The 113229-nt window shown below is 56.3% G+C and carries 113 protein-coding genes, 1 other RNA gene, 2 pseudogenes and 1 other annotated feature (1 of these 117 running past the window's edge); of the genes and pseudogenes, 58 read left to right on the top strand and 58 right to left on the bottom strand.

Annotated features, from left to right (window positions below; translation table 11 throughout):
• Together pepT and IM267_RS04815 are read left to right on the top strand one after the other, a co-directional pair.
• Positions 1-823: the 3' portion of a peptidase T gene (gene pepT / locus IM267_RS04820; RefSeq protein ID WP_063866386.1), read on the top strand. 401 nt of this gene lie to the left of the window's left edge; only the last 823 of its 1224 coding nucleotides appear in the window; its start codon lies beyond the left edge, outside the window; the stop codon is at positions 821-823.
• Between the two features lie 99 nt (positions 824-922).
• The gene (locus IM267_RS04815; RefSeq protein ID WP_193032918.1) at positions 923-1414 is read left to right on the top strand and encodes a transposase; all 492 of its coding nucleotides are present in this window, start codon (positions 923-925) and stop codon (positions 1412-1414) included.
• 93 nt (positions 1415-1507) lie between these two features.
• On the opposite strand, the gene IM267_RS04810 is transcribed toward IM267_RS04815, so the two are convergent.
• The 3 genes from IM267_RS04810 to phoP all read right to left on the bottom strand — a co-directional run bounded on the left by IM267_RS04810 (position 1508) and on the right by phoP (position 4856).
• Positions 1508-2629, bottom strand: a complete 1122-nt coding sequence (locus tag IM267_RS04810; RefSeq protein WP_107535140.1) for a cupin domain-containing protein — start codon at positions 2627-2629, stop codon at positions 1508-1510.
• Between the two features lie 91 nt (positions 2630-2720).
• Complete coding sequence (phoQ, locus tag IM267_RS04805; RefSeq protein ID WP_063866389.1) at positions 2721-4184, bottom strand: two-component system sensor histidine kinase PhoQ; 1464 nt, start codon at positions 4182-4184, stop codon at positions 2721-2723.
• Positions 4185-4856 (bottom strand): two-component system response regulator PhoP, encoded by a 672-nt coding sequence (gene phoP / locus IM267_RS04800; RefSeq protein WP_026094318.1) that lies wholly within the window; start codon positions 4854-4856, stop codon positions 4185-4187.
• Positions 4857-5269: 413 nt separating this feature from the next.
• Here phoP and IM267_RS04795 point away from each other — a divergent pair, with 413 nt between their 5' ends.
• Positions 5270-5662, top strand: coding sequence for a hypothetical protein (locus IM267_RS04795; protein ID WP_193032917.1), 393 nt, complete (start codon positions 5270-5272; stop codon positions 5660-5662).
• An 86-nt stretch (positions 5663-5748) separates the two neighbouring features.
• On the opposite strand, the gene purB is transcribed toward IM267_RS04795, so the two are convergent.
• The 5 genes from purB to rluE are packed head-to-tail and all read right to left on the bottom strand — an operon-like array spanning position 5749 to position 10084.
• Positions 5749-7119: an adenylosuccinate lyase gene (gene purB / locus IM267_RS04790; protein ID WP_107535141.1), complete on the bottom strand. Its 1371-nt coding sequence runs from the start codon at positions 7117-7119 to the stop codon at positions 5749-5751.
• Between the two features lie 19 nt (positions 7120-7138).
• Entirely contained in the window at positions 7139-7768 is a 630-nt protein-coding gene (hflD, locus tag IM267_RS04785) for a high frequency lysogenization protein HflD (RefSeq protein ID WP_006809213.1), read from the bottom strand.
• Positions 7769-7795: 27 nt separating this feature from the next.
• Entirely contained in the window at positions 7796-8908 is a 1113-nt protein-coding gene (mnmA, locus tag IM267_RS04780) for a tRNA 2-thiouridine(34) synthase MnmA (protein WP_063449034.1), read from the bottom strand.
• A gap of 40 nt (positions 8909-8948) precedes the next feature.
• Positions 8949-9422: an NUDIX hydrolase gene (locus IM267_RS04775; protein WP_063449033.1), complete on the bottom strand. Its 474-nt coding sequence runs from the start codon at positions 9420-9422 to the stop codon at positions 8949-8951.
• A complete protein-coding gene (gene rluE / locus IM267_RS04770; RefSeq protein ID WP_063449032.1) occupies positions 9422-10084 on the bottom strand; it encodes a 23S rRNA pseudouridine(2457) synthase RluE in 663 nt (220 codons plus the stop codon). The genes IM267_RS04775 and rluE overlap by 1 nt, the downstream gene beginning before the upstream one ends.
• A gap of 117 nt (positions 10085-10201) precedes the next feature.
• Between rluE and icd the strand changes: the two genes are divergently transcribed.
• Both icd and IM267_RS04760 read left to right on the top strand, forming a co-directional pair.
• Positions 10202-11452 (top strand): NADP-dependent isocitrate dehydrogenase, encoded by a 1251-nt coding sequence (gene icd / locus IM267_RS04765; protein WP_045327001.1) that lies wholly within the window; start codon positions 10202-10204, stop codon positions 11450-11452.
• A gap of 74 nt (positions 11453-11526) precedes the next feature.
• Positions 11527-11772, top strand: a complete 246-nt coding sequence (locus IM267_RS04760) for a YmjA family protein (RefSeq protein ID WP_193032916.1) — start codon at positions 11527-11529, stop codon at positions 11770-11772.
• A gap of 4 nt (positions 11773-11776) precedes the next feature.
• Here IM267_RS04760 and IM267_RS04755 read toward each other — a convergent pair whose 3' ends face one another.
• Positions 11777-13276: an EAL domain-containing protein gene (locus IM267_RS04755; protein WP_193032915.1), complete on the bottom strand. Its 1500-nt coding sequence runs from the start codon at positions 13274-13276 to the stop codon at positions 11777-11779.
• A gap of 111 nt (positions 13277-13387) precedes the next feature.
• Positions 13388-13480 (bottom strand): stress response membrane protein YncL, encoded by a 93-nt coding sequence (gene yncL, locus IM267_RS04750; RefSeq protein WP_193032973.1) that lies wholly within the window; start codon positions 13478-13480, stop codon positions 13388-13390.
• 368 nt (positions 13481-13848) lie between these two features.
• Between yncL (IM267_RS04750) and IM267_RS04745 the strand changes: the two genes are divergently transcribed.
• On the top strand, positions 13849-14097 hold the full coding sequence (locus tag IM267_RS04745; RefSeq protein ID WP_003857896.1) for a GlsB/YeaQ/YmgE family stress response membrane protein: 249 nt from the start codon (positions 13849-13851) through the stop codon (positions 14095-14097).
• Between the two features lie 126 nt (positions 14098-14223).
• Here the strand turns inward: IM267_RS04745 and IM267_RS04740 are convergent, their stop codons facing one another.
• Together IM267_RS04740 and IM267_RS04735 are read right to left on the bottom strand one after the other, a co-directional pair.
• Positions 14224-14322 carry a YoaK family small membrane protein gene (locus IM267_RS04740; RefSeq protein ID WP_015570793.1) on the bottom strand — a complete coding sequence of 33 codons (99 nt, stop codon included), beginning with the start codon at positions 14320-14322 and terminating at the stop codon, positions 14224-14226.
• A 45-nt stretch (positions 14323-14367) separates the two neighbouring features.
• Entirely contained in the window at positions 14368-15396 is a 1029-nt protein-coding gene (locus tag IM267_RS04735; RefSeq protein ID WP_063866394.1) for a sensor domain-containing diguanylate cyclase, read from the bottom strand.
• A gap of 250 nt (positions 15397-15646) precedes the next feature.
• Here IM267_RS04735 and IM267_RS21175 point away from each other — a divergent pair, with 250 nt between their 5' ends.
• From IM267_RS21175 to IM267_RS04725, 3 genes are all read left to right on the top strand, one after another.
• On the top strand, positions 15647-15784 hold the full coding sequence (locus IM267_RS21175; protein WP_226847933.1) for a hypothetical protein: 138 nt from the start codon (positions 15647-15649) through the stop codon (positions 15782-15784).
• Positions 15741-15962, top strand: coding sequence for a DUF333 domain-containing protein (locus IM267_RS04730; RefSeq protein WP_226847922.1), 222 nt, complete (start codon positions 15741-15743; stop codon positions 15960-15962). Before IM267_RS21175 ends, IM267_RS04730 begins: the two co-directional genes overlap by 44 nt.
• A gap of 80 nt (positions 15963-16042) precedes the next feature.
• The gene (locus IM267_RS04725) at positions 16043-16348 is read left to right on the top strand and encodes a hypothetical protein (protein WP_193032913.1); all 306 of its coding nucleotides are present in this window, start codon (positions 16043-16045) and stop codon (positions 16346-16348) included.
• Here IM267_RS04725 and IM267_RS04720 read toward each other — a convergent pair whose 3' ends face one another.
• Positions 16349-16693: a DUF488 domain-containing protein gene (locus IM267_RS04720; RefSeq protein WP_193032912.1), complete on the bottom strand. Its 345-nt coding sequence runs from the start codon at positions 16691-16693 to the stop codon at positions 16349-16351. It abuts the gene before it with no gap.
• A gap of 151 nt (positions 16694-16844) precedes the next feature.
• Between IM267_RS04720 and IM267_RS04715 the strand changes: the two genes are divergently transcribed.
• A complete protein-coding gene (locus tag IM267_RS04715; RefSeq protein ID WP_193032911.1) occupies positions 16845-17552 on the top strand; it encodes a CTP synthase in 708 nt (235 codons plus the stop codon).
• A 31-nt stretch (positions 17553-17583) separates the two neighbouring features.
• On the opposite strand, the gene IM267_RS04710 is transcribed toward IM267_RS04715, so the two are convergent.
• Positions 17584-18771: a CynX/NimT family MFS transporter gene (locus IM267_RS04710; RefSeq protein WP_131638139.1), complete on the bottom strand. Its 1188-nt coding sequence runs from the start codon at positions 18769-18771 to the stop codon at positions 17584-17586.
• A 99-nt stretch (positions 18772-18870) separates the two neighbouring features.
• Here IM267_RS04710 and IM267_RS04705 point away from each other — a divergent pair, with 99 nt between their 5' ends.
• On the top strand, positions 18871-19662 hold the full coding sequence (locus tag IM267_RS04705) for a helix-turn-helix transcriptional regulator (RefSeq protein WP_107535147.1): 792 nt from the start codon (positions 18871-18873) through the stop codon (positions 19660-19662).
• Here the strand turns inward: IM267_RS04705 and IM267_RS04700 are convergent.
• The 6 genes from IM267_RS04700 to yeaG form a co-directional block, all read right to left on the bottom strand.
• Complete coding sequence (locus IM267_RS04700; protein WP_063449023.1) at positions 19646-20092, bottom strand: DUF441 domain-containing protein; 447 nt, start codon at positions 20090-20092, stop codon at positions 19646-19648. The two genes, IM267_RS04705 and IM267_RS04700, sit on opposite strands and share 17 nt — an antisense overlap.
• Before the next feature lie 106 nt (positions 20093-20198).
• Positions 20199-22235, bottom strand: coding sequence for a glycoside hydrolase family 31 protein (locus tag IM267_RS04695; RefSeq protein WP_193032910.1), 2037 nt, complete (start codon positions 22233-22235; stop codon positions 20199-20201).
• 15 nt (positions 22236-22250) lie between these two features.
• Positions 22251-23582: a glycoside-pentoside-hexuronide (GPH):cation symporter gene (locus IM267_RS04690; RefSeq protein WP_131638135.1), complete on the bottom strand. Its 1332-nt coding sequence runs from the start codon at positions 23580-23582 to the stop codon at positions 22251-22253.
• Between the two features lie 409 nt (positions 23583-23991).
• Positions 23992-24492 carry a YbaK/prolyl-tRNA synthetase associated domain-containing protein gene (locus tag IM267_RS04685; RefSeq protein ID WP_193032909.1) on the bottom strand — a complete coding sequence of 167 codons (501 nt, stop codon included), beginning with the start codon at positions 24490-24492 and terminating at the stop codon, positions 23992-23994.
• Positions 24493-24591: 99 nt separating this feature from the next.
• Positions 24592-25875, bottom strand: a complete 1284-nt coding sequence (locus IM267_RS04680) for a YeaH/YhbH family protein (protein ID WP_063449020.1) — start codon at positions 25873-25875, stop codon at positions 24592-24594.
• Between the two features lie 68 nt (positions 25876-25943).
• Positions 25944-27878, bottom strand: coding sequence for a protein kinase YeaG (yeaG, locus tag IM267_RS04675; RefSeq protein ID WP_193032908.1), 1935 nt, complete (start codon positions 27876-27878; stop codon positions 25944-25946).
• Positions 27879-28310: 432 nt separating this feature from the next.
• Here yeaG and IM267_RS04670 point away from each other — a divergent pair, with 432 nt between their 5' ends.
• Entirely contained in the window at positions 28311-29057 is a 747-nt protein-coding gene (locus tag IM267_RS04670) for a MipA/OmpV family protein (protein ID WP_063866429.1), read from the top strand.
• Between the two features lie 49 nt (positions 29058-29106).
• On the opposite strand, the gene IM267_RS04665 is transcribed toward IM267_RS04670, so the two are convergent.
• Together IM267_RS04665 and gapA are read right to left on the bottom strand one after the other, a co-directional pair.
• Positions 29107-29997 carry a D-hexose-6-phosphate mutarotase gene (locus IM267_RS04665; protein ID WP_107535151.1) on the bottom strand — a complete coding sequence of 297 codons (891 nt, stop codon included), beginning with the start codon at positions 29995-29997 and terminating at the stop codon, positions 29107-29109.
• Between the two features lie 75 nt (positions 29998-30072).
• Entirely contained in the window at positions 30073-31068 is a 996-nt protein-coding gene (gapA, locus tag IM267_RS04660) for a glyceraldehyde-3-phosphate dehydrogenase (protein ID WP_006809136.1), read from the bottom strand.
• Positions 31069-31409: 341 nt separating this feature from the next.
• Here gapA and msrB point away from each other — a divergent pair, with 341 nt between their 5' ends.
• Together msrB and IM267_RS04650 are read left to right on the top strand one after the other, a co-directional pair.
• Entirely contained in the window at positions 31410-31823 is a 414-nt protein-coding gene (msrB, locus tag IM267_RS04655) for a peptide-methionine (R)-S-oxide reductase MsrB (RefSeq protein ID WP_022647790.1), read from the top strand.
• Positions 31824-31879: 56 nt separating this feature from the next.
• A complete protein-coding gene (locus IM267_RS04650; RefSeq protein ID WP_226842097.1) occupies positions 31880-32143 on the top strand; it encodes a YeaC family protein in 264 nt (87 codons plus the stop codon).
• Positions 32144-32191: 48 nt separating this feature from the next.
• Here IM267_RS04650 and IM267_RS04645 read toward each other — a convergent pair whose 3' ends face one another.
• From IM267_RS04645 to sppA, 4 genes are all read right to left on the bottom strand, one after another.
• Complete coding sequence (locus tag IM267_RS04645; protein ID WP_193032907.1) at positions 32192-33448, bottom strand: glycoside hydrolase family 18 protein; 1257 nt, start codon at positions 33446-33448, stop codon at positions 32192-32194.
• A 216-nt stretch (positions 33449-33664) separates the two neighbouring features.
• A complete protein-coding gene (pncA, locus tag IM267_RS04640; protein ID WP_107535154.1) occupies positions 33665-34306 on the bottom strand; it encodes a bifunctional nicotinamidase/pyrazinamidase in 642 nt (213 codons plus the stop codon).
• Between the two features lie 9 nt (positions 34307-34315).
• Positions 34316-35332 carry an asparaginase gene (ansA, locus tag IM267_RS04635; RefSeq protein WP_032673734.1) on the bottom strand — a complete coding sequence of 339 codons (1017 nt, stop codon included), beginning with the start codon at positions 35330-35332 and terminating at the stop codon, positions 34316-34318.
• Between the two features lie 62 nt (positions 35333-35394).
• Positions 35395-37251, bottom strand: coding sequence for a signal peptide peptidase SppA (gene sppA / locus IM267_RS04630; protein ID WP_063866435.1), 1857 nt, complete (start codon positions 37249-37251; stop codon positions 35395-35397).
• A 167-nt stretch (positions 37252-37418) separates the two neighbouring features.
• Between sppA and IM267_RS04625 the strand changes: the two genes are divergently transcribed.
• The 3 genes from IM267_RS04625 (at position 37419) to IM267_RS04615 (ending at position 41057) form a co-directional block, all read left to right on the top strand.
• Positions 37419-37970 (top strand): NAD(P)H nitroreductase, encoded by a 552-nt coding sequence (locus IM267_RS04625; RefSeq protein ID WP_193032906.1) that lies wholly within the window; start codon positions 37419-37421, stop codon positions 37968-37970.
• A 116-nt stretch (positions 37971-38086) separates the two neighbouring features.
• The gene (gene selD / locus IM267_RS04620; protein WP_063866437.1) at positions 38087-39130 is read left to right on the top strand and encodes a selenide, water dikinase SelD; all 1044 of its coding nucleotides are present in this window, start codon (positions 38087-38089) and stop codon (positions 39128-39130) included.
• A gap of 4 nt (positions 39131-39134) precedes the next feature.
• Positions 39135-41057, top strand: coding sequence for a DNA topoisomerase III (locus IM267_RS04615; protein WP_193032905.1), 1923 nt, complete (start codon positions 39135-39137; stop codon positions 41055-41057).
• A 118-nt stretch (positions 41058-41175) separates the two neighbouring features.
• On the opposite strand, the gene gdhA is transcribed toward IM267_RS04615, so the two are convergent.
• On the bottom strand, positions 41176-42519 hold the full coding sequence (gdhA, locus tag IM267_RS04610; protein ID WP_131636835.1) for an NADP-specific glutamate dehydrogenase: 1344 nt from the start codon (positions 42517-42519) through the stop codon (positions 41176-41178).
• A 225-nt stretch (positions 42520-42744) separates the two neighbouring features.
• On the opposite strand from gdhA, the gene IM267_RS04605 reads away from it, so the two are divergent.
• Positions 42745-43017, top strand: a complete 273-nt coding sequence (locus IM267_RS04605) for a YnjH family protein (protein WP_131636834.1) — start codon at positions 42745-42747, stop codon at positions 43015-43017.
• On the opposite strand, the gene IM267_RS04600 is transcribed toward IM267_RS04605, so the two are convergent.
• Entirely contained in the window at positions 42977-43393 is a 417-nt protein-coding gene (locus IM267_RS04600; protein WP_063449009.1) for a pyrimidine (deoxy)nucleoside triphosphate diphosphatase, read from the bottom strand. The genes IM267_RS04605 and IM267_RS04600 overlap by 41 nt on opposite strands.
• 75 nt (positions 43394-43468) lie before the next feature.
• Between IM267_RS04600 and IM267_RS04595 the strand changes: the two genes are divergently transcribed.
• A complete protein-coding gene (locus tag IM267_RS04595) occupies positions 43469-44041 on the top strand; it encodes a carboxymuconolactone decarboxylase family protein (protein WP_063866442.1) in 573 nt (190 codons plus the stop codon).
• Positions 44031-44648 carry a CDP-alcohol phosphatidyltransferase family protein gene (locus IM267_RS04590; RefSeq protein WP_063866443.1) on the top strand — a complete coding sequence of 206 codons (618 nt, stop codon included), beginning with the start codon at positions 44031-44033 and terminating at the stop codon, positions 44646-44648. Before IM267_RS04595 ends, IM267_RS04590 begins: the two co-directional genes overlap by 11 nt.
• Here the strand turns inward: IM267_RS04590 and IM267_RS04585 are convergent.
• The 6 genes from IM267_RS04585 to xthA form a co-directional block, all read right to left on the bottom strand.
• Positions 44645-45952 carry a rhodanese-like domain-containing protein gene (locus IM267_RS04585; RefSeq protein WP_193032904.1) on the bottom strand — a complete coding sequence of 436 codons (1308 nt, stop codon included), beginning with the start codon at positions 45950-45952 and terminating at the stop codon, positions 44645-44647. The genes IM267_RS04590 and IM267_RS04585 overlap by 4 nt on opposite strands.
• A gap of 73 nt (positions 45953-46025) precedes the next feature.
• The gene (locus IM267_RS04580; protein ID WP_063866444.1) at positions 46026-46646 is read right to left on the bottom strand and encodes an ATP-binding cassette domain-containing protein; all 621 of its coding nucleotides are present in this window, start codon (positions 46644-46646) and stop codon (positions 46026-46028) included.
• Positions 46646-48175, bottom strand: coding sequence for an ABC transporter permease subunit (locus IM267_RS04575; RefSeq protein WP_193032903.1), 1530 nt, complete (start codon positions 48173-48175; stop codon positions 46646-46648). The genes IM267_RS04580 and IM267_RS04575 overlap by 1 nt, the downstream gene beginning before the upstream one ends.
• Positions 48148-49308, bottom strand: coding sequence for an ABC transporter substrate-binding protein (locus IM267_RS04570; protein ID WP_193032972.1), 1161 nt, complete (start codon positions 49306-49308; stop codon positions 48148-48150). Before IM267_RS04570 ends, IM267_RS04575 begins: the two co-directional genes overlap by 28 nt.
• Positions 49309-49323: 15 nt before the next feature.
• Complete coding sequence (locus IM267_RS04565) at positions 49324-50007, bottom strand: TVP38/TMEM64 family protein (protein ID WP_193032902.1); 684 nt, start codon at positions 50005-50007, stop codon at positions 49324-49326.
• A 6-nt stretch (positions 50008-50013) separates the two neighbouring features.
• Complete coding sequence (xthA, locus tag IM267_RS04560) at positions 50014-50820, bottom strand: exodeoxyribonuclease III (RefSeq protein ID WP_063866447.1); 807 nt, start codon at positions 50818-50820, stop codon at positions 50014-50016.
• A 433-nt stretch (positions 50821-51253) separates the two neighbouring features.
• Here xthA and IM267_RS04555 point away from each other — a divergent pair, with 433 nt between their 5' ends.
• The 7 genes from IM267_RS04555 (at position 51254) to ves (ending at position 58832) form a co-directional block, all read left to right on the top strand.
• On the top strand, positions 51254-52474 hold the full coding sequence (locus IM267_RS04555) for an aspartate aminotransferase family protein (RefSeq protein WP_193032901.1): 1221 nt from the start codon (positions 51254-51256) through the stop codon (positions 52472-52474).
• Positions 52471-53505 carry an arginine N-succinyltransferase gene (gene astA, locus IM267_RS04550; protein WP_063866449.1) on the top strand — a complete coding sequence of 345 codons (1035 nt, stop codon included), beginning with the start codon at positions 52471-52473 and terminating at the stop codon, positions 53503-53505. The genes IM267_RS04555 and astA overlap by 4 nt, the downstream gene beginning before the upstream one ends.
• Positions 53502-54989 (top strand): succinylglutamate-semialdehyde dehydrogenase, encoded by a 1488-nt coding sequence (astD, locus tag IM267_RS04545; RefSeq protein ID WP_193032900.1) that lies wholly within the window; start codon positions 53502-53504, stop codon positions 54987-54989. The genes astA and astD overlap by 4 nt, the downstream gene beginning before the upstream one ends.
• Positions 54976-56301, top strand: coding sequence for an N-succinylarginine dihydrolase (astB, locus tag IM267_RS04540; RefSeq protein ID WP_193032899.1), 1326 nt, complete (start codon positions 54976-54978; stop codon positions 56299-56301). The genes astD and astB overlap by 14 nt, the downstream gene beginning before the upstream one ends.
• 9 nt (positions 56302-56310) lie before the next feature.
• Positions 56311-57276 carry a succinylglutamate desuccinylase gene (astE, locus tag IM267_RS04535; RefSeq protein WP_193032898.1) on the top strand — a complete coding sequence of 322 codons (966 nt, stop codon included), beginning with the start codon at positions 56311-56313 and terminating at the stop codon, positions 57274-57276.
• A gap of 337 nt (positions 57277-57613) precedes the next feature.
• The gene (gene spy, locus IM267_RS04530; RefSeq protein WP_193032897.1) at positions 57614-58108 is read left to right on the top strand and encodes an ATP-independent periplasmic protein-refolding chaperone Spy; all 495 of its coding nucleotides are present in this window, start codon (positions 57614-57616) and stop codon (positions 58106-58108) included.
• Between the two features lie 166 nt (positions 58109-58274).
• On the top strand, positions 58275-58832 hold the full coding sequence (ves, locus tag IM267_RS04525) for an environmental stress-induced protein Ves (protein WP_193032896.1): 558 nt from the start codon (positions 58275-58277) through the stop codon (positions 58830-58832).
• On the opposite strand, the gene cho is transcribed toward ves, so the two are convergent.
• On the bottom strand, positions 58810-59688 hold the full coding sequence (cho, locus tag IM267_RS04520) for an excinuclease Cho (RefSeq protein WP_197711252.1): 879 nt from the start codon (positions 59686-59688) through the stop codon (positions 58810-58812). The genes ves and cho overlap by 23 nt on opposite strands.
• 147 nt (positions 59689-59835) lie before the next feature.
• Entirely contained in the window at positions 59836-60663 is an 828-nt protein-coding gene (gene nadE / locus IM267_RS04515; RefSeq protein ID WP_193032895.1) for an ammonia-dependent NAD(+) synthetase, read from the bottom strand.
• Between the two features lie 231 nt (positions 60664-60894).
• Here nadE and osmE point away from each other — a divergent pair, with 231 nt between their 5' ends.
• The 7 genes and pseudogenes from osmE to chbG all read left to right on the top strand — a co-directional run bounded on the left by osmE (position 60895) and on the right by chbG (position 66735).
• Positions 60895-61239, top strand: a complete 345-nt coding sequence (gene osmE / locus IM267_RS04510) for an osmotically-inducible lipoprotein OsmE (protein ID WP_003857836.1) — start codon at positions 60895-60897, stop codon at positions 61237-61239.
• Between the two features lie 274 nt (positions 61240-61513).
• Positions 61514-61837 (top strand): PTS N,N'-diacetylchitobiose transporter subunit IIB, encoded by a 324-nt coding sequence (gene chbB / locus IM267_RS04505; RefSeq protein ID WP_258004020.1) that lies wholly within the window; start codon positions 61514-61516, stop codon positions 61835-61837.
• 80 nt (positions 61838-61917) lie between these two features.
• Positions 61918-63276, top strand: a complete 1359-nt coding sequence (chbC, locus tag IM267_RS04500; RefSeq protein WP_063448993.1) for a PTS N,N'-diacetylchitobiose transporter subunit IIC — start codon at positions 61918-61920, stop codon at positions 63274-63276.
• Positions 63277-63322: 46 nt separating this feature from the next.
• Positions 63323-63670, top strand: coding sequence for a PTS N,N'-diacetylchitobiose transporter subunit IIA (gene chbA / locus IM267_RS04495; RefSeq protein WP_063448992.1), 348 nt, complete (start codon positions 63323-63325; stop codon positions 63668-63670).
• Positions 63671-63681: 11 nt separating this feature from the next.
• Positions 63682-64518: pseudogene (chbR, locus tag IM267_RS04490) on the top strand (transcriptional regulator ChbR); the annotation flags it as partial.
• A gap of 109 nt (positions 64519-64627) precedes the next feature.
• Positions 64628-65983 (top strand): 6-phospho-beta-glucosidase, encoded by a 1356-nt coding sequence (locus tag IM267_RS04485; protein WP_193032894.1) that lies wholly within the window; start codon positions 64628-64630, stop codon positions 65981-65983.
• Between the two features lie 11 nt (positions 65984-65994).
• Positions 65995-66735 (top strand): chitin disaccharide deacetylase, encoded by a 741-nt coding sequence (chbG, locus tag IM267_RS04480; protein WP_193032893.1) that lies wholly within the window; start codon positions 65995-65997, stop codon positions 66733-66735.
• An 88-nt stretch (positions 66736-66823) separates the two neighbouring features.
• On the opposite strand, the gene katE is transcribed toward chbG, so the two are convergent.
• The gene (gene katE, locus IM267_RS04475; protein WP_063866458.1) at positions 66824-69073 is read right to left on the bottom strand and encodes a catalase HPII; all 2250 of its coding nucleotides are present in this window, start codon (positions 69071-69073) and stop codon (positions 66824-66826) included.
• 201 nt (positions 69074-69274) lie between these two features.
• Here katE and cedA point away from each other — a divergent pair, with 201 nt between their 5' ends.
• Positions 69275-69514, top strand: a complete 240-nt coding sequence (cedA, locus tag IM267_RS04470; RefSeq protein WP_063866459.1) for a cell division activator CedA — start codon at positions 69275-69277, stop codon at positions 69512-69514.
• 48 nt (positions 69515-69562) lie between these two features.
• On the opposite strand, the gene tcyP is transcribed toward cedA, so the two are convergent.
• From tcyP to hxpB, 4 genes are all read right to left on the bottom strand, one after another.
• On the bottom strand, positions 69563-70954 hold the full coding sequence (tcyP, locus tag IM267_RS04465; RefSeq protein WP_063866461.1) for a cystine/sulfocysteine:cation symporter: 1392 nt from the start codon (positions 70952-70954) through the stop codon (positions 69563-69565).
• A 127-nt stretch (positions 70955-71081) separates the two neighbouring features.
• Positions 71082-71672 (bottom strand): metal-dependent hydrolase, encoded by a 591-nt coding sequence (locus tag IM267_RS04460; RefSeq protein WP_193032892.1) that lies wholly within the window; start codon positions 71670-71672, stop codon positions 71082-71084.
• 95 nt (positions 71673-71767) lie between these two features.
• On the bottom strand, positions 71768-72529 hold the full coding sequence (kduD, locus tag IM267_RS04455) for a 2-dehydro-3-deoxy-D-gluconate 5-dehydrogenase KduD (RefSeq protein ID WP_063449450.1): 762 nt from the start codon (positions 72527-72529) through the stop codon (positions 71768-71770).
• Between the two features lie 129 nt (positions 72530-72658).
• Positions 72659-73330 carry a hexitol phosphatase HxpB gene (gene hxpB / locus IM267_RS04450; RefSeq protein WP_193032891.1) on the bottom strand — a complete coding sequence of 224 codons (672 nt, stop codon included), beginning with the start codon at positions 73328-73330 and terminating at the stop codon, positions 72659-72661.
• A gap of 141 nt (positions 73331-73471) precedes the next feature.
• On the opposite strand from hxpB, the gene IM267_RS04445 reads away from it, so the two are divergent.
• Positions 73472-74008 (top strand): YniB family protein, encoded by a 537-nt coding sequence (locus IM267_RS04445; protein ID WP_063866463.1) that lies wholly within the window; start codon positions 73472-73474, stop codon positions 74006-74008.
• A 33-nt stretch (positions 74009-74041) separates the two neighbouring features.
• Here IM267_RS04445 and IM267_RS04440 read toward each other — a convergent pair whose 3' ends face one another.
• The 3 genes from IM267_RS04440 to pfkB all read right to left on the bottom strand — a co-directional run bounded on the left by IM267_RS04440 (position 74042) and on the right by pfkB (position 76322).
• Positions 74042-74902, bottom strand: a complete 861-nt coding sequence (locus tag IM267_RS04440; protein ID WP_063448983.1) for a fructosamine kinase family protein — start codon at positions 74900-74902, stop codon at positions 74042-74044.
• 105 nt (positions 74903-75007) lie between these two features.
• The gene (gene ghoS / locus IM267_RS04435) at positions 75008-75298 is read right to left on the bottom strand and encodes a type V toxin-antitoxin system endoribonuclease antitoxin GhoS (RefSeq protein WP_003857822.1); all 291 of its coding nucleotides are present in this window, start codon (positions 75296-75298) and stop codon (positions 75008-75010) included.
• A 91-nt stretch (positions 75299-75389) separates the two neighbouring features.
• The gene (gene pfkB / locus IM267_RS04430) at positions 75390-76322 is read right to left on the bottom strand and encodes a 6-phosphofructokinase II (RefSeq protein ID WP_063866465.1); all 933 of its coding nucleotides are present in this window, start codon (positions 76320-76322) and stop codon (positions 75390-75392) included.
• A gap of 296 nt (positions 76323-76618) precedes the next feature.
• On the opposite strand from pfkB, the gene IM267_RS04425 reads away from it, so the two are divergent.
• Together IM267_RS04425 and IM267_RS04420 are read left to right on the top strand one after the other, a co-directional pair.
• Positions 76619-77377 (top strand): YdiY family protein, encoded by a 759-nt coding sequence (locus IM267_RS04425; protein ID WP_063448980.1) that lies wholly within the window; start codon positions 76619-76621, stop codon positions 77375-77377.
• A gap of 263 nt (positions 77378-77640) precedes the next feature.
• A complete protein-coding gene (locus IM267_RS04420) occupies positions 77641-77874 on the top strand; it encodes a hypothetical protein (RefSeq protein ID WP_063448979.1) in 234 nt (77 codons plus the stop codon).
• Positions 77875-78052: 178 nt separating this feature from the next.
• Here IM267_RS04420 and yniD read toward each other — a convergent pair whose 3' ends face one another.
• Positions 78053-78160 (bottom strand): small membrane protein YniD, encoded by a 108-nt coding sequence (gene yniD, locus IM267_RS04415; protein WP_003857815.1) that lies wholly within the window; start codon positions 78158-78160, stop codon positions 78053-78055.
• A gap of 98 nt (positions 78161-78258) precedes the next feature.
• On the bottom strand, positions 78259-78351 hold the full coding sequence (gene yncL, locus IM267_RS04410) for a stress response membrane protein YncL (RefSeq protein ID WP_074160885.1): 93 nt from the start codon (positions 78349-78351) through the stop codon (positions 78259-78261).
• Between the two features lie 322 nt (positions 78352-78673).
• Between yncL (IM267_RS04410) and thrS the strand changes: the two genes are divergently transcribed.
• From thrS to selO, 14 genes are all read left to right on the top strand, one after another.
• Positions 78674-80602 (top strand): threonine--tRNA ligase, encoded by a 1929-nt coding sequence (thrS, locus tag IM267_RS04405; protein ID WP_193032890.1) that lies wholly within the window; start codon positions 78674-78676, stop codon positions 80600-80602.
• 3 nt (positions 80603-80605) lie between these two features.
• A complete protein-coding gene (gene infC / locus IM267_RS04400) occupies positions 80606-81148 on the top strand; it encodes a translation initiation factor IF-3 (RefSeq protein ID WP_059287945.1) in 543 nt (180 codons plus the stop codon).
• A 97-nt stretch (positions 81149-81245) separates the two neighbouring features.
• The gene (gene rpmI / locus IM267_RS04395) at positions 81246-81443 is read left to right on the top strand and encodes a 50S ribosomal protein L35 (protein WP_001124225.1); all 198 of its coding nucleotides are present in this window, start codon (positions 81246-81248) and stop codon (positions 81441-81443) included.
• Between the two features lie 50 nt (positions 81444-81493).
• Positions 81494-81850 (top strand): 50S ribosomal protein L20, encoded by a 357-nt coding sequence (rplT, locus tag IM267_RS04390; protein WP_000124850.1) that lies wholly within the window; start codon positions 81494-81496, stop codon positions 81848-81850.
• Positions 81851-81967: 117 nt separating this feature from the next.
• Positions 81968-82092, top strand: a sequence feature (Phe leader region).
• Positions 81973-82017 (top strand): pheST operon leader peptide PheM, encoded by a 45-nt coding sequence (pheM, locus tag IM267_RS04385; RefSeq protein WP_001386830.1) that lies wholly within the window; start codon positions 81973-81975, stop codon positions 82015-82017. Its footprint overlaps the feature before it by 45 nt.
• 62 nt (positions 82093-82154) lie before the next feature.
• Positions 82155-83138, top strand: coding sequence for a phenylalanine--tRNA ligase subunit alpha (gene pheS, locus IM267_RS04380; protein WP_003857809.1), 984 nt, complete (start codon positions 82155-82157; stop codon positions 83136-83138).
• Between the two features lie 15 nt (positions 83139-83153).
• Complete coding sequence (gene pheT, locus IM267_RS04375; protein WP_063866466.1) at positions 83154-85541, top strand: phenylalanine--tRNA ligase subunit beta; 2388 nt, start codon at positions 83154-83156, stop codon at positions 85539-85541.
• Between the two features lie 4 nt (positions 85542-85545).
• The gene (ihfA, locus tag IM267_RS04370) at positions 85546-85845 is read left to right on the top strand and encodes an integration host factor subunit alpha (protein ID WP_003857805.1); all 300 of its coding nucleotides are present in this window, start codon (positions 85546-85548) and stop codon (positions 85843-85845) included.
• Between the two features lie 103 nt (positions 85846-85948).
• Positions 85949-86929 (top strand): vitamin B12 ABC transporter permease BtuC, encoded by a 981-nt coding sequence (gene btuC, locus IM267_RS04365; protein WP_193032889.1) that lies wholly within the window; start codon positions 85949-85951, stop codon positions 86927-86929.
• A gap of 33 nt (positions 86930-86962) precedes the next feature.
• Positions 86963-87514, top strand: coding sequence for a glutathione peroxidase (locus IM267_RS04360; protein ID WP_022650905.1), 552 nt, complete (start codon positions 86963-86965; stop codon positions 87512-87514).
• Complete coding sequence (gene btuD / locus IM267_RS04355) at positions 87514-88269, top strand: vitamin B12 ABC transporter ATP-binding protein BtuD (protein ID WP_193032888.1); 756 nt, start codon at positions 87514-87516, stop codon at positions 88267-88269. The genes IM267_RS04360 and btuD overlap by 1 nt, the downstream gene beginning before the upstream one ends.
• A 72-nt stretch (positions 88270-88341) precedes the next feature.
• Positions 88342-88806, top strand: a complete 465-nt coding sequence (locus IM267_RS04350) for an NlpC/P60 family protein (protein WP_063448974.1) — start codon at positions 88342-88344, stop codon at positions 88804-88806.
• Positions 88807-89098: 292 nt separating this feature from the next.
• Positions 89099-89812, top strand: coding sequence for an EAL domain-containing protein (locus tag IM267_RS04345; RefSeq protein WP_193032887.1), 714 nt, complete (start codon positions 89099-89101; stop codon positions 89810-89812).
• Positions 89813-89873: 61 nt separating this feature from the next.
• Entirely contained in the window at positions 89874-91316 is a 1443-nt protein-coding gene (gene selO, locus IM267_RS04340) for a protein adenylyltransferase SelO (protein ID WP_193032886.1), read from the top strand.
• Here the strand turns inward: selO and IM267_RS04335 are convergent.
• From IM267_RS04335 to ppsR, 8 genes are all read right to left on the bottom strand, one after another.
• Positions 91313-92092, bottom strand: a complete 780-nt coding sequence (locus IM267_RS04335) for a heme ABC transporter ATP-binding protein (RefSeq protein ID WP_193032885.1) — start codon at positions 92090-92092, stop codon at positions 91313-91315. The genes selO and IM267_RS04335 overlap by 4 nt on opposite strands.
• Positions 92085-93077, bottom strand: a complete 993-nt coding sequence (locus IM267_RS04330; RefSeq protein ID WP_193032884.1) for an iron ABC transporter permease — start codon at positions 93075-93077, stop codon at positions 92085-92087. Before IM267_RS04330 ends, IM267_RS04335 begins: the two co-directional genes overlap by 8 nt.
• Positions 93077-93895, bottom strand: coding sequence for a hemin ABC transporter substrate-binding protein (locus IM267_RS04325; RefSeq protein ID WP_193032883.1), 819 nt, complete (start codon positions 93893-93895; stop codon positions 93077-93079). The genes IM267_RS04330 and IM267_RS04325 overlap by 1 nt, the downstream gene beginning before the upstream one ends.
• Positions 93892-94920, bottom strand: coding sequence for a hematinate-forming heme oxygenase ChuS (gene chuS, locus IM267_RS04320; RefSeq protein WP_193032882.1), 1029 nt, complete (start codon positions 94918-94920; stop codon positions 93892-93894). Before chuS ends, IM267_RS04325 begins: the two co-directional genes overlap by 4 nt.
• 35 nt (positions 94921-94955) lie before the next feature.
• Entirely contained in the window at positions 94956-96938 is a 1983-nt protein-coding gene (locus IM267_RS04315) for a TonB-dependent hemoglobin/transferrin/lactoferrin family receptor (protein ID WP_193032881.1), read from the bottom strand.
• Positions 96939-97014: 76 nt separating this feature from the next.
• Positions 97015-97203, bottom strand: coding sequence for a hemin uptake protein HemP (hemP, locus tag IM267_RS04310; protein WP_193032880.1), 189 nt, complete (start codon positions 97201-97203; stop codon positions 97015-97017).
• 290 nt (positions 97204-97493) lie between these two features.
• Positions 97494-98540, bottom strand: a complete 1047-nt coding sequence (gene aroH, locus IM267_RS04305; protein ID WP_107535182.1) for a 3-deoxy-7-phosphoheptulonate synthase AroH — start codon at positions 98538-98540, stop codon at positions 97494-97496.
• 151 nt (positions 98541-98691) lie between these two features.
• Entirely contained in the window at positions 98692-99525 is an 834-nt protein-coding gene (gene ppsR, locus IM267_RS04300; RefSeq protein ID WP_063448964.1) for a posphoenolpyruvate synthetase regulatory kinase/phosphorylase PpsR, read from the bottom strand.
• Between the two features lie 335 nt (positions 99526-99860).
• On the opposite strand from ppsR, the gene ppsA reads away from it, so the two are divergent.
• The 3 genes and pseudogenes from ppsA (at position 99861) to IM267_RS04285 (ending at position 106252) form a co-directional block, all read left to right on the top strand.
• Complete coding sequence (ppsA, locus tag IM267_RS04295; protein ID WP_017384643.1) at positions 99861-102239, top strand: phosphoenolpyruvate synthase; 2379 nt, start codon at positions 99861-99863, stop codon at positions 102237-102239.
• Positions 102240-102473: 234 nt separating this feature from the next.
• Positions 102474-103874: an MFS transporter gene (locus tag IM267_RS04290; protein WP_193032879.1), complete on the top strand. Its 1401-nt coding sequence runs from the start codon at positions 102474-102476 to the stop codon at positions 103872-103874.
• A 3-nt stretch (positions 103875-103877) separates the two neighbouring features.
• A pseudogene (locus tag IM267_RS04285) lies at positions 103878-106252 on the top strand (glycoside hydrolase family 3 N-terminal domain-containing protein).
• A gap of 4 nt (positions 106253-106256) precedes the next feature.
• Here the strand turns inward: IM267_RS04285 and rprA are convergent.
• Positions 106257-106364, bottom strand: an RNA gene (rprA, locus tag IM267_RS04280) — antisense sRNA RprA.
• A 209-nt stretch (positions 106365-106573) separates the two neighbouring features.
• Positions 106574-107689 carry an AI-2E family transporter YdiK gene (gene ydiK / locus IM267_RS04275; RefSeq protein ID WP_063866486.1) on the bottom strand — a complete coding sequence of 372 codons (1116 nt, stop codon included), beginning with the start codon at positions 107687-107689 and terminating at the stop codon, positions 106574-106576.
• A gap of 197 nt (positions 107690-107886) precedes the next feature.
• Here ydiK and IM267_RS04270 point away from each other — a divergent pair, with 197 nt between their 5' ends.
• From IM267_RS04270 to IM267_RS04260, 3 genes are all read left to right on the top strand, one after another.
• Complete coding sequence (locus tag IM267_RS04270; protein WP_193032878.1) at positions 107887-110943, top strand: FAD-binding and (Fe-S)-binding domain-containing protein; 3057 nt, start codon at positions 107887-107889, stop codon at positions 110941-110943.
• Positions 110940-111350 carry a 1,4-dihydroxy-2-naphthoyl-CoA hydrolase gene (gene menI, locus IM267_RS04265; protein ID WP_131636812.1) on the top strand — a complete coding sequence of 137 codons (411 nt, stop codon included), beginning with the start codon at positions 110940-110942 and terminating at the stop codon, positions 111348-111350. The genes IM267_RS04270 and menI overlap by 4 nt, the downstream gene beginning before the upstream one ends.
• A gap of 85 nt (positions 111351-111435) precedes the next feature.
• A complete protein-coding gene (locus IM267_RS04260; protein WP_063448958.1) occupies positions 111436-111630 on the top strand; it encodes a YdiH family protein in 195 nt (64 codons plus the stop codon).
• A gap of 46 nt (positions 111631-111676) precedes the next feature.
• Here IM267_RS04260 and IM267_RS04255 read toward each other — a convergent pair whose 3' ends face one another.
• Together IM267_RS04255 and IM267_RS04250 are read right to left on the bottom strand one after the other, a co-directional pair.
• Positions 111677-112306: a helix-turn-helix domain-containing protein gene (locus IM267_RS04255; protein ID WP_193032877.1), complete on the bottom strand. Its 630-nt coding sequence runs from the start codon at positions 112304-112306 to the stop codon at positions 111677-111679.
• A gap of 77 nt (positions 112307-112383) precedes the next feature.
• Entirely contained in the window at positions 112384-113043 is a 660-nt protein-coding gene (locus IM267_RS04250) for a winged helix-turn-helix transcriptional regulator (RefSeq protein WP_112792900.1), read from the bottom strand.
• Positions 113044-113229: the final 186 nt, after the last annotated feature.

The raw sequence follows: 113229 nt of genomic DNA, 5'->3' as shown, positions 1-113229 counted from the left end.
GACCCTGCTGGGCGCCGATGACAAAGCGGGTATCGCCGAAATCATGACGGCGCTGGCGGTGCTGAAGGGACAAAATATCCCGCACGGCGATATCCGCGTCGCCTTCACGCCGGATGAAGAGGTGGGTAAGGGCGCGAAACACTTTGACGTTGAGGCGTTTAACGCTCAGTGGGCGTACACGGTCGACGGCGGCGGCGTGGGCGAACTGGAGTATGAAAACTTTAACGCAGCATCGGTGACGATCAAAATTGTCGGGAATAACGTGCACCCGGGCTCTGCGAAAGGGGTGATGGTGAACGCGCTGTCGCTGGCCGCGCGTATTCATGCGGAAGTTCCCGCCGAAGAGAGCCCGGAGATGACGGAAGGGTATGAGGGTTTTTATCATCTGACCAGCATCAAAGGGACCGTGGACAGCGCGCAGATGCACTATATTGTCCGCGATTTTGACCGCAAAGCCTTTGAGGCGCGCAAGCGTAAGATGATGGAGATCGCAAAAAAGGTCGGCAAGGGGCTGCATCCGGATTGCTATATTGAGCTCATCATTGAAGACAGCTATTACAATATGCGCGAGAAGGTGGTGGAGCATCCGCACATTCTGGATATCGCCCGGCAGGCGATGCGCGATTGTGACATCGAGCCGGTGATGAAGCCGATCCGGGGTGGAACCGATGGTTCGCAGCTGTCGTTTATGGGCCTGCCGTGCCCGAACCTGTTTACCGGCGGGTATAACTACCATGGCAAGCATGAGTTCGTGACGCTGGAAGGGATGGAGAAAGCGGTGCAGGTGATTGTGCGCATAGCCGAGTTAACCGCGAAGCGGTAAAAAAAGCCCGGTGGCGCTTCGCTTACCGGGCCTACAGGAACGGCTTTTGTAGGCCGGGTAAGGCGTAGCCGCCACCCGGCAAATGAACAGGAAGTTCTCATGTCAAACTACCGCCGCCATTACATCCCCGGTGGGACCTGGTTTTTCACCGTCAATCTGCAAAACCGCCAGAGCGATTTACTTACTCGCCACATCGAAAGCCTGCGTTCCGCTACCGCCGCAGTTAAGCGTGCTAAGCCCTTCACCATTAACGCCTGGGTTGTCCTGCCTGAACATATGCACTGTATCTGGACCTTACCGGAAGGGGACAGTGACTTTTCGGCGCGCTGGCGCGACATCAAAAAAACGTTCAGCCGCAGCATTGAGATGCGCCACGTCTGGCAACCGCGTTTCTGGGAACACACCATTCGCAATGAACAGGATTACCGGCGGCATAGGGATTACGTCTACATCAACCCGCTGAAGCATGGCTATGTCAGCAAAGTCATTGACTGGCCCTATTCAACATTTCATCGGGATGTGCTTGAAGGGCTATATCCCGCAGAGTGGGCGGGTGAGGTGGAGGATTTTGCGGCGGGGGAGCGGAAGTAAATTGAGCCCGGTGGCGCTTCGCTTACCGGGCCTACGGGAGCGTGCTGTTGTAGGCCGGGTAAGGCGTAGCCGCCACCCGGCAAACATCTCACATCAGTCCTCAAAGAACCAGTACCCGCTGTTCACCAGCGCGGCCAGCATGGCGAGGAACGACGGATCGTCCAGCGCATCGCCAAAGGTATCCGCAGACAGCACCATATGGCTGGCAATCGCTTCCAGCGCCGGACGGTGCGGGGAGTCCAGACGCTCGCCGTTGACGAATACCTCTTCGCCAATGCGCAGCACGCGTAATCCGCCCAGACGAACCAGCTTATCGCCCTGCTGAAGCGCATCATAAATTTCATCCGCCTGATACGGTGGCTCTGGCGGTGCGACGTCCAGTTCATGACGCGACTGGCTGATAAACTCGCCAAACCACTGTCTGAAGTGCTCCGGTTCGCCGATCAGATCCAGCATCATACCGCGCAGCTTATCCAGCTCCTCTGGCAGAATATCTGCCGGATGCTCACGCGCCGGAACGTCCGGATCGCTGTAACGGTAGCTGCCCAGCTCGCGCTGTAAAACATAATCAGCAAACCCGCTGATCATCTCGCGGCCGCTTGGCGCGCGGAAACCGACCGAATAGTTCAGCGAGTTTTCCAGCGAATAGCCTTCATGCGGGAAGCCTGGCGGGATGTACAAAATGTCGCCCGGCTCCAGCTCTTCATCAATGATCCCTTCAAACGGATCGACCTGAAGCAGGTCCGGGTGCGGGCAGTGCTGCTTCATTGGCACCTTTTCGCCCACGCGCCAGCGACGGCGACCGGTACCCTGAATGATAAACACGTCGTACTGATCCAGATGCGGACCGACGCCGCCACCGGGAACGGAGAAGGAGATCATCAGATCGTCCATTCGCCAGTCCGGCAGGGCGCGGAAGGGGCGCATTAAGGCTGCGGTGGGTTCGTGCCAGTTGTTGACCGCCTGCACCAGTAAAGACCAGTTGCTTTCGCCCAGGTGATCGTAGCTTTCAAATGGACCGTGGCTGACCTGCCATTTTCCGTCCTGATGGCTCACCAGACGGCTGTCCACCTCGTTTTCCATCGCCAGACCCGCGAGTTCGTCAGGGGAAATAGGGTCGATAAAATTGCTGAACCCGCGTTTCAGAACGACCGGGCGTTTTTGCCAGTAACGTTCGATGAAATCGGGCCAGTTAAGCGTTAATTGATAATCCATATTTTTGTTTTCCGCAGGCTCTTACTGAGACGGATTATAACGGAAGCAAAGAACCCTGGGGGCGAGATCCGCGTATTTTTCACATTCCGGGTTAACTATCATTCGATACGGGCTGTTGACGGCCAAAAATGACCTCCATATGGGCACCGCCCAGCAAACTTTCACCGGTTTCGATCTTGCCGTCGTACTGATCGACGATTTCCCGGGCGACGGCCAGCCCCACGCCCTGGCCCGGACGCAGCGTATCGGCGCGCTGGCCGCGGTCAAATACCACTTCGCGTTTATTACGGGGAATGCCGGGACCATCGTCCTCAACGATAATATGCAGTTCGTTATCCGTTACCCGCGCGGACACCTCGACAAACTCCAGACAATACTTACAGGCGTTATCGAGCAGGTTCCCCATCACTTCCATGAAGTCATTCTTCTCGCCGACAAAGCTAATTTCCGGTGAGATATCCAGGCTGATATTGACTCCTTTACGCTGGTATACCTTGTTCAGCGCAGAAGTGAGGTTATCCAGCAGCGGGGCTACCGGGTGCAGCTCGCGGCTCAACAGGGCGCTTCCGGAACGCATGCTGGCGCGGTGCAGGTAATAACCAATCTGCTGTGAAATTCGGCTGATTTGCTCCAGCATCACAGGCTCGGCGTCATCCACGCTCATTTTCGAACTGCGCATGGAACGTAGGGTACTTTGCATCACCGCCAGCGGGGTTTTCAGGCTGTGCGTAAGATCGGTGAGCGTCGTGCGATACTTGTCGTAACGTTCACGTTCGCTTTTCAGCAGGCGGTTGAGGTTGCGCACCAGGCTGGTCAGCTCGCGCGTGGTCTCCGGGTTCAGCTTCTCGCGGTGATGCTCCTCCAGCTCGCGCACCTCTTTGGCCAGGGACTCAATCGGACGAAGGCTCCACCACGCAGCGACCCACAGGAGTGGGATCACCAGCAGCAGGTTGGCAGCCAGAACGTACACGAACCAGTTCCAGACCATATACGAGCGTTTTAGCTCAACCGGTATGGTATCGATCACCACAATGGTCAGCTGCGGCATGTTCAGGGTAGCGGGATACAGGTTGATGGCCACCGAGTGGGTCATCTCCGTGTCGTCATCTTCGGCGCGGATCTCATTGAGCTTGTTCTGTAACGCCCGATCGTCACGCAGCAGGATGCTGGTCGAGTTGAGGTCGGCTTCTATTTCGTGAAATCCGTTGGTTTTCAGCCATTCCGGACGGATGCGTTTTTTCAGCCAGGGAACATCGCGCTGCGCCCACAGCAGTTTTCCTTTTTCATCGTAGATCAGCGCCAGCGTCGGGCTCTGCTGGTTCAGGTTTTCCGGCATCTCGACGGTGATTTGGTTGTTCTCCCATTTCGCCAGGGTATAAAACAGGTTACTTTCGCCGCGAAGCAGGCGGAAGGTGGTTTTATCGAAGCTTACGCTGTACCCGACCAACGCCACCATTCCGTAGGAGAGCGACAGCACCAGCACGACGGCGGCGGTTGCCAGCAGAAAGCGAACCCGCAGCGAAAGGGGTAATATGTGGCGCAAAATCCCTTTCATTTAGCGTAATTCGAACAGGTAGCCCTGACCGCGCACGGTGGTGATCACGTCGTGCGGGTACTGCGCCTGAATTTTTTTGCGCAGGCGGCCCATCAGTACGTCAATGGTATGGCTTTCGCGCAGCTCGGCATCCGGATAAAGCTGAAGCATCAGGGAGTCCTTGCTCACCACTTTACCGTTGTTACGGATCAGCGTTTCCATAATGGTGTATTCGAATGCGGTCAGCTTGATCACTTCATCATTAATGGAAAATTCGCGGCGGGAGAGATCCACCTGGAACGGCGGCAGAGAGATCACCTGCGACGCCAGCCCGCTGTTACGGCGCAGCAGCGCCTGCATGCGCGCGGCAACCTCTTCAATATGGAAGGGTTTGGTAACGTAGTCGTCCGCGCCTGCGCTCAATACTTCAACCTTGTCCTGCCAGCCTTCGCGAGCGGTCAGCACCAGCACCGGCAGCGAAACGTCATGGCTACGCCAGCGGCGGATAAGGGACAATCCGTCTTCATCCGGCAGCCCTAAATCGACGATGGCGATGTCCGGCAGGTGTTCATTGAGATAATAATCGGCCTCTTTTGCGTCTTCGGCATCGTCCACCTGATGGCCCATCTCCTGAAGCTGAACTTTCAGGTGATGACGTAGCAATGCGTTATCCTCAACAACCAGTACGCGCATCATCACTTCTCCCTTTATAAATGGTATGAATAGTTTAACGCTGATTATCCAGGTTGACACCAGCGTGATGAAATTAAATGGTTTTTTCATGCCCTAAAAAAGCGCGAGTAATATAAACCGACTTGTTTTCGCAAGCTTCCGCATTCCGGATAAAACAGCCATCTGTTTATTAACTGTTGAGGGCGCGCGGTATTTTTGCCATAACGGGCATTGAGGGGGGTAAAAATCTCGCGAGGTACTTAAGCTGCGGGCAAGTTTTGTAAATATTGCCCTTTTTTTTGTAAGGATGTTTTCGCTCTATCCATCTTTGTCTACGCTTATTTTATGGTGCGAAATTAGATCCGCATAATATGTACCAGTAAATCAGCATTTTTACACAACTAAACAGCAATTTATCGAGTAAAGAGGCATTTATGGAATGGAAGGTTGTTGAGACTATTGCGAGCCCCGAAAGCGGTACCCTCTTTTGCAAGGTTGAAACACATTACGGCCTTAATTACATCCTGTGGCTTAAAGGGGATTATTACGTTCGTGCAGGTGAAATCATCACCACCTCAAGCCAGGGGATCCTGATTAATGACCGACGCCGAAAAGTATGGATAGCGCAGGCAATGCCATTTACATCAATAGTTTGGATGGGTTTCAAAAAGAAAAACGCGTGTCCAGGGAACCGGCAGGAGATGGATCGCCCGTGCACCGTTGAGACGCCGTGCCAGTTCAGGCTGTGCCCGTTTGGCCTGAAACGCTATATTCCGGAAAGTTATTCCACGACGAAAAATAACAATCAGCCTGACAGCAGGCTTTAATCCCGGCAGAGCCTGTAACGGGGCGTGAAAACGTCGGCACGATGTTGAAAAGCAGCCCCCTTTCCGGATGGAAAGGGGGAGGGCGATTACTTCAGCTCGTCAACCATGGTAATGGCACGGCCAATGTAGTTTGCCGGGGTCATCTCTTTCAGGCGCGCTTTTTCTTCTTCTGGCAGCGCCAGACCGTCGATAAACTGTTTCATGCCTTCGGCATCGACGCGTTTACCGCGGGTCAGCTCCTTGAGTTTCTCATACGGTTTTTCAATGCCGTAACGACGCATCACGGTCTGAATCGGCTCCGCCAGCACTTCCCAGTTGTGATCCAGTTCGTCCAGCAGTCGGTCGCGGTTCACTTCCAGTTTGCTCACGCCTTTCAGGGTAGACTGATACGCGATCAGCGCATAACCAATGCCCACGCCCAGGTTACGCAGCACCGTGGAGTCGGTCAGGTCGCGCTGCCAGCGGGATACCGGCAGCTTGCTCGCCATATGCTGCAACACGGCATTCGCCAGACCCAGGTTACCTTCGGAGTTTTCAAAGTCGATTGGGTTCACCTTGTGCGGCATGGTGGACGAACCGATTTCCCCGGCGATGGTCTTCTGCTTAAAGTGATTCAGGGCGATATAACCCCAGACGTCGCGATCGAAGTCGATCAGGATGGTGTTAAAGCGCGCGATGCAGTCAAACAGCTCGGCAATGTAGTCATGCGGCTCAATCTGGGTGGTGTACGGGTTCCACTGAATGCCCAGAGAAGTCACGAACGCTTCGCTGAACTGGTGCCAGTCCACTTCCGGGTACGCGGCGATGTGGGCGTTGTAGTTACCTACCGCGCCGTTGATTTTGCCGAGGATCTCAACCTGCTCCAGCTGACGATACTGGCGTTCCATGCGGTACGCCACGTTCGCCATCTCTTTACCCATGGTGGACGGGGTTGCCGGCTGGCCGTGCGTACGGGACAGCAGCGGAATGTCGCGGTACTCCACGGACAGGGCTTTCACCGCATCAATGATTTTACGCCAGTAAGGCAGAACCACCTCTTTGCGCGCGGTGGAGAGCATCAGCGCATGAGACAGGTTGTTGATATCTTCAGACGTGCAGGCGAAGTGAATAAATTCAGATACCGCGTGCAGGGCAGGGACGCTTTCCACTTTCTCTTTCAGGAAGTACTCAACCGCTTTCACATCGTGGTTGGTGGTGCGTTCAATGGTTTTAATGCGCGCGGCATCTTCTTCGCTGAACTCAGCAACGATTTTATCAAGGTAATCGTTTGCCTTTGCGTCAAAAGCAGGAACTTCCTTGATTGCTGTCTGGGCGGCCAGCTTTTGCAGCCAGCGTACTTCAACCTGAACACGGAACTTCAGCAGGCCATATTCGCTGAAGATCCCGCGCAGCGCGCTGACTTTATCGCCGTAGCGTCCATCGACAGGGGATACGGCGGTCAGTGAGGATAATTCCATAATTCGCAACTCCGGGAGGTTAACAATGAGCAAGAATTTGTTTTGCCTGAGTCGTCAGGCGATGACGAGAAAACATTAACTGTAGGCGGCCACCGCCGACCTGTTGCCACAGCACCGCGGCACGAATGCCTGCCAGCAGAGAGGCGCGAACCTTCGCCTGCACCTGTGGGCTTTGCAATACGGCAGGAGAACCCGTGACCTGGATACGCGGGCCGAGCGGGCTAATCACGTCGACGTAGATACCCGCCATCGCGCTCAGCAGGGTCTCAGACTGGAGGTCAAAATGGTCGAGCTGGCGCTGTAGCCCGGCGATGCGGTCGCCCAGGGTATTCATTGCCCCTTTTGCCGCGTTCAGCTTACGTTCCAGTACCATCAGGCTTAAGGTATAGCGGGTCAGTTCCGCGTTCAATCCCTGACGGTTGCTGGCGTTGAGCACGCCGAGCAGGGTTTCAAGACCGAGACGAAGGTTGGTTTCACTGCCGCCAAAGACGCCCAGCGTGGAGCCCGGGTTGAGATCGATAACGCTGTTAAGTGAAACGTGCAGGGCATCGGCGTCGCAATGACCCTGATGCGCCAGCTGTTGCACCAGACGGGCTGACTGGCAAATTCCCGCCAGCGCCAGGGTGATGTCGTAGTAGTTCTTCGCCACACGGTCTCCTTTATGTGTGTAAACGGTTTAAACAGCAGGCAGCGGCAGGCGCTGTTCAATGATCCCACCGCCGAGGCAAATGTCGCCGCTGTAGAAAACAGCAGACTGGCCAGGGGTAACGGCGGAAACCGGCTCGTCGAAACGCACGTCAATGCGGTCGTCATCCAGTGCGGTTACGGTGCAAGGGATGTCCGTCTGGCGGTAGCGCGTTTTCACGGTGCAGCGCAGTGTGCCTTTCAGCGGCTCGCGATCGACCCAGTGCAGCTGCTGCGCGATAAGTCCAACGGACATCAGGCGCGGGTGGTCGTGACCCTGAGCCACCACCAGAATATTGTTCTCGACGTCTTTGTCGACCACGTACCACGGATCTTCGCTGCCGTCTTTGGTGCCGCCAATACCCAGACCTTTGCGCTGGCCGAGGGTGTGGTACATCAGTCCCTGATGCTGGCCGATTTCGTCGCCATCAACGGTGACAATTTTGCCCGGTTGTGCAGGCAGATAGCGGCCCAGGAATTCGCGGAATTTACGCTCGCCGATAAAGCAGATACCGGTGGAGTCTTTTTTCTTCGCGGTGATCAGATCCAGCTCTTCAGCAATTTTACGCACTTCCGGCTTTTCCAGCTCGCCGACCGGGAACAGGCTCTGGGCAATCTGTTCGTGGCTCAGCGTATAAAGGAAGTAGCTCTGATCTTTGTTGCCGTCCAGACCGCGCAGCAGCTGGCTTTTGCCATTCACGTCCGCGCGACGCACGTAGTGGCCGGTCGCGATGTAATCCGCGCCCAGGTCTTCAGCGGCGAATTCCAGGAAGGCTTTGAATTTGATCTCTTTGTTGCACAGGATATCCGGGTTCGGCGTGCGGCCCGCTTTGTATTCTTCAAGGAAAAGCTCAAAGACGTTGTCCCAGTATTCTGCGGCAAAGTTAACGGTGTGCAGTTCGATGCCGAGCTTATCGCACACGGCCTGCGCATCGGCGAGATCCGCAGCGGCAGTGCAGTATTCCTCGCCATCGTCTTCCTCCCAGTTCTTCATGAACAGGCCCTCCACCTTATAGCCCTGTTGCTGCAACAGGTAGGCGGAAACGGAGGAATCGACACCGCCGGACATGCCGACGATCACTTTTTTCTGGCTGTTATCTGACATGGAATACTCACGACATTGAACTTCAAGGCGGCGTATTCTATCACGCCCCCCCACCATTGACACCCTCTGTAAACGGCCAGTTAAACTCTCCGATGACATCCAGCGGCAGGCGGCCCGCAGACTGCCAGCAGCGGATGCTTTCGGCAACCAGCGGCGAGCGCAGGTTTGGCGCGGTCAGGATCTCCTCGGCAGTCACCCACAGACAGCGATCGATATCGTCGTCGTGCGGTTCAGTGGCGCACGTTTCGTTAAGCTCAACGGCGAATAAAAAGCGCAGGAAAGGCGTGCGGTCAGGCGCTATCCACTGATGCATGCGGATAAAGTGCTGCGGTTCAGCACGGATCCCCGTCTCCTCCCACAGCTCGCGCTTTGCCGCCTGGAGTAAGGTTTCATTGGCTTCAAGGTGCCCGGCTGGCTGATTCCACAGCGCTTTGCCGTTGATGGTCTCTTCCACCACCAGGAATTTGCCCTGCGCGTGGACCACGCAGGCGACCGTAACATGAGGTTTAAACATCAGTTCTCCTTGGGGGTAACGTCACGCCATTCCCCGTTTGCCAGTGCGTCCAGCGTGTAGCTGCCCATCGCGTAGCGAATGAGTCGCAGGGTAGGGAATCCCACGTGCGCAGTCATGCGCCTGACCTGTCGGTTGCGGCCTTCATAAAGGGTGATTTTAAGCCAGCTGGTGGGAATGGATTTGCGCTCACGAATCGGCGGATTGCGCGGCCACAGCCACTCGGGCTCATTCACGCGCTCAATACCCGCAGGCAGGGTGGGACCGTCGTTTAAGGTCACGCCGTTGCGCAGCTTTGCCAGCGAGGCGTCGTCCGGCTCGCCTTCAACCTGCACGTAGTAAATTTTTCCGGTACGTTTTCCCGGCTGAGTGAGCCTGGCCTGTAGTACGCCGTCGTTGGTGAGCACCAGCAGCCCTTCGCTGTCGCGATCCAGTCGCCCGGCCGCGTAGACACCCTGTACGGGTATAAAATCCTTCAGCGTGCTGCGCCCGGCTTCATCGGTAAACTGCGGCAAAACATCGTAGGGTTTATTGAACAGTATGACCCGCGTCGGCTGGGTTTCTGGCGTTCTTCTGGTCGCTTGTTGTGAGCTGAATCGCTCAACCCGGTGTTTTCTAAAAGAAGTTTTCTTCATGGTATTTTCAGGCTTTATCAATTGCCGCATTATAGCCTAATAACGAAGACCTTTCATGGCGTCGGACAATCAGGTACTATCGGAAGGCTCATTACAATTTATTAACATAAGATCAGTAACAACCAGAAGCGCTCGAAGGAGAGGTTAATGGAAAGCAAAGTAGTTGTTCCGGCGGAAGGTAAAAAGATCACCCTGCAAAACGGCAAGATTAACGTTCCTCACAACCCGATTATCCCGTTCATCGAAGGTGATGGTATCGGCGTAGACGTTACCCCGGCAATGCTGAAAGTGGTTGATGCCGCTGTTGAGAAAGCCTACAAAGGCGAGCGTAAAATTTCCTGGATGGAAATTTACACCGGTGAAAAATCCACTCAAGTTTATGGCCAGGACGTCTGGCTGCCAGCCGAAACGCTGGACCTGATCCGCGACTATCGCGTTGCTATCAAAGGCCCTCTGACCACGCCAGTTGGCGGCGGCATTCGCTCCCTGAACGTGGCGCTGCGTCAGGAACTGGATCTGTATGTGTGTCTGCGTCCGGTACGTTACTACCAGGGCACCCCAAGCCCGGTTAAGCACCCGGAACTGACCGACATGGTTATCTTCCGTGAAAACTCAGAAGACATTTACGCCGGTATCGAATGGAAAGCGGATTCTGCTGATGCAGAAAAAGTGATCAAATTCCTGCGCGAAGAGATGGGCGTGAAGAAAATTCGCTTCCCAGAGCATTGCGGTATCGGCATTAAGCCGTGCTCCGAAGAAGGGACCAAGCGTCTGGTGCGTGCAGCTATCGAATACGCTATCACCAACGACCGTGACTCTGTGACCCTGGTGCACAAAGGCAACATCATGAAGTTCACCGAAGGCGCGTTCAAAGACTGGGGCTACCAGCTGGCGACCGAAGAGTTCGGCGGTGAGCTGATCGACGGCGGCCCATGGCAGAAGATTAAGAACCCGAACACCGGTAAAGAAATCGTCATTAAAGATGTGATCGCCGATGCGTTCCTGCAACAGATCCTGCTGCGTCCTGCTGAGTATGACGTGATCGCCTGTATGAACCTGAACGGTGACTACATCTCTGATGCGCTGGCAGCTCAGGTTGGCGGTATCGGTATCGCGCCGGGCGCGAACATCGGTGACGAGTGCGCCCTGTTCGAAGCCACTCACGGTACTGCGCCGAAATACGCGGGCCAGGACAAAGTCAACCCAGGCTCTATCATTCTGTCCGCAGAGATGATGCTGCGTCATATGGAATGGTTCGAAGCCGCAGACCTGATCGTTAAGGGTATGGAAGGCGCGATTAACGCAAAAACCGTCACCTATGACTTTGAACGTCTGATGGAAGGCGCTAAACTGCTGAAATGCTCAGAGTTTGGCGACGCGATTATCGCGAACATGTAATCCACTCGCTGGGTTAAATGACAACGGGAGCCTGAGGGTTCCCGTTTTTTATGCACAAAAGACGGAAAAACGCTATGAACCATGATATCCCGCTCAAGTATTATGACATCGTCGATGAGTATGCGACTGAAACGGCGAAACCGGTCGAAGAGGCAGAGCGTACGCCGCTGGCACGCTATTTCCAGCTGCTGCTCACTCGCTTATACAACAATGAGGAAATCAGTGAAGAGGCGCAGCGGGAGATGGCTGTCCAGGCGGATATTGATGAAGCGCGCATTGACGATATCGCAAACTTTCTGAATCAATGGGGCAATGAATAACGCTTCATCGCGTTGAGTCTGCCAGCAGGCTGGCCAGGTCGCGCCGGGTTAACGATTTTGAAAAGTACCAGCCTTGCACGAGGGCATCAGGATATCTCTGGGCGATAAACTGATATTGCGTTTCGCTTTCGACGCCCTCAAACACGAGGGTTTTGTGGAGCTTAGCGAGCGCGTCGCAAAAGATCGCCAGAATATCCTGTTTATAATGCTCGTTGATGCCATCTACTAACGACTTATCCACTTTGATTTCGTCATACTTGAGGTTTGACAGCCTGGCCAGATTAGAATTTTGTACGCCAAAATCGTCTATTGAAATTTTGACGCCTGCCGATTTAAGCTCCTCACAAAACTCTTCAAGGATGGCCGAGGTGGACACGCCATTCTCGGATAATTCGACCTTTATTAACGATAAGGGAAGCGCGTGCTGTAGGCATTCATGGCGTAATACCGCCAGGAATTTGCCGTCTTCAATTTCTGTTCGACCAACGTTCAGTGAAATCATGAGCTGATGTTCAGTGGCCAGCGCGGCAATTTCCGACAGGGATTTTTTAATCATGTTCCGGTAATAAACGTTATACAGCCCAATTTTTTTAATCAACGGGATAAACAGCTCGGGAGAAACCTCTTTGTGGTTGTTATCCTGCCATCTCGATAACACTTCAACCCCAACGATTTTCTTATCAGCAACCCGAATAATGGGCTGAAAGTGTACGCTGATGGTATTCGCTTTCACCGCTTTGACCAGCGTACGCTCCAGAGAAAGCCGGTCTTCGTAAAGTCGCAGAGAAAACAGCGTCAGCGATACCCAGATAAAGTATAAAAACAGGCACAGGAGCACCATCACGATGCGGGACAGCGATGCCAGTCCGGCATTGTGGTGGGTGACGGTAACGCACAAATCCCAGCGGGTGCTGCACTGCGTCACGGTCTGCGTGAATAGCAAAGACGACAGGCGGCTAAGGTTATCCGTAGGAGACGTAACGGTGAAAAAGGTCCGGTCGAAATCTTTCGTGGAAGAACGAAGTGAATAGTTGGCGGTAACGGGAGAAAATTTATCGTAGGCTGAACGTGACGTGAAGATAATAAGATGGTTATAAATTGTCGCATTGCCCACAAAGAAATCTTTCTGTGAAAATTGCGCCAGGCTGAATCCGTTCAGAGTGTCATGAAGCTCAGAGGGAAGGGCGATGGGATTTGCCAGCTTGCCCCAAAATGCGGTGCAGGTGATTTTCCCATTTTCAATAAACCCCACATCGGCGAAATAGAGACTCTGCATCTTTAATTTACGGTAGTCGTTCAGACTCGCGCTATCGCATCCCTTCGCGGAAGTCGTTTTAAGAGTGCTGGCGATAATTTGCGTCAAGTCTTCGGAATAGCGTAACAGCGTGTGGGAGATCTCCGTCTGCCGGTCCTTTTGCTGTTCAACGATGATGGCGTTAACAGCATACAGCGACAGGACGACCAGAAAGGTTGAGATGATAGCAACGCTAATGGCCTTCTTCATATTCCTGCTGTCCCGCCACGTCCTGAGGTGCAGGGATCTTAACACAGGTCATAAAAGCTACAAGTATGAGAGAAGAGCCAGCACGGCATCGCCGTGCAGGCTACGTTCTATTCAGAACCAATCAAACCGTGTGGAGAGCAGTAACAGTAGCGTACTGGCAGAAATTAGATTCAGGCAGATGACAAATTTGCTCGATACGTTCATGTTATCAATTCTTTGCTGTTCAGTAGCCACAGAGAATAGCGTTTCGCCACCTGCGATAAAACGCCAGATTTTGGTGGGTTTAGGCAAAAAAAAGCCCACTAAAAAGTGGGCAAGAAATACTGGAAGCAATGTGAGCAATGTCGTACTGAATACCTGAGTGATTTGCTCAACTATTCAGTATTGAGAAAGATAATCTTTCTCAATAAAAGATGCAACCCCACGATTCATGTGGAACGGCAAATTTTTACTGTTCAGATTTTACTCAAACGAACCGTGTGATTCTTATCACAAATTTCCTTTCTCAAATCCTGTGCTATCCTTTTCTGTGTCGTTGATTTAATGACAAAAACCATACGGAGAGGAAAGCTATGGGAATTTTATCCTGGATTATCTTTGGGCTGATTGCGGGTATCCTGGCGAAGTGGATTATGCCGGGCAAAGATGGCGGCGGTTTCATCGTCACGATCATTCTGGGGATTGTGGGTGCAGTCGTTGGTGGCTGGATCAGTACCCTGTTCGGCTTTGGCAGAGTTGATGGCTTCAACTTCGGCAGCTTTGTCGTCGCGGTGATTGGCGCGCTGGTTGTTCTGTTTATCTACAGAAAAATCAAAAGCTAAATCTGAACTGTGTTAAAAAAGGCTGCCTGATGGCGGCCTTTTTACTTTGGGTTACCACCAGCCCAGCTGGGTACCGGCTACGGCTACGATGGCCACAATCAGCATGATGAGGGTCGTTTTTCTCACTTATGCCCCCGGCGCGGCGTATCCGCCAAGGAAAAACCAGCCTAAAAACACCACCGCCGTGATAAAAATTACAACCGGAAAGAGGATCCCTATTCTCATGCCATCACCTGTTTGAGTTTGTATAAGGCCGTAGAGTGTACGGTTTTAATCTAACGCGACAAAGCCTGTTTTGCTTTTTCCCTTTTTATCCTGATACATCGCGAGGTCTGCGGTGCGCAGGGCGCTATCTTCATCCGTGCTGTGAGGATCCACAATAACGACGCCATAGCTTGCACCGGGATAGAGAATAGTGACATTTCCTAACCCGTATTCGCCCGCGATACGACCGTTGAGGCGGGTTTTGATTGCGTTGACCTCTGAGCTGGTGTCGCCATCATTGCTGTTACTCAGGCTGGCAACCAGAAATTCATCGCCGCCGAGCCGGCCGATAATTTCGTCCTGCGTTTGCTCGTGCGTCAGCCGATTGCCGACCTGAACGAGGAACCGATCGCCCGCTTCATGACCGTACTGGTCATTGATTCGCTTGAAGTCATCGAGGTCAATAAAGGCAATCATGACGTTGCGGTTAAGATGGCGCGCCAGTGAGAACAGGGTGGTGAGATTTTCAAAAATGGCGCGACGGTTTGGCAGGCCGGTAAGAGCGTCGGTGTATGAGTAGGCAATGAGCGCGGCGTTGGCTTCGCGAAGCTGAAGCACCAGCGACTCTTTCTGAATGTACTGACCAATTAGCCCGGCAAAGAGTCTGATTACCTGCTCGCCACGCTCGCTGAACTGTTTCTGTGCGGTGCTTGCCGCGCAAAGCGTGCCGTACAAGGTACCGTCAGCAAGGTGAACCGGCACGCTCATATAGGTCGTAATCCCCAGCGCTTTTGCAGCCTCACATTCTGGCCAGCGTTCAGGCACCTCGTTACTGAACAACGTGTCGCTATCCATGGCGCGCTTACACAGCGTTTCGTCCCAGGGCACGCTGAACCCTTCCGGGATCTGCATTTGCTTACTGTTACGGGCATATAAAATGTGCTGTAAACGCGCATTGATATCGATTTTGGTCAGGTAGGTTGATTCCATATCGGTCACAATTTCCAGCATTTCCAGTAGCTGACGCACCAGACTGTCGAGAGATTGCTCGGTGGCGAGGGTTTCTGAAACACGGGCAAGAATGATATCTGACATAAAGCAGGTTGACTCCCATGCAGAAGGCCTCTGTATCTGCATGTTATGCTGAAATTATAGACTCCGGTCATAGTTAAACATGAATAGGGGAAATTTTATATATTCTTCTGGAAACCAGGGCGGGCGCGCTAAAAAAAGCCCCGACGCGAAGGCCGGGGCAAAACATCTTGATTACGGAATGATGTTCTCTGGTCAGAGTGAGAACAGACCCCACTATAGGGACGAATCGTGCAGGTTTAATGGAGAAATCATGGAGAAAACGGCGATGACCCGTTACTCTGACGTTTTCAACACCCTGAAGGATCGTGAAAATGAAATATCTTTTCCTGGCACTGGTACTTCCGTTGACCGCATGCTCAACAAAGACACCCCCTCCCGATGCGCCTGAGCCGCCGCACGCTATTGGTATGGCAAACCCGGCGTCAGTGTACTGTCTGGAGAAAGGGGGAGAGCAAATCCCTGTTCAAAGCCCTCAGGGCGTACGTACCGAGTGCAAACTGCCAGGCGGAGAAACGATCGATGAATGGGATCTCTACCGCCGCGATCATCCGCAACCGACCAGATGACAACGGCAATAAAACTGCGATACACTTCTCTTTAGGATTATTCTTAGCCAGTTTCTGGCAGCACGTTTGCGAGAAGAAGTATGTTTCAGTTAAAACCGGGCAGCATGGCGATGATCGTGGGTGCGCGTACGACGGCAGGCCGTCAAAATATTGGTAAATCCGTTGAGCTGTTTGGCCTCTGTCAGCCAGGCCAGCGTTTTGTGAACCCGGTCAACGGCGTCATGACGCAGTTACCCGCCACGTCAGCGCGCCCGCTGTGGCTGGTCACCGGTGATGTCTACGCATTTGATAACCAGCACGGTTTTGCGTTTGTTCGCCCGGAACATCTGATGCCGCTGACGCCGGACGAGATGCCACGCATCGTTGATGAGCTGGCGATCGGCTAATCACAGTTCTCGCAGCCAGTCCGCCAGCACCTGCGCGTGATTCTGCTCCGTATTTTTCGCACCATAGAGTAGCGTCACGGTCTGCTGTCGGGCGAGGGCCGCAAGGCGCTTGCCTTCATCCTGATGCTGCGCCAGCTCTTTTCGATAGGCTTCACTGAACGCGGTGAAATCGATCGCTTCACCGTGGAAGGCTTTACGCAGTTCGCTCGACGGCGTTAGCGATTTGCACCACTCATCGTAGGCGAGATCGCTCTTTTTCATTCCTCGCGGCCAGAGTCTGTCTACCAGCACCCGGTAACCATCGTCTGACGTTGCCTCTTCATACACGCGTTTGCATTGAATCATCCGTTTTCCTCCCTACCGTGTGACGTTCAGCAAGAACACTATAGCACCAGGCTTTTATCCACCCAATTTAAGGTATTGTGATAATTGCAAAAGATCGGTAGTCTGAGGTTCCTTATGTTATCTGAAAATCCTCCGGCATAAGGAATCTCTCATGGAACTCTCCCCGGTTAAAACGACGCTGCGCATTGCGCTGGTTGGTGATTACAATCCCGATGTTATTGCGCACCAGGCTATCCCGCTGGCGATTGATGACGCCGCTGCGGTTCTGGATCTCACCGCGGATTATGACTGGCTCGCCACGCCTGAGCTCACCAGTCCCGAAGACCTGGTCGGTTACGATGCCATCTGGCTGGTTCCGGCAAGCCCGTATAAAAACACCGAGGCGGCGTTTATTGCGGCGCGTTACGCGCGCGAAAACAGCATCCCTTTTCTCGGCACCTGCGGCGGGTTCCAGCATGCGCTGATTGAATATGCGCGCAACGTGCTGGGCTGGCACGATGCAGGCCATGCCGAAACCGATACCGAAGGGAGGATGGTGATTGCGCCGCTGGCCTGCTCGCTGGTGGAACAAACCGACGCGATCGAACTGCGGAACAACACCCTGATTGCCAAAGCGTACGGGAAGCCGGAAATTCAGGAAGGGTATCACTGCAATTACGGCGTCTCGCCTGAGTTTGCCCGGCAGCTTGAGCGGGGCGACATGCGCGTGACGGGCTGGGACGAGCAGGGCGAGATCCGCGCGGCAGAGCTGGTGACCCATCCCTTCTATGTGATCACCCTGTTCCAGCATGAGCGAGCCGCGCTGCAAGGGCGCCCGGTGGTGCTGGTCCAGGCCATGCTGCGGGCGGCGCAGGCATAAAAAAAGCAGACCGAAAGGTCTGCCTTGTGTGTCAGCGGGGTGTGATTTCCCGATCGCGCCCGGCCAGCATGCCGCACAGGGCCATCACCACCGCAGCCAGCGCGCAGGCGAGCAGCGGAATGCGCCAGTCTCCGGCGGTATCGTGAATTTTCCCCATCAGCGGTGGCCCACAGGCCGCCAGAAGATAGCCAATGGACTGTGCCATGCCGGAGAGCGCGGCGGCCTGATGGGCCGAACTGGCGCGCAGCCCGATAAAGGTCAGGCCGAGGATCATGGTGGCGCCGGATCCGAAGCCAAACACCAGCGTCCAGACGACGGCCAGCTGCGGCGCAAACCAGAACCCGGCCGCGCTTACGGCGCACATCAGGGCGACAAGCCCGGCAATGCCACGCTGATCGCGAAGACGGTGCAGGATAAGCGGAATGGCGAGACCGGGAACAGCGGTGGCCAGCTGGAGAAGGCCGTGCATGGAGCCCGCCTGCGTTTCGCTGTAGCCGTGGCTGATCAGAATCGCGGGCAACCAGCCGATTATGACGTAGTAAATCAGTGAGTTGATGCCCAGAAAAAGCGTCACCTGCCAGGCAAGGGCGGAGCGCCAGATGGCCCGGTTGTGCAGCGCGCCCGCTCCCGTCAGGGTAGCGGCGGGCTTCTGGCGCCATTGCGGTAACCACAGCAGCAGCGCCACCAGCGGGAAGAACATCAGCATCAGCAGCGCCCCGTGCCAGCCGGCATTCCCCAGCGACAGCGGGACGATCAGCGCCGATCCTGCGGCAGCGGCGGCCCCCATCGTCAGCGAATACGCCCCCGTGAGTTTTGCGACCTGGCCCGGAAAATCGCGTTTGATTAGTCCGGGTAACAGGACATTGCCCAGCGCAATCCCGCAGCCAACAACCGCCGTACCGATAAACAGCAGCGACGCCGACGGCAGCGAACGGATGCCAATCCCGATGCATATCAGCAGCAGCGCGATAAAAAGGCTGCGCTCCATGCCCAACCGCCGGGCGACGCCTGCGGCAAGGGGAGAGATTAAGGCGAAGGCCAGCAGCGGCAGCGTCGTGAGCAGACCGGTTTGTGCCGTGCTTAAGCCATAGTCCTGACGAATGGTATCGAGCAGGGGGGCGACACCGGTAAACGTGACGCGCAGCGTCGTGGCAATCATCAGGATACCTGCAACCAGCAGCGCACCCTGTTTCCCGGAAGGTTGAATAGCAGTAGTCATTATTGTCTCTTACGTTCAGGCGAGCGCATACAATACCGATTCAAGTCGTGGTTGAAATCAGGCTAAAATGACAGTTTATCGCTAATATCGGACAACTTTATGTACGGACTGGGGCTCGACGGCTACGATCCCGACAGCCAGCACGATGCGGCGGTGGCTTTTCGCATCCGCGTGGTGGCACAAGAACAATTTATTCCGCTTCATCAGCACCGCAAAGGGCAGCTGATTATGGCGCTGGGTGGGGCGATAACCTGCGAAGTGGAAAACGCGATGCTGATGGTGCCGCCCCAGTATGCGGTGTGGATCCCGGGTCAAACGCCGCACAGCAACAGGGCGACGCCCGGCGCGCAGCTCTGCCTGCTGTTTATTGAACCCGGCGCGCTCGACCTGCCGGCGCGTACCTGTACGCTGAAAATATCGCCCCTGGTGCGGGAGCTGGTGCTGGCGCTCGCGGACAGGTCGCGGGAAGAACTGCCGCTTCCCGCGACTGGCCGACTGGTTGACGTCCTGTTTGACGAACTGCCCCTGCAACCGCAGGAGCATCTCCAGCTGCCGGTTTCTCCGCATCCGAAAATTCGCCTGATGAGTGAGACCATGGCAAATGAGCCTGCCGCCTGGCAGACGCTGGCCCAGTGGGCCAGCCACTTTGCCATGAGCGAGCGCAATCTGGCACGGCTGGTGGTGAAAGAGACCGGGTTAAGCTTTCGCCGCTGGCGACACCAGCTCCAGCTGATTGTCGCGTTGCAGTTTTTGATCGGCGGGAAGTCAGTACAGCAGGCGGCGCAGGCGCTGGGGTATGACTCCACCACCGCCTTTATCACCATGTTTAAGAAAGGGCTGGGGCAGACGCCCGCCCGCTATATCGCCAGCCTGACTACGACTTCCCGATAAACAGCGAAACCAGCCCGGCAGCAATCAGCGGGCCAACCGGCACGCCACGAAACAGCGCCACGCCCAGCACGGTGCCCACCAGCAGGCCGGCCACCAGTGAGGGCTGGCTGCTCATCAGCGTCACGCCGCGTCCGCCAAGCCATGAGACAAAAACGCCTACCGCAATCGCCACCAGCGATTTCCAGTTCACAAAGGAGTGCAGCAGCGTTGATGCCGGCAGCGTTCCGCTGGCAATCGGTGCCATCACGCCGATGGTCAAAATAATGATCCCGATGGTTAGCCCCTGTTTTTCAATCCACGGGAAGAAGGTGTTTAGCGGCGTAACGCGAACGATGATCAGTACCAGAATGGAAATCGCGACGGTGGTGTTGTGGCTGATAAAACCCAAAGCAGCCAGGGCCAGAAGTATAAGCAGAGTAGGGTCGAGCATGACGGGATCCTTGCCAAAAATAGTAAGCCTGCTTACTTTACGCGCAAACGCGACGGCAGGCAGGCTTTACTGAAAAAATTGTCTATTTTTGGGCGCTTGCCTGAAGTCAGTTCACCAGTTTCGGGATAAGCGGACTCCCGTCGCGGATAAACACCGGGATGGTTTCCAGCGTCGCGGGCACCCGGATATGCTCCCCGCCGGGGTAGCGTTCGCCGTTAAGGGCGACCCAGCTATTGCCATTCGGTAACCAGACATCGCGCTCACGCTGACCGGCCTGCATAACCGGCGCCACAAGAAGATCTTCGCCAAACAGATACTGATCTTCACACGCCCAGCTCTGCTTATCCTGCGGATAGTGCCAGAACAGCGGACGCATTAGCGGGTCTCCGTACAGATGCGCCTGCTGGTACAGCGCGTCAATATACGGGCGCAGGGTTTCGCGCACGGTAAGCCAGTGCTGCATGATGGCGTAATTCTCTTTTCCGTAACTCCACAACTCATTAGGCGAACCGCTGTTACATTGAGGAATGCCGTCCCGATAGCGCTCCGGGGGCTGGATCTGCGGCTCGCGATAGCCGTGCATGCGCAGAACCGGCGTAAACACCGCCCACTGGAACCAGCGGATCAGCAATTCGTGGAACGCCGGGTCGTTGACGTTCCCTCCCTGGAAGCCGCCGATATCGGTAGTCCACCACGGGATCCCCGCCAGCCCCATATTCAGTCCGGCGGCGAGCTGATTGCGAAAAGCATGGAACGAGGAGTGGACATCACCCGACCACGCCAGCACGCCATAGCGCTGGCTGCCTGCCCAGGCGCAGCGTACCAGGTTAACTATCTCAGTTTCACCGTTTGCCTGTAGCCCATCGTAAAAGCCCTGCGCAAAATCGCGCGGGTAGCGGTTGCCCACTTCCAGCACCGGACCGGCGTGGTAGCGATAGTTATCAAAATCATAGGCGCGGTACTCCGGTTCCGCTTCGTCGAGCCAGAACAGTTTGATGCCCAAATCGTAATAATTTCGCTTCACCGTATCCCAGACAAACTCGCGCGCTTCGGGATGCGTGGCGTCAAAGAACGTCGTATTGCCCATAAAATCGAGGTTAACCTGTACGCCGCGTTCGCTGCTGACAAGCCACCCTTTGGCTTTCATCTGCGGGTAGAGGGGGCTGAGCGCCTCTACCGTTGGCCACACCGAAACCATCAGCGCAATACCCATTTCGCGCAGCTCATCGACCATTGCTTTAGGATCGGGCCAGTCCACGGGATCGAAGCACCAGGTGCCCTGATTCGGCCAGTGGAAAAAGTCGATGACCATGACCGACAGCGGCAGGTTACGGCGGCGATACTCCCGCGCGACCTCCAGCACCTCCTGCTGGGTGCGGTATCGCAATTTACACTGCCACAGCCCGCTGATAAACGCCGGGGCTGCCGGGGGCATACCGGTGGCTTTCACATACTGGCGGGTGATCTCCGCCACCGTGTCAGCGGCGGTGATCCAGTAGTCCATTTCACCTGTGACCCGGGCGCGCCATTCCGTCTGGTTTTTTGCAAAGCTGGCTTCGCCAATCGCCGGGTTGTTCCACAGCAGGCCATAGCCAAGGCTGGACTGCATAAAGGGGACGCTTGCCTGGGAGTTGCGCTGCGCCAGTTCCAGCGTGCAGCCTTTCAGATCCAGCCACGGCTGTTGATACTGACCCATGCCATAGAGGCGTTCTTCCGGACGCGATTCAAACCGGACGGTGAGCTGATATTTGCCGCCCATCAGCGGCTTAAATTCGCGGCCATCCAGCTTCAGGGCGCTGACGTATTTATCCTGACTTTTCTCGCTGGCACCGATACCGACCGTAGAACGCTGGCGCCACATCTCCTCCAGCAGCAGCTCACCGCGCTGATTGTAAAAGGCCAGCTGACCTTTAAGGTTCAGCCTCGCGGTGATATTGCCGTTGCGCAGCGTCAGGCTTTCCGCTTCGGCGACGATTTCAGCCTGGCAAGGTGCAGCGGGTAACAGCGCCTGCAAGGCTTCATCGAACGTCGGGGAACAGGTGGCCCTGACGCGCAGGCTGTTTTCCCCCCAGGGTTCAATACGCAGGATCTGACGTTCAAAACGCCACTCGATACTGTTGGAATGTTGAATCAGCTCACTCATGGATAACGCGTCCTTCTAAACGGGGTGTTTGGCGAGATGGATAGACTGCATGGTGCTGTCGTCGAGCTTGTACCAGCGCAGCGTGGCAAACGCGCAGAGCGACAAGATGCCAGGCACGAGAGTGAAGAGGGCAATGATGCAGTACATCGCCGTGGTGGTCTGTTCCGGGGCATTGGCCACATAGCCGCTTAAGCCCAGCGTCCAGCCAACAATCGCGCCGCTGATTGCCATCCCCAGCTTGAGTACGGCGAGGAAGGTGGAGAAGATCACGCCGTCCATGCGTTTGCCCTGTTTCCATTCGCCGTAGTCGGCGACGTCTGCCATCATCACCCACATCAGCGTGGTGGTGGCCTGGTAAAGGGTGGAGACGATGAACGTCATAGGTACCAGAATCAGCACCGACTTAGGCGCAAAGAACAGAGCGATACTGAGCACTCCCGCCAGCACGGAACAGTAGCCAAACATCTGCACTTTGCTCACGTTCTGCGTCAGGCGTTTAGCCAGCGCGCTGCCTGCGGCTTTTCCGAGAATATGCGCGCCGAGCATCCACATAAAATAGCTCGCGCTACCGAGATAATACGTGACGAAATACATCATTGCGCCAAGGCGAATAACGCCAAAACCAATGTTGGTTATTACCAGTACGGCGACAACACGCCATTGGTCGTTTCGTAATAAATCCCTTAGTTCCGCAAGATAATTATTGTGGGTGGCGGGAGCCTTAATACGCTCGCGCGTATTGGCGAAGCAGATCCAGAACATGACGACCGCGACGGTCGCCATAATGGCCATCGCCCAGCGGTAGCCCAGCAATTTATCGTCGCCGCCTAAAAATTCTGCCAGCGGCATCATAAAGAATGTCGACAGCGCGCCGCCCAGCGTGGCCAGGAAAAAGCGATAAGACTGGAGGGAAATTCGCGCATCGTTGTCAGGGGTAATTACCGCGCCCATAGAGCAATAGGGGATATTAATCGCGGTATACATCAGCATCATCAGGGTATAGCTGACGGTCGCGAAAATCATTTTACCATGTAGATCGAGCGACTCCGGTACGGCGTAGGTCAGCAGACAGCTGGCCCCAAAGGGCAGCGCCAGCCACAGCATCCACGGGCGGAATTTGCCCCAGCGTGTGCGCGTCCTGTCGGCGATATAGCCCATCGCCGGGTCTATAATGGCATCGGCGGTTCTCGCCAGAAGAAACATGGTGCCCACGAATGCCGCAGGCAGACCCACCACGTCCGTATAGTAAAACGTCAGAAAAATAATGACGTTATCCAGCCCAATATGGCTCGCCATATCGCCTAACCCATAACTGATTTTTTCTTTACGGGTAATTATTTCGGTCATTGTATTCACCTTGCCAGTGTAAGGTTTATTTATGAGGTGCTCCGTTAACAGAGTTAACCATGATGAAAAGGTTAACAATTGCGAGATCTGGCATCGGGGTTACGTTAATTTCTTTTCGTGATACCGGTAACAAATAAATCATATAATGAGTGACTTTGCGCAGCAGAGCATATTTCGCTCAGAATCGTTTCAGCGGCAAAATAGTCATTTTATTGATGCATCGCTGTCATGTCGCTGTCATTTGGCGGGGGTAAAAAAGGGGTGATCGGAGCAACGCTGAGGGCATCATGAACGATCCTATGTTTGTCGAAACGCTGGTTATCTCCTCTTAGTTTTTTATCATCGCGATTATTTTGATCGCGTCCGTGCTGCTGCTGGAAAACGGCTGACCGTTAGCCAGCCTCTGTATTTATTGTTTCCGGAAGGTCACAAGCTCAGGACGGGCGATGCGCAGATAGTCCTGGGTATCCACAATCACCGACTTTTCCAGCAGGCCAGCGTTGAAGGCGATCTCGTCGAAACGCTCAAACAGCAGCGGATCGGCGACCAGCGTCAGATCCGGATGAAAGCTGAACGGGGGAATGGCGCCGAAAACGCAGCCGGTCAGGGTATCAACTTCCGCCGGACTGGCGAGAGAGGCCTTCAGCCCACCGAAATGGCGGGCAAGCAGGCTCAGATCGGCCTGCCGATCGGCGGCGAGGATAGCCAGAATATGTTTCTTTACGCCGTTGCCTTTTACCTTGCAGACCAGCGCTTTTGCACCCTGTCGGATATCGGTCCCGCGAATTTCACTGACCGCTTCGCATTTGCCAACGGCCTCATGCTCCATCACGCGAAAGCGCGCACCCTGTTCGGTTAATAAGCTGATAAGCTGCTGATGGGTCGTCGTCCCAGTCACGTCACCAGACATAATGAATTCACCTGTGATTTGCCAATACGCAGCTTGCTACCTTAGCACGGGACGGAGAGGGCTGAAAGAAAACAGCCAGCGGGAGCGCTGGCTGTTGGGTCATGCATTGCTGGTGGACGATTGCTTCTGGAACAGTTCCCGGAAGACCGGATAGATGTCATCCTGGTCACGAATGTGCTGCATCGCGAAGTTATCGAACATTGCTTGCAGATGCTCATATTCACGCCACAGCGTCTGGTGGGCACGACGGGTAATTTCAATGTAGCTGTAGTAACGCACCACCGGCAGGATCTTCTTCGCCAGAATTTCATGACACAGCGGCGAGTCATCCGCCCAGTTATCACCATCCGATGCCTGCGCGGCATAGATGTTCCACTGCGCCGGATCGTAGCGCTCCTTCACCACCTCATCCATCAGCTTCAGGGCGCTCGACACGATGGTCCCACCGGTCTCCTGCGAGTAGAAGAACTCATGTTCATCCACCTCTTTTGCCTGAGTATGATGGCGAATGTAGACCACCTCCACGTTCTTATAGGTTCTGCTCAGGAACAGATAGAGCAGAATATAAAAACGCTTAGCCATATCCTTCGTCGCCTGATCCATTGAGCCTGATACGTCCATCAGGCAGAACATCACCGCCTGGCTGGACGGCTCCGGACGTTTTTCGTAGTTCTTGTAGCGCAGATCGAAAGTGTCGATAAACGGTACCCGGTCGATCTTCGCCCGCAGTTCGGCAATCTCTTTACGCAGGCGCTCCTCTTCCAGCAGCTGCGCCGGTTCCGTGTTTTCAACCACCTTCAGGCTGGTTTCCAGCTCGCGCAGTTCGCGCCGTTTACCCGCCGTCATCGCCGTACGTCGCGCCAGCGAGTTTTGCAGCGAACGCACGACGCTGATATTGGCAGGCACGCCGTTTGCGGTATAGCCCGCGCGATGGGTTTTGTATTCATTGAGCTGGCGGTGCTGATTCTTTTTCAGATTCGGCAGGGCCAGATCTTCGAACAGCAGGTCGAGATACTCGTCTTTAGATATCTGGAAGACAAACTCATCCTGGCCTTCACCGTCCTGGCTGGCCTGTCCCTGACCGCTACCAGAACCGCCGCCTCCGCCTTGTGGCCGCTCGATTCTGTCATTCTGGACGAAGTGGTCATTTCCTGGGTGCACGCGATGGCGAAGGCCGCCACGCCCCTGATGAAACATCGGTTCGCTGATGTCATCGTTGGGGATGGAGACGGATTCGCCGCTGTCGACGTCGGTCACCGAGCGTTTGTTGATGGCCTCGGAGATCGACTGTTTAATTTGCGATTTATAACGGCGCAAGAAGCGCTGGCGATTCACCGTGCTCTTGTTTTTGCCGTTAAGACGCCGGTCAATAAACCAGGTCATATATCCCCCGTACTGCATTTGCCAACTTTCAGCGGCCCGGTCAGCAAAGGCGCTGCCGGGCACTTGTGTTAAGACGATTTGCGCACGCGCAGATACCATTCGCAGAGCAGGCGGACCTGTTTGCGGGTATAGCCTTTCTCCATCATACGGTCGACAAAATCGTCGTGCTTTTTCTGCTCGTCGGTGGAGGTTTTGGCGTTAAACGAGATGACCGGCAACAGCTCTTCCGTGTTGGAGAACATTTTCTTCTCGATAACCGTGCGCAGTTTTTCGTAGCTGGTCCAGTTTGGATTGCGGCCATTGTTATGCGCTCTGGCGCGCAGCACGAAGTTCACAATCTCGTTTCGGAAGTCTTTCGGGTTGCTGATCCCGGCCGGCTTCTCGATTTTTTCCAGCTCCGCGTTCAGGGACTCACGGTCAAACAGCTGGCCGGTGTCCGGGTCGCGGTACTCCTGATCCTGGATCCAGAAGTCAGCGTAAGTGACGTAGCGGTCAAAGATGTTCTGGCCGTATTCGGAATAGGATTCCAGGTAGGCGGTCTGGATCTCTTTGCCAATGAACTCGGCGTATTTCGGGATCAGGTAGCCTTTCAGAAACTCCAGGTAGCGTTCAGCCTGCTCCTGCGGGAACTGCTCGCGTTCAATCTGCTGTTCCAGCACGTAGAACAGGTGGACCGGGTTAGCGGCCACTTCCGCGTGGTCGAAGTTGAAGACCCGGGAGAGGATCTTAAACGCAAAACGCGTCGACAGGCCGTTCATCCCTTCGTCAACCCCGGCGTAATCGCGGTATTCCTGGTACGATTTCGCTTTCGGGTCGGTATCCTTCAGGCTTTCCCCATCATATACGCGCATTTTCGAGTAGATGCTGGAGTTTTCCGGCTCTTTCAGGCGCGACAGGATAGAGAAGCGCGACAGCGTTTCCAGGGTTCCCGGCGCGCAAGGGGCATGCATTAGCTCACTGTGGTTGAGCAGTTTTTCGTAAATCTTGATCTCTTCGGAGATCCGCAGGCAATAAGGCACTTTGACGATATAGACTCGGTCAAGGAACGCCTCATTGTTTTTGTTGTTTCGGAAGGTTACCCACTCAGATTCGTTCGAGTGAGCGAGGATAATCCCGTTAAACGGCAGGGCGGAGATACCTTCCGTCCCGTTGTAGTTGCCTTCCTGCGTGGCGGTCAGCAGCGGATGCAGCACTTTAATCGGTGCTTTAAACATCTCGACAAATTCCATAATCCCCTGGTTGGCGCGGCACAGCGCACCGGAATAACCGTAGGCATCCGGATCGTTTTGCGCGTGATGCTCCAGCTTACGGATATCAACTTTGCCCACCAGCGCCGAGATATCCTGGTTGTTCTCGTCACCGGGCTCGGTTTTGGCGATGGCGATCTGCTCAAGAATGGATGGCCAGACCTTCACGACGCGGAATTTGGTGATATCCCCACCAAACTCATGCAGACGTTTTGCCGCCCACGGCGACATGATGGTGCCGAGATAGCGGTGCGGAATGCCAAACTCTTTATCCAGAATCTGCGCATCCTCCTGCGGGTTAAACAGGCACAGCGGATGGTCATTCACCGGGCTGCGCTCGCCGTTGGCGCTCAGGACGTAGATCGGCACGCGCTGCATCAGCGCCTTCAGCCGTTCAGCCAGGGAGGATTTACCCCCGCCGACAGGACCCAGCAGATAAAGGATTTGCTTCTTCTCTTCCAGCCCCTGAGCGGCATGCTTCAGGTAGGAGACGATCTGCTCGATGGCGTCTTCCATGCCGTAGAACTCTTCAAACGCCGGGTATCGGGCGACCACCCGATTCGAAAATAGACGGGAAAGCCGTGGCTCCATGGCAGTATCGACCATGTTTGGCTCACCGATAGCCATCAATAGCCGTTCTGCCGCATTGGCATAGGCACTGCGATCTTGCCGACAAATGGTAAGAAACTCCTGCAGTGTGAACTCTTCGTCCTTGGCAGCTTCATAGCGCTGGCGATAGTGATCGAATATATTCATGGCATGCCGTCCTTTCGTTTTTTAGCACAGGATAAGAGCCGTTCGTATGAGTAGTGGAGGCTCCCGGAAGAGAATTTTTCGCACCTCACCTCCAGAGCAGCAACCTGTGTGCCAGGTCGAAGGCTATGAACCGCAGGGTGTTCAGCAAAACCTCTTCTTAAATTAAAGCGTAGATGGCAATTGCAAAACTTGCATACGCATAAAATCTACTTTCAATGACATATCAATAACTCATCCAAAAATTTCCACTGTGGTTATAAGCGAAAAGCGGGTTTTTCATTTAGCGTTCACATAAATGAAAGCGGGTTGTCATCTGAAAAATGAAAAATAACGGGTTAATCAAACGGATTAGCGCGCAAAAAATTTTGGGATGTACGGGAATGGCGGTTACACTTCACCCGCTGATTATTTGACTACAGGAAAGAATGGATTGTGACCAAACTCAAACTTCTGGCATTGGGCATCCTTGCCGCGACCGCAGCGAGCACCGTACAGGCTGAGAGCCAGTGGACTGTTGGCGCGGGTGCTGGCGTGATCAACAGCCCGTACAAGCAGTATGACCGCGACGTTTATCCTGTCCCCGTTGTCACCTATGAAGGCGATAACTTCTGGTTCCGTGGATTGGGCGGCGGCTACTATCTGTGGAACGATACGGCCGATAAGCTCTCCATCATGGCCTATTACGACCCAACGCACTTTAAACCAGGCGACAGCGACAGCAATGCGCTTCGTCAGCTGGACAAGCGCAGAAGCTCGCTGATGGCGGGGCTTTCATACGTGCATAACACCCAGTATGGCTTCCTGCGCACGGCGCTGGCGGGCGATACCCTGGACAACAGCAACGGCTTCATCTGGGATCTGGCGTGGCTTTATCGCTATACCAACGGCGCGGTGACCCTGACGCCGGGTATCGGTGTGCAGTACAGCAGCGAGAATTACAATGACTACTACTATGGCGTGTCTAAGGCTGAGTCTCGCCGCAGTGGTCTGAATAGCTACAGCGCTGATGATGGCTGGGATCCGTACCTGGAACTCACCGCCTCCTATAACTTCCTCGGCGACTGGAACGTATACGGTACTGGCCGTTATATCCGTCTGAGCGACGAAGTGAAGGACAGCCCGATGGTCGACAAGTCCTGGTCCGGCATCTTCTCCGTGGGTGTGACCTACAAGTTCTGATTTGGACGTTATCTATTAAAACGGGGCGCTTGCGCCCCGTTTGTTTTTGTTATGCCTGACGTTTCACAATCTTGATCGTCTGGCCTAAGCGGGACGGTTTTTCTTCGCTGGTTTTCTGCGGCGCAGTCACACACGCGGTTTCCACACACACGAAGGTTTTGTAACCGTCGTCCGGGATGTCCGCCATGCTGACGGAAAGGGCCGGGCCCGGGTTCCAGCCGACCACGTTGCTGTGGTGATGATGAACCACTTCAATACCGCGGTTCAGCGCGCTGTCGTGGATCACGCTACAGGCTTCCGGGTGCAGGTAAACGCGGTCGGTACGATCCGGGAAGCTCTGCACGCCATCGTCCAGCTTGCCTTCTTTCGCGTTATCCACTTTGTCGATGAAGGTATCGCCCAGTCCGCTCACCTTAACGGCCTGGATGTCGCCTACGTTGAAATAGGTGTGCAGCGCGGAGGTGGTTTCGAATTCGCCGTGCGCTTCCAGCTCAATTTCGCAGGTTTTACCCAGCTTGAAGCGGGCATACAGAGTGAACTCGTGTGGCCACAGGGCGCGTGTTTCATCGTTCGCCTGGAGCTCAAAGGTCAACACCGCGCCGTTATCATCTTCGTTATGCGCCTTCAGCGTCCACTGCTGGTTACGGGCGAAACCGTGAGACGGTAAACCCTGCTGCGCTGACGGGCCAAACCATGGCCAGCAGATCGGTACGCCGCCACGGATCGCCGCCCCTTTTTTGAACGAGGTGGCATCACTCAGCCACAGGCCTTCTTCTTCGCCTTCTGGTTTCCAGGAGAGCAGGTGGGCGCCATTGAGCGCTACGGAGGCTTTAACGCGCGGATGATCGACGACGATGAGATCGGCACCGTCAATCTGACGGCGCGAGAGCACAGGGGTAAGTTGTTCGACTACCGGAAGTGCAAAAATTTTATTAATCATTAAGCAATCCTCTGTCTAAAAAACAATAAAAAAGGCGACCGAAGTCGCCTTTTAAGATCAAGCACTCATCTCAACTTATTTGGAGATGTGAGCGATCAGGTCCAGTACTTTGTTAGAGTAGCCAGTTTCGTTGTCGTACCAGGAAACCAGTTTCACGAAGTTGTCGTTCAGTGCGATACCTGCTTTAGCATCGAACACGGAAGTGCACACTTCGCCGTTGAAATCGGTAGATACAACGTCGTCTTCGGTGTAACCCAGAACGCCTTTCATTGGGCCTTCGGAAGCAGCTTTGATTGCTTTCTTAATTTCTTCGTAAGAAGCAGCTTTTTCCAGACGAACGGTCAGGTCAACAACGGATACGTTAGGAGTTGGAACGCGGAACGCCATACCAGTCAGTTTGCCATTCAGTTCTGGCAGTACTTTACCTACTGCTTTAGCAGCACCGGTAGAAGATGGGATGATGTTCTGAGCCGCGCCACGGCCGCCGCGCCAGTCTTTGTGGGAAGGGCCATCAACGGTTTTCTGAGTAGCGGTGGTAGCGTGAACGGTAGTCATCAGACCTTCGATGATGCCGAAGTTGTCGTTGATAACTTTAGCCAGCGGTGCCAGGCAGTTGGTGGTGCAGGATGCGTTGGAAACGATGTCCTGGCCAGCGTAAGTTTCGAAGTTTGCACCACGAACGAACATTGGGGTGTTGTCTTTGGATGGACCAGTCAGAACAACTTTTTTCGCGCCCGCAGTGATGTGTTTACGTGCAGTTTCGTCGGTCAGGAAGATACCGGTCGCTTCAGCTACAACGTCAACACCGATTTCGTTCCATTTCAGGTTAGCTGGGTCTTTCTCAGCAGTAACGCGGATGGTTTTGCCGTTAACAACCAGGTGGCCGTCTTTCACTTCAACGGTGCCGTCGAAACGACCGTGAGTTGAGTCGTACTTCAGCATGTACGCCATGTATTCAGCGTCCAGGAGATCGTTGATACCAACGATTTCGATGTCAGAACGTTTCTGAGCAGCACGGAAAACAATACGGCCGATACGGCCAAAACCGTTGATACCTACTTTGATAGTCATATATTCCACCAGCTATTTGTTAGTGAATAAAAGGTTGCCTGTAAAATTACAAAAACCTTACGCAGCGTCAAGCGGAATCGTGTCAATCATTGCGACAAATCAATCCTGTGACTAACGTTTGTGCGACTGACTCGCCTCACTTTCCCTTTGAGCTAGCAACCACATGGGGGCTGCGCCCGGAATTTTAAAGGCCTCACAGGATTAAAATGTGAAATTGATCACAATTGCCTGACCGCCTTTTCGCGACACATAAGTTTAGAACAAAAGTGCACGCGCGGGTGTTAATGTTTTGTTAGAATCTGGGTTAAAAGATGTCTGTTTCAACAGCGAGATGTAAGCATATGTCGAACCAACATAACCCCGACGATCTGAAAAAAAACCTGACGGAGATGCAGTTTTACGTGACGCAAAATCACGGCACAGAACCGCCGTTTACCGGGCGTCTGCTGCACAATAAGCGGGAAGGCGTCTACCATTGCCTGGTGTGTGATGCACCGCTGTTTAACTCCCAGACTAAGTATGATTCTGGCTGCGGCTGGCCGAGCTTTTACGAGCCTGTCAGCGACGATGCGATCCGCTACCTGACGGACTCCTCGCACGGCATGGTGCGTACCGAAATTCGTTGCGGAAACTGTGACGCGCATCTCGGGCACGTTTTTCCGGACGGCCCGCAGCCGACAGGGGAGCGTTTCTGCGTCAATTCGGCGTCAATGAGCTTTACTGATGACGAAAACGGCGACCAGACCAAAGGTTGAAAAAACGATTCAGCAAATTATTCCTTTGAAAGGGAGAGATCGTGAATATTAATGACATGATTGCAGGCATGACCCCGGAGGTGTATCAGCGTCTGGTGACGGCCGTTGAGCTGGGAAAATGGCCGGACGGCGTGGCGCTGACCCCGGAGCAAAAAGAGAACAGCTTGCAGCTGGTGATGCTGTGGCAGGCGCGTAACAATACCGACGCACAGCACATGACCATCGACACGCAAGGCCAGATGGTGATGAAGAGCAAGCGCGAGCTGAAAGAAGAGTTTGGCATTACGCCAAAGCCGATTGCGACGATGAAAATGCAATAACGGTGCGGGTTGATGCCCTCACCCACAGGGAGAGGGCTTGATGTCGTACTACTTATGCTGGATCCCGAGCGACTCCGCCAGCTGCTTCGCTAACTGGTTGTTGTCATCCGCGCCATACTCCCAGAACATGGCGCCTGCGAGTCCTTTCTCCTTGATGTAATCCGCTTTGATCGCCACGGAACGCGGGTTTTCATAGGAGATCGCAAACAGCGCCTTCCCGTCGGCGGATTTTACCGACAGCCACGGCACCTTCGCCCGATCGTCCCAGTGCTCGGTAAAGCGTTTCTGCGGATCGTTCAACAGCTTGCTGACGATATCATTGTATTTCACATAGGTATCTTTGGTCAGATCGTAGCCAAGCGATTTAAACAGGCCAATTTCCTGCGGACCGAAGTAGGGCTGGGTCACCGGATTGTTTTGCGCGTCCGGTTTGCTCCAGTCGATGCCCGGTTCAACGGCGCGCTTCGGTACGCGACCGTAAAAACCGATCCCGAGGTTCATCTGCTGCGGCTTAAGCCCGGCGGCCAGGTAGTTATTGACTACAAAATCGACGCTGTATTTATCGGCCTCGGCCACCGTTGGCCAGGCGCTGGAGTCATACAGATTGGCGTTGAAATACTGGGTTCCGTACGCCATGTCGTAGGTCATCAGGTTGATGTAGTCGAGCAGGGGGGCAATGGCCTTCACGTCCACCCAGCTTTTCGGGCTTTCCGCATTCGCGCCCACCGCAATCGTGACCAGCTTCTTCTGACCAAACGCGTCACGCAGCTCTTTTAACAGCGCGGTAAAATTATCCCTGTCGGCAGGGTTACTCTCGACCAGCCCCCACGCGCCGTTGACCGGGAATTCCCAGTCGAGATCGATCCCGTCCAGGCCGTATTTATTGACGATCTCCTGCGCGGAGCGAATAAACACCGCGCGGCTCTCCTGGGTTGCCGCTGCGCCAGAAAAACCGCGCGCCCCCCAGCCGCCCACGGACAGCAGGACTTTCAGGTTCGGGTTTTGTTTACGAAGCTGAGGAATTAACGCCAGGTCGGACGCCACTTTCGGAGATAACCAGATTTGATGCAGCTTAGCCGGATCTTTCAGCGCGGCGTTAGTTTCGTCTTTCTCGTTGTTATAGATCAGACCAAACGAGTAGTTCAGGTGGGTGATCTGGCGAACGTCGAGTTTATTGATATCGCCACCCGGTCCGGCGGTCACATCGCCACCGCCATTGAAGTAGCCCACGGACATCAGGGGCGCGGCGTAAGCAACCGACGCGCAAAGCAAGGGTAATGCTGCCAGCAAGGGCAAACGTTTCATATAAGATCCTCTTTGACTAAAAATAACCACGCCACAGAAAAAGGCGTGGCGAAAAAACAGCCTGAAGAGGATAGCATTGCCGCTTCGCCTGTGATGCGAGGGAGTTCACTTTATGGAGAATGGGGGAGAAATGCCGGCTGGCGCTGCGCTTACCCGGCCTACAAAACCAGAGAAAGTAGGCCGGGTAAGGCGAAGCCGCCACCCGGCTAAAAAAGCTTACGCCTGCGTCTCCAGCCAGTCAGCCAGCGTATACAGGGTTGCGCCTTCCGCCGCCATATCCATAAACGCCTGGGCGCTGTCCTGCGGCTGAATATTCACTCCACGACACCCGTCGGTGATGACATTCACGGTATAGCCCAACTGGAGCGCGTCCAGCACCGTAAACTTCACGCAGTAGTCCGTTGCCAGACCCAGCACAATCAGCTCGGTGATCTCATGATGGCGTAACCACGCGTCCAGCGCCGTTTTCTGGCGGTGGCCGTTATCGAAAAAAGCGCTGTAGCTGTCGATTGTCGGGTTTTCGCCCTTGTGAAACACGGCGTCGATCGCCTTCTGGTTCAGCAGCGGATGCAGCTCGGCGCCTTCCGTCTGCTGTACGCAGTGATCGGGCCAGAAGGTTTGCGCCAGCCCGTCCAGCTCCCCCTGGCTATAAGGCTCAACGTTGTGCTGGCTGGCAAAGCTGCCGTGGTTTGCCGGATGCCAGTCCTGACTCGCCACGACCGCTTCACCGCGAGCCTTACACCACGCAATCAGCGAATTGGCGACGTCTACGGTGCTGTCGCCTTCCGCGACGGCCAGCGCGCCGCCCGCACAGAAATCATTTTGCAAATCGACCAGTAACAGGGCGCGTTGCTTCATGGGAACTCCTTATTCGTCCGGCGTCAGTTCGCCGCGCAGGTTTTGCATCATGGCGCGGCGAATGGAATCAATATCCAGATCCTGACTCAGTAAATAGTGAAGTTTAGTCAGCGTTGCCTCAACGGTCATATCGAATCCGCTGATCACGCCCGCGTGCGCCAGGGCATTGCCGGTGGCGTAGCCGCCCATGTTGACCTTGCCGGACATGCACTGGGTGAGGTTGACCACCACAATCCCGCGATCGCTCGCCTCCTGAAGCTCTTTCAGGAACTCACCGTTCTGCGGAGCGTTACCCACACCATAGGAGCGCAGGATCAGCGCCTTTACCGGCTGGCGCAGGAAGTTGCGCACCACGTCGGCGGAGATGCCAGGATAAATCGTTACCACGCCAATCGGCTGCGGGGTAATCGGGTGAACAATCAGCTCGCCTGCGGTGTTTGGCGCAGGCGGCGTGCCCAGACGGCGGATATGGATCCCCGCTTCCAGCAGCGGTTGCAGGTTAGGCGAGGCAAACGCGTCAAAGCCATCGGCGTGCGCTTTAGTGGTACGGTTCCCGCGGTACAGCCGGTTGTTGAAGAACAGCGACACTTCGTTGATCGGGTAATTAGCGGCCACGTACAGGGAGTTAAGCAGGTTGATCTGCCCGTCCGAACGCAGTTCCGCCAGCGGGATCTGCGAGCCGGTCACGATGACGGGCTTGCTCAGGTTCTCAAGCATGAAGGAGAGCGCCGAGGCGGTGAACGCCATGGTGTCGGTGCCGTGCAGGATCACGAAGCCGTCATACTGGTCGTAATGGGCTTTAATATCGTCCGCGATATGCTGCCAGTCTTCCGGCGTCATGTCGGAGGAGTCCATCAGCGGCTCATACTCGTGGATGGTGAAGTCCGGCATTTCCGGACGGTGGAATTCGGGCATCAGCGCCAGCTGGCGCTGCAAGTGACCGGAAACCGGGATATAGCCATTTTCCGAGCGCTGCATACCGATGGTACCGCCGGTATAGGCGACATAAATTGATTTCTTCTGCATGGTAGTGAGTTCTTGTTCTTCAAAAGAAAAAATCCCCTCTTCACGGGAAGAGGGGACGGTTTTTAACGCACGTTCGCACACGTCAGGCAAAACGCGTAACGGCTTTGCGGATCGTTGAAGGCCGCGAGCTTATCGCTCTCCGCTTTCATGGCTTTAGCCGCAGTCGCTACCGGCGCCGGCAGATACGCCTGAAGCGCTTCCGGCAGCATGGCGCGGACGGAGCCGGACATGCTGTCCATAACCATATCGAAGAACGTCGGTTCGTCCTGATAATAGTCCACGTGCCACTGCTTCAGCTTCGCCAGTTCCGCCGCTTTCTTCACGGCGTCATCGAAGTCACCCAGGCTGTCTACCAGACCGTTGCTCTTCGCATCCTGGCCGGTCCAGACGTGGCCCTGCGCGATCTGGTCAATCTGGTCTGGCGTCTTTTTACGGGAATCCGCCACCAGCGTGATGAAACGCTTATAGCCACTCTCAATGCTGAGCTGCATCATCTCAGACACCTCAGGCGGCAGAGATTTCGTCACGGACACATCCGCCAGCGGCGAGGTGGAAACGCCGTCGGTATGAACGCCGAGATAATCCAGGCTGTTCTCTACGGTGTTGATCACCCCGAAGATGCCGATTGAACCCGTCAGCGTGCTTGGGTTCGCCACGATGTAGTTAGCCGGCGTGGAGATCCAGTAACCCCCGGAAGCCGCCATGCCGCCCATAGATACGACGACCGGCTTGCCCGCGGCGCGCGCGGCGGCCAGCTCAGCGCGGATCACCTCGGAGGCGCTGACGCTGCCGCCTGGGCTGTTGACGCGCAGAACAATGGCTTTCACTTTCGGATCCAGGCGAGCATCGCGGATCTGCGACGCGGTGGTATCACCGCCGACGTTACCCGGGGTTTCCTCACCGTCCATAATGGCGCCGTTGGCAAACACCACGGCAACGCTGTCGCCGCTGTCGTCCGGTTTTTTCGCGGCGTAGTCATACATGCTGATGGCGCTGTAGTTTTTGTCCTCTTTACTCCAGCCGAACTGTTTGGTCAGCGCTTTTTCAATTTCAGCGCTGGAGCCCAGCCGATCGACCAGTTTGTTATCAAGCGCGTATTTCGCCGTATCGCCGTCCACCTTGCGCAGTCCGTCCAGTACGCCGCGCGCGCCCGGGAAGACCTGTTCAGCGGTCATTTGACGGTTAGCGGCAATAGTGCCGAGGTAGTTCTGCCACAGCTCGCCAATCCAGCGGCTGTCCGCTTCACGGGCCGCAGGGGACATATCATCGCGGATGAACGGCTCCACGGCGGATTTATAGGTCCCGACGCGGAAGACGTGGGTGGTGACCTTCAGCTTGTCGAGCAGCGTTTTATAGTACAGACCGTTAGTGGCGAAGCCATGAAGATCGACCGTGCCCTGCGGCGAAAGCCAGATTTTATTGGCAAAGCTCGCCAGATAATATTGCCCCTGGGTGTAGCTGTCGCCAACGGCAATGACCGGCTTCCCGCTGTCGCGGAATTCGCGCAGCGCTTTACCGATGTACTGCATGGACGGCTGATCGGCCCCGGCAAAATCTTTCAGGTCCAGCACGATGCCCGTAATGTTACGGTCGTCTTTGGCCTGACGGATGATGTCAACGATATCAAACAGGGAGTTTTCCTGAAGACGGTCTGACGTTGCGCCAAAAAGCTGGCGGCCAATCACGCCCAGACGGTTGCTGGTAGACGGCTTATCGACAATCACCCCGGTGATGTCGAGCAGCAGCGCGCCGCGCGTTGAATTCTGCGCCTGGCTGGTGCTGCTGATATGCATCCAGATGCCCACGCAGACCAGGACCAGGAAGATGAAGAAGATATTCATCACCAGGTTGCGGACGAAGTTGAGCAGTCGCCACGTCCATTTAAAGAAACCGGCAAAGATTCGCCAAAGGGTTCGCATGTATTCTCCCTAACCAGAAAAGGACTGTTTCCGTCGCCACGGGACGGTAATGTGCGGTTATCGTAATGACCCAACCGCCACTTGTCAGCAGGAATCGCCTGCCGCGCTGTAACAAATTCTGCTGTCGTGTTAATTTTGTGAGTAAATTTCACGAAAGGAGTTAACCAATGGACGCACTTGAACTGCTTGTTAACCGTCGTAGCGCTTCCCGCCTGGCCGAACCGGCACCCGTCGGCGAGCAGCTGGAAAACATTCTGCGTGCCGGAATGCGTGCGCCGGACCACGGCACATTGCAGCCGTGGCACTTCTTTATTATTGAAGGCGAAGGGCGTGACCGCTTCAGCAAGCTGCTGGAGCAGGGGGCTATTGCCGCAGGCCAGGATGAGAAGGGGATTGATAAAGCCCGCAACGCGCCGTTCCGCGCCCCGATGATTATTGCTGTCGTGGCAAAATGCCAGCCTGACCATAAGGTGCCGGTCTGGGAGCAGGAGATGTCCGCCGGTTGCGCGGTAATGGCAATGCAGATGGCCGCCCTCGCGCAGGGCTTTAACGGCATCTGGCGTACCGGCCCGCTGACCGGAAGCGCCGCCGTGCGGGAAGGCTTCTCCTGCGGTGAACACGACAAGATTGTCGGCTTCCTCTACCTCGGCACTCCTCAGCTTAAAGCCTCCAGCACCATTAGCGTGCCGGACACCACGCCTTTCGTCAGCCGTTTTTAACCACACGCGCTAAACTGTCTGGATTCTGAGCATCCGCCGCAGAATTCAGACAGTCATACTTACCTCTTTATGGAATGAGCGCTACCATAGCGCGATTGAGATGACAGGAGACGTCCATGAGCGAGCAAACCATTCGTTTAACGCAGTACAGCCACGGAGCCGGTTGCGGTTGTAAAATTTCCCCGAAAGTGCTGGAGACCATTCTGCACAGTGAACAGGCGAAGTTTGTCGACCCGAACCTGCTTGTCGGTAACGAAACGCGTGACGATGCAGCGGTTTATGACTTAGGTAACGGCACCAGCATTATCAGCACCACTGATTTCTTTATGCCGATCGTCGACAACCCGTTCGACTTCGGGCGCATTGCGGCCACCAACGCCATCAGCGACATCTTTGCGATGGGCGGCAAGCCGATTATGGCGATCGCCATTCTGGGCTGGCCCGTCAACACCCTTGCGCCAGAGATTGCCCGTGACGTGATCGAAGGCGGGCGCTTCGCCTGCCAGCAGGCGGGAATCGCGCTGGCTGGCGGCCACTCCATTGATGCGCCGGAGCCGATCTTCGGTCTGGCCGTGACCGGCGTGGTGCCGACCGAACGCGTGAAGCGCAACAGCACCGCGCAGGCGGGCTGCAAGCTGTTCCTCACCAAGCCGCTGGGCATTGGCGTACTGACGACCGCAGAGAAAAAATCGCTGCTTAAGCCTGAACACGTCGGGCTTGCGACGGAGGTCATGTGCCAGATGAACCTCGCGGGTGCGGCTTTCGCCAGTATTGATGGCGTGAAGGCAATGACCGACGTGACCGGTTTTGGTCTGCTGGGGCACCTGTCAGAAGTGTGTCAGGGGGCGGGCGTGCAGGCGCAGGTCTGGTATCAGGACGTGCCGAAGCTGCCGGGCGTGGAAGAGTACATTGCTCAGGGCGCCGTTCCGGGCGGGACGCAGCGCAACTTCGCCAGCTACGGCCACCTGATGGGCGAAATGCCGGAAGCGTGGCGCAACCTGCTGTGCGATCCGCAAACCTCCGGCGGCCTGCTGCTGGCGGTGACGCCGGAAGCGGAAGCTGACGTTCAGGCGACGGCCGCCGAGTTTGGCATCACCCTGACGGCCATTGGCGAGCTGGTGACCGCCCGCGGTGGCCGCCCGATGATTGAGATCCGTTAATTCGATGCGGTTGTTTATTGCCGAAAAGCCGAGCCTGGCCCGTGCCATCGCCGACGTGCTGCCTAAGCCGCATCGCAAAGGCGACGGCTTTATCGAATGCGGTAACGGGCAGGTGGTCACATGGTGTATCGGTCACCTGCTTGAACAGGCGCAGCCGGACGTTTACGACAGCCGCTATGCCCGCTGGAATCTCAACGATCTGCCGATCGTGCCGGAAAAGTGGCGTCTGCAACCTCGTCCTTCCGTCACCAAACAGCTTAACGTCATCAAGCGCTTCCTGCATGAGGCGACGGAGGTGGTGCATGCGGGTGACCCGGACAGGGAAGGGCAGCTGCTGGTAGACGAAGTGCTGGACTACCTGGAGCTGGCGCCGGAGAAGCGTCAGCAGGTGCAGCGCTGCCTGATCAACGACCTCAACCCGCAGGCGGTGGAGCGCGCGATTTCGCGCCTGCGCGCCAACAGCGAATTTATCCCCCTGTGTGTCTCCGCGCTGGCCCGTGCGCGCGCGGACTGGCTGTACGGGATCAACATGACCCGCGCCTACACCATCCTCGGACGCAATGCGGGCTATCAGGGCGTGCTCTCCGTGGGCCGCGTGCAAACTCCGGTGCTGGGGCTGGTGGTGCGTCGTGACGAAGAGATCGAAAATTTCGTCGCCAAGGATTTCTTTGAAGTCAAAGCGCATATCGTCACGCCGAAAGACGAGCGCTTTACCGCCGTCTGGCAGCCGAGCGACGCCTGTGAGTCGTATCAGGACGAAGAGGGGCGGCTGCTGCATCGTCCGCTGGCGGAGCACGTGGTCAACCGCATTACCGGCCAGCCCGCAATCGTCACCAGCTATAACGATAAACGGGAATCAGAGCCTGCACCGCTGCCGTTTTCCCTTTCGGCATTGCAGATTGAGGCCGCGAAAAAGTTTGGCCTGAGCGCGCAGAACGTGCTCGATATCTGCCAGAAGCTTTACGAGACCCACAAGCTGATCACCTATCCGCGTTCGGACAGCCGCTATCTGCCGGAAGAGCACTTCGCTGGCCGCCATTCGGTGATGAACGCCATTGGCGTTCATGCGCCGGATCTGCTGCCTCAGCCAGCGGTAAACCCGGATACCCATAACCGCTGCTGGGACGATAAAAAAGTCGATGCCCACCACGCGATTATCCCGACGGCGCGCGCCAGCAGCGTCAACCTTAGCGACAACGAAGCAAAGGTTTATAACCTGATCGCGCGTCAGTACCTGATGCAGTTCTGCCCGGACGCGGTGTTCCGCAAGTGCACGATCGAGCTGGAGATTGCCAAAGGCAAATTTATTGCGAAAGCGCGTTTCCTCGCGGAAGCGGGCTGGCGCACGCTGCTCGGCAACAAAGAGCGCGACGAGGAGAATGACGGCACGCCGCTGCCGGTCGTGGCGAAATGTGACGAGTTGCTGTGCGAGAAGGGCGAAGTGGTTGAACGTCAGACCCAGCCGCCGCGCCACTTCACCGACGCCACGCTGCTTTCGGCGATGACCGGGATCGCCCGTTTTGTGCAGGATAAAGATCTGAAGAAGATCCTCCGCGCCACCGACGGTCTGGGCACGGAGGCAACCCGAGCGGGGATCATCGAATTGCTGTTCAAGCGCGGTTTTCTGGAGAAAAAAGGGCGCTATATCCACTCAACGGAGCCGGGCCGGGCGCTCATCCACTCCCTGCCGGAGCTGGCCGCAAGGCCGGATATGACGGCGCACTGGGAGTCGGTGCTGACGCAAATCAGCGAAAAGCAGTGTCGTTACCAGGACTTTATGCAGCCGCTGGTGGGCACGCTTTATCAGCTGATTGACCAGGCGCGCAGCACGCCGGTGAAGCGCTTCAGAGGGATGGTTGCACCCGACGCTGGTGCGAAGAAACCCTTCAAAAAGAAAAAAAGCGCGGCCAAAGATACAGCTGCTTAAACCGTAGGCCGGGTAAGGCGCAGCCGTCACCCGGCGAAAAGCGGCTCTGCGGCCCTGAAAAAAAAGCCCGGTGGCGCTGACGCGTACCGGGCCTACAGGGCGAGATCGCAGCGAAATGTTAAATCACACCCTGCCCGATCATCGCATCTGCCACCTTCACGAACCCGGCGATGTTGGCGCCGCGCACGTAGTTGGTCTGTGACGCCTCGCCGCCATACTCCACACAGGCATGGTGAATATCCAGCATAATGTGGTGCAGACGGGCATCCACTTTCTCTGCCTTCCAGCCCATTCTCGCGGCGTTTTGTGCCATTTCCAGGCCGGACGTTGCCACGCCGCCCGCGTTCGCCGCCTTGCCCGGAGCAAACAGCACGCCTGCTTCGAGGAACAGATCGGTCGCTTCAATGGTGGTGGGCATGTTTGCCCCTTCCGCTACCGCCTTCACGCCGTTGCTAATCAGCGTACGGGCGGCGTCCACGTCCAGCTCGTTTTGCGTCGCGCACGGCAGGGCGATATCCACCGGCACGCCCCACGGCTGCTTGCCTTCCAGGTAGGTCAGGTCAAACTCGCGGGCATAGTCCGCCACGCGCCCGTCGCGGCTGGCTTTGATTTCGCACAGGCGCGCCAGTTTTTCTGCCGTAAAGCCGGCTTCATCCACCACCGTACCGCTGGAGTCGGATGCGGTTACCACGCGCGCGCCAAACGCCATCGCTTTCTCGATAGCGTACTGCGCCACGTTGCCGGAGCCGGAGACCGCCACGCGCATCCCCTCGAAGCTCAGGCCGTGACGCTTAAGCATCGCTTCGGTGAAATAGACCAGACCGTAACCCGTCGCTTCGGGGCGAATCAGGCTGCCGCCAAACGACAGCCCTTTGCCGGTAAAGACGCAGGCGCTGTTGTTGGAGAGTTTTTTCATCATCCCGGCCATAAAGCCCACTTCACGTCCACCCACGCCAATATCACCGGCAGGGACGTCGGTATCTGGCCCAAGGTGACGATAGAGCTCAGTGACCAGCGCCTGACAGAAGCGCATCACTTCGCCTTCGCTTTTGCCTTTTGGATCGAAATCACTCCCGCCTTTGCCGCCGCCCATCGGCAGGGTAGTGAGCGCGTTTTTGAAGGTCTGCTCGAAGCCGAGGAATTTCAGAATCGACAGGTTCACCGACGGATGGAAACGCATCCCGCCCTTAAACGGCCCAATGGCGGAGTTAAACTGCACGCGCCACGCGCGGTTGACCTGCACCTGATTGCGATCGTCCACCCATGCCACGCGGAACTGGATCACGCGCTCCGGCTCCACCAGACGTTCAAGCAGCGCCATCTGGCGGTAGCGCGGGTTTTCTTCAAGGAAGGGCCACAGGGTGGTCATCACTTCACGAACGGCCTGGGCGAACTCGCTTTGGTGCGGGTCGCGCTGCTGAACGTGGGCAAGGAAGCTTTCCAGAGAGCGTGTCTGATCCATAGATATAAGAACCTCTTATAATAATTTATGCGCGTGGCGTAGATGTTATGTGTTGTTTTTTTGACTATACCACCCGCACCGCTTTGAGAGGCAAGCAGAAATTTAGGCCGAAAGGGAAATTAATAACGAGGCGCGCGTCATAACCAAAAGCGATGACGAGATAAATTAAAGATCCCGTCGCGATCTACCGTTATAGATATAAACGATGCAAAGGAAAGAAAGTCTATGAACCGTTACGCAATGGCCGCGTTGTGCTTGATGTTTTCCGCCGGGGCGCAGGCTGACCGCCTACGACCGGATGTTGAGGTGAACGTGCCGCCAGAGGTCTTTAGCGCCAGCGGCCAGCGCGCGCAGCCGTGCAGTCAGTGCTGTATTTATCAGGATCAAAACTATTCAGAAGGGGCGGTGGTCAGGGCGGATGGCGTACTGTTGCAGTGCCAGCGCGATGAACGCACCCTCAGTACGAACCCGCTGGTCTGGCGTCGCGTAAAAGAATAAACGCTTCCAGCAGCGGAATATCCGCCGGCGCTAACTCATAGCTGAAAGCGTCTTCTGGCGTGCACCACACCAGCGCCGAGTGGTAGTGCGCCTTTAGCTCGCCGCTAAATTCCGGCACGTGCCAGGCGTGGAGGTGGATCAGCCGCTGCGACACTTCCCGCCGGTGGCTTGCCACATACTGCGCGGGCACGGCCTCAATGCCGAGCTCTTCACGCAGTTCGCGGATCAGCGCTTGGGGCTGGGTCTCACCGGCTTCAACCTTGCCGCCCGCAAATTCCCACATTCCTGGCTGATCCGCATGGGCAGGGCGCTGTGCCAGTAAAATCTTGCCCTCTTTTTCAAGGATGGCCGCAACAACATCGAGTGTTTTCAGCATGTTCGTCAATAATTAATAGCGAAAAACGACATATTATCGTGCCCTTTCAAAGAGTCCAGTCATCAGGAGAAACAGGTGAAAGAGACATCCGCCTGGGTTGCGCCCATTGAATCCCTTCCCGTCAGCCTCAAGCCCATTGCCGCGATGCAGAAAAAACACTTCGGTGCGGTGCTTAACCCTACCCGCTGGTGGGGGCGCATGCCGCGTCTTTTCTGGCTGGTGGCGCTGTTTGTTGGCTATCTGGAGCGCCGCCGGGCGCGTTTGACGCCGGTGCTGCGTTCGCTGCTGATGACGCGGGTTTCGCAGATCTGCCACTGCGCATTTTGTATCGATGCCAACAGCCTGCGTCTGGCCGAGCGGAGCGGGGCGCTGGATAAAGTGCAGGCCGTCAGCGACTGGCACCATTCCACCCTGTTCAGCGAAGAGGAGCGCGCGGCGCTGGCCTTTGCGGAGGCGGTCACCGCCACGCCGCCTCGGGTGGATGAAAATATCAAAAGCCAGCTAAAGCGCCACTTTACGGAAGAGACCATCACCGAAATGACGGCCCTGATTGCTTTTCAGAACCTTTCCGCCCGCTTTAATGCCGCACTGGATATTCCGGCGCAGGGGCTGTGCGCCACGTTTAAAGGTAAACCGCATGCTGGATAAACATCTGCACCCCCGGTTGAAGCCCGGGCTGAATCAGCTGGCTGCCGCGCTGGATAAACCGTTTATCACGCCTGACGGGTTGACGCTCGCCGGGTTTGCCATCGGCGTGCTGGCGTTACCGTTTCTGGCGCTGGGCTGGTATCCGGCGGCGCTGGTCGCCATTGTGCTGAACCGGCTGCTGGACGGGCTGGACGGCGCGCTGGCGCGTCGCCGTGGCCTGACGGATGCGGGAGGGTTTCTTGATATCGCCCTCGACTTCCTGTTTTATGCCCTGGTGCCGTTTGGCTTCGCGCTGGCCGCACCGGCTGAAAATGCGATTGCCGCCGCCTGGCTGCTGTTCGCGTTTATCGGTACGGGCAGCAGCTTTCTGGCCTTTGCCGCGCTGGCGGGGAAACATGATATCGACAACCCCGGCTACGCGCACAAGTCGTTTTATTACCTCGGAGGGTTAACGGAAGGAACGGAGACCATCGCGCTGTTTGTGCTGTGCTGCCTGTTTCCGGCACACTTCACGCTGTTTGCCTGGGCGTTTGGCGCGTTGTGCTGGCTGACCACCACAACGCGCATCTGGAGCGGTTACGTGACGCTGAAGTCACTCCCCCGCTAGCGTGTACGCTCCGGGCCGCGCGCGCCGGTGGAGACCGGGTTTTGCGGATGACTGCTCCATTCGTACCACCCGCCGTCGTAGACGGCCACGTGCTTCCAGCCCATGGCGCGGGCGTACATGAAGGCTTCAGACGCGCGCCAGCCGGTGCCGCAGTAAAACGCGACGTGCTGCTCCGGCAGGATATTCCACGTCTTCCACATGGCGGCGATATCATCGGCGCTGCGCATGGTGCCGTCCATATTGTGGAAATCTTCCATGTGGGTCGCGTCGCTGCCCGCATGGCCCCAGCGCGCACCGGCAATGTCACCTTTTGGCTTGATATAGCTGTAGCCGCTGGTTTCACCGATAAACTCCGGCCAGGAACGAATGCTCACCAGGGATGCATCCTGACGGTGCAGCATTCCCCGGGCCTGTTCCATATCCACCATCAGTTGGGGTTGACCCGGGATCGGCGCGCCAAAATCAGGGGCTGGCTTCACGTTCTCAGGCGTTCCGCGCTCAACGGGCAGGCTGGCGTCTGACCATGCCTTCCAGCCGCCGTCCAGAATACGCACATCCTTCACGCCCGCGTAGAGCATGATCTGCGCCACGCGCGCGGCGGCATACACGTCGCGACCGTACAGAATGACGGTGGTATCGTGACGGATCCCGTGCTTCGCCAGCATCGCTTTCAGCTTCTCGTCAGAGACCTTATTCCACAGCGGCTCGCTTTCCACTTCGTTGGTGTCAATGTAGCCCGCGCCGGGAATGTGGCTCAGGAGATAAAGCTTCGGCGCACCCCAGCCAGTCTCAATCACCTTCCAGTCGCCCGCCGGCGCGGCGGTAACCGGTTTATCCTGCTGCAACCGGTGGATCCACTGCGGATAAACCAGCTGTTCGAAATGCGCCAGCCTTTGCAGACGGTCAGCCTGTTGCAGGGCGTCGCTCAGGATGGAAACGTGGGTAAAGCCCGCTTTTTCCAGCCGCGTTTTGACGGTCTGGTTGTCGTCATCGTTGCCATAGAGCGCCACCGGCACGTCTGGCGTCAGCCGGTGCTGTTTTGCCCAGCCGCTGAGCTGTTCATCGCTCATTGCGCCAAGCCAGCGGGCAGAGAGATTAAGCGCGGCGGGCTCGTGCCCGGACGTTCCGCTGAGGGTCTGCGGCCAGCCGTTATAGAACGCACTGATACGCGTATCGATTACCGCGCCGTTCTGCGCCTGTAGCTGGGCCAGCGTGAGGGAGTGGGGCATATCAGCCGCCGTGGAGGAAAGTGAGGCGAGGCCGCAGATCAGGGCCAGCGCGGTCAGTTGAGAAACACGTTTCATCGAAAAACCTGACGTCATTAAAAGAGGATGGCATTGTCGTCGCTCCTGAGGCCAAAAACATTGCGTTAGCACATTATTGCCAGCGAGAAATCTCAATCACCTCCCCACCGGGCGGAATATCTTCCTCATCGTGGGTGACCAGCACCACCGGGATCCTGCGCTGACGAGCGATCTCAAATACCCATGCGCGGAATGAGGCGCGCAGCGCTTTATCCAGACGACTGAACGGCTCGTCGAGCAGCAATGCCTGCGGCTGGGCGAGGAGGGCGCGCAACAGGCTCACCCGGGCGCGCTCGCCGCCGGAAAGAGTAGCCGGATCGCTGGCGTAGTGGTTTGCCAGCCCGGCAGTGTCCAGGGCCTGCTCGACCGCCTCGCGCCGGGCGCGCCCGGCAACGTGCGCCGGCAGCGCCAGCATCAGGTTTTGCCCCACGCTGAAGGCGTCAAACAGCAGGGCATCCTGAAAGAGAATGCCGATCCCGCGCGTTTCCACGGGAAGCAGATCGCAGCGACGATCGTTCAGCCACAGCTCGCCGTGCGCCTTAAAATCAGCGGATAACGCGCCCACCATCCAGGCGAAAAGGGTCGATTTCCCGCTCCCGGATGGCCCCATTAGCGTGACGATTTCGCCCGCCGGGACGCGGAAGTTGACCTCATGAAAGAGCGGCGAAATGGTGAGATTTTTCACGTTCAGCATCAACGTAATCCTTGTCTGTAACGGCCTACGAGGCGGGAGAGCAGCGCGGCAAGGGCAAAGACGCTGCTGGTCAACAGCAGCAGGCCCAGTGCCCGGTTAGCCAGGACGGGCACGCTGCCGCCGCTGCTGAGGGCGACGGCCTCCGTCGTCAGGGTGGTGAGACGGCCCGCCCCCAGCCAGAGGGTAGGCATGTACTGGGCCATGCTCACGGAAAAGCCGGCTGCAAAGGCCAGCAGCGCCGGGCGAACCATCAATGGGCATTTTACGCGCCAGAAAATTTTCGCCCGTCGCCAGCCCAGCGTTCTGGCGGTCAGGATCAGACGGGGATCGATCCTGCGCCAGGCCGGTTGCAGGACCAGAAGCATCCACGGGATGACCCAGAGCATATGGCTCCAGAGCACCGCAGCGTACTCGTCGTCAATGCCCAGCCACAGCGCAACGGCATACTGCCCGGACACGAGCGGCAGCGCCGGGAGGGCAAGGGGCAGCCAGATCCACACCGCGCCGCGCCGCGGCCCCCACTCAAGCCAGAGCAGGATGATTGCCAGCGCTATCAGGCTCGACAGCAGTCCCAGCGAAAGGCTGTCGCTGACGGGGCCGACGTCGTCCCGGCGTGCCAGCAACAGCAGGACAAGCGCGCAGAGCACGCCGCACAGCGGCAGTAGCGCGCCCAGCGTACTTGCGGGCAGCACGAAATGCGAAGGACGACGGATCCCGGAGGTGTCCGGCCCGGCGCGCCGCCATGCCGTCAAGAGGCCGTAACCTGCGGCCGCCAGCGTGGCCAGCAGCAGGAGTAACACCAGACACAGCAGCGTTCCCTTGGTGTGCTGCTGCGCATCGCCCTGGGTGAGCCACTGCCAGGCCAGTACCGCCAGCGTCGGCGGGTTGCCCGGCCCGAGCACAATGGCCACATCCACCGCGGATAGCGACCAGGCCAGCACCGCCAGCATCACGGCGCCCAGCGCCGGGGCGATGGCCGGAAGGATGAGCCAGCCGAGCGCCTGCATCCGCCCATAGCCGAAGGTATGCAGCACGATTTTCTGCTGGGCGAGGCGCTTTTCAGGCAGCGCGGCGTAGATCGCCCACAGAACGAACGCACTCTCTTTGACCGCCAGCGTCAGGCCAAGCCCGATACCGTAGCGGTCCAGCTGCGGCGAGCAGAATGTACAGAGCCGGTAAAACTGACCGCCTTCCGCAAACAGCAGCAGCGCACTGGTGGCGAAGGCGACGTGCGGCACGGCTAACAGCCACGGCAGGCGGGCGCTCAGGCGCTGCCAGCCTTCACCCGGCCAGAGAAGCGCAAGCAGGCTCAGGGCGATAATCAGCGAACCCAGCGTCGCGATCAGCGCTGACACCAGCGTGGCGGCCAGCGCCTGCGACAGCTGTGGGTCGGCGAACAGCGCCGCCCAGTTGGCGAAAGAGAACGCCGGAGCCAGCAGCATGCCGCTGGCGGGAAGCAGCGGCAGATAGATCACCGCCATTGCTACCCACACCAGCCCGCTTAGCGGGTTCCGTAGCGGCGAAGCCATTCCTGCTCCAGGGCGTTCACCCAGGCGGCGTGCGGTTCGGGAAGCACATCTGGGGTGTCCGAAGGGGTAAAGGTGCGAAGCTGTTTTGCCGCTGTCGCAGGCAGTTTTTCGCCGTCCAGCACGCTCGGGTCACCCCAGACGGCAGGATCGGCTTTGCGGATCTGCGCCTGGGGTGACAGCAGGAAGTTCGCCACCACTTTTGCGCCCGCGCTTGCGCTCGCATTTGACGGGATAGCGACAAAATGCACGTTGCCAATCATGCCCCGGCTAAAGCCGAAGCTGTAGCTGTCGGCAGGCAGTTCACCGCTCGCCACCTTTTGCTGCGCGTGGGCCGGATTAAACGTCAGCGACAGGTTCAGGCTGCCGCTGGCCAGCAGCGTATCCATGCGCGCAGGCGACGGAGGAAAATCGTTCCCTTCACGCCACAGCAGGGGATGCAGCGTATCAAGATAGCGCCACAGCGGCGCGGTAACCTGCGCAAAGGTATTATCCGGCGCCTTTTTCAACGCCTCCGGATGGGCGGTCAACGCCAGCAGTAGCTGCTCAAGAAACGCGGTGCCGGTAAAATCAGGAGGGCGCGGATAGCTCACCTTGCCGGGGTGTTGCTGAGCGTAAACCAGCAGCGCGCGGGGATCTGCCGGCGGCGTCGGCATGCTCGATTTCCGGGCAATAAAGGTTAGCTGCGCGCCGCCCCAGGGGGATTCTGCGCCCTCGGTAGGAAGGGCAAAATCTTCCGTCACCGGCTTGCGGGTATCGACATAACGCCAGTTGGGCAGGGTTTGCGCCCAGCCGGTGAGCAGCAGGTTCGCCTCTTTCAGCGTGCGGAAGTTTTCACCGTTTACCCAGAGCAGATCCACCGACCCGTTACGGCTGCGTCCTGCGGCCTGTTCCGTCTGGATCCGCTTCACCGCGTCGGCGGCATCGGCCAGGTGAACGATCTTCAGGTTGATGGCGTAGTGCGTTTTCACTTCGCCGCTCACCCAGTCGAGGTAGCGGTTAACGGCCTCATCGCCGCCCCAGGCGTTAAACCAGACGGTCTGCCCGCTGGCCTGCTGTTGAATGGATTGCCAGCTCTGGGCTGCAAAGACGGGCGTTGCCAGCAGCAGACCCGTCAGAAACGCGCAAAAACGCACCCGGCGCATAATGCCTCACTTTTTAATCGAAGGGATGTATCGGGAAAACAGCCGGCGCGTAGCCAGCGGTAATAACCCCAGTAGTGTAAAGGCGAACAGCAATCCCGGCGACAGAATATCGCGCAGCGAGGTGAGTTTCCCCAGTTCGCGCCCGGCGTTCAGGTAGATGACGGTGGCAGGCAGCATGGCAAGCTGGCTCACCCACCAGTAGTGACGCACCTTAAGTCGGGTAAGGCCCATCAGCAGATTGACCAGAAAGAATGGAAACAACGGCATCAGGCGCAGGGCAAAAAGGTAGCGCGCGCCATCGCGATCCATCCCCGCATCGATCGTGTTCATTTGTGCAGCAAAGCGTCGTTGCACCCAGTCCCGCAGCAGATAACGGCTGACGAGCATGGCAAGCGTGGCGCCGAGCGTCGAGGCAAATGAGACCAAAAGCGTCGCCTCCCACAGGCTGAAAAGCGCCCCGCCGAGCAGCGTCAGAAGCGCGGCTCCGGGGATCGACAGCGCGGAGACCAGAACGTAAACCGGAAAATAGAGCAGCGCGCTCTGAAGGGGCGCTTGCTCCACACGATTAAGCAACGTTTGATGATGCATTTTTAACGCGTCGAGGGAGAGGACGCCCGGAGGCAGCAAAACAACGATCAAAACAAATGCGCCCAGAAGGGCGCACAGGAGAATGATTTTTTTACTGTTCACTGAGGATTACAGCTTGAATGTTGCCCATACCGGCGCATGGTCGGACGGCTTTTCCATGCTACGGATATCATAGTCGATACCGGTTTCAATGCAGCGCTCGGCCAGCGGGGCGCTTGCCAGCAGCAGATCGATTCGCAGGCCACGGTTGTCATCGAAGCCTTTCGAGCGGTAGTCAAACCACGAGAAGCGGTCCTGCGTCTGTGGATTGGCATGACGGAAGGTATCCACCAGCCCCCAGCCGAGCAGGCGCTCCATCCACTCGCGCTCCTCCGGCAGGAAAGAGCATTTGCCGGTGCGCAGCCAGCGCTTGCGGTTCTCTTCGCCGATGCCGATATCCAGATCCGTCGGGCTGATATTCATGTCGCCCATGATCAGCACCGGATTTTCTTTTTTGAGTTCGGTTGCCAGGTAATTTTGCAGATCCTGATAAAACTTCGCTTTAGCCGGGAATTTGGTTTCATGATCGCGGCTTTCACCCTGCGGGAAATAGCCGTTGATGACGGTAACGTTGCCGAGTGCGGAAGGAATTTCCGCCATGATGATGCGGCGTTGCGCCTCTTCACCGTCCCCCGGGAAGCCACGACGTACCGAGACCGGCGTATCTTTGGTCAGCAGCGCAACGCCGTAGTGGCCTTTCTGACCGTGGTAAAAGACGTTATAGCCCAGCTTCGCTACGTCTTCGAGCGGGAACATATCGTCGTGAACTTTTGTCTCCTGCAAGCCGATCACATCTGGCTGATGTTGCTCAACAATTGCTTCAAGCTGGTGAGGGCGGGCACGCAGGCCGTTGATATTAAAAGAGACAAATTTCATAGTCGCTGCCAATGCAAGGTGAATAGTGCATGGATGGTAGCAGAATTTACGTCGTCTGTTATCCGCTTCGCCCAATTACTGCGACAGATAATGCCAACGGAGCAATATTTGCACCATTTCGACGCGCATTGCCCTCAAACAGGGCGTAAAGAACCGATAAATTTCGCGAGCGATCACAATTCCAGAATTATATTTGGTCTCTGCATACTCTTTCTTGTTTTCATGCGGCAAAGCGCCGCTTGCTGTAAAAATATTCACTATTTATGCAACAACAGTGAATAATTCCATATTGTAACTCGTTGATATTCTGTTAGCTCATCCCGTTTATGCATTTTTATCGCTGGCTGGCATGAACGCTGCAATCTACATTCACAGTGCAAACACTCAATTATTTAACATTTAAACAACCTTTTATTTACCGGATGAGGTCGCTATGTCTCTGTCAGTTACGCGTGAAAATTTCGATGAATGGATGATGCCGGTATACGCTCCGGCGGCTTTTATTCCGGTACGTGGGGAAGGCTCTCGCCTGTGGGATCAGCAGGGCAAGGAGTACATCGACTTTGCGGGTGGGATTGCGGTGAATGCGCTGGGCCACGCAAACCCGGCGCTGCGGCAGGCGCTGAACGACCAGGCGGCGAAATTCTGGCATACCGGCAACGGGTACACCAACGAACCGGCGCTGCGCCTGGCGAAAAAGCTGATCGACGCCACTTTCGCAGAAAAAGTCTTTTTCTGTAACTCCGGTGCGGAAGCGAACGAAGCGGCGCTGAAGCTGGCGCGAAAATATGCGCACGATAAATTCGGCGCGCACAAGAGCGGCATTGTCGCCTTCAAAAATGCCTTCCATGGCCGCACGCTGTTTACCGTCAGTGCGGGCGGTCAGCCCTCGTATTCTCAGGATTTTGCGCCGCTGCCGCCGGATATCCGTCACGCGGCGTATAACGATTTACATGCTGCCAGCGAGCTGATTGACGATAACACCTGTGCGGTGATCGTGGAGCCTATGCAGGGTGAAGGCGGCGTCATGCCCGCTCAGAAAGCGTTCCTGCAAGGGCTGCGCGAGCTGTGCGATCGTCACAACGCGGTGCTTATTTTTGACGAAGTACAGACCGGCGTGGGCCGTACGGGCGAGCTATACGCCTACATGCACTATGGCGTGACGCCGGATGTGCTGTCGACGGCCAAAGCGCTCGGCGGCGGTTTCCCGGTGGGAGCGATACTGACCACCGACACATTTGCCAGCGTGATGACCGTGAGCACCCATGGCACCACATACGGCGGTAACCCGCTGGCAGCCGCTGTTGCCGGGCAGGTGCTGGATATCATCAATACCCCTGAGGTGCTTAACGGCGTGAAGCAGCGTCATCAGTGGTTTGTTGAGCGTCTGACCGCCATCAATAACCAGACCGGGTTGTTCAAAGAGATCCGCGGTCTGGGGCTGTTGATTGGCTGTGAGCTTGCCCCTGAGTTTGCCGGAAAAGCGAAGCTGATTTCACAGGAAGCGGCAAAACAGGGCGTGATGGTGCTGATTGCCGGTGCCAACGTGGTGCGGTTTGCCCCTGCGCTGATCGTCAGCGAGGAAGAGGTCAGAACCGGGTTAGATCGTTTTGCGCTGGCCTGCGAACAGGTGAAATCCGGGGTGTCATCATGATGGTCATCCGTCCCGTTGCGCACGGCGATCTCGCCGGGCTTATGCAGCTTGCCGGTAAGACAGGGGGCGGGCTGACCTCGCTGCCTGCCGATGAAAAAACGCTGTCGGCGCGCATTGAGCGCGCTCTGCAAACCTGGCAGGGGACGTTGCCAAAGAGCGAACAGGGCTATGTGTTCGTGCTGGAAGAGACCGACACGGGAACCGTGGCGGGGATCTGCGCCATCGAAGTGGCCGTCGGGCTTAACGATCCCTGGTACAACTACCGCGTCGGCACGATGGTCCACGCCTCGAAAGAGCTGAATGTTTACAACGCGTTGCCGACGCTCTTTCTCTGTAATGACCATACCGGCGCCAGCGAGCTCTGCACGCTTTTCCTCGATCCGGACTGGCGCAAGGAGGGCAACGGCTATCTGCTCTCCAAATCGCGCTTTATGTTTATGGCCGCCTTTCGCGACCGCTTCAACGAAAAAGTGGTCGCCGAGATGCGCGGCGTGATTGATGAGACGGGCTACTCGCCGTTCTGGGAGAGCCTGGGCGAACGCTTCTTCTCCATGGAGTTCAGCCGGGCGGATTACCTGTGCGGCACCGGTCAGAAGGCGTTTATCGCCGAGCTGATGCCGAAGCATCCTATCTATACCCATTTCTTAACGCCGGAAGCGCAGGCGGTAATTGGTGAAGTCCATCCGCAAACCGCCCCGGCCCGCGCGGTACTGGAGAAAGAGGGATTTCGCTACCGTAACTACGTCGACATCTTCGACGGCGGCCCGACGCTGGAGTGCGACATTGACCGCGTGCGCGCCATCCGTAAAAGCCGTCTGGTCGAGGTTTCGGAAGGCCAGCCTGCGCCGGGCGAATGGCCGGCCTGCCTGGTCTCGAACGAGAATTACACCAGCTTCCGCGCCATGCTGGTGCGAACCAACCCGGCATGCGAGCGTCTGGTGCTGACGCCTGCGCAGCTGGATGCCCTGAAATGTAACGCCGGCGATACGGTTCGCCTGGTACGACTCTGCCCTGAGGAGAAAACAGCATGACTCTATGGATTAACGGTGACTGGGTAACGGGCGAAGGTGAGGCGCGGATCAAAACCAATCCGGTGGGCCAGGAAGTGCTCTGGAAGGGGAACGACGCCAGCGCCGGGCAGGTTGAACAGGCCTGCCAGGCTGCTCGCCGCGCGTTTCCGGCGTGGGCGAAACGGCCATTCTCCGAGCGTCAGGCGTTGGTTGAGAAATTTGCCGGATTGCTGGAGGCGAACAAGGCCGAACTGACGCGCATCATCGCGTCCGAAACCAGCAAACCGCGCTGGGAAGCGGCAACCGAAGTCACGGCGATGATCAACAAAATCGGTATATCGGTGAAGGCGTACCACGCCCGCACCGGCGAGCAGCATACCGATATGCCGGACGGCGCCGCCACGCTGCGCCACCGTCCGCACGGCGTGCTGGCGGTGTTCGGCCCGTATAACTTCCCCGGTCATCTGCCGAACGGGCATATCGTACCCGCGCTGCTGGCGGGGAATACCGTCATCTTCAAGCCGAGCGAGCTCACGCCGTTAACCGGCGAGGCGGTGGTGAAGCTGTGGGAGCAGGCCGGGCTGCCGCCGGGCGTGCTGAATCTGGTGCAGGGCGGGCGTGAAACCGGTCAGGCGCTGAGCGCGCTGAGCGACATTGACGGCCTGCTGTTCACCGGCAGTGCCGGAACGGGCTATCAGCTGCATCGCCAGCTGGCGGGGCAGCCGGAAAAAATTCTGGCGCTGGAGATGGGCGGCAATAACCCGCTGATTGTGGAAGATCCGGATGATATTGACGCCGCGGTCCACCTGACCATTCAGTCGGCATTCATTACCGCCGGGCAGCGCTGCACCTGCGCCCGTCGTCTGCTGGTGAAACGCGGCCCGCAGGGCGACGCTTTCCTGAAGCGCCTGGTGGACGTGAGCGCGCGTCTGACCCCCGCGCAGTGGGATGCCGAGCCGCAGCCGTTTATCGGCGGGCTGATTTCCGAGCAGGCCGCGCAGAATGTGCTGAAAGCCTGGCAGGAGCATGTGACGCGCGGGGCGAAAACCCTGCTGGAGCCGAAACAGGTCGCGCCGGGCACCTCGTTACTGACGCCGGGCATTATTGAGATGAGCGGTGTTGACCCTGTGCCGGATGAAGAGGTCTTTGGCCCGCTGCTGTGCGTCTGGCGCTATGACGATTTTGATGCGGCGATCGCGATGGCCAACAACACCCGCTACGGCCTGTCGAGCGGCCTGATATCGCCGCATCGCGAAAAATTCGACCAGCTGCTGCTGGAAGCGCGCGCCGGGATCGTGAACTGGAACAAACCGCTGACCGGCGCGGCGAGCACCGCGCCGTTCGGTGGCGTGGGGGCGTCGGGCAACCATCGCGCCAGCGCCTGGTATGCCGCCGATTACTGCGCGTGGCCGATGGCAAGCCTGGAAACCCCGACGCTGACGCTGCCGGAGTCGCTGAATCCGGGGCTGGATTTTACAGAGGGTGATACCCATGAAAGCGCGTGAGGTTAACTTTGACGGGCTGGTGGGGCTGACGCACCACTATGCCGGGCTGTCGTTCGGCAATGAAGCCTCGACGAAGCACCGCTTCCAGGTCTCGAACCCGAAACTGGCGGCTAAGCAGGGGCTGCTGAAAATGAAGGCGCTGTCCGATGCCGGTTTCCCGCAGGCGGTGATCCCGCCGCAGGAGCGCCCGAACGTGGCCGTGCTGCGCCAGCTGGGCTTCAGCGGCACGGATGAGCAGGTAGTGGAAAAAGCCGGTACGCAAACGCCACAGCTGCTTTCCGCGGCCAGTTCAGCCTCTTCGATGTGGGTGGCGAATGCCGCCACCGTCGCGCCGTCGGCGGATACGCTGGACGGCAAAGTGCATCTGACCGTTGCTAACCTGAACAATAAATTCCACCGCGCCAGCGAAGCGGAGACCACCGGACGCGTGCTGCGCGCCATTTTTAATCATGAGGCGCATTTCGAGGTGCATCAGGCGCTGCCGCAGGTTGCGATGTTTGGCGACGAAGGGGCGGCAAACCACAACCGTCTGGGCGGCGACTATGGCGATCCGGGCTTGCAGCTGTTTATCTACGGACGAGAAGAGGGCGGCCATGCCGCACCGGTTCGTTATCCCGCGAGACAAACCTTGGCCGCGAGCCAGGCGGTGGCGCGACTGAACCAGGTGAATCCTTCTCAGGTGATTTTTGCCCAGCAAAATCCGAAGGTGATCGACCAGGGCGTGTTTCATAACGACGTGATTGCCGTTTCGAACCGCCAGGTGCTGTTTTGCCACGAACAGGCGTTTGCCCATCAGGAAAAGCTGCTGGCCACGCTACGTGAACGCGTGCCGGGATTTATGCCGATTCAGGTGCCCACGCAGGCGGTAAGCGTTCAGGATGCCGTCGAAACCTACCTCTTCAACAGCCAGCTGTTGAGCCGGGAAGACGGCAGCATGATGCTGGTGCTGCCCCAGGAGTCCCGCAATCATCAGGGCGTCTGGCGCTATCTCAGCGAGCTGGTGCAGGCGGATAACCCGATTGATGAACTCCGCGTATTCGATCTGCGGGAAAGTATGGCCAACGGCGGGGGACCGGCATGCCTGCGTCTTCGCGTGGTACTCACGCCAGAGGAGATGCAGGCGGTGAATCCGGCGGTGATGATGAACGACACCCTGTTCAATACCCTCAACGACTGGGTGGATCGCTACTATCGCGACCGTCTGGTTCAGGCCGATCTGGTTGATCCGCAGCTGCTGTGCGAAGGCCGCGAGGCGCTGGATGCCCTGTCGACCATCCTGCAACTGGGTTCGGTTTATCCGTTCCAGCGCTAAGGAGACGATATGGAAAACTTACTGGCGCTGACGCTGGCTGGAAAGACACCGGAGCGGCACGAGGGGGAAGGCCCCTCATTCCACTGGCGATGGCTGGGACCGGGCGTGCTTGAGCTGACGCCGTTGGAGGAATATGACCTGTCGCTGCTGCTCTCCACCGGCATTCACGGAAACGAAACCGCGCCCGTGGAGATTGTCGATCTGTTGCTGCGCGCGCTCTGTCGCAAGGAGATCATGCTGCACTGCCGTCTGCTGGTGGTGCTGGGAAATCCGCCTGCGCTGGCGCAAAACAAACGGTATCTCGTGAGCGACCTCAACCGCATGTTTGGGGGGCGCTGGACGCAGTTTCCAGAGAGCGATGAAACGACGCGCGCGCAATGGCTGGAGGAGGTGGTGACGACCTTTTTTGCCGGGGCGGGGGCAACGCGCTGGCACCTCGATCTGCATACGGCCATTCGCGCCTCGTATCACGTGCGTTTTGGCGTTTTACCGCAGCGAAACCAGCCCTGGGATGAAGCGTTTCTGGACTGGCTTGGCGATGCCGGGCTGGAGGCGCTGGTTTTCCACCAGACGCCGGGCGGCACGTTTACCCATTTCACCTGCGAGCGTTTTGGCGCGCTTTCCTGCACCCTGGAGCTGGGGAAAGCGCTGCCGTTCGGGCAAAACGACCTGACCCGTTTTGCTCCTACGCATCAGGCGCTGCGGGCGTTGCTCGCAGGGGTTGCGCCGGAACACGCCCGTGAACCCGTCGTGCGCTATCGGGTCGTGCAGCAGATCACGCGCCGCAGCGAGGCTTTCCATCTTCATATGGCGCCCCATACGCTGAACTTTACGCCGTTTCGACAGGGAGTCCTGCTCGCGGAAGATGGTGAGACCCGCTATGCGGTACAGCACGCCACGGAATATGTTTTATTCCCTAATCCGTCGGTCGCATTTGGTTTGCGGGCCGGCTTGATGCTGGAAAAAATGTCCTGATCGTTTCCCCTCGCGTAGACCGGAGGGGAAGTGAAGAATAAATTTCTTAGCGATAAAAGCGCTCTTGTATAGTTTGCGGAATTTTCCTGGAGTATTGCTTTATTATTAAACGGCACTTCGTTATACTTCTCCATAATCTCTTTAAAATCATCCTGTTGAATATTTTTGTTTCATCTTTCCACGCTTTTTCCTTAATTTCTCCATAATTGGCGAAAACGTGTTTTTTATACTTTCATTGTTTTACCGTTGCTCTGACTAATTGACGATAAACCCCGTAAAGTTAATCTCGTCAACACGGCATAGCGCCGAAGAATAACTGAAAGTAAGGAAAGACATTATGCGTAAATTAACTGCACTGTTTGTTGCCTCTACCCTGGCTCTGGGCGCTACCAGCATGGCGTTCGCCGCAGATACCGCGACCACTACCGCCGCGCCGGCTGAAGGCAAAATGATGATGCATCATAAAGGCAAGCCGGGTATGCATCATGAGATGATGATGTTTAAAGACCTGAACCTGACCGACGCGCAGAAGCAGCAGATCCGCGACATTATGAAAAGCCAGCGTGACCAGATGAAACATCCTCCGCTGGAAGAGCGCCGCGCGATGCATGACATCATTGCCAGCGACAGCTTCGATAAAGCAAAAGCAGAAGCGCAGATCGATAAAATGGCCGAGCAGCATAAAGCGCGCATGCTGGCCCACATGGAAACCCAGAACAAGATTTACAACATTCTGACGCCGGAACAGAAAAAGCAGTTTAATGCCAATTTTGAGAAGCGTCTGACAGAACGTGCAGCGCCGGAAGGTAAAATGCCTGCACCAGCCGAATAATCGGCTCACTCTCTTAAGACCGCCGGGCTCCTGTCTACAAAAGCGAAAACGCTGTGGACAGGACCGGCGGTTTTTCTTTTGCCCTATGCCTAAGGTCTGGCCTTACCGCTGCCGATAATATGTCTGTGAAATGCCCTGGCGCACGGTGCGTCCTTCAGGAGTGGTAATGGAATTCTTTGATATCCGTAAAATGCCCGTCAGTCTCTGGCGTAACGGCGCGGGTGAGACGCGTAAGATTTGCTGTTTCCCTCCCGCGACACGGGATTTTTCCTGGCGGGCCAGCATTGCCTCCATCGCCAGTAACGGCGAATTTTCCGCTTTTCCGGGCGTTGACCGGGTGATAACGCTGCTGGAAGGCGGCGAGGTGACGCTGGACGCGGGCAGGGCGTTTTGCCATACCCTGAAGCACCATCAGCCTTACGGCTTTGCGGGCGATCTGACGGTAAAAGCGGTGCTCACGGAGGGGCAGATGTCGATGGATTTCAACGTCATGACCCGACGGGAGCACTGCCAGGCAAAGGTGCGCGTTGCTACCCGAACGTTCACTACCTTCGCGTCACGCGGTGGGGTGGCGTTCGTGTTAAGCGGGGCCTGGCAACTGGGCGACAAGTTACTGACCGCCGATCAGGGCGCCAGCTGGGAAGCGGGCACCCATACCCTCCGATTACTGGAAACGAAAGGGTCGCTGCTGTTCAGTGAAATTACCTGGCTGCCGGGTCAGTGAGCGCGATGATCTCATATTTTCCGGTTAACAGCGGCTTACAGAGAATTTTGTAACCGTCCTGATCGAACCCGGCGGGGGTGCGTAGCAGGGCGGTGGCGTCATCCAGGCTATCGACGGCGCCAAGCCAGAGCCAGTTGCGAATGATGTGATAATGCGTCATATCCTCGCGGGTTTCTTTCAACGCCACCGCGCCTTCCCACGGCCAGCAGTTGACGCTGATCGAGGCCAGGCCCGCCATAAACCGGGCGTGATGGTCTTCAACGCTCTCTCTTCCACAGCACGCCCCGGCGCAGCGTTTCAGCGCGGAACGGAAACAGGCGCGACCGCGGGTGGTGGCTTCCAGCCCCAGCAGGCCGTAGCAAAGCTGTAATTCATCAGCCAGGGATTGCAGGGTTTGCAGTGCGGCACGTTTGTTGGCAAACAGGCCGTAAAGATTCGGTTCATGTGAAAAATCTACTTCACGGGCATACACCACCTGCGGTTTTCCCGCGTTGACCTGCAAGGAACACAGCTGGCGGTTGCGGCGCAGGCGTTTGTTAAACAGCGGCTGCTGTTCCTTGATGAGCCTGGCTTCGAGCAGAAGGGCGCCCAGTTCGCCTGCCGTCTCGATCCAGGTGATCCGCCGGGACTGCCTGAGCATCGACGCCTCGTCTGGCGTACGCAAATGCGACATCACCCGGCTGCGGATATTCACGCTTTTGCCGATATAGAGCGGCATGGTGTCGCTGTCGCCGTGGAAGAAATAGACGCCAGGCTGTTTAGGCAATGCCTCAAGCCAGGGGCGAAGATGCTCGGGATATTCGTAGATAGCCGCCGCTTCAAACTCAAGACGCGGGGCGGATTGACGCCTGCTCACATACTGCTCCATATACTGTTCAGGTATACAGTGTAGCAGGTGTTTGGTGGTTAAAAAAGAGCCGGGTGGCGGCTACGCCTCACCCGGCCTGCAACAGCGCGGAACCGTAAGCCCAGCAAGCGAAGCGCCGCTGAGCAAACATGTTGGCTATTTCTTCCAGAAGTCGTCAAACACCGTGATTGGTGGACGGCGCTTGTGCTCGGTTTTCAGATACCAGCCTTCGATAATTTTCGCGGTCCCTTCGTCGAGCGTTTTACCTTCGAGATAATCATCGATGTTGTCATAACTCACGCCCAGCGCCGCTTCATCCGGCAGGGAAGGACGATCGTCCTCCAGGTCTGCCGTTGGCGCCTTCTTATAAAGGTGTTCCGGGCAGCCCAGTGCCGCCAGCAGCTGCTTGCCCTGACGCTTGTTCAGGCGGAAGAGCGGGTTGATGTCCGTGCCGCCATCGCCGTATTTGGTGAAGAAGCCGGTAATGGCTTCCGCGGCATGGTCCGTGCCGACGACCACCCCTTTGGTCATGCCTGCGATACTGTACTGGGCCTTCATGCGCTCGCGGGCTTTCTCGTTGCCGCGAACAAAATCGCTCAGTTCAATGCCGGCTTCACGCAGGGCCTGCTCGCTTGCCAGCACCGATCCTTTGATGTTCACGGTAAGCACGCGGTCCGGCTGGATAAAGGCGATAGCATCCTGACAATCCTGCTCGTCGGCCTGCACGCCATACGGCAGACGTACGGCAATAAATTGCAGCGCGGTGTCACCGGTCTCGTCACGCAGCTCGGAGATGGCCATCTGGCTCAGCTTACCGGCCAGCGTGGAGTCCTGACCGCCGCTGATACCCAGCACCAGCGTCTTCAGGAAAGGGTGTGCAGACAGGTAAGCTTTCAAAAAATCAACGCTACGACGGATCTCTTCATTGGCATCAATCGCAGGTTTCGCGCCCAGCGCCTGAATAATTTCTTGTTGCAGAGCCATTACGCCCTCCCTATGCAGAACCAAACAGAATGTACGATCTGTTAAAACTAACCCTTTGTCGGGAAAACGACAAGGATCACAGTTTTGAGTGTACTGTTTTACAGCGATTTCGCAGCTTATCGTTGTTTTATTAGAATTTTCCGAAATTCGTCTGGCGTAACTCGCAAAGTTGAACAATAGTAATTTTTATCCCATGCTTAGTTAACACGCTGATAAACAAGAGGACGGAATATGAACAAGAACGTAGCAGGAATTTTAAGCGCAGCGGCGGTACTGACTATGCTGGCAGGGTGTACAGCTTACGATCGCACTAAAGATCAGTTCACACAGCCAGTGGTTAAAGACGTCAAAAAAGGGATGACGCGTTCCCAGGTTGCGGCCATTGCCGGTAAACCTTCTTCTGAGGTCACCATGATCCACGCGCGTGGTACCTGCCAGACCTATATTCTGGGTCAACGCGATGGTAAGGCTGAGACCTACTTTGTCGCCCTGGATGATACGGGTCACGTGATCAATTCTGGTTACCAGACCTGTGCTGAATACGACACCGACCCGCAGGCACCTAAGGCACAGTAAGCGTACTTGCCCGCGAGCGATTGAAACCGGCCTGAAGGCCGGTTTTTTTATGCATACGTAAATCTTATTTCTTGTCGCGAATTATTTGCCTGAAATGTGAAGGTAGTCAACAAGCCAGGTCAATGAGAGACAATTTTAGTCTGTCCAGAATTATCCCCTCCCTGTACCATTGCGTATACTCACTTCAACAACAAACAATGTTCAGCACACTGCCCGTCAGCCAGGATAGCGAGTCGAGTGATAGCGCGACGGCGGACAGACCAATAAGAGGGAAATTATCATGGAAAAGAAACATATCTACCTGTTCTGCTCTGCGGGCATGTCAACTTCGCTGCTGGTTTCCAAAATGCGGGCGCAGGCCGAAAAATATGAAGTCCCTGTGGTGATTGAAGCGTTCCCGGAAACGCTGGCGGGCGAAAAAGGCCAGGCGGCAGACGTTATTTTACTGGGGCCGCAAATCGCTTATATGTTGCCCGAAATTCAACGTCTTCTCCCTAATAAGCCGGTTGAAGTGATCGACTCCGGTCTGTACGGCAAGATTGATGGTTTAGGTGTATTAAAAGCTGCTGTTGCGGCGATTAAAAAAGCTGCTAATTAATTTTTTATTTTTCCCGTCAAAGAGTTATTTCACACACAATACGCCGTAATGGTTGTTGCGGCATTTAAGGGTATTTTCCTATGAGTAAAGTCATCGCTTCACTTGAAAAGGTACTCCTTCCTTTTGCTGTTAAAATAGGAAAGCAGCCTCACGTTAATGCCATTAAAAACGGCTTTATTAAATTAATGCCGTTGACGTTAGCCGGGGCAATGTTCGTTTTAATTAACAACGTTTTTCTGAGCTTTGGTGAAGGTTCCTTTTTTTATTCATTAGGAATTAGGTTAGATGCTTCCACTATTGAAACCCTTAATGGTTTAAAAGCCATTGGCGGCAACGTATACAACGGTACGTTGGGTATTATGTCGCTAATGGCGCCTTTCTTTATCGGTATGGCGCTGGCGGAAGAGCGTAAAGTGGATCCGCTGGCGGCGGGCTTACTGTCTATAGCCGCGTTTATGACCGTCACGCCGTACAGCGTGGGCGACGCTTATGCCGTAGGCGCCAACTGGCTGGGTGGGGCAAACATCATTTCCGGTATTATTATCGGGCTGGTGGTGGCCGAAATGTTCACCTTTATTATTCGCCGCAACTGGGTTATCCGCTTGCCGGATAGCGTTCCGGCCTCCGTTTCTCGTTCATTTTCCGCGTTGATTCCGGGCTTTATTATTCTCTCCATCATGGGGATTATTGCCTGGGCGCTCTCTCACTGGGGGACTAACTTCCACCAGATCATTATGGACTCTATCTCAACGCCGCTGGCGTCGATGGGTAGCGTGGTCGGTTGGGCGTACGTCATCTTTACCTCTCTGCTGTGGTTCTTCGGCGTGCATGGTTCACTGGCACTGGCGGCGCTGGACAGCGGTATTATGACCCCGTGGGCACTGGAAAACGTCGCGCTTTACCAGCAGTACGGCTCCGTTGATGCGGCGCTGGCGGCCGGTAAAACTTTCCATGTGTGGGCGAAGCCGATGCTGGACTCCTATATCTTCCTGGGCGGTACCGGGGCGACGCTGGGTCTGATCATCGCGGTCTTTATTGTCTCTCGCCGCGCTGACCATCGTCAGGTTGCGAAGCTGGCCCTGCCGTCAGGCATCTTCCAGATTAACGAGCCGATCCTGTTTGGTCTGCCGATTATCATGAACCCGGTGATGTTCATTCCTTTCATCCTGGTTCAGCCGCTGCTGGCCGCGATTACGCTGACGGCCTACTACCTGGGCATTATCCCGCCGGTGACCAACATTGCACCGTGGACGATGCCGGCCGGTCTGGGCGCGTTCTTCAACACCAACGGTAGCGTGGCCGCCTTCCTGCTGGCGCTGTTCAACCTCGGGATTGCAACCCTGCTCTACATGCCGTTCGTGGCGATTGCGAACAAAGCTGCAACGGTGATCGATGAAGAAGAGAGCGAAGAGGATATCGCCCTCGCACTGAAATTCTAAAATTGCACGGCGCGGGGCAACCCGCGCCAGCGTAAAGGAGCTGAAGATGTTAGATTTAGACAGTATCGTCGCAGAAGAAACCGCAGAGAACGATCTGGAAGAGGTGGTGATGGGTCTTATCATCAACTCCGGGCAGGCGCGCAGCCTTGCGTATGCGGCGCTTAAGCAGGCTAAGCAGGGCGATTTCGTTGCCGCGAAAACCATGATGGAGCAGTCCCGCACGGCGTTAAACGAAGCGCATCTGGTACAGACGAAGCTCATCGAAAGCGACCAGGGTGAAGGGAAGATGAAGGTGAGCCTGGTGCTGGTACATGCGCAGGATCACCTGATGACCTCCATGCTGGCGCGCGAGCTGGTAGCGGAGCTCATTGAGCTTCACGAGAAGATGCAGTAAGTCAGTTCAGGCAGCAGGAGGTCAGCACGATGGAAATCAAAACCGCACATGAGCAGCAGCTGTTTAACGGCAAGAATTTTCACGTGGTGATATACAACAAGACGGAGAGCGCCAGCGGTCTGCACCAGCACGACTACTACGAGTTCACGATTGTTCTGACCGGCCGCTATTATCAGGAGATTAACGGTAAGCGCGTCCTGCTTGAGCGCGGTGATTTCGTCTTTTTGCCGATGGGATCTTATCACCAGAGCTTTTATGAGTTTGGTGCGACGCGCATTCTGAACGTAGGGGTGAGCAGGCGTTTCTTCGAGAAGCACTATCTGCCGCTGGTCCCGTTCTGCTTTGTGGCGTCACAGGTGTATCGCGTCAAAAATGAGTTTATGACCTGGATTGAAACGGTTATTGCCTCGCTGAATTTCCGCGACAATGAATTTGATGAATTTATTGAAACCGTGACGTTCTACGTGATGAATCGCCTTCGCCATCACCGTGAAGAACAGCAGGTGGTGGATGATATTCCCCAGTGGCTGCGCAGTACCGTAGAGCTGATGCACGACAAAGGGCAGTTCAGCGATAACGCGCTGGAAAACATGGTGGCACTTTCGGGTAAATCGCAGGAATATTTAACGCGTGCCACGCAGCGCTATTACCGTAAAACGCCTGTGCAAATTATTAATGAAATCCGCATTAATTTTGCCAAAAAGCAGCTGGAAATAACGAACTACTCTGTCACCGATATCGCATACGAATCCGGTTACAGCAGCCCCAGCCTGTTTATTAAAACCTTTAAGAAACTGACTTCATTTACCCCGAACAGTTACCGCAAAAATTTAACGGTAATTAATTAATTTTCGGCGGTTTATCCGCCAGGAATATTGACGTAATGGCTTGCCCAAATAGCGGGAAGAGTACGCTATACCTTGCAGGCGATTAACCTGATACGCTAAGGGAGAAATTATGCAAAAGAAATTAAAAGTCGTAACCATTGGTGGCGGCAGCAGCTATACCCCGGAATTACTTGAAGGTTTCCTGAAACGTTATCATGAATTACCGGTCAGCGAATTATGGCTGGTGGATGTTGAAGAAGGTCAGGAGAAGCTGAATATTATTTTTGAGCTGTGCCAACGCATGGTTGAAAAGGCGGGCGTGCCCTTAACCGTGCACAAAACGCTGGATCGCCGCCTGGCGCTGAAAGATGCTGACTTCGTGACCACGCAGCTGCGCGTCGGCCAGCTAAAAGCACGTGAGCTGGATGAGCGTATTCCGCTGAGCCACGGTTATCTGGGGCAGGAAACCAACGGGGCAGGCGGCCTGTTTAAAGGTCTGCGTACCATTCCGGTTATTTTTGACATCATCAAAGACGTGGAGGAGATCTGCCCGAACGCGTGGGTGATTAACTTTACCAACCCGGCTGGAATGGTCACCGAGGCGGTTTATCGCCACACCGGTTTCAAACGCTTTATCGGCGTCTGCAATATTCCGATTGGCATGAAAATGTTCATCCGCGATGTGCTGGCACTGAACGATAACGACGAACTGTCCATTGACCTGTTCGGCCTGAACCACATGGTCTTTATCAAAGATGTGATCGTGAACGGGCAGTCGCGTTTCGCAGAACTGCTCGACGGCGTCGCCTCTGGCCGTCTGACCGCGGCCTCGGTGAAAAACATCTTCGATCTGCCGTTCAGCGAAGGGCTGATCCGCTCCCTAAACCTGTTGCCGTGCTCGTATCTGCTTTACTACTTCAAGCAGAAAGAGATGCTGGCGATTGAAATGGGCGAATACTACAAAGGCGGCGCGCGTGCTCAGGTTGTGCAGAAAGTAGAGAAGCAGCTGTTTGATTTGTACAAAGATCCGAACCTGAACGTGAAGCCGAAAGAGCTGGAGCAGCGCGGCGGGGCATACTATTCGGATGCCGCGTGTGAAGTGATCAACGCCATTTACAATGACAAGCAGGCCGAGCACTATGTGAACGTTCCGCATCATGGGCACATCGACAACATCCCGGCAGACTGGGCCGTTGAGATGACCTGCATCCTTGGACGCGACGGCGCAAAACCGCATCCCCGCATTACCCACTTCGACGATAAAGTGATGGGCCTTATTCACACCATCAAGGGCTTTGAAGTCGCGGCGAGCAATGCGGCCTTGAGCGGCGAGCTGAATGACGTGCTGCTGGCGCTGAACCTCAGCCCACTGGTGCATTCTGACCGTGACGCTGAAAAACTCGCGAGCGAGATGATCCTGGCGCATGAAAAATGGCTGCCAAACTTTGCTGCAACGGTTGAGATACTGAAGCTCACACATCGTTAAGAGGAGGTGCGATGGAAAACCTGCTGATCGTCAATGCCGATGATTTTGGCCTGTCAAAAGGGCAGAACTACGGCATTATTGAAGCCTGTCGCCGGGGCGTCGTGACCTCTACTACTGCGCTCATCAACGGTGAGGCGGTGGAACATGCGGCGCAGCTAAGCCGTGAGGTGCCCGAACTGGGCGTCGGCTTGCACTTTGTGCTGACGCTTGGGCAGCCCCTTTCACCGATGCCGGGGCTGACGCGCGACGGGCAGCTGGGTAAATGGATTTGGGAAATGGCGGAGCAGGACGCTCTGCCGCTCGATGAGATTGCCCGCGAGCTGGATTGCCAGTTTAACCGCTTTGTGGATGTGTTTGGCCGTGAGCCCACCCATATTGATAGTCACCATCATGTGCATATGATCCCGGTGATTTTCCCGCTTGTGGCAGAGTTTGCCCAACGTAAAGGCGTGGCGATGCGCCAGGATCGGGAGGTGCGCGGATTACCGGACGTCGTGGTGACGTCAACGGAGGGGTTCAGCAGCGCATTTTACGGCGACGAGATCAGCGAAGCGCTGTTCCTTAAGGTGTTGGATGATTCCGCCGTGCGGTCGCTGGAGATCATGGCGCATCCCGCCTTTATCGATAACACCGTGCGTAAGAGCGCCTACTGCTGGCCGCGTCTGGCGGAGCTGGACGTGCTGACGTCGGCGTCGCTGAAGTATGCGATTGCCGAGCGCGGATATCGTTTGGGGACGTTCAGGGATCTTTGAGTTAAAGCCCGGTGGCGGCTTCGCCTTACCGGGCCTACAAAAGCAATCGAAATGTAAGCCGGGTAAGCGCAGCGCCACCCGGTTTTTTTTACGCCGGTATCTGGTCGGTCTTGCTGCTGCGCGACCACACGCGGTGCGCGGCGAGCAGGTCAAACAGCCGGGTCATAAACGCATCGTCCACGTTATCACCTTCGACAATGCCTTCTTCCCCTTGATCCGGTACCTTCAGCAGAGATTTAAACTTCCGCGCATCGCCTGCCAGGGCGATTGGCTTCAGGTGCTTATAGGCTTCCAGCAGATAATAGGCGGCATCACCGTTGCCGAGCAGACTCTCAACGTCGCCGCACGGCATAATCACCGCGTCAACCGTCAGCGACGGTGCCCCGGCGAAGGTCGCGGCAATCGGCAGGACGGAGCCATCGTCAGCCGTCACTTCACCCATGCGCGAGTAAAGCAGTTTGGCATGTACGCCCTGGGTTTTGAGCGCCCGCATGATCCCCAGTACGTCGCTGGCGCGCGGTTTATCGTTCAGCAGGATAGCCACCACGCGGCCTTTAATCGATCCGCCAGGTACTGCGTACAGGCTCAGGGACGGATCTTTCTTCAGCCCGTTCACGTCTTTTGGCGGCGCGGCATGGCATTGCTCGTCGGTGAGCGTAATGCCGAGGTTATTCGCCACGCCCTGCGCAAGCTGGATATCGATATGTGCCAGATGGTCGACAACGCGCTCGCGAATGTAGGTGCGCACCACTTTACTCAGCTCAAAGCTGAAGCCGCCGATAATGTGCTGCTGTTCGATCGGGGTCTGGCTGTTCCAGAACAGGCGAGGGTGGGCGTAATACTCACCGAAGGACGGGCTGCGTTCGCGAATTTTTGTTCCGTCCACGCGCTCCTGGTACGACTCGAATCCGCCACGTTTTGGTCCCGGCGGCGTTTCGCGCGGCCAGTTATCGTTAATGGAGTTCGGCTCGTAGTTCGCCGGGTTGGTGTCGATATCCTGACGATGCATCCCGTCACGCTGGAAGTTATGGTAAGGGCAGGTAGGACGGTTGATCGGAATTTCGTGGAAGTTTGGTCCGCCGAGACGGCTGATCTGCGTATCGGTATAAGAGAACAGACGGCCCTGGAGCAGCGGATCGTTGGTGAAATCCAGCCCCGGCACAATATGGCCCGGGTGGAACGCAGCCTGCTCATTCTCCGCGAAGAAGTTATCCGGGTTGCGGTTAAGCACCATTTTGCCCACCAGCTGAACCGGCACCAGCTCTTCAGGAATTAGCTTGGTTGGGTCGAGCAGGTCGAAGTCGTATTTAAACTCGTCCTCTTCCGGGATCAGCTGTAACCCCAGCTCGTATTCCGGGAAATCTCCGGCTTCAATGGATTCCCACAGTTCACGACGGTGGAAGTCCGGATCGCGCCCGGTAAGCTTCTGCGCTTCATCCCACACCAGCGACGCTTTCCCCGCGACCGGTTTCCAGTGGAAGCGCACAAACGTTGCTTTGCCTTCGGCGTTAATAAGACGGAAGGTGTGAATACCAAACCCTTCCATGGTGCGATAGCTGCGCGGGATCCCCCGGTCAGACATCGCCCACATCACGTTGTGCAGCGTTTCCGGTTGCAGGGAGACGTAGTCCCAGAAAGTATCGTGCGCACTTTGTCCCTGCGGTATGGCCCAGTGTGGCTCCGGTTTTACCGCATGGACAAAGTCAGGAAACTTATGCGCATCCTGAATGAAAAACACCGGGGTGTTGTTACCGACCAGGTCGAAAATACCCTCTTCGGTATAGAATTTAGTGGCGAAGCCGCGGATATCACGCACCGTGTCAGCCGAGCCAGCGCCGCCCTGTACGGTAGAGAAGCGCACAAATACCGGTGTGATTTTGTTCGGGTCGGAAAGGAAATCCGCTTTCGTGATCTCCGTCAGGCTCTTGTACGGCTGGAAATAGCCGTGCGCCGCGGAGCCGCGAGCGTGGACGATGCGCTCAGGAATACGCTCATGGTCGAAATGGGTGATTTTTTCGCGCAGGATGAAATCTTCCAGCAGCGTCGGGCCGCGCGTTCCGGCGCGCAGGGAGTTCTGGTCATCGGCAATGCGAACGCCCTGGTTCGTGGTCAGCGCATGGCCTTCACCGCCCTTACGGTGAGGATCGAGCGATTTCAGCTTTTCGTTTTCCGTTTCCGGGGCTTTCATGCTGCCCGGGGCGGTAGGCTGTTCACCCGGTGCGGAAGGACCCGGTGAAGGTTTGTGTGAGCCGTCGGCGGGGGCAAGTGAGTCCATTCCCGGTTGAGATTCTTCAGTGCCATGAATGGGTGACTGATGTGGTTTATCATTGTTCGACATTGCACGCTTCTCCTTTGTTCATTCCTAAAAACCCTATTAAGGATAGAACAATGTTAAGAATTAGCAGGCGAACTAAGCGTTTTCAGATATTGATTAGCGAAAGGAGCCCTCTGCCTTACGTCAGGCGCGACGGGCGGGGGGAGAATCGGCTATGATAGAAATTTCCTGCTTTAAGAATTTGCTTTAGTGAATCCGTCGCTTATGAAACCTCTTCGTCAACAAAACCGCCAGGTTATTAGCTATGTACCCCGCGTTGAGCCCGCGCCGCCAGACCATGCCCTGAAGGTAGATGGTTTTCGCGATGTCTGGATGTTGCGGGGTAAATACGTTGCCTTCGTGCTGATTGGCGAGCACTTCCGTCGCTCCCCTGCGTTTACGGTGCCGGAATCGGCGCAGCGATGGGCGGTGCAGATGCGCCAGGATGAAGAGGTTGAAGAATAACAGCCATAAAAAAACCGCCCTCAGGCGGTTTTTTTATTTCGGCAGTGATTAACGATGCGCCAGTTCGGCATCTTCTTCACTGTCGAGAATCGTTTTGTCGGTCTGCTTCAGCCACTGGCTGGTCAGGGTACCGGCGGTCATTGAGCCACTCACGTTCAGCGCGGTACGACCCATGTCGATCAGCGGCTCAACAGAGATCAGCAGGGCGACCAGCGTCACCGGCAGGCCCAGCGCAGGCAGAACAATCAGCGCAGCGAAGGTCGCGCCGCCGCCCACGCCTGCAACACCGGCGGAGCTAATGGTCACGATACCAACCAGCGTCGCAATCCAGACCGGATCCAGCGGATTAATGCCGACGGTTGGGGCAACCATCACGGCCAGCATCGCCGGGTAGAGGCCCGCACAGCCGTTCTGGCCGATGGTGGCGCCAAAAGAGGCCGAGAAGCTGGCGATTGACTCCGGTACGCCCAGACGACGGGTTTGCGCTTCGACGTTCAGCGGAATAGATGCCGCGCTGGAACGGCTGGTAAAGGCGAAGGTCAGCACCGGCCAGACTTTGCGGAAATATTTCAACGGGCCAACGCCGTTCACCGCCAGCAGAATGCCGTGCACAACAAACATGATGCCCAGACCGAGGTACGAGGCAATCACAAAGCTGCCAAGCTTGATGATGTCTTGCAGGTTAGATCCTGCAACGACTTTGGTCATCAGCGCCAGGACACCGTACGGCGTCAGCTGCATGACCAGACGCACCAGCTTCATCACCCAGCTTTGCAGGGTATCAATGGCAGTCAGCACGCGCTCGCCTTTCGGCGCATCGTCCTTCAGCAGCTTCAGCGCCGCCACGCCCAGGAACGCCGCGAAGATCACCACGCTGATAATGGAGGTTGGGCTTGCACCGGTCAGGTCAGCAAACGGGTTCTTCGGAATGAAGGAGAGCACCATCTGCGGAACGGTCAGATCGGCCACTTTACCCACGTAGTTGGTCTGAATAGCCGTCAGACGCGCGGTTTCAGCGCTGCCCTGCACCAGACCTTCAGCGGTCAGGCCAAACAGATTGGTCACCAGCACACCCACCAGCGCCGCAATCAGCGTGGTGAAGAGCAGGGTACCAATGGTCAGGAAACTGATTTTACCCAGCTGAGACGCATTATGCAGACGTGCCACGGCGCTCAGGATAGAAGCGAATACCAGCGGCATGACGATCATTTGCAGCAGCTGTACATAGCCGTTACCGACAATGTTGAACCACTGAATAGAATCTTTCAGTACCGGGCTGTCGGAGCCGTAAATAGCGTGTAAGGCCAGGCCAAACACCACGCCCATAACCAGACCGACCAGCACCTTTTTGGCCAGGCTCCACTGTTTGTGGCGAGCCTGGGCGAGAAGCAATAGCAATACGACGAACACAACAATGTTCGCGATGAGTGGAAAATTCATCCCCGTTCTCCTGATTTATTATTCGGTCGGTTTTTACCGAACCTGTTGGCGCAAGGTTATCAGAAGTGTGATGTGGCGCTTATATCCATATGGAATGGTTTATTACAAAAGTGATTATATTGTCGGTTTAATGTTCAATCTGGTGATTAATAAAACGATTGAACTGAAATTGCAGCGAGTTGATCATCTGCGACGACCAGCGCACTGCACCATTTTCGGGCAGCGTCTGCGGCATCCAGACGGCATACGCAAACAGCGCCATGCACAGCACGCGCTCCAGCTGGTTGCCCTTTTGCGGCACGAGGATCGGCAGGCGAAAACGCCAGCGGCAGGGCCAGAGCAGCGGAACGCCCGCTGGCGTCAGCATATCCGCCAGAATATGGCTCAAGTAACCAAGCACCATGCCCTGAATGGCATCCGCCGGGATTATCCAGCTCTCAGGAACCTTCAGATAAAAGAGGGTTAACAGGCCAAACACGGCCAGCAGGCTGTGGGTGAACCCGCGATGACCAAAGGCTCTGGCGATGGGTTTTGAAATCCACTTCAGCCGTTGGCCGAGGAAGGATTTGGGATGGTCGATGTCCGGCAACAGGCAGGTCAGTACGGCAGAAGGGACAATATGCCACCAGTCCCCCTGTGCCAGCACAGGGGTCAGTTCAGCGTTTTTAGCAAACACTGCACAGGCAAGTGAAAAAAGCAGGTGGCCTTCCGCCGTCATGATAAAACCCGGTAAACTGTCAATTCATACAGTATAGGGTTTTTATACAGTGTGCGAAAGAGGTTACGGTGTAACTCTTTGTCACAAACGCGCAGTTAGCGCGCCAGCCAGCCGCCGTCTACGGCGAGGGTATGGCCGTTGACGTAATCAGAGGCTCCTGAGGCCAGAAACACCACCGGCCCCTGTAAATCCTCCGGCAGTCCCCAGCGTCCCGCCGGAATACGCTCGAGGATCGCCTGGCTGCGTTGCTCATCATCACGTAACTGTTGGGTGTTATTTGTCGCCATATAACCCGGCGCGATAGCGTTCACGTTAATGCCCAGCGGCGCCCATTCGTTTGCCAGCAGGCGGGTGAGCCCGAGGACGCCGCTTTTCGAGGCCGTATAAGAGGGCACCCGAATGCCGCCCTGAAAGGAGAGCATGGAGGCAATGTTAATGATTTTTCCGCCCTGACCCTGATCGATAAACCGTTTGGCCACCGCCTGCGAGAGGAAAAAGACCGATTTCAGGTTCAGATCGATGACTTCGTCCCAGTCTTTTTCGCTGAATTCCAGTGCATCGCACCGACGAATGGTGCCGGCATTGTTAACCAGAATATCGATGCGTCCCATCTCTTTAACAGCGGTATCCACGACGCTCTGAATGTTCTCATGCTTGCCGAGATCGGCGCGAATGGCGATAAAGCGTCGTCCCAGCGCCGTGACGCGCGCTGCCGTTTCGTCAGGAACCTTGCGGTTAACACCCACGATATCGCATCCTGCCTCGGCGAGGGCAATGGCCATGCCCTGGCCCAGGCCGGTATCGCACCCGGTCACCATCGCCACTTTTCCTGCCAGAGTAAAAGCATCCAGTATCATACGCGCCTCATAAGTCAGGTTATTGTCATTCTGCACGTAAGGATAGGAGCCTGGAATGAGAAAAGCAAATAAAGTAAAACGATGTTTTAATTTTGTGGTGCAGGCAGCCGAAGCTGCCTGAAAAGAGGGTCACTCTCCGCGCAGATGGCGGACAGTCAGTTCTTCAAGAGACGTCAGCCTGACATCCGCGAGGGCAAAACGGGGGTCGTGTCGGCCTTCTTCAGCAGGCACAACGATGGAGCGCATACGTGCGGCTTTGGACGCCACCATGCCGTTAACGGAATCTTCCAGCGCCACGCAGGTGAGCGGATCCAGCCCCAGTTTCGCGGCGCAGTCCATATACACCTGCGGGTGCGGCTTGCTGTAAGGCAGCTTTTCGGCCGAGGCCAGCGCGTCGAAGCTGTCGCGCAGCCCAAACATCGTCAGCACTTTTTCCAGCATATGCAGAGGTGAGGCGGAGGCCAGCCCCACTTTCAGTCCTTGCGCCTTACACAGGGCGATAGCGTCATGGACTCCCGGTAACAGTGGCTTATATTCTTCAACCAGGGAGATAGCGCGGTTGATAATGCGCGCCGTGACTTCGTCGCGATCCGGTCCAACCCATGGCTGGTGGGCATACCAAAGATCGACCACCATATCGATACGCAGCCCCAGGGTATCGGGGAGTTCGTTACGACGACTGATATCGACGCCGAGGCTGGCCATCACGTCCAGTTCAGCCCGATCCCACAGGGGTTCGGAATCAATCAGCAATCCATCCATGTCAAAAATAGCGGCAAGTATCTGGCGCGGTGTCGACATTACAACTTCTCCTTATCTTAGAGGTAAGACGAACGGTGCTAAGCACAAGCAATTTAGCATATCGCATCCAAAGATCGGGCGAAAATGACCGACAGCAGGTAGACTTAGGCACAAATAACGCGTCTTTATTAAGAGGAACTGATGACGTATCAACAAGCTGGACGCATTGCGATCTTAAAACGTATTGCTGGTTGGGTTATTTTCATTCCCGCCCTGATTTCAACGCTGATTTCCGTACTCAAATTTATGTACGATCACAGCGAAAAACAGCCGGGCATCAATGCCGTCATGCTTGATTTTGCCCACGTAATGATTGAGATGATGCGGTTTAATACCCCGTTCCTGAACGTGTTCTGGTTTAACTCGCCCACGCCGGATTTTCACCACCAGCTTAACGTTGGCTTCTGGATAATCTATGCGCTGATCTTTATCGCAATGGCGTTGCAGGCCTCCGGCGCACGCATGAGTCGCCAGACCCGCTTTTTACGTGAAGGGGTTGAAGACCAGATGATCCTTGAGAAGGCGAAAGGGCCTGAGGGAATGACCCGCGAGCAGATCGAATCGCGCATTGTCGTTCCGCGCCATACTATCTTTGTGCAGTTTTTCCCGCTCTACGTTCTGCCGGTCATTATCATTGTGGCCGGATATTTCTTCTTTACGCTGCTCGGCTTCCTGTAAATGCTGAAGGGGGCGTGTTGCGCCCCCCTTACGTTATGCCGCCAAAATGCGGTCCAGCGCACGCTGGGCGTTGACCAGATGGTTTCCGCCAAACAGGATGGCCCGGTTGAGCAGGGTGTATAGCTGATACACCGGCTGGCGTTCGAGAAAGTCAGGTGGCAGAGGCGAGACCGACTGGTAGCCATCATAAATTTGTGGCGGCTGTTCAGGGTGCAGCGGCAGCATCGCGAGATCGCACTCTCTGTCGCCCCAGTAGCAGGCCGGGTCAAATATATAAGGTCCATCAGGCCCAAGCGCACAGTTATCCGACCATAAATCCCCGTGCAACAGTGAAGCCTGAGGCTGATGCGAGGCCAGGCGCTGCTGGACGTGTTCAACAATTGCATCGATGTTGCCGAACGCCAGCCCCTTTTCAGCGGCCAGCTCCAGCTGCCAGCCGATTCGCTGCTCGGCGAAAAATGTCGACCAGCGACGCTGCCACGCGTTTGGCTGCGGCGTGGTGGAGAGGTCGTTATCAAAATCGAGCCCGAACTGAGGCTGATCGCTCCACTGATGCAGGCGGGCAATCTGTTGACCAAGGATAAAGGCGTTGTGGGCATCCAGAGGGCGCGCGGGGAGATAATTCATCACCAGAAAGCTGTAGTCGCGATCGCTGCCGACGGCTAAAACCTGCGGAACGGTGACGGTTTTACTGCGCGATAACAGCTCAAGCTGATCGGCTTCGGCAGTAAAAATGGGAAGCAATTCGCGTTCATCACATTTCACGAAAAGATCGCGCCCGGCGTAGCGTAAATGCCATGCGGCATGGATCTCTCCGCCTGGCAGTTCGTTACGCAGTTCAATTTCACCTTCACCCAGCTGCTCACTTAAAAGATGACTGATAGCCTGCCACATGATGTCTCTCCCATGTTGTCTGCCAGATCATAAAGTTAGCGCAAAACGGCAATAAAAAAACAGGAACTAACGCACAACTGAGCGGTTTAATTTTATACAGGGCACTTATTGTTCTTTTTTGTGCCAGTTTTCCCAGCTATCCACGTCAATTTCTGTTGCTTTGTCAGTCACGCTTTCCACCAGGCTGCTGGCGAGCGCCTTGACCTCTTCCTGACTGAGCGGGCTAATCAGGCCAAAGGCCAGCGAGCCGAGGTCGTGGATATTGCCTTCATCGTCGGTCAGCGTGAGCAGAAAATTTGCCCGCGTGAAAGCGTTGTTAAGTTCATTCAGCTCGGTCAGCGACGCCTCATGAATATTGACGGTTACGACGTAGCGGGTGATATCACCACTGCTCATAATGCACCTCGTTGTTATCCTGAAAGTTTTCTTAGCATAGTCGATAAGCGCTATTTAGCGACTTCCCCCTCCACAGGAGGGGGAAGAAGGTTTAGCTTTTCGCCAGGTAATCGACAATTTTTTGGGTATCCGCAAGCGAGCACAGCCGCGTTCCCTGATTGATGGTGGCCGCGCTCCCTGCCGCGACGCCATAGCGTGCCATCTCCAGAAGCGAAGCGCCCTGCGCCAGCTTCAGCACCATCGCGCCAACCATACTGTCACCTGCACCTACGGTGCTCTGGCTCTTCATCGGTGGTGGAACGACCTGCACACAGCCCGTCTTGTCGACGGCCAGCGCACCCTGAGGACCGAGAGAGACCACCACGCGATGCGCTTTGCCCGTACGTACCAGCTCTTCTGCGGCAGTACGCACGTCATCGGGCTGGTTGAGCTCGCGATTGACAAGCGCACTCAGCTCTTTCTGGTTAGGTTTCACGAGTTCAAGTTGCCCGGGTTCTAACGCCGCCTTCAGGGCTTCGCCTGAGCTATCAACAATGCAGCGGATGCCGCGCTGGAGCACCGCCTGAACCAGCGCCGTCAGCTTTTCTGTTTCAATGCCCGGCGGCAGGCTACCGCTGATGACCAGCAATGAGCCGCTTTCAATGGTCAGCACTTTCTCTTCCAGTTGACGAAACTCATCATCGCTCAGCTTTGCCCCCGGCATCACAAAACGATACTGTTCGCCGCTCGATTCAACATGAACGTGCAGGTTCTGCCGGGTCCAGTCTCTGGCGTCTACCGTGTCTACCGCAACCTGTTCATCTGCCAGCAACGCAACCAGATGTTCGCCCGTGGCGCCGCCAGCAGGGAAGATGGCGGTTGCTTTTCCGCCGAGATGGGTAATGGCGCGCGCCACGTTAATACCACCGCCACCGGGTTCAAACACCGGCGCGCTACAGCGCAGCTTACCTTCCGGGTAAATTTGCGGCGTCATGGTCGCGGAGTCGAGGGAAGGGGAGAGCGTCAGCGTGTAAATCGAAGCCATCATGACCTCCTTTTAGCATGGGTTCTTTTAAGCCTGGCACCGTTTGGCAGGAAGGCAACGTAAATAACAGTATGATTTTAAAAATGAATGCTGACAAATAACCCGCGCAGGACATATAAAATAAAACGCGTTTTGGGATCGTTCTTATTCAAAAAATGAAAGAAGAAATTATTGCTATGTTATTTGCGGCTTTTTATAATTTGTTACCTTTCTATGGTCGCCTTGTCATTGATCCGCAAGAAAGTTTCCGAGACCGTGACGGTCTCTTTTTATGTTGTACGGACTCCTTAAATATAATGAAGCTTTTGAAGACAGTACCCGCAGCACTGATGCTGGCGGGTGGCGTATTTGCGTCACTGAACGCAACCGCCGATGATACCGTTTTTACTGTCATGGACGACCCCTCCACTGCCAAAAAACCCTTTGAAGGTAACCTGAATGCCGGGTATCTGGCGCAATCCGGTAACACGAAAAGCTCCTCCCTGACCGCAGACAGCACCCTGACCTGGTACGGCAATACCACGGCCTGGTCGCTGTGGGGAAATGCCAGCAACACGTCTGCTAACGATGAACGCTCCTCGGAGAAATATGCGGTAGGCGGACGTAGCCGTTACAACATGACCGATTATGACTACCTGTTCGGGCAGGCGAGCTGGCTGACTGACCGCTTCAACGGCTATCGCCAGCGCGATGTCGTGACGGCGGGTTATGGTCGTCAGTTCCTGAATGGGCCGGTGCACAGCCTCCGTTTTGAATTCGGTCCGGGTGTGCGTTACGACGAGTACACCAACGGCGAAGATGAAACCCAGCCGCTGGGTTATGCATCGGGCACCTACGCATGGCAGATGACCGACAACGCTAAATTCACCCAGGGCGTGTCGGTGTTTGGTGCAGAAGATACTACCCTGAACTCTGAAAGCGCGTTGAACGTGGCCATCAACGAGCACTTTGGACTCAAGGTGGCGTACAACGTAACCTGGAACTCATCGCCCCCTGATTCTGCGCCGGAACATACCGATCGCAGAACCACGATTTCTTTAGGTTATAAAATGTAATTCCGTCGGGCTGAGATTCTTCTCGGCCCGTTTTTTATTTTTTGAAACTGTGCTTAATTATATTAAATGGCGTTTTAAAAATACCAGAATGCATCCTCTTCATAATTTCTCCATAATTAGGCGTGCACGGCTTATTCAGTTTATTTGACACGAATTGATAAATATTTTGACTAGGAAAAAGTGTGATCCAGATCTACACTTACGCCACAGGCAAAAAATCGCCTCAGGCTTTTTCTGCATTAATTTAGTATGAGAATAAAATTATGAAAACAATCAAAACTGCTACAGCAGCGATGGTGCTTTCCGCACTTTCATTTGGCGTCTTTGCTGCTGATAATATGACGCAACCTGCCAGTGACGCTAACAGCCAAATCGGAATCACCAACGCCTCTGATGTTGAAGCGGGCTCTAACATTGCCCCTGGCTCCCAGTCTACCGGCCAGTCAATGAACGATGCGTTTGATGTTCATAAGCTGGTAGCGGGTGAGTGGTCCTGATAAATTAACTGCCACGTTGTGATGGAATATAAACGCTATGACAACCTGTCGAAAACCGGATAATGATGTACCGGTTTTTCACAATCCGGTGGCGTAAAGAGAGTTAAACATTATTCAATAAATTAACGGCACGTTTACGCTGACCTCAGCACAAATGACTTCCCTTTCTGACAATACATTAACCCCAAATCATTGCAGCCCAGCGCAGCAGCAACATCGCGCCGCAAATAGCAATTAATACTACGACCATTTTCCAGTGCTTAACGGCAAATCTTTTTGTTGGCATAACCTAATCCTTGTCAGTTGATACCCTTAGTGTACCAAAGTCTGCGCCAGAAAGCGCTTTACCCGGGACAACAGGTTATGCCAGAACACCGGTTCGGCTCAAAACCACTGGAATCTGTTGGCCAGAATCAAAACCAGGCCAGCCGCGGAAAGTAGATTCAATATCACAACGGTTCTGCTGGATACGTTCACGTGATACCCCTTCGATGTTTAAGGACCAGATCAAGAATAGCTCAGCACTTTTGGATTGCGAGCCTCCGTCAGCAAAAGTTCATGAACGCATACAAAAGGATGAGCGGTTCAAAATGGTCGCAGAGGATGCATTCGCCCTTTCAATAGTGTTACCATTAGGCTGCTTGCCGTATATTCGCCTTTGTCTGATTTCGGCTGGCAGAGGATGACGAACCAATTTGACGATTGTTGGTCAGATGGTTCCTAATCTACTGTTTAATCACGATTATTTTCTTTGTATATGCTCTTATGTGTGGGGCATCACTGCAAATAAGGATATAAAATGCCTGTAATTACTCTTCCTGATGGCAGCCAACGCCATTTCGACCACGCTGTAAGCTCAATGGATGTAGCCCTGGACATCGGTCCTGGACTCGCAAAAGCAACCATTGCAGGCCGCGTAAACGGTGAGCTGGTAGATGCGTCTGATGTTATTGAAAACGATGCGACGCTCTCAATCATCACCGCGAAAGACGAAGAAGGTCTGGAGATCATTCGTCACTCCTGCGCGCACCTGTTAGGTCATGCTATCAAGCAGCTGTGGCCAAACACCAAAATGGCGATCGGCCCGGTTATCGACAACGGTTTCTACTACGACGTTGACCTTGACCACACCCTGACCCAGGAAGATATCGACGCGCTCGAAAAACGTATGCACGAGCTCGCCGAAACTAACTATGACGTCATCAAGAAGAAAGTCAGCTGGCACGAAGCGCGTGAAACCTTCGTGAAGCGCGGCGAGAGCTATAAAGTCTCGATTCTTGACGAAAACATTTCGCATGATGACAAGCCTGGCTTGTACCATCACGAAGAATACGTCGACATGTGCCGTGGACCGCACGTGCCGAATATGCGCTTCTGTCATCACTTTAAACTGATGAAAATCGCAGGCGCCTACTGGCGTGGCGACAGCAACAACAAGATGTTGCAGCGCATCTATGGTACCGCGTGGGCCGATAAAAAAGCCCTCAACGCGTACCTGCAACGCCTGGAAGAGGCGGCTAAACGTGACCACCGTAAAATCGGTAAGCAGCTTGACCTGTATCATATGCAGGAAGAAGCGCCGGGGATGGTGTTCTGGCATAACGACGGCTGGACTATCTTCCGTGAACTGGAAACGTTCGTACGCTCTAAGCTGAAAGAGTACCAGTATCAGGAAGTGAAAGGCCCGTTCATGATGGACCGTGTGCTGTGGGAAAAAACCGGCCACTGGGACAACTATAAAGATGCGATGTTCACCACCTCGTCTGAGAACCGTGAATACTGCATCAAGCCAATGAACTGCCCGGGCCACGTTCAGATCTTTAACCAGGGTCTGAAATCCTACCGCGATCTGCCGCTGCGTATGGCAGAGTTCGGTAGCTGCCACCGTAACGAACCATCAGGTGCGCTGCACGGTCTGATGCGCGTTCGTGGCTTTACTCAGGATGATGCGCATATCTTCTGTACTGAAGATCAGGTACGTGATGAAGTTAACGCCTGTATTCGTATGGTCTACGATATGTACAGCACCTTTGGCTTCGAGAAGATCGTGGTCAAACTCTCAACGCGTCCGGAAAAACGTATCGGCAGCGATGAGACATGGGATCGCGCAGAAGCGGATCTCGCCGTGGCGCTGGAAGAGAATGGGATTCCATTCGAATACCAGCTGGGCGAGGGCGCATTCTACGGTCCGAAAATTGAATTTACCCTGTATGACTGCCTCGATCGCGCATGGCAGTGCGGAACGGTACAGCTGGACTTCTCCCTGCCGCAGCGTTTAAGCGCCTCTTATGTTGGCGAAGACAACGAGCGTCAGGTGCCGGTCATGATTCACCGTGCTATTCTCGGTTCACTGGAGCGCTTCATCGGCATCCTGACCGAAGAGTTCGCGGGCTTCTTCCCAACCTGGCTTGCGCCAGTGCAGGTGGTAGTGATGAACATTACCGATTCTCAGGCGGATTACGTTAAAGAATTGACGCAGAAACTACAAAATGCGGGCATTCGCGTAAAAGCAGACTTGAGAAATGAGAAGATTGGCTTTAAAATCCGCGAGCACACTTTACGTCGTGTCCCGTATATGTTGGTCTGTGGTGATAAAGAGGTGGAAGCAGGCAAAGTTGCCGTTCGCACCCGCCGTGGTAAAGACCTGGGGAGCCTGGACGTAAGTGAAGTGATTGAGAAGCTGCAACAAGAGATTCGCAGCCGCAGTCTTCAACAACTGGAGGAATAAGGTATTAAAGGCGGAAAACGAGTTCAAACGGCACGTCCGAATCGTATCAATGGCGAGATTCGCGCCCAGGAAGTTCGCTTAACAGGTCTGGAAGGCGAGCAGCTGGGGATTGTGAGTCTGAGAGAAGCGATCGAAAAGGCTGAAGAAGCTGGAGTAGATTTAGTTGAAATCAGCCCTAACGCCGAACCGCCAGTTTGTCGTATCATGGACTACGGCAAGTTCCTTTATGAAAAGAGTAAGTCTTCTAAGGAACAGAAGAAGAAGCAAAAAGTTATCCAGGTTAAGGAAATTAAATTCCGTCCTGGTACCGACGATGGCGATTATCAGGTAAAACTCCGCAGCCTGATTCGCTTTCTGGAAGATGGCGATAAGGCCAAGATCACGCTGCGTTTCCGCGGTCGTGAGATGGCCCACCAACAGATTGGTATGGAAGTGCTTAACCGCGTCCGTGAAGATCTGAGTGAACTGGCAGTAGTCGAATCCTTCCCTACGAAGATCGAAGGCCGCCAGATGATCATGGTGCTCGCTCCTAAGAAGAAACAGTAAGGCCTTCAAGCAGCAGAATCTGTGGAGCCTTCGGGCCCCATAGGTTTTGTTCGCCTATGTTTCGTTTATTTAACAATGCGAAGTGGAATTTATTAAAATGCCAAAAATTAAGACCGTACGCGGTGCTGCTAAGCGCTTCAAAAAAACCGGTAAAGGTGGTTTTAAGCACAAGCACGCTAACCTGCGTCACATTCTGACTAAGAAAGCTACCAAGCGTAAACGTCACCTGCGTCCAAAAGCCATGGTTTCTAAAGGCGATCTGGGCCTGGTCATCGCGTGCCTGCCGTACGCATAAGTCGTTAACGTTTAACTTTTTTAACTTAGAATAGATACAGGAGAGCACACATGGCTCGCGTAAAACGTGGTGTAATTGCACGTGCACGTCACAAGAAAATTTTGAAACAAGCTAAAGGCTACTACGGTGCGCGTTCACGCGTATACCGCGTTGCCTTCCAGGCTGTTATCAAAGCAGGTCAGTACGCTTACCGTGACCGTCGTCAGCGTAAGCGTCAGTTCCGTCAACTGTGGATTGCGCGTATCAACGCAGCAGCACGTCAGAACGGTATTTCTTACAGCAAATTCATCAACGGCCTGAAAAAAGCCTCTGTTGAAATCGACCGTAAGATCCTGGCTGACATCGCAGTATTCGACAAAGTAGCGTTCACCGCTCTGGTCGAAAAAGCGAAAGCAGCACTGGCATAAGCCAGTTGAAAGAGGAGGCTTTGCCTCCTCTTTTCATTCAACACCATCAGAAGATTGACATTTATCCGTGCAGGCTTTTCAATAAGGTCTTAACGGTTTTTACCCTACAAGGTAACGCAAGCATGAATGCTGCTATTTTCCGCTTCTTCTTTTACTTTAGCACCTGACATCAGGAGGCTAGCGCGTGAAAGATGAAACGAAAAACAGCGCCAGATAAGCCTCCCGATGGAGGCTTTTTTTGTGCCTGAATTTGAGAGAATACGTCCAACAATTCGGTGTCTGCACCGACATAATGAGGAAAACCATGTCACATCTCGCAGAGCTGGTTGCCAGTGCAACGGCCGCCATTAACCAGGCCTCAGATGTTGCCGCGTTAGACAATGTCCGCGTCGAATATCTGGGCAAGAAAGGGCATTTGACCCTTCAGATGACTACCCTGCGTGAACTGCCAGCAGAGGAACGCCCGGCAGCAGGTGCAGTGATTAACGAAGCCAAAGAGCAGGTACAGCAGGCGCTAAACGCCCGTAAAGCCGAGCTGGAAAGCGCCGTACTGAATGCGCGTCTGGCAGCAGAAACCATCGACGTTTCTCTGCCGGGGCGTCGTATTGAAAACGGCGGCCTGCATCCGGTTACCCGCACCATCGATCGTATTGAAAGTTTCTTCGGTGAGCTCGGCTTTACCGTGGCGACTGGCCCGGAAATCGAAGATGATTACCACAACTTCGATGCCCTGAATATTCCTGGCCATCATCCGGCACGTGCTGACCACGACACTTTCTGGTTCGACGCCACCCGTCTGCTGCGTACCCAGACCTCCGGCGTTCAGATCCGCACCATGAAGGAACAGGAACCGCCTATCCGCATCATCGCGCCGGGCCGCGTATACCGTAACGACTACGATCAGACGCACACCCCAATGTTCCACCAGATGGAAGGTCTGATTGTTGATAAAAACATCAGCTTTACCAATCTGAAAGGCACGCTGCACGATTTCCTGAACAACTTCTTTGAGGAAGATTTGCAGGTTCGCTTCCGTCCGTCCTACTTCCCGTTCACCGAACCGTCTGCGGAAGTGGACGTGATGGGTAAAAACGGCAAATGGCTGGAAGTGCTGGGCTGCGGCATGGTGCATCCAAACGTGCTGCGCAACGTGGGTATCGATCCAGAAGTGTATTCCGGCTTTGCGTTCGGTATGGGCATGGAGCGTCTGACCATGCTGCGCTACGGCGTAACCGATTTACGTGCGTTCTTCGAAAACGATCTGCGTTTCCTCAAACAGTTTAAATAAGGGCAGGACAGAACAATGAAATTCAGTGAACTGTGGTTACGCGAATGGGTTAACACCACGCTGGACAGCGAAGCGCTTTCCAACCAGATCACCATGGCGGGCCTGGAAGTTGATGGCGTAGAGCCCGTATCTGGCGCTTTCACCGGCGTAGTAGTAGGTGAAGTGGTGGAGTGCGGCCAGCATCCTAACGCCGACAAACTGCGCGTAACAAAAGTGAACGTGGGCGGTGACCGTCTGCTGGATATCGTCTGCGGCGCACCAAACTGCCGTCAGGGGCTGAAGGTGGCCGTGGCGACCGTGGGCGCGGTACTGCCGGGCGATTTCAAAATCAAAGCCGCTAAACTGCGCGGTGAGCCGTCTGAAGGCATGCTGTGCTCCTTCTCCGAGCTGGGGATTTCCGACGATCACAACGGCATCATCGAGCTGCCGCTGGATGCGCCGATTGGCACTGACATCCGCGAATACCTGAAGCTTGATGATAACACCATCGAAATCAGCGTGACGCCTAACCGTGCCGACTGCCTGGGCATCATCGGCGTGGCCCGCGACGTGGCCGTGCTGAACCAGACCGAGCTGAACGTGCCGGAGATCGCGCCGGTTGAAGCCACCATCAGCGACACGCTGCCAATTCAGGTTGACGCCGTTGACGCCTGTCCGCGCTACCTGGGTCGCGTGGTGAAAGGCATTAACGTTAAAGCGCCAACCCCACTGTGGATGAAAGAGAAACTGCGTCGCTGCGGTATCCGTTCTATCGACGCGGTGGTTGACGTCACTAACTACGTTCTGCTGGAGCTGGGCCAGCCAATGCACGCGTTCGATAAAGATCGTATCGAAGGCGGTATTGTGGTGCGCATGGCGAAAGAAGGCGAAACCCTGGTGCTGCTGGACGGCAGCGAAGCGAAGCTGAACGCCGACACCCTGGTGATTGCTGACCACAGCAAAGCGCTGGCGATGGGCGGTATCTTCGGTGGGGAGCACTCTGGCGTCAATGACGAGACGCAAAACGTCCTGCTGGAATGCGCGTTCTTCAGCCCGCTCTCCATTACTGGTCGCGCGCGTCGTCACGGCCTGCACACTGACGCCTCTCACCGCTATGAGCGTGGCGTAGATCCTGCGCTGCAATACAAAGCGATGGAGCGTGCGACCCGCCTGCTGATCGACATCTGCGGCGGTGAAGCCGGTCCGGTTATCGATGTGACCAACGACGCGACGCTGCCGAAGCGTGCGACCATTACCCTGCGCCGCAGCAAGCTGGATCGCCTGATTGGTCATCACGTTGCCGATGCGCAGGTGACCGACATTCTGACGCGTCTGGGCTGTGAAGTGACAGAAGGTCAGGACGAGTGGAAAGCCGTTGCGCCATCCTGGCGTTTCGACATGGAGATCGAAGAAGATCTGGTGGAAGAAGTGGCCCGCGTTTACGGCTACAACAACATCCCTGACGAGCCGGTGCAGGCGGGTCTGGTGATGGGCAGCCATCGTGAAGCCGACCTGTCTCTGAAGCGTGTGAAAACCATGCTGAACGACAAAGGCTACCAGGAAGTGATCACCTACAGCTTCGTTGATCCTAAGCTGCAACAGCTGATCCACCCGGGTCAGGAAGCCCTGATCCTGCCAAGCCCGATTTCCAGCGAGATGTCAGCGATGCGTCTGTCCCTGTGGACCGGCCTGCTGGGCACTGTCGTTTATAACCAGAACCGTCAGCAAAACCGCGTGCGTATTTTCGAAAGCGGCTTGCGCTTTGTACCGGATACTCAGGCGAATTTAGGCATCCGTCAGGATCTCATGCTGGCGGGCGCCATCAGCGGTAACCGCTATGAAGAGCACTGGGATCTGGCAAAAGGGACGGTTGATTTCTACGATATGAAAGGCGATCTGGAAGCTATTCTCGATTTGACCGGTAAATTATCCGAAATTGAATTCCGTGCAGAAGCGATTCCGGCCCTGCATCCGGGCCAGAGTGCGGCGATTTATTTAGACGGCAAACGCGTTGGTTTCATTGGCGTTGTTCACCCAGAGCTGGAACGTAAGCTGGACCTGAATGGCCGTACCATCGTGTTCGAGCTGGAGTGGAGCCCTGTTGCAGACCGCGTGATTCCTCAGGCGCAGGACATCTCTCGCTTCCCTGCAAACCGCCGTGATATCGCGGTTGTGGTCGCCGAAAATGTGCCCGCAGCAGATATTTTGGCCGAATGTAAGAAAGTTGGCGTAAATCAGGTAGTTGGCGTAAACTTATTTGACGTGTACCGCGGCAAGGGCGTAGCAGAAGGTTTCAAGAGCCTCGCTATTAGCCTTATCCTTCAGGATACCAGCCGTACACTCGAAGAAGAGGAGATTGCCGCTACCGTCGCCAAATGTGTAGAGGCATTAAAAGAGCGATTCCAGGCATCATTGAGGGATTGAACCTATGGCGCTTACAAAAGCTGAAATGTCAGAATATCTGTTTGATAAGCTTGGGCTTAGCAAACGGGATGCCAAAGAGCTGGTAGAGCTGTTTTTCGAAGAGATCCGTCGTGCTCTGGAAAATGGTGAGCAGGTAAAACTCTCCGGCTTTGGCAATTTTGATTTGCGAGACAAAAACCAACGTCCGGGCCGTAACCCGAAGACGGGGGAAGATATTCCCATTACAGCCCGCCGCGTGGTGACCTTCAGACCCGGTCAGAAGTTAAAAAGCCGTGTCGAAAACGCAACGCCCAAAGCAGAGTAATATGAACTAACTAAAAAGGCCGCTCACGCGGCCTTTTTTCTTTGCGCTATTTGCCAAACCCGCCGTAAAATCAATGATATCTCAACCGGATAACCTATCGTCTATGCTTGATCTTGCCCGTCGCCAGCACCGCTCCGATCTCCGCCGCCTGTGTCTGCTTGGGGTGCTGTTACTTATCGCCACCACGGTCAGCCTGTGTGCGGGCGATCGGTGGCTGGGGCCGGCAAGCTGGTTTACGCCGGAGGGACAGATCTTTGTCTGGCAGATCCGCCTGCCGCGGACGCTGGCGGTCGTTTTAGTCGGCGCTGCCCTGGCGCTGTGCGGCACGATCATGCAGGCACTGTTTGAAAACCCGCTGGCGGAACCCGGTCTTCTGGGGGTGTCGAATGGCGCAGGCGTCGGGCTAATCGCCGCCGTGATGCTGGGAGGAGGCGAGCTCTCCGCCGGGGGGATTAGCCTCAGCGCCATTGTTGGCGCGCTGTTGATAACCCTCATCCTGCTGCGCTTTGCCCGACGCCACTTATCCACCAGCCGACTGCTGCTTGCCGGGGTGGCGTTAGGGATCATCTGTAGTGCGCTGATGACCTGGGCCGTCTACTTCTCCACCTCTTTTGATCTGCGCCAGTTGATGTACTGGATGATGGGGGGCTTTGGGGGCGTTGACTGGCGTCAGGGGTGGCTGATGCTGCTCCTGCTCCCGGTCATTCTGTGGACGGCATTCCAGGCGCAGCCGCTGAATATGCTCGCGCTGGGTGAAACGTCTGCTCGTCAGCTTGGGATGCCGATTGGGTTCTGGCGCAACGTGCTGGTTATCGCCATCGGCTGGATGGTGGGCGTAAGCGTGGCGCTGGCGGGCGCGATTGGCTTTATTGGGCTGGTGATCCCGCATATGCTGCGTCTGTGCGGCATTACGGACCATCGAACCCTGCTCCCGGCCACGGCGATTGCCGGGGCGGCAACGCTGCTGATTGCCGATATCATCGCCCGGCTCGCTCTGACCGCCGCAGAACTGCCCATTGGCGTGGTGACCGCGACGCTGGGCGCGCCGGTCTTTATCTGGCTATTATTGAAAGCTGGACGTTAACACACTACCCGTAAGTCAACCTGAGGGAATGCTATGCAGTCTGATATTCTGAATACCGAAGTGACCACCATTGACGGCGAGAAAACCACGCTGGAAGGCTACAAGGGCAAGGTGCTGCTCATCGTGAACGTGGCGTCGAAATGCGGCCTGACGCCGCAGTATGAACAGCTGGAAAATATTCATAAAGCCTGGGAAAAAGACGGTTTTACCGTGCTCGGCTTCCCGTGCAACCAGTTCCTGGGGCAGGAGCCGGGCAGCGAAGAGGAGATTAAGACCTTTTGCAGCACGACCTATGGCGTGACGTTCCCGATGTTCAGCAAAATTGATGTGAACGGGGAAAATCGTCATCCGCTGTATGCCAAGCTGGTGGCCGCGGCGCCGACTGCGGTTGCGCCTGAAGAGAGTGGTTTCTACGAGCGCATGGCAAGCAAAGGCCGGGCGCCGCTCTATCCGGACGATATTCTGTGGAACTTCGAAAAATTCCTGATTGGCCGTGACGGTCAGGTCGTGCAGCGTTTTTCCCCGGACATGACGCCTGAAGATCCTATCGTGATGGAATCTATCAAGCTGGCGCTGGCGAAATAATGTCGCTCCTGATGCAGCTCACAGACGTTGCCGGGAAGGGACGTCTTGAGCCTGTAACCGCCACCGTCAACGCAGGTGAAATACTTCACCTGGTTGGGCCAAACGGTGCCGGGAAGAGCACGCTGCTGGCGCGCATGGCGGGGCTGACTGCCGGGGAAGGGGAGATTACCTTTCTTGGGCAATCTCTTGACAAATGGCTACCCGCCACGCTCGCCTCCCGTCGAAGCTATCTGGTTCAGCAGCATATGCCGCCGTTTGCGATGCCGGTCTGGCACTACCTGACGCTGCATCTGCCTGATAAAAATCAGGTGGCATTGCTCCACGACGTTGCCGCGGCGCTCGGGTTAGACGATAAGCTCACCCGACAGGCCAGCCAGCTTTCCGGCGGCGAGTGGCAGCGCGTGCGTCTGGCCGCCGTCATTCTTCAGATCCATCCGTCCGGAAATCCTCACGGGCGGTTGCTGCTGCTGGACGAGCCGATGAGCGGGCTGGACGTTGCCCAGCAGGCCGCGCTGGATGCCCTGCTCAGCGCGCTCTGCCGCAAGGGCATTACCATTGTGATGAGCAGTCATGATTTAAACCATACGTTGCGCCACGCCCATCGGGTGTGGTTACTGGCCCGTGGCAAGCTGATTGCCAGCGGACCGCGCGACAGCGTGCTGACGGCTCCCAATCTTGCCAGTGCTTACCACATGTCGTTCCGGAGGCTGGATATTGAAGGCCACAAGATGCTCATCTCCACGGCGCAGGAATAACCTTTCTTGCACAGCCGCATAGATGCACGCTAAATTACCGAAAGAACAAAAAAAGCAGAGGATTCGTCTGAAATGCGATTCTGGTTTCTCCTTGTTGCGGCGCTCTTTCTTGCAGGATGCAGTAGCCATCGTGCTCCTCCGCCCAACCCACGGCTTTCCGATTCCATTACGGTCATTGCCAGCCTGAACGATCAGCTCAGCAACTGGCGCGGCACTCCCTATCGCTACGGTGGCATGAGCCGGGGCGGGGTGGATTGCTCGGGATTCGTGCTGATGACCTTCCGCGATAAATTTGATCTACAGCTTCCGCGTGAAACGCGTATGCAGGCGGAGATCGGCACTGAGATTGATAAAGACGAGCTCCTGCCCGGCGACCTGGTCTTTTTTAAAACAGGCTCCGGTGAAAGCGGCCTTCATGTCGGTATTTATGACACCGATAATCAGTTCATTCATGCCTCGACCAGCCGTGGCGTGATGCGCTCCTCTCTCGATAATGTTTACTGGCGTAAAAACTTCTGGCAGGCCAGACGTATTTAACCGATGCATAAAGATGCAGTGCGGGGAGCCTGGCGGTGAATATAGCCGTCAGGCTTTTCTTACGGGTTGATTAAAGTTAAATTTTTGCCCAATTATTTATGTCGGCATGTGCCTGTTTTATCTAAAACTGGCTATTATTCAATAACCAGGATAAAATTATTAAAGATTCAGGGAAAAATCTGAAAATTAATACGGAAAGAATGAAATTAAACTTATTAAAATCAAGACAGTGGAATTGTGCCTGCAATTGCTCCAGGATGTTCTCTCTCATCTTTAATGCAGGACAAGCGCGATGATTATTACGCTAGATAATGCTTACCAGTCTGAACTTTTACTGCTTCCGGCGCGTGATAGTGCAGGTTTGCTTAAAGGTTTAGAGATTTTGGTTAACTTTACTGGCGTGGGTACGGACGTACGAATCCCGACGGAACTGGTTATCCCGCATCTTTCCCGGGAAGATGAATTAGCGCTGTTTCAGGAGAAACTGCAATTACTCGATACCTGTAAGCTATTTTTTATTCAGCATCAGTTAATTGCATGGATCAATATTACACCCGCAATTGTTGAGTTTTTATTAACTAATGAGAACGCTGTTTCAATCCTTGAGCGTTATCCGTTTCTTGAGTTTACTGTTAATGAGAACTATCCAGGTTTAAATAACGGAAAAGACGATCTGACGCTGGCAAGAATGGCGATCCATTTCCCATTAGTGCTGGCTAACTTTGGTGCAGGGGCAGCGTCCCTTAAGCCGGTTTATGATGGTTTGTTCAAACGGGTCATTCTGGATAAAAACTTCATCCAGCAGCGCGTTTCGGCGCTCTCCTTTGAGCCTTTTATGCGCGCTATCCTCTGGCAAATCGCGCCGCACTGTCAGTCGGTCATGGTCTCAGGAATTGACGATCACGGCATCCTGCAACGCGTGCTGTCCTTCAATTTTGGTGCAATGCAGGGCACCCTGTGGCCTGCCGTCCCGGCTGAACGCGTCACGACCCTCGTTCAGCAATAACCCCTTTCTTCACCCGTGTTTACGTTCAGGGAAACCCTCTACACTTAAAGCAGGAGGACTTATGACCCTGTCTTTTACTGCCCACTGGCATGATGAACTACCCGGCTTTTACACCGCGCTTAAGCCAACGCCTTTACAGAATGCGCGTCTGATCTGGCATAACGATGCGTTAGCGGATTCGCTTGGCATCCCTTCGTCTCTTTTTCAGCCAGAAAAAGGTGCCGGCGTCTGGGGTGGCGAAACGCTGCTTCCGGGCATGAAGCCGCTGGCTCAGGTTTACAGCGGACATCAGTTTGGCGTCTGGGCGGGACAGCTCGGCGATGGTCGCGGCATCCTGCTGGGTGAACAGGTGTTGCCGAATGGCGAAACGCGCGACTGGCACCTGAAAGGGGCAGGGCTGACCCCATACTCTCGCATGGGGGATGGCCGCGCGGTGCTGCGCTCAACCATCCGTGAAGGTCTGGCGTCGGAAGCCATGCATGCGCTGGGGATCCCCACCTCACGCGCGCTGTCGATTGTCACCAGCGACACGCCGGTTGCCCGCGAGACGATGGAGCAGGGAGCGATGCTGATCCGCGTGGCCGAAAGCCATCTGCGTTTCGGCCATTTTGAACACTTCTATTATCGCCGCGAGCCGGATAAGGTCCGCCAGCTTGCCGATTACGCCATTCGTCGTCACTGGCCGCATCTGCAAAACGAAGCGGACCGCTATGTTCTCTGGTTCCGCGATGTCGTCGCGCGCACCGCCTCCATGATTGCCCGCTGGCAGGCCGTCGGCTTTGCGCACGGCGTGATGAATACCGACAATATGTCCCTGTTGGGGCTGACGTTTGACTATGGTCCGTACGGCTTCCTTGATGACTATCAGCCGGGTTACATCTGTAACCACTCGGACTATCAGGGGCGTTACCGGTTCGACAACCAGCCTGCGGTGGGGCTGTGGAACCTCCAGCGTCTTGCACAAAGCCTGTCGCCGTTTATCGACGTCGATGCCCTGAACGATGCGCTCGACAGCTATCAGGAGGTGTTGCTGCGGGAATACGGCGCGTTAATGCGCAACAAGCTGGGCCTCATGACGCAGGAAAAAGGCGATAACGCGCTGCTGAATGGGCTGTTTGCGATCATGGCGCGGGAAGGCAGCGACTATACCCGAATCTTCCGTATGCTCAGCCAGACCATGCAGCAGAGCGCCGCGTCACCGCTGCGCGACGAGTTCATTGATCGACAGGCGTTTGATGAATGGTTTGCCGCTTACCGCGCGCGTTTGCAGCAGGAGCAGATTGACGATGATACCCGTCAGGCGCAGATGAAGGCGGTTAACCCGGCGATGGTGTTGCGCAACTGGCTGGCGCAGCGGGCCATTGAGCAGGCAGAGCAGGGGGATTATACCGAGCTGCACCGGCTGCATCTCGCCCTGCGTACGCCGTTTGCCGACCGGGACGATGACTATGTCAGCCGCCCGCCGGACTGGGGCAAGCGGCTGGAAGTGAGCTGCTCAAGCTAAGGGGCGAGAAAAACCTGCGGCGCGGCATGCGCCGGATGCGTGCCGACGTGCACCTGTGCACCGTACCAGCGGGCCAGCGCGTCGGCCTGCAAAACTGTCTCCGGCATGCCCTCAGAAACAATCCTCCCGTTGTGGAGCAGCAGGATCCTGTCTGACCATAACGCGGCAAGGTTGAGATCGTGCAGCACCACGCACACGTGAAGATGGCCCTGACGGGTCAGGGATTTCAGCAGACGCAGCAGATGCTGCTGGTGATAGAGATCCAGCGCGGAAGTGGGTTCGTCGAGAAACAGCCAGCCGCGCGGCGTTCCGTCACGCCACAGCTGCGCCAGCGCACGGGCGAGCTGAACGCGCTGCTGCTCGCCGCCCGAGAGGGCATGATAGCGCCTGCCGGCCAGCGGCAGGCAACCGGTCAGCTGCAACACCTCACGCACAATCGACGGTTCCGGGTGCCGCGTCCAGGGCGCACGCCCCATTCCAACGATCTCCTCCACCTGCCAGTCAAATCCTGGCTGAGTATGCTGGCGCATCACCGCCCGATAGCGGGACAGCGTTTCCGGCGGCCATTCGCCCAGGGTTTTCCCCGCCAGCGAACAGCGGCCGCTGTCGGGCTTCAGGTAGCCTGTCAGCAGCCGCAGCAGCGTCGATTTCCCCGCACCGTTGGGGCCGATCAGCGTCACCAGCTCTCCCTGCGACAGTGACAGCGAAATATTATCCGTCAGCGTGCGGCCAGACCGGGTAAGGGTAAGATTTTCAGCCGTATAGCGTTCAGCCATGCTGTTCTCCACGCCGAAAGATAAGCCATAAGAACCAGGGGGCACCAAGGATGCTGGTAAGCAGGCCGACCGGCATTTCTGCCGGGGCGACCAGGGTGCGCGCCACCGTATCCGCCACCAGCAGCAGAAGCGCGCCCGCAAGTATCGCACCGGGGAGCGTTGCGCGGTGATCGGCACCCAGCCACATGCGCATCAGGTGCGGCACCACGAGCCCGACAAAGCCAATCACGCCGCTGACGGCGACAGCCGCCGCGACCAGCAGGGCGCTGCAAAACAGTAAGATTCGCTGTACCAGGGCAACGTCCACGCCAAGGTAATGCGCTTCCTCTTCACCCAGTTGCAGCAAATTTAACGCGCTGGCACAACGCCAGATCGCCAGAACGGCAGGCACCATCAGCGAGGTCACGGCCAACAGCGTTGACCACTGCGCCTGACCGAGACTTCCCATTCCCCAGAGCGAAAGCTGGCGAAGCTGCGCGTCATTGCTGACCCACGAAAGTACGCCTACCGCCGCACCGCACAGGGCATTGATGGCGATCCCCACCAGCAACAGGCGTGACAGCGAGCCGTTACGCTGTCGGCTGAGCAGAAAGATCGCGGCTGTGGCCGCCAGCGCCCCAATGAATGCCGCCAGCATCGGGGCGTAGAGCATCATCAGCGCGGGCAAAGAGAGCGGAAGCACCACCCAGAGTGCGACGGCCAGCGCCGCGCCGCTGCTGATCCCGAGCAGGCCCGGGTCGGCCAGCGGATTGCGGAACAGTCCCTGCATGACGCAACCGGCAAGCGCCAGCGATCCGCCAATCACCAGCGCCAGCAGCACGCGGGGCAGACGGATGGTTAGCCAGATCTGGCGCAGCGTCTCATCGCTGCTGCTCCACAGCACGTTCACCGGCAGGCGTAACGCCCCAAAACCGGTGGCGGTGAACGTTATGACGGTGAGCGCCCCCGCCAGAAGCCACAGCGAGAGCGTGATGCGCCGGGACATCAGGGCAGTTGCTCCGCTCTGGTTCGCAGCTGCTGAATGGCTTTCGGCGTACGGACGCTAAAGCCCAGCAGGGCCATGTCATCAATGGCCAGCACCTGCCTGTTTCGTCCCGCTGGCGTTTGCGCCAGGCCGGGCAGTTTCCACAGATTTTCTTCACCGCCCAGCGCGGTGAGGCCGTCCTGCGAGATCACCACCAGATCCGGCTGGCTGGCCATCACTCCCTCCTGCGAGAGCGGCTGATAGCGGGTAAAGCCCTGCATGGCGTTCTGCAACCCGGCAGCGCGGATTGCGGCATCCGCGCCGGTCTGTTGCCCGGCCGCCATTGCGGTCATCCCGCCGTGGCTGAGGATAAACAGCACCCGCTTGTTGAGCGGTGACGAGGGGAGTGCCGCCAGCGCCTGACGCAGCGAGCTGCGCAGGATTTCCCCTTGCGCCTCATGATGCGTCGCCTGGGCTATCACCCGCACTTTTTCGTCAATCGCGCGCAGGTCCGGGGTGCCGGGAACGGTCACCACCCTGACGTGGCTCTGTTCAACCTGCTTCAGCGCCAGTGATGGCTGCGCCTGGTCGCTTGCCAGCACCAGCGTCGGGCGCACGGACAAAATCCCCTCCGCGTTGAGCTGGCGCAGGTATCCCACGTCAGGCAGCGCTGTCGTTGCCTGCGGCCACTGGCTGGTACTGTCGCGCGCAACCAGAGAGGACTCCGCGCCGAGGGCGTAGACGATCTCCGTCACGTCGCCGCCGAGGGCGACAATTCTCTCCGGCGCGGCGGCGGCGACCAGCGGCAGGGCGCAGAGCAGGGCAAACCAGTTTTTCATGCGGCCAGTCCTTCCGGCGTCAGGGCGTCAATCTGGCGACGCCACAGGCTCTGCTCCGGCTCGCCTTCAGTACGCTGACCGTAGAGTTGGGCGATTTGGGTGCCATCCGCCGCAAACAGCTCCAGGCTGGTGACGTGACCGTCCGCCGTCGGCTTGCGTGTTACCCACGTCTCCGCGACGGCCTCCTCCAGCAGGTGCAGGGTAAAGGTCGGGTTGAAGATGTTCAGCCAGCCCTTCATTGGCGTCAGTTTTTCCACCGCACCGGTGAAGATCTGCACGCAGCCGCGGTTGCCGACAAAGATCATGATTTCGTTTCCGTCCCGTCGCGCCGTCTCCAGCAACTGCGCCAGCGCGCTGTTTTCAACCTTACAGGCCAGATCGTCACTGACCAGACGAAACGCCTGCTGGCGGCTGAGGTTGTGGCGCTTGAGCAGGCTAAAGAACTGGTGCACGTCGGTCATGGCGCGCCACTCGTTCTCTACCGTACTGGCGTCTGCGCGCTCGGCATGCGCGGGCGCATCGGCCGCTTCCAGTTCCAAAGAGGGGTTATCAGCAATGATAAAACGGGTCAGCACGTCGCCCCAGGCGGCGACGTCGGTGCTATCCGTGGCGTAGACTTTCAGCAGCGCATCGCCCTGACGATCGAAGAACTGAATGCTCTGGCGTTCGCCGCGCGGGGTCGCCTCGCTGATGTGAAACGCGCTCGCCCACTGGTTGAGGAACAGACGCAGATCCAGCGCGCGCGGATTCAGCACCAGCCCGGCGTGGCCGCCGAGGTGCTGGTTAGTAAACGCCCCGACCTGTTCATGAACGGCGTACTCGTTACGGCAGATGCATTTGGTTTCGCCCACGGACTCCAGCGCCGCCAGAATGTCGCGGATCTCGCCGCGCAGCCGCCAGGCGTCGTGGCCGACGCGTGCATAAGCCAGCTCCGCCTCACTGATGTTCATTAAGCCGGCGATATCACGCGCGTACTTACCCGGATTTTCTTCTTTAAGCTCAAGCCAGCGTGTGTAGTGACGCATAATCTTATCCTTCTGAATCGTTGCCCCGACGGGGATTACCACTGATAACTGACGAAAATTTTACCGTTGCGACCGTCCTGCGGAATGCCCTGCGGTGACCAGTAGGCTTTATCAAAGGCGTTCCCCAGTACGAGGGTGGTGGTGATGCCTTTGAACTGCTGCTGGCCTTTGTAGCTGACGTAGAAGTCGTTAACCGCATAGCCCGGCTGCTCGCTGTAGCTGCTGCTGATGTGCGTTGAACGTTCGACGAAGGTGCCGATCCAGCCCACGGAGAAGCCGCTTTGCGCCACCGGGATATCCAGCTTGCTGGTGACGGTGTCCGGATTAATGCTGGAGATATATTCGCCCGTGTCGGTATCTTTCCCGCGCGTGCGGTTGTAGGCCACGTCGAGGTTGAACAGACTGGTCGAGTAGGTCGCCATCATGTCCCAGCCCCAGATTTTGGCGTTTGGCACGTTGTAGGACATGGTGGTGGCCGCCGCAAAATCGACGGTGGTGGAGATGTAATCTTTCGCTTTGGTGTCGAAGTAGCTGGCTTTGAACTCCAGCGCGTCGTTGGCGAGCATGAGATCGTCAAAACGCAGCCCAAAACCGAACTCCTGGGTTTCGTTAGTTTCCGGACGCAGGTTCGGGTTCGGCACCCAGTAGTTGGTGTAGAAACTGCCGATGGAGAAGTGCTTCGAGTCGTTATACATCTCGCCCATCGTTGGCGCGCGGAAGGCCTGAGCGTAAGACCCGAACAGCATCAGCCAGTCGGCTGGACTCACGGTTAACCCGGCGCGTGATGACCACTTATCCGCATCCACGTCGTCGTAACCGCTGCTGCTGCCGCGGTAGTTGTCGTAACGCGTCCCGCCGAGAAGCATTACCGGCAGGTCGCGCAGGGTGATCTCATCCTGCAACCAGCCGGAGCTAAAGTCGATCTTCGCGTCCGGGAAGCCGGTGGTCGCGCCGCCAGGGTGTTGCTCCTGACGATAGTATTCCCCGCCGTAGGTCAGCAGGTGCGAGGCAAAAGAGTCGCTGAACAGGCGGGTGCGGTTTTCCACTTTGCCGCCTTTGGTGGTCTGCTTACGGAACTCGCCGCTGGCGTCAATGTTCTGGGCGTTGATCCGTGCTTCGGACCAGTAGATTTTCGCATCGGCGTTCAGCCAGTCGTTTCCGGCGGGCGCTATGCGGTAGCCAAGCTGAGCATCGCGCTGAATGGTGGAACGGTCGGTCATCGGGTTACTGCTGTTGGCATCCGTGGTCTGCGGATTTTTTGGCTCCTGCGCGTCGTTGTTGTAGTAGCGCAGGGAGCCGCTCAGGGTCTGAGCCGGGTCGATTTTCCAGCTGCCTTTCGCCAGCATATTGTTGATGGACTCGTCGTTTGGTGCCCTCGCGCCGTCGCTCTGGCGAATGTCGCCGCGATCGCGGCTGGACCAGGAGACCAGGCCGTCAAGGGTATCGGTGCGGCCATAGGCGCTGGCACCCATTCCGATGCTGCGATCGCCCGTCGCGCCGGTAGCAAACACGCGATAGCCGCTGTGTTTACCTGCGTCCAGCAGATCGCTGGCGTCGACGGTATCATACGAAATCACGCCACCCAGCGCGCCGCTGCCGTACAGCAGAGCGGAAGGACCGCGCACCACTTCAATACGTTTGATCAGCGCCGGGTCGAGGAACGTGCTGTTCAGGTGTCCGGTATCGGTACCCTGGCGTACGCCATCCACCAGCACCAGCACGCCACGGCGGTCGTAACCGCGCAGGTTAACGTCCTGGCCGTTGGTGCGACCGGTGCCGTCCAGCATCAGGCCAGGCACCTTGCGCAGCAGGTCGGCGGCGGAGCTGGCGGTCTGGTTTTCCGGGGCGGTGGCGTCAATCACGCTCACCATCATGGGGGCTTCAAAGGCGCTGCGGGCATTGCCGGTGGCGGTAACGGTGATATCGTCTGCGGCGGCAAACGCAACGCCCGGCAGGGTGCTGACAATCGCCAGCGCCAGAAGGGACGGGCGTAAAGACGCGGATTGCAGGTGTGGCATAGCAACTCTCCATAAGAATTGAAAAGCGCTGGCTGCCTGGGGATCACCTGGGTGGCTGGCGAAGGTTTTGTCTGGTTTATTTTGTCAGGATCAGTTTTCCGGCATTGGTCTGGCGCAGCAGATAGTGCTGGCCGTCATGCTCGATAATCACCCGGCCTTCCTCACCCAACAGGCTTTTGCTGTCGATGCGGCGATCGGTGGAAGCAGGGGATGGCGCTGTGGGTGTTTTTACTGGCGTTGCTGCGCTGTTATCGGTCGGTGACATAATGTTTATAAATAACAATCAATGTAACAATGATAATCATTATCAATAAACTGCATTTTCACAGCAAGCGTTTTTGTGAAAATTGTGTGACGGGATCAAAATTGTGCAATGAAACGCCCGGTGGCGGCTACGCCTTACCGGGCCTACAACGGCACGAANNCCCCCCCCCCCCCCCGCGGCCCCCCCCCCCCCCCCCCCCCCCCCCCGCCGCGCCCCCCCCCCCCCCCCCCCCCCCCCCCCGCCCCCCCGCGCCCCCCCCCCCCCCCCCCTAGCCGCCACCCGGCAAGGGTTTAAAATCGAGAATCAACCGCCGCAGCCAGCTTCTCCAGCAGCCGTTCGCTGTCTTCCCAGCTCAGGCAGGGGTCGGTAATCGACTGGCCGTACACCATGTGCTGTCCGGCCACGATCTTCTGGGTGCCTTCTTTGATAAAGCTCTCCGCCATAATCCCCGCAATGGCGGTCGAGCCGCTGCGGATCTGCTGGCAGACTTCATCGCAGACGTCCAGCTGGCGGCGGTGCTGTTTCTGGCAGTTGCCGTGGCTGAAATCCACCACCAGATGCTCCGGCAGGTCAAACTCCGCCAGTGTTTCGCAGGCGGCGGCAATATCTTCCGCGTGGTAGTTCGGCTTTTTACCGCCGCGCATAATGATGTGGCCGTAAGGGTTGCCGCTGGTCTGGTAGATGGTCATCTGGCCGTTTTTATCCGGAGAGAGGAACATATGGCTGGCGCGCGACGCGCGGATGGCATCGACGGCAATTCGGGTATTGCCGTCAGTTCCGTTTTTAAAGCCCACCGGGCAGGAGAGCGCCGACGCCATTTCACGGTGGATCTGGCTTTCGGTGGTGCGCGCGCCAATCGCGCCCCAGCTGATGAGGTCGGCAATAAACTGTCCGGTCACCATATCCAGGAATTCGGTGGCGGTCGGCACGCCCAGCTCGTTAACCTGTAGCAGCAGCTTGCGCGCCAGGGCAATACCGTGATTCACCCGGTAACTGCCGTTCAGATCGGGATCGGAAATCAGCCCTTTCCAGCCCACCACGGTGCGCGGCTTTTCAAAGTAGGTACGCATCACGATCTCCAGCCGATCCTGATACGTTTCGCGCAGCGTCTGAAGGCGTTTCGCATAATCCATCGCCGCGTCCAGGTCGTGAATGGAGCAGGGGCCAATCACCACCAGAAGACGTTTGTCTTCACCATTGAGAATTTTTTCGATGCGACGACGGGAGGCCGTCACATGGTCCGCCACCTCGGGGGAAACGGGGTGCAACTGTGCCAGTTCAGCCGGTGTGACCAGGCTATCAATGCGCGCAGTGCGAAGTTCGTCGGTTTTGTTCATGGAATGTCTCAGAAATTTTTTGCTTCATCGGCAGACTACCGGGAAGTGATGGGCATCACCTTAAACCAATCCCTGCTGATTTCAAGTTCGGGGCGCGTCGCCCCGAGGATGAGCGTAATCATAACTGAAACTGAATTAATGTACTAGCATATTAGTACATGCGGCGATTCAGCCCCATGATGTCGAGGATTTTGGTGGCAATTTCTTCTACCGAATAGTTGGTGCTGTTCAGCCAGGGGATCTGGTTTTTTCGGTACAGCGCTTCGACTTCGGCGACTTCCATTCGACACTGGCGCATCGAGGCGTAGCGGCTGTTCTCGCGACGTTCTTCGCGGATCGCCGCCAGACGTTCCGGGTTGATGGTCAGCCCAAACAGCTTATGCTGGAGCGGCTTGAGCGCGGCAGGCAGCACCAGGTTATCCATATCATCGGCAATAAAGGGGTAGTTGGCGGCGCGAATGCCAAACTGCATCGCCAGGTAAAGGCTGGTGGGGGTTTTACCGCAGCGCGACACGCCGAGCAAAATGACCTGCGCCTGATCCAGATTGCGCAGCGAGATCCCGTCGTCGTGCGCCAGGGTATAGTCAATGGCGGCAATACGCGCATCGTATTTGGTCAGGTTGCCGGGGTTTAGTCCGTGAGTACGGTGGGCGATGGGCGTCGGGTCGAGCTTCAGCTCGCTTTGCAGCGGTGCAACCAGCGCCTGCACGATGTCCTGACAGAACCCTTCGCTTTGCAGAATGATGTTGCGGATCTCGGGGATCACGATGGAATAGAACACCAGCGGACGAACGCCGGTCTGCTGATAAATGGCGTCGATCTGGTCCTTGACCGCTTTGGCCCGGCTCTCGTTTTCCACAAACGGCAGCGTGATGCTGTTTATCGACACGGGAAACTGCGACATCACCGCGTGGCCCAGCACCTCGGCGGTGATCGCCGTCCCATCAGAAATATAAAAAACGTGGCGATCGACAGCATTATCCATTTTATTCACCCTGAATAGCGTACGTAATTGCCTGAAAGCATAAATTAAAAAAGTTAATTTCACAGCTAAGAACTTATCTGAATTTAAAATGAAATGGTGTTTTTGATTTTCCTGAAAACCGGATTTCATTTTCCGAATAGCGGCTTTATTTCTATGGTTTCTGGCGGAATCTATAGGAATCATCGGGTTAGCAAGCGTATGGAAAGTGTCCGAAAAGTTGAAAATTAAAATTGCTTACACGATTCACCGTTTTTTTAGCGGAAATAAATATGCCAGTATAAATACGTAGTCAGGTGTTTCTTACTCCGATCAAATATCACAAAAGGATTGTTTCGATGTCCAACAATGGCTCGTCACCGCTGGTGCTTTGGTATAACCAACTCGGCATGAATGATGTAGACAGAGTTGGGGGCAAAAATGCCTCCCTGGGTGAAATGATTACAAATCTGTCCGGTATGGGTGTCTCCGTACCAAACGGGTTTGCCACAACCGCCGATGCGTTTAACCTGTTTTTAGACCAGAGCGGTGTAAACCAGCGCATTTACGACCTGCTGGATAAAACGGATATTGATGACGTGACCGAGCTTGCCAAAGCCGGCGCGCAAATCCGCCAGTGGATTATCGACACACCTTTCCAGCCGGAACTGGAAAAAGCCATTCACGACGCGTACAACCAGCTCTCCGCTGACGACGCGCAGGCCTCCTTTGCCGTGCGCTCCTCCGCCACCGCAGAAGACATGCCGGACGCCTCTTTCGCCGGTCAGCAGGAAACGTTCCTGAACGTTCAGGGCTATGACGCGGTGCTGGTGGCGGTGAAGCACGTCTTCGCCTCCCTGTTCAACGACCGCGCCATTTCCTATCGCGTGCATCAGGGCTACGACCATCGCGGCGTCGCGCTTTCTGCTGGCGTGCAGCGCATGGTGCGATCCGACGTAGGATCGTCCGGCGTGATGTTCTCGATTGATACCGAATCCGGCTTCGACCAGGTGGTGTTTATCACCTCCGCGTGGGGCCTGGGTGAGATGGTGGTGCAGGGGGCAGTGAACCCTGACGAATTTTACGTTCACAAGCCAACGCTTGCGGCAAACCGCCCGGCGGTGGTGCGCCGTACCATGGGCTCGAAAAAAATCCGCATGATCTATGCCCCGACGCAAGAGCACGGCAAGCAGGTCACGATTGAAGATGTGCCGCAGGAGCAGCGCGACCGCTTCTCCCTGACCGACGCCGAGGTGGAAGAGCTGGCGAAGCAGGCGGTACAGATTGAAAAACACTATGGCCGCCCGATGGACATCGAGTGGGCGAAAGACGGCCACACCGGCAAGCTGTTTATCGTGCAGGCGCGTCCGGAAACCGTCCGTTCTCGCGGTCAGGTCATGGAGCGTTACACCCTGCACGCTCAGGGCAAAATTGTTGCGGAAGGCCGCGCGATTGGTCACCGCATCGGTGCCGGTCCGGTGAAGGTGATCCACGACATCAGCGAAATGAACCGCATCCAGCCCGGCGACGTGCTGGTGACCGACATGACCGACCCGGACTGGGAACCGATCATGAAGAAAGCGGCCGCCATCGTCACCAACCGCGGTGGACGCACCTGTCACGCGGCAATCATCGCCCGTGAGCTGGGGATCCCGGCGGTCGTCGGCTGCGGTGACGCGACCGAACGCATGAAGGACGACCAGAAAGTGACGGTCTCCTGCGCTGAAGGCGATACCGGGTACGTGTATGCCGATATCCTCGACTTCAGCGTGAAAAGCTCCAGCGTGGATACCATGCCGGACCTGCCGCTGAAGATCATGATGAACGTCGGTAACCCGGACCGCGCGTTTGACTTCGCCTGCCTGCCGAACGAAGGCGTGGGCCTGGCGCGTCTGGAATTCATCATCAACCGCATGATTGGCGTTCACCCGCGCGCGCTGCTGGAGTTCGACGACCAGGACGCGAAGCTGCAAAACGAAATTCGCGAGATGATGAAGGGTTACGACTCGCCGAGAGAGTTCTATGTTGGCCGCCTGACGGAAGGGATCGCCACGCTCGGCGCGGCCTTCTACCCGAAACGCGTGATCGTGCGCCTGTCGGACTTTAAGTCCAACGAATACGCCAACCTGGTGGGCGGCGAGCGCTACGAGCCGGAAGAAGAGAACCCGATGCTGGGCTTCCGCGGCGCAGGCCGCTACGTGTCAGAAAGCTTCCGCGACTGCTTCGCGCTGGAGTGCGAGGCGGTGAAACGCGTGCGCAACGACATGGGGCTGACCAACGTGGAGATCATGATCCCGTTCGTCCGTACCGTGGATCAGGCGAAAGCGGTGGTGGACGAGCTGGCGCGTCAGGGGCTGAAGCGCGGCGAGAACGGGCTGAAGATCATCATGATGTGTGAAATTCCGTCCAACGCCCTGCTGGCAGAGCAGTTCCTGGAGCACTTCGACGGCTTCTCCATCGGCTCGAACGACATGACGCAGCTGGCGCTGGGTCTCGACCGCGACTCCGGCGTCGTCTCTGAGCTGTTCGACGAGCGTAACGAGGCGGTGAAAGCGCTGCTCTCCATGGCCATTCGCGCGGCGAAGAAACAGGGTAAATACGTTGGCATTTGCGGTCAGGGTCCGTCTGACCACGAAGACTTTGCGGCCTGGCTGATGGACGAGGGGATTGATAGCCTTTCCCTGAACCCGGACACCGTGGTGCAAACCTGGCTGAGTCTGGCGGAACTGAACAAGTAAAACCGGTATAACCTGAAAAAGGCGAGGATATCTGTCCTCGCCTTTTTTATTTTCCTGCGAATATGCTCACCATCACAAATAAAGCAAAAAACCAAATATCATAATTTACCTGTTAATTTAGACAATTGTTAGCGGGCAAGGCGTTGCTAATACTTGAGCCTTACCGCGTGCATCCTTCGGGATGATGCGCGACTGGTTGAAATACGTTTTAACCTGATAAAAAGGCAAATAACAATGACAATCTCCTCTGTATTACGCACCAAAGATAAAATAGGTTATGGCCTGGGTGATATGGCCAGCGCGCTGGTCTGGCAAACGGCAACGTTATTTCTCGCTTATTTCTATACGGACGTATTCGGTTTGCCAGCGGCCATTATGGGCACCATGTTTTTAGTGGTGCGCGTGGTCGATGCGTTTGTCGACCCGTGCATTGGCGCGCTGGTGGATCGCACTCAGACGCGCCACGGTCGTTTTCGCCCCTGGCTGCTCTGGTTTGCCATTCCGTTTGGCGTGAGCTGCCTCATTACCTTCTACGTGCCGGATGCCGGGGCGACGGCAAAAATTGTCTATGCCTGCGTGACGTATGCCATCTTGAGCCTGATCTACTCCGCTATTAACGTGCCTTACTGCGCCATGCCCGGCGCGCTGACGCTCGACCCGCGCGAGCGCCACTCGCTGCAATCCTGGCGCTTTGGCCTGTCGTTTATCGGCGGGTTGATTGTGACGGTTATTGCGCTGCCGCTGGTCTCATTATTAGGCCAGGGTAATGTGCAGAAAGGCTATTTCTATGCCATGAGCCTGATGGGGCTGCTGGGGATTATTTTATTCTTCTGCTGCTTCTTTATGACCCGTGAGCGCTACTCTCCGCGCAATGATACCTCCGGCTCGATGCTGACGGATTTAAAACTGCTGGCCGGCAACAGCCAGTGGCGAATTGTTTTTCTGTTTAATATTTTACTGTTAACCGCCGTCGTGACGCGCGGCTCGGCGACCATGTATTACGTTAACTATGTTCTGTTACGTCCCGATCTGGTCTTTGCCTTTATTGTTTCCGGCATGGTGGCATCCCTGAGCGGCGCATTATTATCAGAACGCCTGCTGGGGAAATTCGACCGCGTGCGTGCCTATCAGTGGACCATTATTTCCTTCGTTATTTTTGGCGCGCTGATTTTCTTCATTCCCCCTTCGCAGGTGTGGCTGATATTCGGTCTGAATATTGTATTTAGTTTTATTCAGAACCTGCCCACGCCGCTGCAATGGACCATGTTCTCAGACGTGGTGGACTACGAAGAGCACCGCAGCGGCCGCCGCCTGGACGGTCTAGTCTTCTCTACCGCCCTGTTTGCCATCAAGTTTGGGCTGGCGCTGGGTGGGGCAGTGGTCGGTTGGGTGCTTGGCATGGTGGATTACGCTCCCGGACAGGCAAACCAGGCCCCTCACGTACTCGCAACGATCAACGCGCTGTTCACCCTGATCCCCTGCGCGCTGTTCCTGTGCATGGTGGCGTTCCTTGCCATCTACAAACTCAACAGCCGGCTGGTGGACGCCATCGCCCGGGAGCTGGCCAGCAAACGCGATATTCGAAACGATGCGGGGCAGCTTAGCCCGGCAGCGCAATCCGCACTACAGGAGTAAACCATGACTGCGATCTACAGGGACGCGGGACGTCCCGTACACGAGCGTGTCGCCGATCTACTGGCGCGTATGACCCCGGAAGAGAAATTTGCCCAGATGCACGCATACTGGCTGATCCTCGATGAAAACGGCAACCATCGCGAGCGCAGCGATCTGAGCGATGAATTCGCCGGTGTAAGCGAACAGGCGTCCCTCAGCGAAAGGCTGAAGCTGGGCGTCGGGCAGATCACCCGTCCGCTCGGCACGCACATTGTCGATGCGAAGACCGGCGTCCGTGCTGCCAACCGCCTGCAACGCCTGATGATGGAGGAGACCCGGCTCGGCATTCCGGCGCTGTTCCATGAGGAGTGTCTGGTCGGCTTGCTGTGTAAAGACGCCACGCTCTTCCCGTCGTCGCTGAACTACGGTTCCACCTGGGACCCGGCGCTGGTGCAGCGCGCGGCGGAGCAGATTGGCAAAGAGGCCCGCTCAGTCGGGTGCCAGCAGGGGCTGGCCCCGGTGCTGGACGTCTCCCGCGACGTACGCTGGGGACGTACGGAAGAGACATTTGGCGAAGATCCGTGGCTGGTGGGGGTGATGGCCACGGCGTACGTGAAGGGGTTGCAGGGTGACAAGCGCGATCTGCTGGCGACCCTGAAGCATTACGTGGGCCACTCGTTCAGCGAAGGGGCGCGCAACCATGCCCCGGTCCATCTCGGCTTCAGCGAGCTAAACGATACTTTCCTGCTGCCGTTTGAGATGGCGGTCAAGCTGGCCAACGCCGGTTCGGTGATGCCAGCCTATCACGACATCGATAATCAGCCGGGCCACAGCGACCATTTCCTGCTCACCACCGTTTTGCGCGAGCAGTGGGGCTTCGACGGCATTATCGTGGCGGACTACGGCGGCGTCAGCCTGCTGCACCAGCACCACGGAATTTCTCACGATCCAGCGGAATCGGCTGCGCTGGCGTTTAACCCGGGCTGGACGTGGAGTTGCCGAAGGATGACTGCGCGCGCCACCTGGCGGAAGCGGTAGAGCGTGGGCTCATCTACATGGCGAAGGTGGATGAGATTGTGGCGCGCGTGCTGGGTGAAAAATTCCGCCTCGGGCTGTTTGAAAACCCGTACGTCGATGAAGACGGTATCGATTTGCAAAGCGAGGCGACCCGACAGGCGGCGCGCGAGGTAGCAACCACATCGATAACGCTGCTGGAAAATAACGGCATTTTGCCTCTCGGCGGCAAACCGCGTGTAGCGGTGGTCGGGCCGACGGCAGACGATCCGCTGGCGCTACTGAGCGGCTACAGCTTCCCGGTTCACCTGATCATCAGCGATATGGTTGAAGAGACCTCGCAGGTGACCACCCCGCGCGCGGCGCTGGAGCAGTACCTTGGCGCATCGCAGATACGTTACGCGAAAGGGTGTCACATTATTGAAAAACGGATGGCGGGCGCGCCGGTTTTCCCGGGCGACAGCGGCGGTAAGCCGATGCAGCAGTCGCCGGTGTCACAACGCACGGATCTGATCCCCGACGCCGTGAGCGCTGCACAAGCGAGTGACGTAGTGGTGGCCTGCGTTGGCGACCTTGCCGGGCTATTCCAGAGCGGCACCGTGGGGGAAGGCTCGGATACCGATTCGCTGGCGCTGCCGGGCGTGCAGCAACAGCTGCTGGACGCGTTGGTGGCAACCGGCAAGCCGGTGATTGTCGTCATGACGGGCGGGCGTCCTTATAACCTTCAGGGGCTGGAAGAGAAGGTGGCCGCGCTGATAATGGCCTGGGCGCCCGGGCAGGAAGGCGGTTGGGCAATTGCCGATGTGTTAACCGGCCGCGCCGAACCGCAGGGCAGGCTGGTGGTGAGCGTGCCGAAAAGCGCCGGGGCGATGCCGTACTACTACAATCACAAGTTGAAAAGCGGGGGCACGCCGTTTGCCTTCCATTTCGGCGCGCGTTACCCGTTTGGTTACGGGCTCGGCTGGACGCAATTTAGCTGGGGAGCGGCACGGCTGGCTGAAAGCCGCGTCCCGATCGCTGGAGAGGTGACATTCAGCATCGATATCACCAACGCCGGCGAGCGCAGCGGTAGTGAAGTGGTGCAGGTCTACGTGCGCGACAAGGTCGCGACGCAGGTTCGTCCGCTTCAGGAGCTGAAAGCGTTCCAGCGCGTTACGCTTGCACCGGGAGAAACCGCCACGCTGACCTTTACTCTGCCGGTGGAGATGTTCAATTTCACCCGCCGGGACGGGAAGCGAATTGTCGAGCCAGGGGAGTTTGAGCTACAGGTTGGCGCTTCCTCGGTTGATATTCGCGAGGTTGTGACGGTGCAGGTGACCGGGGAGACGCGGGTGCTGGCGGGTGACTGGCAGATGCTCAGCCGCTGTGACATTACGCGGACGTAAAAGGATAAAAAAAAGCCCATCGTGGGAGATGGGCAAAGACTACACACAGCAATTCGTTGTTTCACTCAGGGGATTTCCATGCTTATAAATCAAGGTGTTGATTTATAACCGTGTCTTAATAGTAGGCATGGCAGGTTTTTGAGTCGATCGGATTCGTCTCAATAGTTAAAGGTAGGTAAAGATTTCTTGAAGAGAATGACGGTTTTAGGCTGGAAAAGGCGGGTCTGACCAGTGTGCAGAGAATAAATAGTTTAGCAACGTTTAAGTATTGCTGCGAAGAGTGTAGGCCGGGTAAGCGCTGGGGCTACCCGGCATAAAACCTTACTGCGCGTTCTTGTCTTCCAGCTCTTCTAGTTCCCTTAACATGACGTCCGGATCGGTTCCCGGCGGCGGCACTTCATGCACCCAGGCGGAGAAGAGACGCCAGGTTACCGCAAGCAGCACTGGACCGATGAACAGACCAATCATGCCGAAGGCAATCAACCCCCCGATCACCCCGGACAGGATCAGGATCAGCGGCAGGTCAGCGCCCATGCGAATAAGCAGCGGGCGAATCACGTTATCCATGGTGCCCACCACGCAGCTCCAGACCAGCAGCACTGTGCCCCAGGTCGTATCACCCGTCCAGTAAAGCCAGATAATGCAGGGGACCAGTACCAGCAACGGACCAAGCTGCGCCAGACAGGTCATCAGCATGACGACGGTGAAAATAGTGGCATAAGGGACGCCGGAGATCGCCAGCCCGATACCGCCAAGCACCGCCTGCACCAGCGCCGTCACCACCACGCCAAGCGCCACCGCGCGAACGGCCTGGGCTGCCAGCAGTACGGCCGCGTCGCCGCGTTTCCCTGCCAGCCGGGTAGCGAAATGACGTACGCCCAGCGCAACCTGCTCGCCGCGCCAGTAGAGCAGGGCGCTGAAGAGCAGCATCAGCGCACAGTGCATCATAAAGCGGCCAACGTGGGCGGCCTGACCCACAAACCAGGTGGTGGTCGTGCCGATGTACGGACGCACTTTCGCCATCAGCGCGCTGCCGCCCATCTCCAGCAGGCTGTGCCAGCCGCTGTACAGTTTAGCGCCCACGACCGGAATGCTGTTCAGCCACGCGAGATCCGGCAGCGTCATGTCACCGCTGGTGACCGCGCGAATAACCGGGCCGCTGCTGTCCACCAGGCTATTCACCAGCAGTGCAATGGGAATAATAAACAGCAGGAACAGCAGCAGCGTCATCACCATTACGGCGAGGCCGCGACGACCAAACAGCAGTTTCTGCAAGCGTAAGAGTAAAGGCCAGGTGGCGACAACAACGGTAGCGGCCCAGGCAAAGCCGAGCACGAAAGGCCGAACAATCCACAGACACGCAATAATCATGAGGGCCAGGAACAGCACCGACAGTAAAATTTGCGCAACATCCCTGGGCTGGCGAAGGTTGACCATAAATAAAACTTTCCTTAAAAGAACGCCAGTCTGACTGGCGAGAACGTAAACCGCATCTCTTTAATCATTAATGATCTCAGCGATTTTTGACAGGCGAATTCTGCCTGTAATTCTGCTGAGCGTATAAGAAAAAAATGTGATAAAAAGTTGTGATACAACGCAAACGATTCCCACCACTCTCATTAGGGACGATAGTCATGATCCCACAGATTTCTCAGGCACCTGGCGTCGTTCAGCTGGTGCTTAATTTTTTGCAGGCACTGGAGCAACAGGGTTTTACAGGCGATACCGCCACCGATTATGCCGACAGGCTGACGATGGCGACCGATAACAGTATCTACCAGCTTCTTCCCGATGCCGTCGTTTTCCCGCGCTCTACCGCGGACGTGGCGCTTATCGCCCGCCTGGCATCGCAGGAGCGTTTCACCTCTCTGGTCTTTACCCCGCGCGGCGGCGGTACGGGCACCAACGGGCAGGCGCTGAACCAGGGCATCATCATTGATATGTCCCGCTATATGAACCGCATCATTGAGATCAACCCGGAAGAGGGGTGGGTGCGCGTGGAAGCGGGTGTGATCAAGGACCAGCTCAATCAGTTTTTAAAACCGTACGGCTATTTTTTTGCGCCGGAACTGTCCACCAGCAACCGCGCGACCCTTGGCGGGATGATCAACACCGATGCCTCCGGGCAGGGCTCGCTGGTCTACGGTAAAACCTCCGATCACGTGATGGGGGTGCGGGCGGTGCTGCTGGGGGGTGATATTCTCGACACCCAGCCGATGCCGATCGAACTGGCCGAAACGCTGGCAAAGGAGAGCACCACCAGCGGACGGATTTATCGCACCGTGCTGGAGCGCTGTCGCGAAAATCGCGAACTGATCCTCGACAAATTCCCGAAGCTAAACCGCTTCCTGACGGGGTACGATCTGCGACATGTCTTCAACGACGACATGAGCCAGTTCGATCTTACCCGCTTATTGACCGGGTCAGAAGGTACGCTGGCCTTTATCACCGAAGCGCGTCTGGATATCACCCCGCTGCCGAAGGTGCGCCGTCTGGTGAACGTCAAATACAACTCGTTTGACTCCGCGCTGCGTAATGCCCCGTTTATGGTGGAAGCGCGGGCGCTGTCGGTGGAAACCGTTGACTCTAAGGTGCTGAATCTGGCCCGGGAAGATATCGTCTGGCACTCGGTGAGCGAGCTGATTACCGACGTGCCGGATAAAGAGATGCTCGGCCTGAACATCGTTGAGTTTGCCGGGGACGACGCAGAGCTCATTGAGAACCAGGTGAGCACACTCTGCCAGCGGCTGGACGAGCTGATTGCGCAGGGCGAGGGCGGCGTCATTGGCTGGCAGCTGTGTAACGATCTCGCCGGCATCGAGCGCATCTACGCGATGCGTAAAAAGGCGGTGGGGCTGCTCGGCAACGCGAAAGGGGCGGCGAAGCCGATTCCCTTTGCGGAAGATACCTGCGTGCCGCCGGAGCATCTGGCTGACTACATCGTTGAGTTTCGCGCGCTGCTCGACGGTCATGGCCTGAGCTATGGCATGTTCGGGCACGTTGACGCGGGCGTGCTGCACGTGCGCCCGGCGCTGGACATGTGCGATCCGCAGCAGGAGATCCTGATGAAGGAGATCTCCGACGAGGTTGTGGCCCTGACGGCCAAATACGGCGGTTTGCTGTGGGGCGAGCACGGCAAGGGGTTCCGCGCCGAGTACAGCCCGGCCTTTTTTGGCGAACAGCTCTACGCCGAGCTGCGTAAGGTGAAGGCCGCGTTCGATCCTGATAACCGCCTCAACCCGGGAAAAATCTGCCCGCCGGAGGGCGTTGATGCGCCGATGTTGCAGGTGGATGCCGTTAAGCGCGGCACCTATGATCGCCAAATTCCGATTGCGGTGCGCGCTTCCTGGCGCGGCGCGATGGAGTGTAACGGCAACGGGCTGTGCTTCAACTTCGATGTGAAAAGCCCGATGTGTCCGTCGATGAAAATTACCAGCAACCGCATCCACTCCCCGAAGGGACGCGCGACGCTGGTGCGAGAATGGCTGCGCCTGCTGGCCGATCGCGGCATTGATCCGCTCAAGCTGGAGCAGGAGCTGCCGGAAAAACGCGCCAGCCTGCGCGGGCTTATCGAACGCACCCGCAACAGCTGGCATGCGAATAAAGGCGAATACGATTTCTCCCACGAGGTGAAGGAGGCGATGTCCGGCTGCCTGGCGTGCAAGGCGTGTTCAACCCAGTGCCCGATTAAAATCGACGTGCCGGAGTTCCGTTCACGCTTCCTCCAGCTGTACCACACGCGTTATCTGCGCCCAATGCGCGATCATCTGGTGGCGACGGTCGAGAGCTACGCGCCGCTGATGGCCCGTGCGCCAAAAACCTTTAACTTCTTTATCAACCAGCCGCTGGTGCGCAAGCTTTCCGAAAAACATATCGGGATGGTCGATCTGCCGCTGCTCTCTGTTCCCTCGTTGCAGCGTCGGCTGGTGGGGCACCGCTCGGCGAATATGACCCTGGAACAGCTGGAGGCACTCTCGCCGGAGCAGAAAGCGAAGACGGTGCTGGTGGTGCAGGATCCGTTTACCAGCTACTACGATGCGCAGGTGGTGGCGGATTTTGTCCGTCTGGCGGAGAAAATGGGCTATCAGCCGGTGGTGCTGCCGTTCTCGCCGAACGGTAAAGCGCAGCATATCAAAGGCTTCCTGACCCGCTTTGCGAAAACCGCGCAGAAAACTTCAGACTTCCTGAACCGCGTGGCGCAGCTCGGCATGCCGATGGTTGGCGTCGATCCGGCGCTGGTGCTCTGCTATCGCGACGAATATAAGCAGACGCTCGGCGATACGCGCGGTGATTTTCAGGTCTTACTGGTCCACGAGTGGCTGCCTGCGGTGCTGAAGCAAACGGACGCTCAGGAGGCCAGCGGAGAATCCTGGTATCTGTTTGGGCACTGCACTGAAGTGACCGCGCTGCCGACGGCGCCTGCCCAGTGGGCATCTATCTTCGCCCGCTTTGGTGCGAAGCTGGAAAGCGTCAACGTGGGCTGCTGCGGTATGGCTGGCACCTACGGTCATGAAGTCAAAAACCACGCCAATTCCCTCGGCATTTATGAGCTGTCGTGGCATCAGGCAATGCAGCGCCTGCCGCGCAACCGCTGTCTGGCAACGGGGTACTCCTGTCGCAGCCAGGTGAAGCGGGTGGAAGGTAACGGTGTGCGCCATCCATTGCAGGCTTTACTGGAGATTATGGGATGATCTGGAAACGTGCGGTCACGCTGGAGGCATTAAATGCCATGGGTGCAGGAAATATGGTCGGCTTACTGGATATCCAGTTCACGCGCATTGGCGACAACGAACTGGAGGCGACGATGCCGGTAGACAGCCGTACGCATCAGCCGTTTGGCCTGTTGCACGGCGGCGCGTCCGTCGTGCTGGCTGAAACGCTCGGCTCAGTCGCAGGCTACCTGTGCACGGAAGGGGAGCAGAAGGTGGTCGGGCTGGAGGTCAATGCCAACCACATCCGCGCCGTTCGCAGCGGGCGCGTGCGCGGCGTTTGCCGTGCGCTGCACGCCGGAGGCCGTCATCAGGTGTGGCAGATCGATATTCTGGACGAGCAGGATCGCCTGTGCTGTTCGTCCAGGCTGACGACGGCCGTTGTGTAAAGTTTCCAGATGTCTTGTTTTTGGTCAAAAAATAGCCGTCCGGTTGTGATATACTGGTCACGTTTTGAACATAAGCGAGGACATCATGGATACTGAAATAACCCCAACACGACTGGCAATTGAATATTTACGTCGCGATAAAAGCAACCTGTCTCCAGCGCAGTACCTGAAGAAGCTGAAACAGCTTGAGCTGGAATTTACGGATTTGCTGGCGCTCTCTTCAAACGAGCTGAAAGAAGAGATCTACTTTGCCTGGCGGTTGGGCGTTCACGTCCATTAAGCAGTGAAGAAAAGGCCGCAAGCGCGGCCTTTTTTGTGCCCGAAACTCAGTATTTGGCCGGCAGTTTGTTAATTTTAATGAGCCGGCCTTCTTCCATTTCGATAAACCCGCCCGTTTTCAGGTCAGCAAGTATCCGCATTACGCCGCTTCGGGAAAGCTGGGTTTTATCCCTGATATACTTTTCCGCCGTCACGCTGCACCGGTAGCTGTCATCTTCCTGCATCAGCAGCATGAGCTGCTGACGAATCATCTCGTAGGCCGTTGGTGCGCCTTTCGGCATGACGTTGTGATAGAGGCGGTTATAGACAAACATAAGATGTTTAGAAAGCAGCCCCCACAGCGCCTTCTCTTTAATAATGTCAGCCACGCGGTCGGTCGTGAGCACACCGATCAGGCAAGGCGTCACCGTTCTGAGATAATCGTTAAAATAAATGTCCGTCAGGTTAGCGAGGCCAAACAGGGCGGGACTGCGCGCCGTTGAAAGCATCATGTCGTCGCTTCTTCTGTAGATGGCGATCGTGCCCTCAAGAATTAAATAACACATGCTTTGCCCGTTAACCTGAAGATCGAGCTGTTCACCGCGATCGGTTTTATGCGTGGTGCAGTGCGGCTGTAAATGAGAAATCAGTTCCTGGGCATAGGGAGAGCCGCGATGCGATGGTTTGTCAGAAAACATAGCGTTAACCTGGAAAGAGACTGTACTTTCTATAGTGTCGCTCTTCTTTTCCACCTTCTCCAGAGATAAATACGGCCTCAGTACTTACGGGGTAAATGGTGGATCTCGATTAGCACGCCGCGCTCCATGGTGATGTATTTCCCTGTCCGCAACTCCGCCAGGATCCGCATAATACCGCTGCGTGAAAGATAGGTGCGGCTTTTGATGTAGGCCGCGGCGGTTATGTTTTGTCTTATGGCTTCCGGCTCCTGCATCAGTTCTACCAGCTGAAAGCGAATGATGTCATAAGCCGACATTTGCGAAATCTGGGCACAATGCTCGTAGACGCGCGAGGCGGTATAGATCAGCAGGTTTGAGAAATGCTCCCATAAATTCTGTTGGGCAATAACATGATTAAAACGTGCCAGCGAAACGCGAGCTACCTCTGCGGTTTCCAGCGCTCTGACGTACAGGTGTTCAGACGAAAACTGGCTGCTTACGCCGAGTATAAACGGCGCGGATTCAGAATTTAAAACAATGCCGTCACCGCGGCGGTGCAAGGCCACGCTGCCGTGTAACAGTAAAAAACACAGACGGGTATCACCGGAGTAATAATGGATAACGTCCCCTTTAGCCATAATGCATCTCTCCGCATGCGGCAGAACATTATCGATTATTTTTTCAATGTGCTTAAAAGGCTTAGCGCCCAGCGCTGTTGACTTATCAACTTCTGGCTCGGGGGCGAATCGGGTATTCATTTGAGACCTCACTCACTCATGCGATCATTTTTTGATCGGCATGAAGAATTATCTTAAAAAACAGTGGGTCAGGGAATGTTTTCGGCAAGTCTAATTATAGACTTGTCTTTTTTTAGGAGTTAATTAATTGAATTTAAAATATTTTTAACTCAGGTCTAAAAGTAGACTGTGACCATTATTCTTAAT

This window comes from Enterobacter cloacae complex sp. P15RS (assembly GCF_014895905.1).
Classification (GTDB): Bacteria; Pseudomonadota; Gammaproteobacteria; order Enterobacterales; family Enterobacteriaceae; genus Enterobacter; species Enterobacter quasihormaechei.
Note: the sequence above shows the minus strand (reverse complement) of the source record. Positions and strands in the feature narration are given on the sequence as shown.

Excerpts from the sequence above, each read along its gene's own strand:
- gapA (WP_006809136.1), bottom strand. The coding sequence starts at position 31,068 with ATGACTATCAAAGTAGGTATCAACGGTTTTGGCCGTATCGGCCGTATT.
- rpmI (WP_001124225.1), top strand. The coding sequence starts at position 81,246 with ATGCCAAAAATTAAGACCGTACGCGGTGCTGCTAAGCGCTTCAAAAAA.
- mnmA (WP_063449034.1), bottom strand. The coding sequence starts at position 8,908 with ATGTCAGATAACAGCCAGAAAAAAGTGATCGTCGGCATGTCCGGCGGT.
- IM267_RS04600 (WP_063449009.1), bottom strand. The coding sequence starts at position 43,393 with ATGCTGAAAACACTCGATGTTGTTGCGGCCATCCTTGAAAAAGAGGGC.
- IM267_RS04715 (WP_193032911.1), top strand. The coding sequence starts at position 16,845 with ATGGAACTCTCCCCGGTTAAAACGACGCTGCGCATTGCGCTGGTTGGT.
- ydiK (WP_063866486.1), bottom strand. The coding sequence starts at position 107,689 with ATGGTCAACCTTCGCCAGCCCAGGGATGTTGCGCAAATTTTACTGTCG.
- IM267_RS04755 (WP_193032915.1), bottom strand. The coding sequence starts at position 13,276 with ATGAAGAAGGCCATTAGCGTTGCTATCATCTCAACCTTTCTGGTCGTC.
- IM267_RS04585 (WP_193032904.1), bottom strand. The coding sequence starts at position 45,952 with ATGAAACGTGTTTCTCAACTGACCGCGCTGGCCCTGATCTGCGGCCTC.
- IM267_RS04335 (WP_193032885.1), bottom strand. The coding sequence starts at position 92,092 with ATGGCTGAACGCTATACGGCTGAAAATCTTACCCTTACCCGGTCTGGC.
- rplT (WP_000124850.1), top strand. The coding sequence starts at position 81,494 with ATGGCTCGCGTAAAACGTGGTGTAATTGCACGTGCACGTCACAAGAAA.
- IM267_RS04250 (WP_112792900.1), bottom strand. The coding sequence starts at position 113,043 with ATGAATACCCGATTCGCCCCCGAGCCAGAAGTTGATAAGTCAACAGCG.
- purB (WP_107535141.1), bottom strand. The coding sequence starts at position 7,119 with ATGGAATTATCCTCACTGACCGCCGTATCCCCTGTCGATGGACGCTAC.
- IM267_RS04580 (WP_063866444.1), bottom strand. The coding sequence starts at position 46,646 with ATGCTGAACGTGAAAAATCTCACCATTTCGCCGCTCTTTCATGAGGTC.
- osmE (WP_003857836.1), top strand. The coding sequence starts at position 60,895 with ATGAACAAGAACGTAGCAGGAATTTTAAGCGCAGCGGCGGTACTGACT.
- cedA (WP_063866459.1), top strand. The coding sequence starts at position 69,275 with ATGAAACCTCTTCGTCAACAAAACCGCCAGGTTATTAGCTATGTACCC.
- msrB (WP_022647790.1), top strand. The coding sequence starts at position 31,410 with ATGTCGAACCAACATAACCCCGACGATCTGAAAAAAAACCTGACGGAG.
- icd (WP_045327001.1), top strand. The coding sequence starts at position 10,202 with ATGGAAAGCAAAGTAGTTGTTCCGGCGGAAGGTAAAAAGATCACCCTG.
- yniD (WP_003857815.1), bottom strand. The coding sequence starts at position 78,160 with ATGCCAACAAAAAGATTTGCCGTTAAGCACTGGAAAATGGTCGTAGTA.
- IM267_RS04705 (WP_107535147.1), top strand. The coding sequence starts at position 18,871 with ATGTACGGACTGGGGCTCGACGGCTACGATCCCGACAGCCAGCACGAT.
- yncL (WP_193032973.1), bottom strand. The coding sequence starts at position 13,480 with ATGAACGTATCGAGCAAATTTGTCATCTGCCTGAATCTAATTTCTGCC.
- pheS (WP_003857809.1), top strand. The coding sequence starts at position 82,155 with ATGTCACATCTCGCAGAGCTGGTTGCCAGTGCAACGGCCGCCATTAAC.
- IM267_RS04665 (WP_107535151.1), bottom strand. The coding sequence starts at position 29,997 with ATGATTAATAAAATTTTTGCACTTCCGGTAGTCGAACAACTTACCCCT.
- ghoS (WP_003857822.1), bottom strand. The coding sequence starts at position 75,298 with ATGAGCAGTGGTGATATCACCCGCTACGTCGTAACCGTCAATATTCAT.
- spy (WP_193032897.1), top strand. The coding sequence starts at position 57,614 with ATGCGTAAATTAACTGCACTGTTTGTTGCCTCTACCCTGGCTCTGGGC.
- pncA (WP_107535154.1), bottom strand. The coding sequence starts at position 34,306 with ATGAAGCAACGCGCCCTGTTACTGGTCGATTTGCAAAATGATTTCTGT.
- IM267_RS04795 (WP_193032917.1), top strand. The coding sequence starts at position 5,270 with ATGGAATGGAAGGTTGTTGAGACTATTGCGAGCCCCGAAAGCGGTACC.
- IM267_RS21175 (WP_226847933.1), top strand. The coding sequence starts at position 15,647 with ATGGAGAAAACGGCGATGACCCGTTACTCTGACGTTTTCAACACCCTG.
- yeaG (WP_193032908.1), bottom strand. The coding sequence starts at position 27,878 with ATGAATATATTCGATCACTATCGCCAGCGCTATGAAGCTGCCAAGGAC.
- ppsA (WP_017384643.1), top strand. The coding sequence starts at position 99,861 with ATGTCCAACAATGGCTCGTCACCGCTGGTGCTTTGGTATAACCAACTC.
- thrS (WP_193032890.1), top strand. The coding sequence starts at position 78,674 with ATGCCTGTAATTACTCTTCCTGATGGCAGCCAACGCCATTTCGACCAC.
- tcyP (WP_063866461.1), bottom strand. The coding sequence starts at position 70,954 with ATGAATTTTCCACTCATCGCGAACATTGTTGTGTTCGTCGTATTGCTA.
- ves (WP_193032896.1), top strand. The coding sequence starts at position 58,275 with ATGGAATTCTTTGATATCCGTAAAATGCCCGTCAGTCTCTGGCGTAAC.
- IM267_RS04270 (WP_193032878.1), top strand. The coding sequence starts at position 107,887 with ATGATCCCACAGATTTCTCAGGCACCTGGCGTCGTTCAGCTGGTGCTT.
- xthA (WP_063866447.1), bottom strand. The coding sequence starts at position 50,820 with ATGAAATTTGTCTCTTTTAATATCAACGGCCTGCGTGCCCGCCCTCAC.
- IM267_RS04330 (WP_193032884.1), bottom strand. The coding sequence starts at position 93,077 with ATGTCCCGGCGCATCACGCTCTCGCTGTGGCTTCTGGCGGGGGCGCTC.
- hemP (WP_193032880.1), bottom strand. The coding sequence starts at position 97,203 with ATGTCACCGACCGATAACAGCGCAGCAACGCCAGTAAAAACACCCACA.
- IM267_RS04745 (WP_003857896.1), top strand. The coding sequence starts at position 13,849 with ATGGGAATTTTATCCTGGATTATCTTTGGGCTGATTGCGGGTATCCTG.
- IM267_RS04710 (WP_131638139.1), bottom strand. The coding sequence starts at position 18,771 with ATGACTACTGCTATTCAACCTTCCGGGAAACAGGGTGCGCTGCTGGTT.
- IM267_RS04725 (WP_193032913.1), top strand. The coding sequence starts at position 16,043 with ATGTTTCAGTTAAAACCGGGCAGCATGGCGATGATCGTGGGTGCGCGT.
- IM267_RS04460 (WP_193032892.1), bottom strand. The coding sequence starts at position 71,672 with ATGACGGCGGAAGGCCACCTGCTTTTTTCACTTGCCTGTGCAGTGTTT.
- menI (WP_131636812.1), top strand. The coding sequence starts at position 110,940 with ATGATCTGGAAACGTGCGGTCACGCTGGAGGCATTAAATGCCATGGGT.
- IM267_RS04735 (WP_063866394.1), bottom strand. The coding sequence starts at position 15,396 with ATGTCAGATATCATTCTTGCCCGTGTTTCAGAAACCCTCGCCACCGAG.
- IM267_RS04590 (WP_063866443.1), top strand. The coding sequence starts at position 44,031 with ATGCTGGATAAACATCTGCACCCCCGGTTGAAGCCCGGGCTGAATCAG.
- kduD (WP_063449450.1), bottom strand. The coding sequence starts at position 72,529 with ATGATACTGGATGCTTTTACTCTGGCAGGAAAAGTGGCGATGGTGACC.
- IM267_RS04775 (WP_063449033.1), bottom strand. The coding sequence starts at position 9,422 with ATGTTTAAACCTCATGTTACGGTCGCCTGCGTGGTCCACGCGCAGGGC.
- IM267_RS04575 (WP_193032903.1), bottom strand. The coding sequence starts at position 48,175 with ATGGCTTCGCCGCTACGGAACCCGCTAAGCGGGCTGGTGTGGGTAGCA.
- astE (WP_193032898.1), top strand. The coding sequence starts at position 56,311 with ATGGAAAACTTACTGGCGCTGACGCTGGCTGGAAAGACACCGGAGCGG.
- ansA (WP_032673734.1), bottom strand. The coding sequence starts at position 35,332 with ATGCAGAAGAAATCAATTTATGTCGCCTATACCGGCGGTACCATCGGT.
- pheT (WP_063866466.1), top strand. The coding sequence starts at position 83,154 with ATGAAATTCAGTGAACTGTGGTTACGCGAATGGGTTAACACCACGCTG.
- phoQ (WP_063866389.1), bottom strand. The coding sequence starts at position 4,184 with ATGAAAGGGATTTTGCGCCACATATTACCCCTTTCGCTGCGGGTTCGC.
- IM267_RS04555 (WP_193032901.1), top strand. The coding sequence starts at position 51,254 with ATGTCTCTGTCAGTTACGCGTGAAAATTTCGATGAATGGATGATGCCG.
- sppA (WP_063866435.1), bottom strand. The coding sequence starts at position 37,251 with ATGCGAACCCTTTGGCGAATCTTTGCCGGTTTCTTTAAATGGACGTGG.
- IM267_RS04345 (WP_193032887.1), top strand. The coding sequence starts at position 89,099 with ATGATTATTACGCTAGATAATGCTTACCAGTCTGAACTTTTACTGCTT.
- phoP (WP_026094318.1), bottom strand. The coding sequence starts at position 4,856 with ATGCGCGTACTGGTTGTTGAGGATAACGCATTGCTACGTCATCACCTG.
- IM267_RS04605 (WP_131636834.1), top strand. The coding sequence starts at position 42,745 with ATGAACCGTTACGCAATGGCCGCGTTGTGCTTGATGTTTTCCGCCGGG.
- IM267_RS04815 (WP_193032918.1), top strand. The coding sequence starts at position 923 with ATGTCAAACTACCGCCGCCATTACATCCCCGGTGGGACCTGGTTTTTC.
- IM267_RS04615 (WP_193032905.1), top strand. The coding sequence starts at position 39,135 with ATGCGGTTGTTTATTGCCGAAAAGCCGAGCCTGGCCCGTGCCATCGCC.
- gdhA (WP_131636835.1), bottom strand. The coding sequence starts at position 42,519 with ATGGATCAGACACGCTCTCTGGAAAGCTTCCTTGCCCACGTTCAGCAG.
- selD (WP_063866437.1), top strand. The coding sequence starts at position 38,087 with ATGAGCGAGCAAACCATTCGTTTAACGCAGTACAGCCACGGAGCCGGT.
- chbA (WP_063448992.1), top strand. The coding sequence starts at position 63,323 with ATGTTAGATTTAGACAGTATCGTCGCAGAAGAAACCGCAGAGAACGAT.
- astD (WP_193032900.1), top strand. The coding sequence starts at position 53,502 with ATGACTCTATGGATTAACGGTGACTGGGTAACGGGCGAAGGTGAGGCG.
- IM267_RS04325 (WP_193032883.1), bottom strand. The coding sequence starts at position 93,895 with ATGAAAAACTGGTTTGCCCTGCTCTGCGCCCTGCCGCTGGTCGCCGCC.
- btuD (WP_193032888.1), top strand. The coding sequence starts at position 87,514 with ATGTCGCTCCTGATGCAGCTCACAGACGTTGCCGGGAAGGGACGTCTT.
- IM267_RS04425 (WP_063448980.1), top strand. The coding sequence starts at position 76,619 with ATGAAGCTTTTGAAGACAGTACCCGCAGCACTGATGCTGGCGGGTGGC.
- nadE (WP_193032895.1), bottom strand. The coding sequence starts at position 60,663 with ATGGCTCTGCAACAAGAAATTATTCAGGCGCTGGGCGCGAAACCTGCG.
- IM267_RS04315 (WP_193032881.1), bottom strand. The coding sequence starts at position 96,938 with ATGCCACACCTGCAATCCGCGTCTTTACGCCCGTCCCTTCTGGCGCTG.
- IM267_RS04695 (WP_193032910.1), bottom strand. The coding sequence starts at position 22,235 with ATGAGTGAGCTGATTCAACATTCCAACAGTATCGAGTGGCGTTTTGAA.
- ppsR (WP_063448964.1), bottom strand. The coding sequence starts at position 99,525 with ATGGATAATGCTGTCGATCGCCACGTTTTTTATATTTCTGATGGGACG.
- chuS (WP_193032882.1), bottom strand. The coding sequence starts at position 94,920 with ATGCGTCACTACACACGCTGGCTTGAGCTTAAAGAAGAAAATCCGGGT.
- astA (WP_063866449.1), top strand. The coding sequence starts at position 52,471 with ATGATGGTCATCCGTCCCGTTGCGCACGGCGATCTCGCCGGGCTTATG.
- selO (WP_193032886.1), top strand. The coding sequence starts at position 89,874 with ATGACCCTGTCTTTTACTGCCCACTGGCATGATGAACTACCCGGCTTT.
- hxpB (WP_193032891.1), bottom strand. The coding sequence starts at position 73,330 with ATGTCGACACCGCGCCAGATACTTGCCGCTATTTTTGACATGGATGGA.
- IM267_RS04445 (WP_063866463.1), top strand. The coding sequence starts at position 73,472 with ATGACGTATCAACAAGCTGGACGCATTGCGATCTTAAAACGTATTGCT.
- aroH (WP_107535182.1), bottom strand. The coding sequence starts at position 98,540 with ATGAACAAAACCGACGAACTTCGCACTGCGCGCATTGATAGCCTGGTC.
- katE (WP_063866458.1), bottom strand. The coding sequence starts at position 69,073 with ATGTCGAACAATGATAAACCACATCAGTCACCCATTCATGGCACTGAA.
- IM267_RS04740 (WP_015570793.1), bottom strand. The coding sequence starts at position 14,322 with ATGAGAATAGGGATCCTCTTTCCGGTTGTAATTTTTATCACGGCGGTG.
- IM267_RS04680 (WP_063449020.1), bottom strand. The coding sequence starts at position 25,875 with ATGACCTGGTTTATTGACCGGCGTCTTAACGGCAAAAACAAGAGCACG.
- rluE (WP_063449032.1), bottom strand. The coding sequence starts at position 10,084 with ATGCGGCAATTGATAAAGCCTGAAAATACCATGAAGAAAACTTCTTTT.
- chbC (WP_063448993.1), top strand. The coding sequence starts at position 61,918 with ATGAGTAAAGTCATCGCTTCACTTGAAAAGGTACTCCTTCCTTTTGCT.
- IM267_RS04440 (WP_063448983.1), bottom strand. The coding sequence starts at position 74,902 with ATGTGGCAGGCTATCAGTCATCTTTTAAGTGAGCAGCTGGGTGAAGGT.
- IM267_RS04720 (WP_193032912.1), bottom strand. The coding sequence starts at position 16,693 with ATGATTCAATGCAAACGCGTGTATGAAGAGGCAACGTCAGACGATGGT.
- IM267_RS04645 (WP_193032907.1), bottom strand. The coding sequence starts at position 33,448 with ATGAAACGTTTGCCCTTGCTGGCAGCATTACCCTTGCTTTGCGCGTCG.
- IM267_RS04360 (WP_022650905.1), top strand. The coding sequence starts at position 86,963 with ATGCAGTCTGATATTCTGAATACCGAAGTGACCACCATTGACGGCGAG.
- IM267_RS04690 (WP_131638135.1), bottom strand. The coding sequence starts at position 23,582 with ATGACCGAAATAATTACCCGTAAAGAAAAAATCAGTTATGGGTTAGGC.
- IM267_RS04760 (WP_193032916.1), top strand. The coding sequence starts at position 11,527 with ATGAACCATGATATCCCGCTCAAGTATTATGACATCGTCGATGAGTAT.
- IM267_RS04290 (WP_193032879.1), top strand. The coding sequence starts at position 102,474 with ATGACAATCTCCTCTGTATTACGCACCAAAGATAAAATAGGTTATGGC.
- IM267_RS04625 (WP_193032906.1), top strand. The coding sequence starts at position 37,419 with ATGGACGCACTTGAACTGCTTGTTAACCGTCGTAGCGCTTCCCGCCTG.
- IM267_RS04485 (WP_193032894.1), top strand. The coding sequence starts at position 64,628 with ATGCAAAAGAAATTAAAAGTCGTAACCATTGGTGGCGGCAGCAGCTAT.
- IM267_RS04260 (WP_063448958.1), top strand. The coding sequence starts at position 111,436 with ATGGATACTGAAATAACCCCAACACGACTGGCAATTGAATATTTACGT.
- IM267_RS04685 (WP_193032909.1), bottom strand. The coding sequence starts at position 24,492 with ATGTCTGGTGACGTGACTGGGACGACGACCCATCAGCAGCTTATCAGC.
- btuC (WP_193032889.1), top strand. The coding sequence starts at position 85,949 with ATGCTTGATCTTGCCCGTCGCCAGCACCGCTCCGATCTCCGCCGCCTG.
- astB (WP_193032899.1), top strand. The coding sequence starts at position 54,976 with ATGAAAGCGCGTGAGGTTAACTTTGACGGGCTGGTGGGGCTGACGCAC.
- chbG (WP_193032893.1), top strand. The coding sequence starts at position 65,995 with ATGGAAAACCTGCTGATCGTCAATGCCGATGATTTTGGCCTGTCAAAA.
- IM267_RS04255 (WP_193032877.1), bottom strand. The coding sequence starts at position 112,306 with ATGTTTTCTGACAAACCATCGCATCGCGGCTCTCCCTATGCCCAGGAA.
- ihfA (WP_003857805.1), top strand. The coding sequence starts at position 85,546 with ATGGCGCTTACAAAAGCTGAAATGTCAGAATATCTGTTTGATAAGCTT.
- IM267_RS04650 (WP_226842097.1), top strand. The coding sequence starts at position 31,880 with ATGATTGCAGGCATGACCCCGGAGGTGTATCAGCGTCTGGTGACGGCC.
- pfkB (WP_063866465.1), bottom strand. The coding sequence starts at position 76,322 with ATGGCTTCGATTTACACGCTGACGCTCTCCCCTTCCCTCGACTCCGCG.
- IM267_RS04420 (WP_063448979.1), top strand. The coding sequence starts at position 77,641 with ATGAAAACAATCAAAACTGCTACAGCAGCGATGGTGCTTTCCGCACTT.
- IM267_RS04810 (WP_107535140.1), bottom strand. The coding sequence starts at position 2,629 with ATGGATTATCAATTAACGCTTAACTGGCCCGATTTCATCGAACGTTAC.
- IM267_RS04700 (WP_063449023.1), bottom strand. The coding sequence starts at position 20,092 with ATGCTCGACCCTACTCTGCTTATACTTCTGGCCCTGGCTGCTTTGGGT.
- IM267_RS04350 (WP_063448974.1), top strand. The coding sequence starts at position 88,342 with ATGCGATTCTGGTTTCTCCTTGTTGCGGCGCTCTTTCTTGCAGGATGC.